Genomic DNA, 115343 nt, shown 5'->3' on the forward strand with positions numbered 1-115343 from the left:
CCTGTACCATATTTATTCAATGAACAGCCTTGGACAATCAAATAGTGAGCCGACCCGTATAACCTGTAAAGGAGGTGATCCAGCCGCAGGTTCCCCTACGGCTACCTTGTTACGACTTCACCCCAATTACCGGCCCTACCGTGGACGCCTGCCTCCACGCATAAAGCGTGGTTAGCCCGGCGGCTTCGGGTAGAACCGACTTTCGTGGTGTGACGGGCGGTGTGTACAAGGCCCGGGAACGTATTCACCGCGGCATGCTGATCCGCGATTACTAGCGATTCCAACTTCATGCAGTCGAGTTGCAGACTGCAATCCGAACTACGATGGGGTTTTTGAGATTTGCTCCACCTCACAGTCTCGCTACCCTTTGTCCCCACCATTGTAGTACGTGTGTAGCCCTGGGCGTAAGGGCCATGATGACTTGACGTCATCCCCACCTTCCTCCGAGTTAACCTCGGCAGTCTCCTTAGAGTGCCCGGCTCTACCCGATGGCAACTAAGGACAGGGGTTGCGCTCGTTGCGGGACTTAACCCAACACCTCACGGCACGAGCTGACGACAGCCATGCAGCACCTGTCACCGCGCTCCCCGAAGGGCACTTCCGTATCTCTACGGAATTCGCGGGATGTCAAGCCCAGGTAAGGTTCTTCGCGTTGCATCGAATTAAACCACATACTCCACCGCTTGTGCGGGCCCCCGTCAATTTCTTTGAGTTTCAACCTTGCGATCGTACTCCCCAGGCGGGATACTTAACGCGTTAGCTACGGCACCGAATTTAAAACCCAGCACCTAGTATCCATCGTTTACGGCGTGGACTACCAGGGTATCTAATCCTGTTTGCTACCCACGCTTTCGCACCTCAGCGTCAGTAAAGGCCCAGGTGGCCGCCTTCGCCACTGGTGTTCCTCCCGATATCTACGGATTTCACCCCTACACCGGGAATTCCGCCACCCTCTACCTTACTCTAGCTCGGCAGTTTCAAATGCAATTCCCAGGTTGAGCCCAGGGCTTTCACATCTGACTTGCCGTGCCGCCTACGCGCGCTTTACGCCCAGTAATTCCGAATAACGCTCGCACCCTCCGTATTACCGCGGCTGCTGGCACGGAGTTAGCCGGTGCTTCCTCTGGAGGTACCGTCAAAACTAAAGCCTGTTCGACTTCAGCCCGTTCTTCCCTCCTGACAGAGGTTTACGATCCGAAAACCTTCTTCCCTCACACGGCGTTGCTGGGTCAGGGTTGCCCCCATTGCCCAATATTCCCCACTGCTGCCTCCCGTAGGAGTCTGGGCCGTGTTCCAGTCCCAGTGTGGCTGATCATCCTCTCAGACCAGCTACCCATCGTCGCCTTGGTAGGCCTTTACCCCACCAACAAGCTAATGGGACGCGGACTCATCTCCAGGCGATAGCTTGAATCAGAGGCCATCTTTACTCATCAGCTCATATGAACCAATAAAACCATCCAGTATTAGCCCCGCTTTCGCGGAGTTATCCCGGACCCGAAGGTAGATTATCCACGCGTTACTCACCCGTTCGCCGCTTTACTCGCTCCCGAAGGAACTTTCTCGCTCGACTTGCATGTGTTAGGCACGCCGCCAGCGTTCATTCTGAGCCAGAATCAAACCCTCCAGTTGAAATATAACCGGAAAGCTTAATTAAGCTGTCCAACTCAATCAATAATAAAACAAATAACCTTACCAGGTCGGCTCACTATTTAATTGTCAAAGAACTAATAAATGTCAAAATCTCCCAATCACCGAAACAACACCTTCTACACTGAACCAAATCAGCTGTCAATGAAAAAATCAAAATATTTTAAAATGATTTCTAGCAGAGAACAGAAGGTTCGCCCCGGCAGGAAATAGAAATATATGCACATGTCACCTGGCTGTCAACAAGAAATTTGCAAAAAGACACAATAAAAAAAAGCCCTGTCATCCCGAATACTTGTTCCGGCAATGACAGGGCCTGGGGACAGAATCGCAGAACTACTGGGGATTTGATCTTTTCAAGGCTTCAATGCGGTGCTCAATAGGCGGATGACTCATGAACAGCATCTTCCAGCCGTAGTCCTTTTTGCCGTTGATGCCGAAGGAAGCCATCTGGTCAGGAAGCGGCTCCTGTGCACCCTTCTGAAGTTTTTCCAGGGCGGAGATCATTTTGCCGGAACCGGCCAATTGAGCCCCACCGGCATCTGCCCTGAATTCACGCTGCCTGCTGAACCACATGACTATGGTGCTGGCCAGGATACCGAAAACTATCTGGGCAACCAGGGTGGTCACAAAAAAACCAAGACCGTGCCCTTCTTCGTTTTTCAAGATGACCCGGTCCACGAAATGCCCCACAATCCTGGACAGGAAAATAACAAAGGTGTTCACCACACCCTGGATAAGGGTCAGGGTTATCATGTCCCCGTTGGCCACATGGCTTATCTCGTGCCCCAGGACAGCTTCTACCTCGTCCTGGTTCATATTCTTCAAAAGACCTGTACTCACCGCCACTAAGGCCGCATCCCTTTTCATGCCTGTGGCAAAGGCATTGGGAGCCTGGGAATCAAATATGGCCACTTCGGGCATGCCGATCCCTGCCCTGGAAGCCTGACGCCTGACAGTCTGCAGAAGCCAGTTCTCCACCTCGTTGTTGGGCCTGTCTATCACCTTGGCTCCGGTGAGACGCTTGGCCATCCACTTGGATATGACCAAGGATATAAATGATCCGCCGAAACCAAGTATGGCTGCAAAAATCAGAAGGTGGGTCAGATTCAGTCCTGTCCCGGTCTCATCCAGGTAATTGTTCACACCCAGAATAGATGTGACAATAAGCAGCACCACCAGGATAGCTATGTTTGTGCCTATAAATAAAGCGACTCTTTTCATCGTATTAAGGTCCTCCCTGCTGAAACAAAGATATTAATAAAATAACTCCACGCCGATAATAAAAAAATTATCGGCAAAATCAAGACGGTTGTCAATATCGGCAGTCTCGCGGCCACTCCCTGCAAAAGCTGCTTTACAGGGCATGGCCTGACGGATAGTATCTGTTTAGCGCTTTTAAGGAAAGCAGGGGACAGGCACTCCGGGACCCACTTGAGCATCATTTTGTGCTCAAAAAGACTCAATTTTTGGGACAAGTGGGTCCCGGAAGAGCCAGTCCCCATGCCACATGCAAAGCGCTAAAAAGATACGACGGATATATTCACTGCGTGTGCCTGAAATTTGTACTGAATCAGTATATTAATCTTTCTTTAACAGGGGTCAATACCCGGAAAATTATTTAGGGAAAAAGACATGCTCAGCAGAGAAAAAGCCCTGGATATGGTCAGGGAAAAGGTGCAGGAAGAAAATCTTGTCAGGCACAGCCTGGCCACGGAAGCAGTCATGCGCAGCCTGGCCCGAAGACTTGACCAGGACGTTGAAACCTGGGGACTGACCGGCCTTCTGCACGACCTGGACTATACCCTGACTCAGGAGGATTACTCCAGGCACGGCCTGGAAAGTGCGCAAATGCTCCAGGACCAGTTGCCCCCCGAAGCCGTCAGGGCCATTGAAGCCCATGCCGCAGAACTGAATCATGCCCCGGCCCCCTCCAGCACCCTGGACCATGCCCTGCGCTGTGCTGAAACAGTAACCGGACTGGTCATGGCCGCGGCCCTGGTTCGCCCTGAAAAACTGTCCGGCATGAAGGCCAAAAGCCTGAAGAAAAAGATGAAGGACAAGGCCTTTGCCGCTTCGGTAAACAGGGCCATCATTGCTGAACATGAAAAGCTGGGCCTGGATCAAAACGAATTTCTGTCCCTGTCCATCCAGGCCATGGAGGAAATCGCCCCGGACCTGGGGCTGGGTCAATCCTGATTATCATCCTGGCAGGCATAAAGTTCCGCCAGGATTTCCCGTCCTCCCGCCTCCAGGACCTGCCTGGCCATATCAACTCCCAGGCTGCGCGCGTCCTTGGGTTTGCCTGAAACACTCTTGCGGATCATCCTCTCACCCTTGAGGTCGCAGACAAGCCCGGTGGCCTGAATATTGTTGCCTTCATGCCGGCAGTAGCAGGCTATGGGCACCTGGCAGCCGCCCTCCAGTTCCGCCAGAAAGGCCCGTTCACATTCTATACAGTACCTTGTGCTGAAGTCATCCATAAACCCCAGGAGCTCATCCAGCTCTTGGCGGTCCTGCAGGTATTCTATACCCAGGGCCCCCTGCCCCACTGCCGGCAGAAAATAAGGCGGAGACAGTTCAGTCACATAATCGGCATGCATGTTCAACCTGCTCATTCCGGCAGCAGCCACAATGATTGCATCATAAATACCTTCCTTTAACTTCCTGAGCCTGGTATCCAGGTTGCCGCGAAGCATCTGAATCTCCAGGTCCGGCCTCATGTGCAGTATCTGGGCCTGGCGTCTGAGGCTGGAAGTTCCCACGGTGGCCCCGGTGGGCAGGGAACTGATATCAGGATAACTGGTGGACAGCAGAACATCGAACCTGGATTCTCTTTCAGGGATTATTCCAAGCTTCAGCCCCCGGGGAAGCTCAGCCGGCATATCTTTCATGCTGTGCACCGCTATGTCGGCTCGACCGTCCATGAGGGCCTCTTCAATCTCCTTGACGAAAAGCCCCTTACCCCCGACCTTGGCCAGAGGCACATCAAGTATCTTGTCCCCGGTGGTCTTTACCTTCAAAAGCTCCACTTCCAGCCCGGAGTAGCGCTCCCTCAGGCGCGAGGATATATGTTCCGCCTGCCACAGGGCCAGCTTGCTGCCCCGCGTGGCTATGACAACTTTTTTCATTACAGTACCGTCCGTGAATTACAGGTTGCTGCTCATACCTCAGGCCAGGCCTTTATTTCGCTTCTGGGCGGAAGCGGGGTCTTGTGCCCCAGGGAATCCACCCGGACAAAGGTGATTTTGTTGGCAAAAACCTTTACTTCCTGCTCGCCTCCCGGCCTGTCGGAATAGACATTTACATCATAGGTCACCGAGGACTTGCCCTGGCTGCAGAATTCGATATTAAACCGCAGGATGGACCCGTTGGGCACCTGCTCGGTGAAGCGAATCTCGTTCATGGCAATGGTCACCAGCTTGCACCCTCGGTATTCCTTGCTGGCGGCCAGCCAGGCGAACTCGTCCACCCATTTGAGCATGACCCCGCCGAATAAAAAACCATGGTGATTCAGGTGTTCCGGCCTGACAAGGGTATAATTGTTCATGTGACTGCCCTCAAGCGTTAAATTTCTGACCTTTTAACAAAGCTGCCCCCTTGAGCATGCCGAAACAGCCAGCCAGCATCATGTCTCCCCCGGGGCACAGAAAATGCGCCTGAAATCCCTCCAGGAGCCTTCGCCTGGGGCCAAGGAGGAACACCGGACCAAATTCCATACCTGCAGCCTCGTCCAGAACCCGGCAGCCATGCCCCCGGTCCTCAAAGACCTCTTCATTTGTCAGCATGCCGGCCCGGAAACTCTCAAGCTGCGCCCAGAGCTTTTCTCCGTCCAGCATGCCGGTATGGTGTTCGTAAATCCCCATGACCCGGCCCCTGTATACCAGGAAGGCTATGGTATGGCTGTTGCCGGCGTTTACTACGCAGATTCCCTGCTGCTGTGACAACTCCTCCACCTCCGGCACAGACAGGGCCCCCAGAAGGGCCGCAGCACCTGTATCGCAGACCAGGCCCCCGCCCATGCACTGCTTCAGGCTTATTAGCCTGGTCATTTCCTCAGGAGGTACATCAAAAATAAGTTTTTTAAGATCACCATGTTCCCGGCTCAAAAATTTCCTCCAGATCTCGAATCGCCCCAGGCGATTGCTGCCGCCGGGGTGAAATCCGTGATCCTGGGCGCTGGCCAGGATCACCTCCGGATATTCCAGTCCGGCCTGGGCCAGAAAACCCTGCCAGAAGCCGGGATCAAAATCCGCAAGATAAACCGGGGCAAAACCCGGGGGGCAGTTCTTGGTTATCTCAACGCCCATGGCCCGGACATTGTCCGGTGAATCAGACATGGCATAGGCGGCCTCGGGGTGTACAGCAGCCTTAAGACCTGCCTGCAGGTGCTTCCTTAGAACCCGGGCAAACCCACCGCCCATATTGTAGCCGTATAGATAGACGCTTTTATTGCGCCTGCCCAGCTCTTCCAGTCTCCTGGCCACCATCACGGCAGGTGAAGGCAGGATGAACTTGGGGCAGTTTTCCAGTTCCCGCTGCGGGATATAATAAAGCACGTCCTGGGTGCCGCTGCCTATATCCAGACATAATGCAGTCTGATCCATAAAATAAAACCCCTGTAAAAAATTGTCGTCCAAGACCTGGACTCCGGTAAAAAAAGATGAAGGGCACAAAAAAGGCAGGTCTTTACCTGCCTTTTTTGTATGCGGTTTGTCCAGTATTTAGTTTCCATCCGGAAAGTCTTTCTTTCCGGATGCTGAAGCTGTTGGTTTTCTTTACGGAAACGAGGAGTTTTTTTCTTTTGGCAATGAAATCAAGCAATTATGAGGAGGCGTATCTTAATACGGTGACGAATAATCAGACATTTCCAGGCAGTTTTCAGAGCCATTTTCTAAGTCAAAAACAAGGGCAAAATGATTCTCTCCGCCAAGTTGAATGCGCAATGTATGCTATTTTTATCTATAAATGTCAGCATGTTATCTGTTAGCCGACATTTTCAAACGTAATCCTCATGAGTACCTCAAAGCTGTAGCAAGTCTTGGTTATCCGTCCCCATGAAGTAGTACGCAATTTTTTTCAGTAATGATAATCTTTGTTACAGTATTTCTTAACTCTCACTCAAGCTCGGATAGCGATGATGCTATTGCTTTCTTTTATGCTTAACTACTTGTAATAGAACGATAATTTCATAATTTAGCCGAGATAAAAACCGATTACATGAGCAGGCCTGTAGAAAGTTTTACCTGTTACCCCCTGGGAAATCGCATAATTCCATCCAAAAAATGCTTGCATTGCGGGGAATTTTTGCGTACTATATCTTATATACTGTCAAGGCGATTTTGGACCACAATTGCGTACTACTTTGGGTATATAGATATGGTACTCACAGACACTGCTCGCCAATACTTTTTGTCCATTCAGTTCAGGATACGACAGGCTGCTGTCAGGTCACCTGCATCAGTGCCTTTTACTTATGAAGACGAACCATTCTTCTCTGCCTATCAGGCCATCACCGATGTATGGAAAAATCGAAAACCACAAAGGGTTGTGGCTGAATCTTTCAACATCAGTCGAAACACCTTGAAAGACTGGGATCACTCATTTGCTCTTTATGGGACCGTGGCTCTTTTACCGGAGATATCTCATGAGCAGGTTGACCCGGCTCTGGAGCGACTGGTTATCCTGGTCAAACTTTCAAGACCACATGAACGTGCCAACCATGCCTTACGACTCGCCAAGGCCCTGGGGATTGAAGACGCCTCCTTGGAACATATCCGCCAGATTCAGCGTTCTTATGGCTATGGCCAGCGAATGGATGAAGCAGACATTTGTTTTTGGTCCGGCCTGCAACATATCCTGGAATCCGTAATCAAGCAAAAAGAAAAACCGCCTGCCAGGCCAGTTCATAACCTGCACGACCGGCCTGGTACTTTTTTCAATTATCAGCGCGACCACCTTCAACATCGAGTTGAGCTATTCAAGGCCTTATCCAAGCTTGAAAAAAAACGCCAGATTCGCCCAGTGCTTCAAGAATTCGGCATGGCCCCCAATCGGTTCTATGTGTTGAAAAACCGGTATATGCTCTATGGGGTCTGGGGCCTGGCTGATCTTGTCCAAAAGGGGCAAACCGGTGAGAAGATTTCCCCCCAGCTGGAGCTTCAAATCATAGAAGAAAGACTGATGGATCCGTCCCTGTCCACAGCCAAGATGATAAAAAAGCTCAATTTGAAATGTTCCCGGGCCAATGTCCAAAAGATCTATGCTCGATGGAAACTCTCACGATTCAAAAAACCCGTTGCCATCCGAGGTGTTATCTCCAGCCCGGTTCCGGCTCAGGTGACTGAGAAACAGTCACCGGTAGAAGCCTCGGCCAAATCCCGATTTCCTGATCTCGTTGATACCTCCGGGCTCAAAGTGAACCGTTCTTTCCTTCAATTCATCAAGCACCTGGCCTACCGCAAGGTGGTCATCAGCAACCCAGGAACTTTGATCGTGGCTCCTTTCCTGGATCAATTAGGGGTCATTGAAGCATGGCACACCTACGGCCCAAACAGCCTGCGCACTTCTGAGATCACCAACAATATTATCGTGAATGTCATGCGCATTATCGCTGGTTTTCCCAGCATCCATGACTTTACACTCAATGCTGACCGCTCTGTAGCCGTGGCTTCAGGACTGGTTCTCAACCCAGGAAAAACCAGATTCTACGATGCATTCGATGAGATTCGCTTCAGCCATTTGCAGTTCCTGCGAAACGATGCCTCTTGCCGGGCCAGGGAACTGGGGATCATTGAGGGCAAAGAGATTGCCATAGATTATCACTGTGATCCCTCGGATAGCCGGTTTCCTGAAGACAAAGCATTGAGCAAGGCTCCTGATAAAAACGGTGATATGACGTACGCTCACAGGCCGCAGATCCTCTGGGACAGCATGACCAACACCATCATTAATATCGCCTACTGTGAAGGCAAGTCCAGGGCTCCGTCAGCCCTGTACCGCTTCTGTGAACGAAACCTGTTTATGATCATTGACCCTGACGTTATCAAGGAAATTTATGCAGATTCCGAGTATACCGGAGAAAAACAGCTGATATATTTGACTGTTCGTTCGGAATCGGACATTACCATGTGCCTCAAACAAAACCCCAAGATCAAGCGTTGGAAAGAGGCAACCATCCAGCAAGGGGTCTGGCAGGATTACCGGGAGCAATATCGCATTGCCAGTAAGGACTTCATTCTCCCAGAAACAAAAAAGCCCTTTCGTTTTGTGGTCAAGCAAAACAAAGAAACCAGTGAGATCCGCTGCTTTGGAAGTACACATACAGACTACAGCCCGACCAAGATCCTGGATGCCTACCACATCCGCTGGCCGGTGGAAACTGGCATCAAAGATCTTATCGAGAACTACTTCCTGAACAAACCCACAGGCACGTCTCCAGAAAAAGTGGAGGCTCATTACTATTGCATCATGCTTGCTCGGCTCGCTGTTGATTATTTTCGGTCCCAGCTATGTATACCTCAGTGGCAAAGCCCTGAAGACTGGAAATGTGTCTTGTCCACCATCCGAACCAGCATATTCAGCAATCAAAACTGCGAACTGAGCCTTGATGACTCCGGCGACCTCCTCATTACATATCTGGACGGAGATCGTCAGGGGATTAAAAAGAGACTTGCCGAACTTCTTACCAGCAGAAAAGAAACAGGCCTCAACCGCGTTTCCTGGTGGGGAAATCGAGGCGTTCAGATTCAGGTCAAAGATCAGTATGCCATATGATTTTGGCTCTCAAATTGGCCTATCTTTATGGCTCTCAAAAACGGGTGGAAAAGTCTGATAATTGTACAGATTGACCACGCGAAGCGCGTGGCAAGCTCAGCCAAAAGGAAAAAGAACCGTTTCCGGATGAAAACTAGTTATTGTGCCTTGATGCTTAACTGATCGTTTTCCAGGTCTATGGTGACCTGCTGGCCGTCCATAAGCCTGCCGGAGATTATCTCCTTGGCCAGGGGCGTTTCCACGTGCTGCTGCAGGTATCTGCGCAGTGGCCTGGCCCCGTAGACCGGGTCGTAAGCCTCTTTGGCGATGAAGTGCCTGGCTGTGTCGCTTAGTTCAACACTGATCTTGCGGTCCTGCAGGCGATTTCGGATCTGCTGCAGAAGAAGTTCAATGATCTGCTCGATTTCTTCCAGGAGCAAAGGCTTGAACAAGACAATCTCATCCAGGCGGTTTAAAAACTCCGGCCTGAAATGTGACTTGACGGTGCTCATTACCTGGTCCCGGGCATCCTCGCGCAGATGGCCTTCGGGGCTTATGCCCTCCAGAAGGTACTGCGATCCCAGGTTGGAGGTCATGATGATGACCGTGTTTTTGAAGTCTACGGTGCGGCCGTGACTGTCTGTCAGCCTGCCGTCGTCCATTATCTGCAGAAGGACGTTGAACACGTCTGCATGGGCCTTTTCCACTTCGTCAAAGAGAATTACGCTGTAGGGCTTGCGCCGGATGGCTTCGGTGAGCTGACCGCCCTCGTCATATCCCACATATCCCGGGGGAGCCCCGATCATGCGGGCCACGGTGTGCTTTTCCATGTACTCGGACATGTCTAAGCGCACCATGTTCTCCACGGTGTCAAACAGATTCAGGGCCAGGGTCTTGGTCAGCTCGGTCTTACCCACTCCTGTGGGACCCAGAAACAGGAAAGAGCCTATGGGCCGGTTGGGATCCTTGAGCCCCGACCTGGCCCGCAGCACTGCATCAGCTACGGCGTCCACAGCCTCGTCCTGACCGATGACCCGCTCGTGCAGGATGTCGGCAAGCTTTAACAGCTTTTCGCGTTCTCCTTCCAGGAGTTTGGTTACCGGTATGCCGGTCCATTTGGATATTATCTCCGCCACATCGTCAGGGCCCACTTCTTCCTTTAAAAGCATCTCCTCGTCACTGTCGCCGCTTATGGCCGATTCCTTCTCTGCCAGCTCCTTTTCAAGCTGGTGCAGCTTGCCGTAGCGAAGCTCGGCTGCCTTGTTCAGGTCATAAGCCCTTTCTGCGTTTTCAATTTCCAGCTTTGTACGCTCAATATCTTCCTTGAGAGAGCGCAGGGAGTTTATGGATTCCTTTTCGCGCTCCCACCTGCTTCTAAGCCTGGCCTGCTCTTCTTTTAGATCAGCAAGTTCCTGCCCGAGTTTTTCCAGCCTTTCCCTGGAAGCCTCGTCCTTTTCGCGTTTCAGGGCTTCCTGCTCGATTTCCAGCTGCATGATCTTGCGGTTTATTTCGTCAAGCTCAGTGGGCAGGGAGTCGATTTCACTGCGGATCTTGGCCGCGGATTCGTCTATCAGGTCAATAGCCTTATCCGGTAGAAAACGGTCTGATATATAACGGTGCGACAGGGTGGCCGCGGAAACCAGGGACCCGTCGCTTATGCGCACCCCGTGATGCACTTCAAAGCGTTCCCGCAAGCCGCGCAGAATGGATATGGTATCCTCCACGCTGGGCTCGTCCACCATAACCGGCTGAAAGCGCCGCTCCAGGGCCGGGTCCTTTTCGATATTCTTGCGGTATTCATTTATGGTTGTGGCCCCTATGCAGTGCAGTTCCCCACGGGCCAGCATGGGTTTTAGCAGGTTGCCGGCATCCATGGAACCCTCACCTTTGCCGGCCCCCACGATAGTGTGTATCTCATCGATAAAAAGCAGGATCCGACCTTCAGACTGCTGAACCTCCTTGAGCACCGCCTTGAGACGCTCTTCAAACTCGCCGCGATACTTGGCCCCGGCTATAAGAGCACCCATGTCCAGAGCGAAGATGGTTTTGTCCTTGAGCCCCTCGGGCACGTCCCGGTTAAGTATCCTCTGGGCCAGGCCCTCAGCTATGGCCGTCTTGCCCACTCCGGCTTCACCTATGAGTACCGGGTTGTTCTTGGTCCGCCTGGACAGGATCCTTATGCACCGGCGAATCTCGCTGTCCCGGCCTATAACCGGATCAAGCTTGCCTTCCTGGGCCTCTTCCACCAGGTCACGGCCGTATTTTTTCAGGGCATCGTAGGTTTCTTCCGGGGAAGACGAAGTCACCCTCTGGCTGCCCCTGACGCTGGTTAGAGCCGACAACACCTTGTTCTTATCGATTTTGTACTCGGCTATGACCTTGCCCGCCCCGGTGGAAGGAGATTCATCCAGGATGGACAGAAGTATATGCTCCACGCTTACGTATTCGTCCTGCATGTTCTTGGCCAGGTCCTGGGCCTTGAGCAGAAGCGAATTCAGCCTCTGGGTCACGTATATCTGCCCCGGCTGGCTTCCTGGTCCGCTCACCCGGGGCAGTTTCTCAAGTTGCTTGTCCAGGGAAGTGCTGATGGATGAGGGATTATACCCGGCCTGCTGCAGAATCCTGGGAACAAGTCCCTGTTCCTGCTCCAGCAGGGATTTAAACAGGTGCTCCACCTCAACCTGCTGGTGCCCCAGGCGCATGGCCACTTCCTGGGCAGCTGATATAGCTTCCTGCGATTTCTGTGTGAATTTATTTATATCCATAATTGTTCCTCCGAATTATATTATATTAGTTACCATCCGGCAATTCCTTATTGCCGGATGCTGAAACTGATGGTTTTCTTTCCGGAAACGAGGAAAAGAAACGTTTCCGGATGAAAACTATATTAATCTTCTCAGTTGCCTGATTTCCTTGTCCTGCTGCTCGATTCTGTCCAGCAGGTCAATAATGAGCACGCCGCCGATGGTCGGCAGCTCAAAGTCCCGGCACAGGCGGACCAGTTTCTGTACCCGGAAAACTTCCTTTTCCGGGAAATGATAGCTTTCAGGCGAAGTACAGATGGACTCAACCCAGCCCATCTCAACGAGTTCGCCCAGCATACTGGGGCACACCCCGGTACGCTGCACAAACTGGGACCAGTGTATCAGATTGGCCCTGATCAAATTTCCCTGTCTTCGGGTTTGTATATAGTTGGACATGTTTCCTCCGTAAAAACCCTGTTCTAATTCCTGGGGTTAAACCCGGATTTTTCCGAGAGTTGTTGCCACAGGTCTTTTTCTTCTTCAGTAATGTTTTTGGGGACTTTTATCATGATCCTGACCATCTGGTCGCCCTTGGCAGCCCCACGGCCCATGCCGCGTCCCTTGAGGCGCATCTTCTGGCCGCTGCTCATGCCGGACGGGATATTCATCTCCACATCCCCATCCAGCGTGGGAACCCGGACTTTTGCGCCCAGGACGGCTTCCCAGGGTGCCAGGGGCAGATCATAGATTATATTGTTGCCGTCCACCTTGAAATAAGGATGCGGGGCTATTCTGACTTTCAGATACAGATCCCCGGCAGCCCCCTGCCCGCGCCCGGGCGAACCCTGTCCTGAAAGGCGGATCTTGCTGCCGTCCTTGATGCCCTTGGGAACATTGACGCTCAGGGTCTTATTCTGCACATGGGGCATGCCATCGGCACCCATTACCTGCTCCTGCAGGGTAATACTCTTTTTGCCGCCTTTGTAGGCCTCTTCCAGGGTCAGCTCCAGGGTGGCCTCAGCGTCCTGTCCCTTGGAGGAAAATCCCCCTCCGGAAAAAGGATCACCCCTGAATCCCCTGGTGCCGCCGCCCCGGAAATCCTGGCCTGCACCGCCGAAGCCCCTGAAAATAGACTCAAAGAAATCACTGAATCCGCCCATGTCGAATCCCTGACCTGCACCGGGATCACCGCGGAATTCAAAGTGTACATTCTCATAACCCGGCGGCGGCTGAAAATTCTGTCCGTGCTGCCAGTCGGCACCCAGTGCATCATAATGCTTTCTCTTTTCCGGGTCCTTGAGCACTTCGTAAGCTTCGTTAACGTCTTTAAACCTGTCTTCAGCCGTAGAATCATCCGGGTTCAAATCGGGATGATATTTTCTGGCCAGCTTCTTATAGGCCTTGGTGATCTCTTCCTGGGAAGCATTCTTATCCACCCCCAGGATCTTGTAATAGTCCTTGTATTCCATGATCGCTTTCTCCCTTCCAAACCAGAATTTGAACCGCAACTCTGTAAGTTCCTGAAAGAATTCTTTAAGTCGGCAAAAATATTAGTCAAGTTTTTGAACATCTGGAAGGTATCAACTGCACATGACCCAAAAATCCTTTTTTCCTGAAGGATAAAAAGTAAGTCACAGCCGTTTTTCCAGGCACAACACCCGGCATGCGGTAAAATTCGCGGTAAAATATGCTTATCAGAGTATACGGGATCAGGGCCGAGCAAAAGCATGCTTCAAAAGGCTTGAAAAAGGATAACTGTTCACCTTAATGATATGACCTCCAGTGGTCCGGAAATTCGGCAAACATGACGTAAAAACTCGCTCCAAGGAAGCGTAAATCAAAACCTCTTCAAGTTTTTTCAACCAGAAAAGCTTCAATTATATTATGCTTTGAATCAAGTTGAGTGTTTATCACGCCATAGGCGTGATTGATTAATCACGCCAAAGGCGTGACTACGCGTCATTATTTACAGTTTACGCCCAGTTTGCCGAACCCCCAGCCCCTGGCTTTTCGTCCGCAGGTGCTGAATAGTTTCGAAAAAGGTACAGACAGGCAGTGCTGTAGAAAATAAGGCTGGCCGGAATCAGCGAAGCAGGCGGGTAAGGGTTTCAATCATCGGGTTATCAGGGGATTTGGCTCTCAACTCAGCGAGTATTTTTCTGGCCTGGTCAGTACGATCAAGCTTCAACATGGCCAGGGCCAGATTGGCCCGGGCGGAAGAGTCCTCCGGGTTCTGACTCAATACAGCCTGGAATTTTCTGCGTGCTTTTTCATAGTCGTTATCCTGCATGGCCAGAATGCCCTCCCACTTGAGAACCAGCGGGCTTGCACCGGGTAAAATATCTCTCAGCCTGACCATGTATTCGTGCACATCATCATAATCTCCAGCGGCAAAGGCAGCATTCATATCTCTGTTGAGGCTCATAGCCGTGCGGTTTCGCTGGGCCTGACGCGTAAAATGCTCCTGAAGGTCCCTGTCCAGGCGGACCTGGCTGTATCCTTGAGGAAGATCGGCTGGTTCAGGCGGTCCGGGATCAAGCCCCTGTTTTACGTAGGAGGATTCCTGCTGGACGCTGGCATGCCCGGCCAGCTTGTCCCGGACAATATCTTCAGCAACCCCGGTTTCAGATGCTTCAGATGTTTCCTGCCGCTTCACCTCATCTGCACCGGCAGTATCCACAGACATTGCTGAGCCATCTTCACCGGCAACAAGAATTTCTTCCTCAGACACCGTTGCCTCGGAACCGGCTGAATCATCTACTGTCTGTTCCTGCCTGGTTGTTTGCGGGTTAGTCATTTCATAACCGGCGACACTGTACTGCTCAGATGATTCCGGGCTTTGCAGGTAAACATCTAACCTTGACTGAAAAATAAGCACCGGTATGGTCACAACCGCCAGCATGACCAGCGAAATCAGACCGGCCCTCATGTATCTTTTCCGGGAAGAGCCTGCGCTGTACTTAAAAACAAACGAGGGTACAGGGATGTCATGCTCATCCTGACGGCGAAGCTTCTGTATGCTTCTGTAAAGCATGCTCATTGAGAAACAACCCTCACGTGCATGATTACCACAAGTTCGGAAAGATCCTGGCTGTCTTCCCTCTGTTTGAACAGCCATCCAAGACCCGGAATCCTTGAAGCCCCGGGCGTGGCCCTTTCACGTTCCCTTGACCCTTTCTGGATAAGTCCCCCGAGTATAACTGTATCCCCATCGTTAACCCTGACTTTGGTGTTGACATTTCTGACATTGACCTTTGGCAGAGTGATCTGATCTCCCCCGATTTTCGCTGTCTCAGAAAGATCCACCTGACTGGTGATGGGAAAAATATCCAGATCAACATCGCCGTTATCAGTAATAAAGGGCACTACACCCAGCATAACCCCTTCAAAAGCAGTTCCGGTGTTCACGGAATAGTCAACCCAGTCTTCATCAGTGGCTCTCCTGGACCTGGTTATTTCCTGGATAAAGTTCCGGGTGGTTCCGGAGGTCACCAGGGCAGGCTGCAGATGCCTGGAACGTACATGGGGGTTGGAGACCACACTGACCTGCCCGAAGGTCTCCAGGGCCTGGATCGTGGCGCTGAACTGCCGGTAGACTTCATCTACATCCCCGGTCCTGCTGTCAATTACAATGGGAACAGGATCCTCGCTTTCCAGGCCGTACGTTCCAAAACCCTGGGCGGACTGCCATCCCAGGTTGACGCTGTAGGCAAAATTGCTGGCCAGTTCCTGGGAGATATAACTCCAGTCCACCCCGAGCTGGAATGAGTCGCTGAGCGATACTTCCAGGATCTGGGCATCGATAACCACCTGCTGGGAAAGCTTGCTCTTGAGCTGCTTTATAAAATTATTTGCCACCCTCATTTTAGAGGGAGAAGCGCGTACATAAAGCGAGCCTGCTGTAGGATCCAGGACAAAATGCCCCTGCCTTTCACCTGTTGCATCCATGAGTATATCATTCAGGTTTTTCTGCAGAAAACCATAAATGGAGTTCCCGTCATCTTCCCCCCCAAAGGTGGATTGCATGGCGAAATTGCCTTTAAGGTTGTGACTGCCGACATAAAGATCATCTGTTCCTGTTCTTCTGTCACCGCTTCTTTCCCCAAAAATATTTCCGCCGCTGTCAATGGCCACCCGGGTATTGGAATCCAGAAAATCCAGCTTGAAAACTTTTTCTTCAAAAGGCCTTACAGCCAGAACATTGTCTTCCACGCTCCAGTAAAGATCATAAGAATCCAGAAGCCTGTCCACCACTATACTGGCAGGAGTCTTGTCAAAGCTGATGGTTATCCTCTTGTCCAGGCTTACTTCAGGGGAGACTACAAGATTCAGGCCGGCATTTCTGGCCACTACAAAAAGTATGTCATGCAGCGGTTTGTTGTTGACCGAGATGGAAACAATGCTCTCCTGGAGGGGATCAAACTCGGGTATAAGCGGGCCTACTTCTTCATGCCTGTCCCGGGGTGAGGGTGAATGCTCAAGTTGTTGTTCCTGTTGTATCCTGGCTTCCTGCAGATGTCTCTGTTCTTCCGCCATCTGCCTGTTCAGGGCCGCGTATCCTGATTCTTCCGGAGGCTCTCGCCCGCTGCTGCAGGCGCTTATTATCAACATGGTAAAAATCAGTAAAAAAGTGCCGGCCCCAGAAAAGCCTGAAAAAAATCCCCTGCTGACTGGTGCAAAAATTCGCAATAACCGCATAACAAACCTATTTCTGCAGGCCGACTGCCCGTGTCTGGTGCCAGGGCAACAGCCGCCGCTCTGTCGATGGCGAACGTACAAGCACACCATCTGGATTTATGGACAGGATTTTTTTGCCACCGCGAATGACCTCGCCCTCTTCGTAAATTTGACCGTTGATAGCTGCAAATTTTTTTTCTTTGCCGATAAAAATAAGCTCCACAATAAGGGGAATATGCTTTTCCGGTACAGGATCAGGCCTGGGCAGAAAAGAAAAATCAACCGTCTCGGCATGCCGGCGTTCCGGCGGATCTTCAACCAGCTTTATCCCTCTGGTCAGGGTCTCTATCGCTTTTTCTCCGGGTATATCAATCTCACCGGGGTCCATATCATGATCCACTGCAAGACGGGCATCATGCTCCGGAAAAAAAGACCTTACAGCCCACAGGCTGAAAGCCGCAAGCACAACGGTCATTAAAAGACATCTCCAGACTATATTTTTTCTTGCAGGATGCATATCTGTACAGACTTGTTAATCAGTTTCAGCATCCGGAAATAAGGAATTTCCGGATGGTAACTAACTCGGGCCATGCCCGCAACCCAAGTGAAAAAGTTGCCCCCTGGCCACTTAACTGTTTGTGCTTAAGCTTATCATCGGGGTCGGGATCGGTATCGGTATCGGGGTCGAAGTCAGAATCAAATCCGGTATGCACAGTCATGTGGAACGTTGCCCGGTATTTTTGATCCCTATACCGCTTCCGATACCGACCCCGACACAAGGCCCTGGCGACTGTCCCCGGGCCGGTTGGGGCATCCCCCTGAATGGTTATGACCTATGACCAGGGATAGCTGGCCGTTATGACAAACCGGGCTTCTTTAGACTTCAAGTCCATGTCCACCTGTTCTATTTCAAATCCATATCCAGTCAGTTGCTGCCTGAACCGGCTGGACTGCCTTGCTGACTGTCCAGGGTTGCTGCTTACAAGGCCTTCAGCCTGAATTCTGATGGCTCCGTCGTCATAAGAAAACAAGATGTCGATCAATTGCCAGTCGTCCGGCCATGAGCCGAAAAAACTGTTCCAGATCTGCACTGGCGAAGGTGCCGCTAAAGCCCTTGAAAGATCACCTGCCAGTTCAAATGCACCGTCAACTTCATCGGTGCCCTTTACATGGTAAACATAGCTTTGAACCTTGTTTTCCAGAATGTCAACGTCTTTCTCCAGGGTTGCAGTCCGGTCATTGAGCCTGTCTGCAACAGAATGATTCATCCAGCCGATGTACCCCAGGGCAGCCGCCCCGGCTATCAGTATTAACCAGGCCCACTTTTCAACCACCTGCAGTGGCCGCACGTAGCGCTCTTTCTCCCCGTACAGAGCCAGGGACGGTTCAACCGCATCCAGAAGAAAAGGCAGTGCGCTCCACAAGGATGTCTTGCCGTGTGTATAGCGGGCCAGCGGCCAGGGCCTTACCGGCAGCCCCAGGCGCGGCAACTCCTCCTGCCGGGAAGCCCTGCAGATTTCAATCCACTGCACTTCTGAAAAATCGGCCCCTTTTTCCCTGCGGCACAGTTCCAGGTCATGCTCTATCATACCCGGAACATTTCCCAGACCGCCCTTTTTCCCAGAAAAAAGCGGGTAGCGCCTGACAAGCTTTACCCTGGAAGAATTGCCTGCAACAACGAGTATGGACGATTCAGCGTGCAGGGCTATTGCCTGGTCTTTCCTTCCTCCTTTCTTCAAAAGGCTCAGCAATAGACCGGTCCAGTCCATGAGAACACAGCCTGCCGGTATATAGCATTCAGATTTTGCTTTTTCCAGCAGGGTTCTTGGTATTATGTGATAAACAATCTCGGATTCGTTCTTGCCGGTTTTTTCTACCTTGTAGACATGATAAACCGAATCAGAACCAAGCTCTCCTTTTTGTTCAGCCTGCCTGCGGGCAAGGATAGGTGCGAACTTTGCATCACCCTGGACATATACCTGTTCAGGACCCTCATCCTGGGGAAAATCAACAAAGACAAAGCAAAAGGAACTGCTCTGTGAAATTTCAGAACTGGTAACGGCCATTGAGTCTTTATTGAAACAAAGAGTCCGGCCCTGCCACTGCAGATAAAAATCATGCCTCACCGCCGGATTTGCCTCTGCCCGGTGTTTACCGGTTATAACTTTGTGCATCTTTGCCAAAGGTCAATTTTCCCTGATGGTATCTGTAATAGTTCATTGCAGCAGATTTTAAGTTTCGCCCAATGCGCTGGCAGGCATATTATCTTACACCGGTGACGCATAGAGGCGTGACAAAAGGATCGCGGGGACTGTCCCCAGTCACGCCCTTGAATACTTACGATCTGTTACTCCCTGGCAGACTCAGGTATCATGGTCATTATTTTGCCCTGGATATGCATTTCTACCAGTACTTCCATGTCTTCCCGGTTTTCACCGGAGTCAATCTCCGGAATCACCCTGACAGAGCCTGGACTGAACCAGAAAGAATCACTTTCATTCATTTTACTGGATAAGATTGTCAGGATATTTTCCGCCTCGTTCAGGGTTAAAGTATCCTCGATATTTACGGGATAAGCCTGCCATTTATCCGGATGCAGTCCGGCTTCAACCGCCTGTTCCCAGAAAATGTTCCACTGCTCGGCCCTCTTCTGTTTCTCCTGGTGCTTTTCATCCAGCCGCAAAAGCTCACCCTTTGCTGTTTGCAGTGACTCTATCCTGTCCCTGGCGCTTTGAACCTGGCGGTGACTGTCCCCGGCCAGCACCAGCATGGTGCAGAACAACCCGAGGCATGAAAGACTGATGATCCATTTAAACATCAGTGGTAAACTCCTGAAACACGGTCAAAAGCAGCCCGCATCATATCATTCCTGTATCCCCGATCATTTCGTACAGCGGAAACAGCAGTCCGGCCACTATCAGGGCGAAAAACAGTCCCATGACAATCAACAGGGCCGGTTCCAGGACCTTGCTCATGTTCTGCACCAGATAGTCCAGGCGCTGCCTGTACTGCCGGGCCACGTAGAAGGCCTGCTGCTCCAGGCTTGATGTCGCCTCACCGGCGGCAATCATTCTGACCACCATCGCCTCCACCGCGGATGCCCTCTTCAATGCCCCTGAAAGGTTGTTGCCCAGAATAATTTCATGCTCCACATGCTCAAAGCGTTTTTTGATTACTTCGTTCTCAATGGAATCCCTGATGATTTCCAGGGACCGAAGCACAGTTACTCCGCTGGCTGTCAGCACCCCCAGGTTTTCAGTGATTCTGGCCACACTGGACGCATGGATAATGCCCGAAATAACCGGCATCTTCAAAATCAGCCAGTCCATGGCATACCTTGGCCTGTATAAACGTCTGAGCCCCATAAGCAGGGCAGCAGAAAATAAAGCAAAGACAACAGCTGGGCCCATCCAGTTCTGAACCAGCGAGGACATGAAAATCAAAAACCTGGTAATGTCTGGCACTTCAACCCCGAACTCGTGGAAAAGCTCCACGATCTGGGGCACCACGTACCAGAGCCAGAATATTACAGCCCCGGAAATGACCAGCAGGACCAGGGCCGGATAAATCAGGGCCCTTTTAGTCTCCCCCACTACATGATCCACCTGCCTTAGATAATCGGCGACCTTTCTCAGCATCTGGTCCAGGGTGCCAGTTTCTTCACCGATTCTGGCCATTTGACATATGATGGGCGAAAAGGTTCTGCCATGCCTGGCAATAGCCTTTGAAAAAGTCTGCCCGTTGGAAATATCCACTATAATAAAATTTACTATGCTCAACAGGCGGGGATTTTTTATGCCCTGACTTACTTCATTAAGAGCAGTCAAAACATTGACCCGGGCTCCCAGCAGCACAGCAAGGCTGTTGAACATTTCAGCCAGTTCAGCCCTTTTTATCCTGGAAAAACCATGCATGTATGCCTGGACCACCGGGTTCAGCCAGTAAGGCAGCCTGCGGATAGTCAGAACTGTTGCCCCCTGGCGTTCAAGATACCTTACAGCCTCTTCCAGGGCTTCCAGGGGAAGGTTTTCAGTCTTTCTTTCCAGAAGACCTTCAGTGTTGAGCATTTTGTATTGAAATACGGCCATATCTAATGTTCAGGTCAAAATATTACAGCACTGCAGAAAAGCCTGCGCATGAGCATCTTTTATGATGCACCTGCAAAAAGTCGAAAAAATGAATTATTCAGAAAAAACAATACACATAACACTCTGTTTTTACTGCTTGCCCCGTGAAACAGCCGGAAGATCTCCCTATCGAAGATAGGGGTTTCACTGGGGACATCTGACATCTGACATCTGACTCCCTGTCACCGCATAAACCGCCCCAGGACCCTTTTTACCTCTGCCACGTCGGTGAATCCGGCTTCCACCTTGTCCACCGCCACATCAAAAATACTTCTGAAGCCGTGGCTTCGAACCGAGCCTGCCAGCTCCTGCTTTGATGCCCCCCTTTCAATCAACTCCCGCAACTCGCCGAAGACAGGAAGGATTTCGTAGATCACAGTTCGCCCCTTATAGCCGGAATGATCACACTGATCGCACCCCTGCCCCCTGCTGCCGTATTCAGTGTCCCTTTCCAGGTACTCTTTTTCTTCACGGCTCAGAGGGTACTGCTGGTTACAGTGAGAACATACCGTGCGGATAAGGCGCTGGGAAACAACTGCGATGAGGGTCTCGGACATGGTCAGGTGGTCGATCCCCAGTCCCAGCATCCTGGGAATGGATCCCAGGGCTGTATTACTGTGCAGTGTGGACAGAACCAGATGTCCGGTTACTGAGGCGGTCATGGCTGTCCTGGCGGTGATTTCATCGCGCATTTCTCCTATCAGGATGATGTCCGGGTCATGACGCAAAAAATTGCGGATGGCGGTTGAGAAATCATAGCCTGCAGCCTCATTGACCTGGGTCTGCCTGGCCAGGGGGATTACATGCTCCACCGGGTTCTCGATGGTGATGGCGTTTTTTTCCAGAAGATCAATGGAACTCAGTCCGGAAACCAGGGTGGTCGACTTGCCGGATCCAGTAGGTCCGGTTAGCAGAATCATACCGTAAGGCTCCTGGAAGGCCTGTCGGAGCAGGGGCAGATCTTTGTCCAGAAATCCAAGTCCGGCCAGGGAGAACTGCATCCGCCCCAGGGCCAGCAGACGCATGACAATGTTTTCCCCGTAAGGAGTGACCAGGGTGGACACGCGTATATCGTAGGAACGTTCCAGCAGTCTGGCGGTCCAGCGCCCGTCCTGGGGAAGGCGCTGCTCTGAAATATCCATTCCGGCCTGCAGCTTTATGGCGGTGATTATTCTCTGCAGTTCCCTGGGGATAAACACCCTGTCATGAAGAACTCCGTCTATCCGAAAGGCCAGGCTTATTCCCTGCTCCATGGACCTTATGTGCACATCTGTTGCCTGGCTTTTAATGGCCCACAACAGCAGATAGTGCAGAAAATTGTCAGGACTCAGAGTGTTGCCGGTATCTGCGTACAGTGACTGTATTTCCATGTGCAGCAGTTCTTCAACCGGCCGGTCCATGAAAAAAAAGTGGTCGTATACGAAATTTACCAGCTGATGTTCTTCAGTTAATGCAAACTTCGGGGCTTTGCCGCTTAAGCGATGGATTTTCTGCTGCACCTGGACTTTCGGCACCTCAGATGTTGCCACAACCAGTTGATCTTTGTGCACTCCCAGGGGCAGCACCCGGTTCTGCAGGCAGAAATTGCGGTTGAACCGCCTGAGCCACTGCATCTCCGGTTTCCACCTGGTCAGGTCCACGCAGGGAACCTGCAGCTGATGCGCTACAGCCCTGACCATATCGTACTCTGAAACCATGCCCAGCCTGGTCAGAATCCGGCCCAGCTTCTCCCGGGTAACCTTTTGCACCTGCAGGGCATATTCCATGTGCTTGTTCTGGATAAGTCCCCTGCTGAGAAGAAGATCGCCCACCTTCACGTCTTCAGGCATGTCTGCTTCCTTTGCTTTCATAACCGGGAGTCTCGCGTGCTCGTAACCATTCAGGAGGTGCCGGAACCGGCCCGGGGACAGTCCCCGCGAAATCTTTCCTGCACAGATTAAATTTGACAAACGCTAAGTTGTGTGAACCTGCATATAAGTACTTAGCGGGGACAGTCCCCAGGCCTGGTGCCAGCAATCAATACCGAGGAACCCCTGAATGGTTACCCGTGCTCAATCCCGCAAAATGCCCAGGCTTAAAGTCAGGGGACTGCCCGGGCAGATCAGCAGGGACAGCCCAGCAGGTCATGGATCTGCCCCTGAAAACAGCCAGAAAATTGTTTCCGGGGTTGGTGTCCCCGAAGTCTCCAGATCATATGCCGCCTGAAAATCCATAAGTGCATGCCACGTGGCTGAGCCAAGGTAACCGTCGGTGATATTTCTGTAATAACCCAGATCACTGAGTCTTTCCTGGATCTTTTGAATCTCCTGGCTGCGCAGGTCCGGGTAAAATTCCTGCACTATGACCTCTGGCCGCCAGAGAACAATCCACTTGGGGGACTGGCCTGTATACTCCTTCCACGGGAAAGCGGAAAATTTAAGCCCGTTATTATCAGGCAGGTCATGCACCCCGGCCAGGAGCAGATCATCAGGAAGCTTGTCATGGAGAACCTCGGGGGAATTCACCCACAGGGCCTGGAGCATGACCTCGGCCAGGTTCTCCTGGTCAAAAGGCTCCAGAAAAGAGTGCAGCTTTTCTCTGGTTACCGAGGCATCAGGCACTATCTGCAGCACAGTGTCATGTTCAACAGTTCTCATGCCCTCGCCGGCTTGAGTACCGGCATTGCCGCTGCCGGTCTGCTGCTGCGGGGCTGAATCCTGTCCTTGAATTATGGGCGACCCCGCCTGCTGCTTCACCAGGTAGGCCGCCGGAAGCACCAGGGCCAGGATCAAAGCAGCACAAAGGATCTTTTTCTTGAAACTGTAATTCTGCCTTATATCCTGCTGAAATGTCCCCACCTCTTGTATGGCTGCGTGCACAATGCCCGGATTTATTGTTGTCTGGTCCAGTGCGTACATAGCATGCAGGGATCGTTCCATGATAAGATTTATAAGCCGGACATTGCCCCTTGTGGACCTGTGCAGGAGCCTGCACGAAGAACTGGGCAGATAAAGCTGGGAACTGGTGCTGCTCAGCTTGAAGTCCACATAGCGCTTTACCTCGTCCCTGCTCAGGGCGGGCAGGGTATTGCTGATCGCTATGCGGCTACGCAGCTGTCTTAGTTCATTGCAGTTCAGGCGGACCTGGAGTTCCGGCTGACCTGAAAGCAGGATCTGCACCAGCTTTTTTTCATCGCTTTCCAGGTTGGATAGAAGGCGCAGGGATTCCAGGGTATGGATGTCGAAGTTGTGGGCCTCGTCAATAATTATTGCGCAATTTCCTCCGTTTGAGTTGACCTCCAGGAAGAATTGGTGCAGTTGTGACAGCAGTTCTGAAAAGGTGGCATTTTTTGCAGGGGTTAGACCATAATCCCTGATAATGGTCTTCATAAGCTCCATGCGGTCCATCATGGAATTGAACACCCAGGCCGATCGCAGCTTGTCTTCGGGGCTGGAATGTATCCGCTCCAGGAGCTGCAGCAGAAGAGATGTCTTGCCCACTCCTACTTCGCCGATGAGCAGCAGGAATCCACGGCGCTGGGAAACACCGAAGTGTATTTCCTCCAGTATCCTCTGGGTGGCCTGGGTATGAAAATACCCTTTGGTCGAGGTGGCCGGGGAAAACGGGTTACCCTTTAATCCAATGGCCTGGAATATGTCGCTGGGCACGTACTAAGACTCCTGAGGGGCTTTTTCCATAGATTTTCCCAAGATACACTAAAACCACACTATATTATCGCAGCCTGGTTGTAAACAGTTACCGTTGGCTTACTTACCTGTAAATTTTTAAAAACAATAAATATAATCAGCATGTTGCACTCAAAGGCCTGCCGCACCTGGAGCTGTTGCCTTATGCAGTTTTCCAAAGCAAACCAGCGGGGGGCATTTTTTGCCATTCAGGGGCTGCCAGGTCACAACGGCACTCAGACGGATAATGCCTGCATGAAGACTTCCAGCATAAAAAAATATGAGTCCGACAGCCAGACAGCAGGAGTGACCATGATTGAGCTGGGCATGGTTCTGGCCGTAATTGGCCTGATTCTCTTCGCTGCTATAGGGGCTTGGAGAAGTGTAGTGGAGTCCAGGCAAATCGCCAGAACCACATCGGTTATGCAGCAGGCAAAAAACTGCCTGGTGGAACGTATGGTTCACTCCCTGCAGTACCCGACGTACAGCGACCTGCAGACTGACCAGCAGGAACCAGCGCAGTGTATAAGCCATGACCCTCAAAAAGATGTGGACGATTGCCTCTGCAGGCCAGGAATAAGGGATGCCTGGGGCAACAGGCTTCGCTTCGTGGAAGGCATCACCGAAGACGGCAATTCGCTGCAGGGAGAATATGCTGTGGACATTCCCTACAGGGAGACGGAAGCAGTCGAGCCTGCTTCTGACTCTTCAGCCATTACTGAGGCCGGCGACAAGACCGGCATAGCCTTTATCCTGATCAGCCCCGGCCCGGATGGTCTTCTGGATGAGCAGGTGTGGCCTGATAATTGCTTCGACGACCAGGACAGCATCACAGGTTCCCTTGCAGACTGCACCCCGGACTTTACAAAACGAAACGACGATCAGTTTTTAATCATAACAGGCCATGAACTGCGGGCCATTCTGTCTGAGTGATATTTAAAGCGGGCCATGCCCGCAACCCAGTTATCTGTTATTTGTTAATTGTTAATAGGGTAAGGTAAGGCAGTTAATTTAGGCGCTTAGCACAAATTTCAAACAAACATGTTGGTAACTTTTTCTGACATCCTGCATAGCAGGGTTTAACTGGGCCTGCTTCCTTGTATGGGATCACGGGCACGGTGTAAACTCCCCTCCTTAGCCAAGGAGGGGCCGGGGGTGGTTATAATCAGACCCTTTCATTAACTCTCCCCGCCTTAGCAAAGGAGGGGCCGGGGGTGGTTGTATAAGATCCCTTCCTTTTTGTGTCCTTTAAGCTTGATCTACTACTTGAATTAGCGTTTCTCCAACCTCTTGTTTTTTTATAACAGGATTGAGAATTAAGGCACTAATAACAATTTACTGACAACTATTATTTTTTAAATCTCCATGATTAAACATAAATTGCCAGGCCGCAGAAACGCGCACATGAAAGTACCGGGCAGATCAAACAGATCCGGCGGCTCACTCGGCTTCACCCTGATAGAAATGTCCGTGGTGCTGGTGGTGCTGGGGCTTTTAGTAGGTGCCTTTGCCCCGCTGATTGTATCCCAGCTCAGGCAGGAAAAGGTTAGCGAAGCCAGAGAGGTTGTCCGCACGGCCAGGGACGAAGTGGTGGGCTTTGCCAGAATGAACCAGAGGCTGCCCACCCGAAGCGAGTTTTCCACCAGAATCGGCCACACCATTGACCCCTGGAATAATGAGCTTTTTTACCTGCCTGCCGCAGAAACAACAACAGAAGATGAAAACAATGAATCCAGCGCGTTATGCCAGGAGAACTCCATCCAGGGGCTAAGCCTCGCACTGCCCGGCCGGCATGACGTTGAAGGCGTCGCCTTTATAATTGGAAGCAAGGGCGCAAATCAGCAGTCCAACACCTATTTTACCAGTGACGACACAAATTTTACGCTAATCACAAGCAGAACCGACGATGGGCTGGATGACGAAGGGGTCGAGGGCAAAGTTGTTATCAAGAGACATGGCGAGGAAGACCAGACAGGCGATAAATATGACGACCTTGTCGAGTTTGTGACCCTGTACTATTTAAACAACCGAGCATGTCCATGATACAGTTGCCGGTTGAATGAAAACCATATTTGCCCAATGCACTCTGCATTCACTACAACTACAAAGCTAAGTCTTTTGCTATGCCGGGGAGAGTAGTAAAAGCTATGCTGTATTATTTGAAAAAAAAAGAATCTTTTTTCGTACAAGGGCACGGTGCTGAATCCGTGACCAAAGTTTAAGAAAGGAGCTTCTTATGAAAAAAAGTCTAGGGCATAGCGTGTGGGAATGCAAATACCACATAGTTTTTGTTCCCATAAGGCGGCGCAAGGTAATATATGGCCATCTAAAAACAGATATCGGACAGATAATCCGAAGGCTGTGTGAGTATAAAGATATTGAAATTATTAAGGGTACGGCCTGTGCGTAACCTTTCAGGTGGTGCCGCAATCGGCTTGGGGACTGTCCCCAAGCCCTATTAGATGCGTCTGCAAAAAGTCTCTTTTGCAGACGCAGTTGACAGTTGACAGATGATAGTTGACAAAAAAAAATCAAAGAGTTATAAAAATACGTTTTAGGACCAAAATCAACTTTTCGACTTTTTGCAGGTGTGTCCTATTATACTTTAAATAAAATAATGTAGAGCAAAGATATGGCTATTTACGCATATCTTGACTAGCCATTAATCTAATCTTACCCACACATCAACCAAATCTCCTGCAGCGCTGTTATAATCATCAATAGCATTGGCTTGACCAGGATCTGTAGTTTGAACCCTACCTGAATTTGATTCTCCGTCGTCAATGGCATTATCTAAAGTTTCTGCCCACTCAACAGGAATATTTTCGTATGTGAAGACATTTATATCTAGATCAAACGGATTGGTGGATGCTGTGGTAGCTCCGTCAGAAAATGCTAAAACCACATCACCACCAAATGGATGTCTGTTTGCTTGTTGTTCCGAAGTCACCAGATCTTCTTCATTTAAAACTTCATACCAAAAATTTGTACCATTATCAATTTCACCATCTGGATCGCCAGGTGTATTTGGATCTCCGTCTCCAGGCAAAGAACCTATTTTATTTTCATAAAGGGCAACTGCTACTCTCATTTCCTGTACATGACGTTCAAGCCTAAAAGACTTTGCAGTATCCCATACACCTTGTGCAGATAAAGTAGCAATGACAATCAAACTTGCAACTATTAACACCATAGCCACTTCCAGCAACGTAAAACCTTGTTCGTTCTTCTTTTTCAACATACCTGCCTCCTTTTATCGCATCCTCACATTAAAAAAGTTGTGTGTCGCCCTGGGAGATAGCGAATAATCTGAGCAATTTTTAAAAATTGCTGGCAGATCCTCAATTAAAGCGACAAGCCTGGTTACCAAAGATACTTGCAAAGTGCCGGTTTCAAAATCTATAAGTAATAAAACAATAAGAAATGCTTTTTTGTCGCTTGTTCCCCAATTTTCTTCAGATAGAGGAGGCAATCAATGGGGGGGGGGTATATCTCACTGCCTATTATTCAGGCTTAATGATAACGCATGAAGTAGGCTGAAAAACAGTGGGGATTCGAGGCAGGAAAACTAAAGAGGATGAATTCACCTCAATGTCCGGAAACCCCGCTGCCATACTCCCAAAAAAAAATCCAGGCCGGTGGCTTTGCGTCACACCTTTTCAGGCTGTGTTGCCTTTGTCAGACATTCAATTCTTTATTAACTTCACCTTACTCCCCATAAAATTGCCCGTCAAGCATTAATGCTTGGAAATTACAAAAAAAATTCGCTAAAAAATCATGATAAAAATACAAAAGTTGTTGTTTACTAAATTTGTTGCAACAAGCAACCAATGATGTTGCCAAAACACATAGAGTAAAGGGTCGAGCAAATACTGCATTCCTTTTGGGTAGTTAAAAAACATATCGACCAATGGCAAAACAACTTTAGTGGACTGAGCTTCTTTCCTGCTTTTTTTGCAATTTGGCCCTGAAGCATGTGATCGCAAAAGTTATTCCTATACATTCAGGAGATGCTGGTAATCACCACCGAGAGTAAACTTCAGGCTTGCTCCTCAACCGTGAGCGGCAGAGCCGCCCGCCTGTCACGCCCCTGGCGTGATGAAACAGACTTTTGTCTCCGCGTAGCGGGTTTCACCGGGGTGTGCAAAGAAGTTGCCAGCCTGTCACGCCTATGGCGTGATTGAATAGCTCAACGAGCTAGCCCGCAGGGCATTCAACTGGGGTGCAAAAAAAATCTTCTCCGGCACGGGGAATCCTGCAGGCATACCCGACTAAAATGCGCTTTGCTGTCCTGCGGAATTTCATCGTGCAGGCAGGCACTCCGCATACACGGTTTTGAAGAATAAGGACATTCAGCAAGGCATTACCCCCTGGCAGACAGGAAACTTTGCATAGTTCCTGCTTTCCCTGAAGGGTTACCCTCAACATCACGATTGCCCAGCACATGCCTGGCCTGAAATGGGGAAAAACAAGGCTGAATTTCCCATAACAAGCCAGGCATGAAATGGGGAAAAACAAGGCTGAATTTCCCATAACAAGCCAGGCATGAAATGGGGAAAAGTCGTCTTTATTGCCCAACTTATACCAGACTTGAAATGGGCAATTGGAGGGCGTAATTGCTCAATTCAGGCCAGGCATGAAATGGAAGGTTTTTATGCAGTTTCGTCCTTGAACCCGGGCCGGGTCATAGCTTTATCTTCTGGTTATTCAAAATTTCAGATTCCATCAGCATCCCTTTGACTTCAGCCCGAAAAGCCGAAAACCGGCTGAACAGCTCATGATAATACTTTTTCAGTATGGATGAAGCTTTCTTTTTATCACCACGGGCTGCATAGGTTTCAGCCAGGGCAACAAGTACACTGGCTGCCCTGTTATAGGCCTTGCGGTGTTTATTGCTGACTATGTGATCGATTCTTTTTTCTCCAATCTCAGTGGCCCAGTTGAAATACTTTTCCAGTTCGCTGCCTGATATTCGGGGCATAGCTATTGCCAGACCTTTTTTGATTTGACTGGAACACTCCTGTTCGACTTCTTCCATAGCAACCGTAAAATGATGGTAAGACGATTGCAGTGAAATCTCACCTGCATAAGAGTCCAGAATAGAAATTGTTACCGAACAGTCCTCATTCAGCCCCCCGGCCATATTTAAAATACTGCTGAACAGCAGTCCGCCCGGACTCGCATACGACCAGCCAACAGGTGTCACATCCCCGGAATATGCAAAGGCGTCCTCAATCCTTCCCGCCATAAGCAGGACCGCTACCAGCATATCTTGTTCAAACAGCTTAAACTCTTCAGTATTCAGGTATTCTACAGCCCCGTCCAACTCCTTTTCCCGGAGGTTATTTTTCTCTGCTTCTTCAATCAACAGCATCAGGGACGTGATGTCCGCGCTGGAAAAAAAGGCTTCTCTTTTTCCCTCCAGGACCAGCTCGTCATTTTCAAGCTGTTTTCCGGCCAGAACAAGGTACTCGGAGGCTTCATCCCGTTGCCTGCCTGGGCTGAGCCTACTCAGTGCCTCCCTGGACACATCTGCTGTCTCCTTCCACGATCCTTTCTCTGCAAGCTGCTCAAGCCAGAATATATAACCCTGAGGCTGCTTGTCGCCCCAGTTTCTGGCCAGTTCACTGATCTTATTTAAATCATTTCTAAGGCCCACAGCCTCAAGCAAAAGGCCGGCACTTCGCTTTCCTGGAACTTCTTCCTGAGAAAGGGCACTTTCCCATTGCAAAAGAAAACCCTCAAAATCCGGCAAGGGATCCACCATGGACTCCACAACATCCTGAAGCATAGGATAAGCATCAGGTGGCGAAAACCCTCCGGAATCGGCAATATCTGGAACCATAACCTCCCAGAAGGCCTCGATCCTCTGCTGGCCAGAAGTAAGCTCATAAACACAGCGACTATGGCGCGCCCTGGCCTCAACCATATCTATCTCCTGGATATAGTGCTCAATGTCAGCCTCATGGATGAGGTCAAAGACGGCTTTGTAAACTTGCCGGGCAGGCTCCAGTTCGCCATTTAAAAAATACCGCCCCGCTTCATCTACAAAGGAGCCAAGCTCCTCCAACTGCTCCTCACTGACGTATTCGGGTTCGTAATCATAGATATCATGCCCTTCAAAATCCTCCAGTTCCTCATATTCTCCGTTCTCTATCGTCTCGATCCTTTCCAGGATGCTTTCTTTCAAAGCCTCGATACCGTCCAGGATATCCTCTGCTGATGCACCCTCCACGGGCTCCGGAGCATCCAGCCCCCGGGGCAGATAACTGGACAGTCTTGAAATAAAGGAGGCACGCTCATGAACACGAGCCTCCCTGGCTATGGACAATATAACCCCCTGCAACTCCTCCTTGCTCAGAGGCTCACAAATGTCTTCAATTTTCTTCAGGTAAGGGCCAAGAGCCATTTTTTCAGACATAATTTTACTTCTTTTGGTTGTTTTCAACCCGATGGGTATAAGCAGGCTGTTCTTCTCTTACGGACTGATCTGAAAACACTTGATCATCCTTTTCCTCGACACATCGTTTTTTTGCGGAGCTCAATTTTACCTGAGCACACAAGAAATTACTTGCTTCTGGATACACTCTCATTTCTGCTCATTTTTGTCTATCAGAATCACTAGCTCTAAGGGCATGGCAACTGCAGCTTCCTGGGTATGCATATAAATATCTCTTATGGTGTGACACAAATGCTTATCAGGCAGGAGGGTGCAGGCAGGTCAGAAAAAGACGCTGGTTATCCGGCCCGGAGCAATGTACCCCGAGCCGGGCGCTTTGGTGGAGGGCTTAGCCCGAAAAATCGTAACCCTTCAGGGGGGAAATATGCCAATTTGCCTGTCTGCCAGGCGGGTAATGCCCTGTGGGGATCTATATTCTTCAAAACCGTGTGTGCGGAGCACCCGTGTGAAGCCTGAAGGCTTCCCGTGCCTAAAAAGATTTTTTTGGCACGGGCAACTTCGTTGCACACGGGCGGCTCTGCCGCTCACGGCTGGGGAGTACGCCTCAAGTCTATTCCCGGTGGCGATTGCTGGCACCCCCTGAATGCTTGCGAAACATCAGTCTATTTTGCCTTGTTGATAATCTCCTGGGCCACTTTTTTGCCGGATCTGAGCATGCCTCCAAATACTGGCCCCATCCTGAAGGAGCCGAAAGTGGCATTGGCGGACATGCCGCATACATAGACCCCGGGAAAGGCCTCTGTGGTGTTTTCTATTGTATGCTCCTCTGCCTTTTCCGCCCACATGGACTTCTCACCTTCCAGCCTGCCTGAAGGCGTATTGAGCCGGGTGTCCATCTTGCTCTCAATGACCTGCATTATCTCCACCGGGTGCCCTGTAGCCTCCACCACGTAATCTGCACGCACGGTCAAAGGATCCACATGCAGCCCGGCGCTCTCCACTGCGGACCAGTTGATGACCAGCCCGGTGATACGGTTTTCCCGGATCATGACGTCTTCTATGCATACCAGGTTGAAAAACCTTGCCCCGGCCTTGGCTGCCTTGGAACCCAGGGTACACACTGCTTCCACCGAGTCCGCAGTATAATAACCCGGAGTGTACTCCACTGACTTGATGTCCAGCTCATCCAGGATCTCCCTGGCCTCTTCCTGGACCACCACCTCGTTGAACATCATGCCCCCGCCCCACATGCCGCCGCCGGGGGCCAGGTTGCGCTCGAACACGGCCGTCTTTTTCCCGGCGCTGGCCAGGTAGTAGGCGGCCACCATCCCGGAAGGACCTGCCCCGCATATGGCCACGTCTAATTCCAGGGAATCCATCAGCTTCTTGGTATAGGTTTCGATAATCGCCCGCGAAATAATGATCTCATCCAGTGCCATTTTCAAGCCTCCTGTTAGATTGTGCTGTATCTGTCCAGGCCCTGCATTCCGGCAGTGCAGTACTCTTCCTGGCCGGGACTTAACAGATACATTCTGTTGAGCAAAAAAAAGGGCTGTTTCCAGAAGAAACAGCCCTGATAAACTTGTCCTTTGCCCTTGAGTGCATGTCAAGTTATGCCAAAGCCGCTTCCCTACGCCGGTATTATCCGGATCAGGTGCGAGGGGTCTTTCGGGAAAATCCGAAATCTCAGGCACAGGCCTCCCCCAGCGACACACAGCTCCCTGATTGCGGAGCATGCATTTAAAGAACGTTAAATCTCGTATCTTAAAGGATTAGAAAACACAAGCAAAAACTTTTATCATCAAGCAGCCGCCTTGACAGAATCAAAGCCGCGGCTTTTATCTACTCCATGTTGGATGCAGCAAAATCCCAGTTTGCCAGCTTGTCCAGCACCGCCTGGACGTAATCCGGACGACGGTTCTGGTAATCCAGGTAATAGGCGTGCTCCCAGACATCAATGGTCAGCAGGGGCTTCATATTGTGCACAAGAGGCATATCCGCGTTCAGGGTCTTGGTCACCTTGAGCCTGCCGCCTTCCAGCACCAGCCAGGCCCATCCGCTGCCGAACTGGGTCACCGCGGCGCTGTGCAGCTCCTTCTTGCAGTCATCCACAGAACCGAAAGCCTCCTCCATCTTCTGCTTGAGAGCTGCCGGAGGCTCTTTGCCACCCTGCGGACTCAGGCTGTTCCAGTAGAAAGTATGGTTCCACACCTGGGCCGCATTATTGAATATGCCCACCTTGTCCGCTTTGTTGTGCGTCGCCTGAACTATCTCCTCCAGAGATTTTCCCTCCAGGTCGGTTCCGGATATAAACTTGTTCAGGTTGGTTACATAGGTTTGATGGTGCTTGCCGTAATGAAATTCCAGTGTTCTGGCTGAAATCACCGGTTCCAGGGCATCCTGGGCAAAAGGCAGCGGCGGCAGTACATGCTCTGCCTTGCCTGCATTATCCTGACTCATAAAAAACCTCCCTCTTTGCTTTGCTGTAAAAAACCATGCATCATGCATGGAGTATCCAGTATGTTGACGTGCTGATATTTATATCTCCAGGCCTGTCTGTCAAGGAGGAAGAGTTTCAAAGATGAAACGCAGCTTTTTCTCACCTTATGCTCCCAAAAGTTGGCACCTGCCTATTCAGGTAAGCGGAAAAGCCTCAGGCATTGGCAAGGCATAAAAATTAAATGTAATAATTTCAAGCAGTTAAATTAAATAAAAATCGTCCTGCAAAAAATACAGGTGGTCCATATATTGCATGCGCAACAGACTTGAAGTTTTTTACTCAGGAGGAGCTTACAACCATGAAACTGGGCAGGATATTTATTATCATAACCGCGGGCATATGCCTGCTGGCCATAGCTGCTTTAACCTATACCACCAACAGAACAATGGAGCGGGAACTGACTTCTGAATACGAAGAAAAAGCAGAGACACTCCTGTTCAGTATGAAGGCTGTACGCAGCCATATTGGATCAGTTGTACGACCAGAAGCTACTGATCTGCTTGGCGAAGACGAATTCATGGTGGAACTGCAATCCACTTCTTATGCCGCCAACCAGGTTTTTCAGCAGATCCCGGAAGAGCACAGACACGAAATTACTTTCCGCACCCCCTCCACCAAACCCATGAACCCGGACAACGACGCCACCCCGGTGGAAGCAGAACTTATCCGCACCCTGGACCGCATGCACCGCGACGGCAAGGATGAGCTGGAGTGGCGGGGCATTCGCAATGTTGACGGAGAGGATTATTACATTATCGCTCAGGGAGAAGAGAACAGGGCGGACTGTCTTCCCTGTCACCGTCAGCCTGAAGATGCACCGGAGTCCATGCGGGAAAGATACCCCTTTGACTCCCCGCCCCGCCTCGAAGACAGGGTTGAAACCGCAGAGGTGGTCTACATCCCCATGAGTTCCATGTACGAGACAATACGCCAGTCGAATCAGTTCCTGTTTATAATGGGCGGACTGGGAGTACTGGCCATCATCCTGGGAGTATACCTCTTGTTTTCCAGGCTCATCAGCAGGCCGTTAAACAGCCTGCAGTCCTATGCCCTGGCCGTTGAGCAGGGAAACCTGGACAGTTCGATACAGGGCAACTTCAAGGGAGAACTGGCCTCTCTGAAAAACTCTGTACAGAGCATGGTAGTAAAATTAAAGGACAAGATAGATGAGTCTCAAGAAAAATCTCAAGAGGCCGAGACCCAGTCGCAAAAAGCCATGCAGGCTGTAAAAGAAGCTGAAGAGGCCAAAAAACAGGCTGAAAAAGCCAAAGTGCAGGGCATGCAGCATGCTGCAGACAGCGTGGATGAAATTGTGGAAAAGCTCAATTCCAACCTTCAGGAGTTGTCCAGACAGGTAAACCACTCTTCACAAAGCGCCAAATCCCAGAACGAAAGGGTTGGGGAAAGCTCCACAGCAATGGAAGAGATGAACGCAACTGTATTGGAGGTCTCCAGAAACTCCTCGAATGTAGCCCAGAAGGCCGAAGACTCCAAGGAACGAGCCGTTGAGGGCTCCGAGATCGTTCAAAAGGCCGTGGAGGCCATTTTGAAGGTCCAGGACCATGCAGGCTCCCTGCGGACCAACCTGGGCAAGCTGGGTGAAGAAGCCGAGGACATCAGCAAGATAATGAACGTCATCGACGATATAGCCGATCAGACCAATCTGCTGGCCCTCAATGCTGCAATCGAGGCCGCCCGGGCCGGAGAGGCCGGACGTGGCTTTGCCGTTGTGGCCGACGAGGTCCGCAAACTGGCCGAGAAGACCATGAACGCCACCAAGGAGGTAAGCCAGGCCATCTCGTCAATCCAGGACGGAACCAGGACCAACATTGAAGCCATGGAAAGTGCTGTAGAGGCCGTCCAGGAAGCAACAGAAATGGCCAAGCAGTCAGGCAGGGCACTGGAAGAGATCGTACAGCTCATAAGTGCTGCTGCCGATGAGGTGCGCTCCATTGCCACGGCTACAGAGCAGCAGTCCACTTCCAGCGAAGAAATAAATGCCAGCCTGGAGGAGATCAGCAGACTCTCCTCAAGCACAGCCGAGGCCATGGAACATTCGGATCAGGCCATCTCCGAACTGGTCAAGCAGGTGAACATGCTCCAGGACTTAGTGAGAGAACTCAAGGAAGAAAAATAGACCCTGGAAATAACCGATAAAACAAAGAAACAAAAAAGCCGGGCAGGTTAACCTGTCCGGCTTTTTTTGCGGCATACCTGCAGTCATGCGCACTTTACCACCTGGTTCAAAAGCAAATACCGGAAAAATATCTTGCCAGTCCGGGGTAAAACTGGCAATTTATATTACCAGATTCTCAATAAACATTACCAGATTCTCAATAAACATTCTCGGAGCCTAACAAATGAAGCAAGTCCTTCAAGAGATAATACTTGATTTTCAGGAACTCCAGCTGGAGACCGGGACGCCCAGACGACTGAAGCTGACAACCCTTCCAGGCAAGGCCAGTGTATGTATTGGGGTTCGCCGCTGCGGAAAATCTACGTATCTGTTCCAGATCATGGAACAATTGAAAAGAGACGGGGTGCAGGCGGAAAACATTCTTTATCTGAACTTTTTCGATGACAGGCTGCATGCCCTGCAGCACATGGGCCTCGAGGTGATTCTGGAAGCCTATTTCGGGTTATACCCTGAGAAAAAGAACTCCCGGACGGTCTATTGTTTTTTTGATGAAGTTCAGGCGCTACCAGGCTGGGAGCCCTTTGTTGACAGGCTCATGCGTACCGAGAAATGCCAGGTCTATTTGACGGGATCTTCCGCCAGGATGCTCTCAAAGGAGATAGCCACGCAGATGCGCGGCCGGGCCATATCCTGGGAGCTTTTCCCTTTTTCTTTCCGGGAATTTCTTGATGCCAAAGGGATAAAAAGCAGCGGACCACACTCGGCCAAGAAGCGCCTGACCATCCGCAAAGCTTTCGAGGACTACTGGGAAACCGGTGGCTTCCCCGAGGTCACTGGACTTGAAAAATACTTGCGCCTCAAAATCCACCAGGAGTACTTCCAGGCCGTTCTCTTCAGGGATGTGGTAGAACGTCACAACATTTCACACCCCAGAGCAGTGACAGATCTGGCCCACCGTCTGATGGATAACATCGCATCCCTTCACACGGTGAACAGACTGACTGGATATCTCAAGTCCCTTGGGCACAAGTCCCCGAAAGCAGCTGTATCAGACTACCTGGAGTGGTTCGAAGATGCATTTTTTTTCTTTTCTGTAAGGATCTTCGACCCTTCTTTAAGTCGAAGCAAAACAAACCCTAGAAAAATATACTGTATCGATCATTCACTTGTCACCTCAGTAGCTTCAGGTATTCTCATCAACTCCGGTCACCTGCTGGAAAACATGATATTTACAGCTCTTCGTCGTCTGACGTCGGATATCTGGTATTATAAAACAGCCAAAGGACTGGAAGTGGATTTTATCATACACCTGCAGGATAGATCCCGCCGTTTGATCCAGGTGTGCGAAACATTGTCCCATAAAGACACGAGGACACGGGAACTCCGCGCCCTTGACCAGGCCATGGAGGAACTGGGCCTTGATTCTGGAACACTGGTTACACGGGACCATGATGAGGACATGGAACTTAATGGAAGGCGAATCGAAATCATTTCCGCCTGGCGCTTTCTGCTGAGCCTTCCTGATGAGTAAGAGGAGTCCTGTGTGCCATATCCTATTTTTTTGCAGCAACGATAACCCCGCAGAAAAAAAGCCGGGCTGGTTAACCTGTCCGGCTTTTTTTTGTCACATGCTTTCAACTGCACATCAGGATTCTGCCTGAAGTGCCTGTGTCTCCTCGGAAGTCTTCACTGCGCAGAGCTTGCCGCACATGGAACAGGTCCTCCCGTCTTCTGCTATCTGCATCCTGCTGCGCACCAGGTCCGGATCCAGGGCACTTTTTATCATGCCCTCCCAGTCCAGGGTCTGGCGGCAGTGTGCCATCTTCCGGTCCTTATCAGCAGAACCGGGAAGCCCCTTGCTCAAGTCGGCTATATGCCCTGCAATCCTGGCGGCCATCACTCCCTGGTAGACATCATCCTCTGCCGGCAGAGCCAGGTGCTCGGCCGGGGTGACGTAGCACAGAAAGTCAGCCCCGGCTGCTCCGGCTACGGCTCCGCCGATTGCCGAGGTAATATGGTCGTAGCCTGCAGCAATATCCGTGGGCAGGGGCCCCAGGATATAAAAAGGAGCATTGCGGCAGAGCTTTTTCTGCAGCTGGATCTGGGTTTTTATTTCATTCAGGGGCACATGGCCCGGACCCTCGATCATGACCTGCACCCCGCGTTCAAAGGCCCTGCCGGCCAGCTCGGCCAGGATCATGAGCTCTTCCACCTGGGCCCCGTCCAGTGAATCTTCGATGCAGCCGGGACGAAACCCGTCCCCCAGGCTCAAGGTCACGTCATACTTTTCAGCAATATCCAAAAGGGCATCAAAGTCCTGGTACAAAGGATTTTCCTGCCCGTTGGCCCTTATCCACTGCATGTGCATGGAGCCGCCGCGGCTGACGCAGGGCATAATGCGTTTGAAATGCTCCAGCCTCTGAACCGATTGCGTGGTTATCCCGCAATGCACCGTTATATAATCCACTCCCTGGCTGCACTGCAGTTCTATTTCCCGGAACAGCTCCTCAGGAGTTATGTCGTGCATGGGCCGGCCATGCCTGAGCATTTTGGCGGCCAGTCCGTAAATGGGCACGGTACCCAGCATGACAGGGCTTTTTTTCAGAAACATCCAGCGAAGCTGGTCCAGGTCTCCGCCGGTGGATAGATCCATTATGGAATCCGCCCCGGCCCTTAATGCAGCCGCGAGCTTCTTCTCCTCTGCAGCCATGTCGGCGCATTCTCCGCTGGTGCCCAGATTGGCGTTGACCTTGGTCTTGAGTCCTTCGCCAATGGCTTTTATTGAGGCGAAGTCGTGCACTGCGTTTTTGGGCAGCACCGCCCTGCCCCGGGCGATGAGGCTGCAAAGATCCTCGGCGCTTATGGGCTCGCCTTCTGCCGCAGTGTGCATCTCCGGGGTGACAACCCCGGCCCTGGCCTTTTGAAGCTGTGTTTTCATGAGAGTCCTCCTGTGATGGATTTCAGGAGGGAAGAGGTAAGCTGACCTGGGGGAACACCGGCCCTGAGCAGGGTCCGGAAGTGAAAAGTCCTTGGTCGATTGCTCGCCAATCCCTCCGCCGGTATTATCCGGATCAGGTTCTTGGGGTGCTTCTCAGCCCTTATCCCGATAAGGGCGCCCCCTGGCGTTTAGATCAAGAGTAAAACATATAATCGCATACAGGGCAAGTAAAATAATTTATCATCTGAAGGTAACCATTCAGGGGGTCCTCGGTGGTGATTACTGGCACAAGGCCTGGGGACTGTCCCTCGCTGTGTAGGTCTGTGCAGGATCACGGAATTTTGCGCTTGTAATATTGGTGATTGTGAAGGCAATGTGTCGCGGGGACTGTCCCCAGGCCGATTTCGGCACCCCCTGAATGGTTACAGTCAAAGTGATGCCAGTTGGCGGCATGGTAAGTAATCTGAACTGGTCCAGAATTCGCTTAAGACCGGGAAAGAGATGGCCTCTTCCCTTCATGGCCCTTCACCTGTCCAATGAAATAATGCAGCAGTCCAGATTTGCTGAATTTCACCGGGATGCTCTTCATGGTGGATATTTCTTATTCTTCAGACAGAGAATCAGCTAACAGAAATATCTACTCTCTCTTCCTTGTTCCGGCCATCCTGTATATCTCTTTATCCCTTCTTGGACCTACAGCCAGAACATAAACCTGTTCCTGGAAAACCCTGGACACAACCCTGCAGTCCCCAACACTGAGTTTTCTGAAATCAGTCAGATTTCCGGACAGAGGGAGGCCAAAATCCAGAGGAGCACGGGTCAGCTTGGAATCTATGGCTCTGACGACCCGACCGGCCATAGCTGGACCAAGACTTAACAGGTCCTCTTCAACATCCTGGTGGTAAATTACAGTCCAGGTCACCTGGAAAATCTCTCCATGATCTGTTCATGGGACAGAGCTTTTTTCGGGTCAAAAGTTTCCTGCCGGACCAGGGCAAGAGAGGCCATCCGCAAATCTTCAAGCTCCTCCTGCATGGCCTGGAAAGCTTCCATGGACAAAAGCACCGCCTTGGGAGAGTTGTTTTTCAGGACTATCATCTTTTCCATCTCACCTCTGTCAAAAGCGTCCAGGGTTGCGGATGTTTTCTTGGACAGGTTGGTAGCAGAGATGTATTCATCTTGTCTCATAATTATACCCTCTTTTACAGAACAATAATTCTGAAAATAATCCGATTTTATGCAATCGTCAAGACATGCACCCTGAAGTACCTGAAGAGCATCCCGGTTAAATCGCTTCGGGGGATATGAATATTAAGGCCCTTTCAAAAACAATATGCAAGACACAAGGTCGAAATCACCAAAGAATACAACTTGACCTTGCTCCAGACAGAGTTTACATAAAAAAGTATAAACTATGTCCCGGAGGCACCATGAAAACAACGGCCAAGGACTTAAGGTTTTTCTCCAGGGAAATCCTGGACACAGTCAGCAGAGGGGAAGAAGTGATTATCACCTACCGCGGCAAACCCTGCGCCAGACTTGTCCCTTACCAGGCAGCCAAGGACGATGAGTACAAGGAAAAATTGTTCGGAATGTGGCAGGATAACGAATCTGTTGCAGATGTGGATGGCTACATTCGAAGATTACGCCAGGGAAGATTCGCATGATCTTGGATACAGACGTCCTGATCTGGTATCTTAAGGGTAACCAGAATGCATTTCGAATCATCGAGGAGTCGGAATACTTCTACATCTCTGTGGTGACCTACATGGAGCTGGTCCAGGGCATGAGAAACAAGCAAGAACTGGCCACTCTGCGCAAAGCCCTGCATGCATGGAAAACTCAGATTCTGTATATTTCCGAGGAAATCTCCATAAAAGCCATGTTCTATGTTGAGGAGCACTTTCTCAGCCACTCCGTCCAGCTGGCAGATGCCCTGATTGCAGCTACTGCACAGGTGCATGCACAGCCTGTCCTCACTGGTAACGATAAACATTACAGGGCCCTGAAAGGCCTTGAAATCAAGAAATTTCAGCCGTAGCCCTGAATAATCATCAGCAGCTAATTCTTGAACGGCCGGTACAACGGATCTCCCACCAGGACCATCTTCCAGGACCAGGATGGTATGGAATTAAAATAGACTTCTGCCAGACTAAGACGCCCGTCCGTAAGCAGGGCAAAAAGATCTCCGGAGGGGGAAAGGCCTGCACGTACGGCTCGCCCACCGGCCCCAGAGTGGCAGCTACACCTTCTTCCAGCATCCTCTTGCACCAGTACTCTCCCCTTCTCAGGCTCTGGCACTCCTGGCTGGCAATATGATACCCCACAGAACCAGGCTGCCATTCAAAGGCCGGCACATACCTGGCCAGACTGTACCAGCCCGCATACAGGGCTGCTTCAGGGCAGTCCCCGGGCTGAAAAAGCGCGCTGGTCTCCTCAACTGTTACCGGCATAATGTCATTGGACTGCAGATGCAGCGCAGCCTGGTGCAGGGAGTAATCATACAGGCCGTAGCCCCCCTGGGGACGCTCATCAGGCATGGGCCATCTGGCGTCAAAGTATGCCCTGCCCTGCAGGCCTGCTTCCTCTGTCTGGATCTTGTTGGCCACTACCAGGATCTCCTCGGGCTTGAGAGAAGCCCCGGCCTCTTTCTGCTGCAGAAAGCTTACTGCCATCACCACAACAATCATCAAAAAAACAAAACCGTATCTGTTGATAAACATAAGCCTTGCCATTGATTACAAATTGCTGACTGTATATTCCCTCAAAGCCCTGAACATCGTCGTAGCCTGTTTGCACATATAGCGCTTGACGCGAAATATGCAAAAAATGTCCATTAAAATACCTGTATGCTTTTCCCAGTTCAAAAACAAGATATCGGTGTTTACCAAACGGATTCCCGAGGATGAAACCGATACTTTCAATTGCAGGCTTTATCTCACGACATGCGTTTTTTAAAACTTCTTTCTATGCCCTTTTTTCGTAAGCGTCCATTTAACCCCATCTTTTTTTCTCCGCCTGATGTGCTAATGGTCTCCCAAATACCAAGGAGGAGCCGTTATGCAAACCAAGTCACAGAAGTACACGCCTGAGGAGCGGGCCGGATTCTGGTCCGCGCATATCAACAAGTGGAGGCAGGGCAGCCTGACCAAAGCCGAATACTGCCGCAGGGCAGAACTGTCCAAGCATGCCTTCTATTACTGGTGCAAAAAGCTTGGGCACACCAATTCCAGGAAAACCCAGGAGGAAAATGCCATCGTGCCGGTGCCCCTGAAGGTTGTCCAGGAGAAAACCCATACGCCTCTGCGCCTGATGGTCAATAGTTACCAAGTGGATATCCCGGGTGATTTCCAGCAGGAAGTACTGGCCAAGCTTGTCCGTACTCTGGAGGAGATCACGTGATCGCGGTAAGTCAGGCCAAGGTGTATCTGGTCACCGGACATACCGACATGCGCAAGGCCATAGACGGGTTGTCCATCATGGTCCAGGCTCAGCTGGAGCATGACCCCTTTTCCGGTCATCTGTTTGTCTTCTGCAACAGGCAGCGAACCATCATCAAGATCCTGTACTGGGACACAAACGGTTTTTGCCTGTGGCAAAAGCGCCTGGAGAAGCAAAGCTTCAAGTGGCCTGCATCAAAGCAGGAAGTTATGGAGCTTGATGCGAGGCAGCTTGTCTGGCTTTTAGACGGTCTGGACCCTGTGCAGGTCAGGGGGGCACAAAGAGTTAAAATTTTCCACATTATTTTAGATTTTTTGAAAAAAAAGCTTGCAATTCCAAATGTTTGTGTGTATAGGAATACTCAGTTATGGACATCAACAACTTGCCAGATGATAAGGATGCGCTCAAAGATATCGTTGCTGACTACCACCAGCAACTTATCTACCTGCAGGAGAAACTGAACTTCCTGCAAAAAGCCATCTATGGGTCCAAATCCGATAAAAAACCCAAATGCGGCTCCAAAGAGACCTGGCCCATGATGCCTGGTCTTGTTGAGATGGAAACCGAGGTGGAAACGCCCCAGGAAAAAACCATCACCATACCTGAACATTCCCGTAAGAAACGTGGCCGCAAGCCCATCCCCAAGGATCTTCCCAGAAAGGATATAATCCATGACCTCTCTGGGGAGGAAAAGATATGCCCCTGCGGAGTCGAGCTAAGCCCGATAGGTCAGGAAGTAAGCGAAAAACTGGATTATATCCCTGCCAGGCTGATTGTTAATCGCTACATCCGTCTCAAATACGCCTGCAAAAACTGCGAGGGAGCCGAAGATGATCAGGGTGCAGTCAAAATAGCTCCCATGCCGGAACAGCTGATCCCCCAGGGCATAGTGACTCCAGGTCTTATGGCTCATATCATCACGGCCAAGTTTGTGGACGGCCTACCCTTTTATCGCCAGTGCAAGCAGCTTTTAAGGCTGGGCATTGATATCTCCCGTTCCACCATGGTCTCCTGGGCCATGCATGCGGCCAGGGTCTGCGAGCCTTTCCTGGATCTGTTCAAAAAGGAGATCATGCTCGGATTCCAGGTGGGCATAGACGAGACCCCGGTACAGGTACTTGATGAACCGGGCCGGTCCAACACTTCCAAGTCATATATGTGGGTTTTCCTTGGCGGCCATCCTGAAAATCCCACTGTCCTTTATGATTATCATCCCACGCGAAGCGGTCTGGCCCTGGATTTCCTCCAGGACTATCAAGGTTATATTCAAAGTGACGGCTATGCAGTCTACAACGACCTGGGCGACAAGCCGGGCATATTCCATGTAGGATGCCTGGCCCATGTCCGGCGCAAGTTTATGGATGTGGTCAAACTCTCCAAGAAACAAAAGCACAAGGGCGGAACCGCCCAGGAAATCCTGAACCTTATCGCCAAGCTATATATCCTGGAACAGTCCTTTGAAACCAGAAAGCTAAAGCCCGACCGGATACAGGAAGAACGTCAGGAAAAAAGTATACCCATACTAAACCAGATAAAAACTCTGCTGGACGAAAGAAGTAAAACCACCCCGGACAAAAGCAAACTGGGCACGGCCATAAATTATGCCCTGAACCAGTGGGACAGAGTGGTGCGCTATACACTGGATGGCCGGCTGCGGCCTGACAATAATCTGGTGGAAAACGCCATCAGACCCTTCGCCCTGGGACGCAAGAACTGGCTTTTTGCCGGACATCCCAATGGAGCCAAGGCAGGCGCTATGTACTTCTCCCTGGTGGAGACAGCCAAAAAGAACGGCCTGGAGCCTTACGCATACTTACGCCACCTGTTTGAAAACTTGCCCCTGGCCAAGACCGAGCAGGATCTGAAGGCCCTTATGCCTCAGTACATAGATCCGGAAGTCCTGCCTTCCCCCACTGCCTGCTGATCCCAACCATCATACCCCTGGCCTGCTGCATATCCAGTGGGCCAGGGAATACTACCAACGATACCCGCCCATGGATAGGTGTACCCGTTTGGACGCTTACCTTTCAATTGCAGGCTTTATCTCACGACATGCGTTTTTTAAAACTTCTTTCTATGCCCTTTTTTCTTCAGTGCAGAGACTTGCACATTTCGCGTCAAGCTCGATAAGTGCAATAAAGTTATTGCATAAGGCAGCCATTTGTTCTAAGTTCACAAAACGGGCTTGACGCAAAATGTGCAAAAGGGGCAAGGCATGGATCATTTCGAGCCGGGCATAACAGGAAATGTACAGCGGATATTCAGAGCAAGATACAAGCTTGATGAACCTGGGTTGACATCACATATAACCCAGCGTGCGGCCGGCAAAGACCCTCTGTTTCTGGATGATAGAGATTACCTGACCATGCTTGGCCTGCTCAAGGAAAGCTCTGAAAAATTCAATATCAGCTATTATGCCCTGTGTTTAATGCAAAACCACCTGCACATCCTGATCAAGCCCTATGAAAAGAATCTGGTCCAGGCCATGCGCTCAATTTTTTCAAGATATGCCGCTAAATTCAATCACCGGTATGAACGCCGCGGCCATCTTTTTGGAGGACCCTACCGCCAGTCTGTTTGTCTGGACAACTCCTACCTGCTTTCAGCCTCCTTATATATCCACCTGAACCCTGTGCGCGCCGGCCTTACAGACAACCCAAACCAGTACAGGTGGTCCTCAGGTTCTCTTTACTGCCTGGAAACCCCCAGAGAATCATTTGTGGATCCAAAGCCGGTACTGCAGCTTGTACATGATGATCAAAACGCAGCCCGCAGGGAATACTATAAGATACTGCACAAAGCCCAGGGAGCAGAACCGGATAACGCCCTTGAACATAAAGGGGCTATTGAAAAATTCTGTGTGCGCCTGGCTGAAATCTTCCCCGCCCTGTTCAAAAGGCTGAACAAAAAAAGCAGCGCCTATGAGAACATTCCCCCTTCCATGCTTGAACTGACCGAACTCGAGAGCAGACTGCAAAATATGACTGACTCAAGATCCCGGTCAACTGAAAACAGGATGGCCCGGAAATACATAATTGAGCAACTGCTGGCCAGAGGATTCAAAAAAACTGAAATCGCAGAGCGTATGGGCATCTCGAGAAGGTCCGTATATTATTTACTTAACTCTTCGACAAAATAATAGCCGGTCGCATTCTGCACATTTCGCGTCAAACGCGAAATGTGCAAAATATGGCGTAATTGCACACTATGCGTTTGACGCGAAATGTGCAATTAGCTGAGGCGGGAGCAGGTTGTGGGCGGCTTGCTCGAATGGCGGCACGACAGCTAAGGCAGGAAGGATGGACCTTCTTTTTAAAGGGGAAAAGACATCTTCAAGGCTGAAAAAAGCGGCTATACTGAATGATTTCCGAACAAAATCAACACAATGATTCAGGCCGACTCCACTTCGTATACAATACTCCATTATGAAGGATCATTGCTGGACTTAATTGCACACTTTGCGTTTGACGCGAAGTGTGCAGACAATATTTTTGCAAATATGTAAATGCCAAAAGCAAAACCATGTCAACAACATTTTGTTGAACTAAATATTGCAAAATTTATTTTTAAGACGTTTAAAGAGCCACACGCCGAGAACCGCTCCGATTGCATCAAATACAATATCTGAAATTGAAGCATAGCGGCCAGGGACCGTGATCTGATACCATTCCTGAAAAATTCCGAAACCGATGGTCAAAAACAGGGCCAGTACCACAGCGGTTCTGGCCTGTACGTAAGCATCCAGACACCAGCGCCACAAAAAGGCCAGCAGGCCGTAGGCAGGTATATGTATAAGATTCTGCAGAAGGGATGGAAGCAGAAGGAAATGCAGGCGGTGACTCCCAGCCTCCCCGTTATCCGCGGGAATAGAAGCTCCAACCAGGATAAGACCCATATACAGCACCGGCACAACCATGCTCAGGCGTCTGGAAAAACCCTTGCAACCAGTAGCACAATAGTACCTGCCCCCTCACTCCCTGGAGCTGAGTTCCTTTTGAGCAATGCATGATGTGGTTAAATGGGCTTTGGGTGTGGCGAGTACCCGGGCGATTCTCTGGCTGGCGCGGCCATCCCAGAGCTCGGGTACTGTGGAGGGCCTTAGATCACCTGCCAGGTTGCGGTCTACAGATCTGCGCAAAAGATCCATGTCCCGGCCTATGAGCATATTGCTGCCGGACTCCAGGGTCACCGGCCTCTCGGTATTCTCCCGCAGGGTCAGGCAGGGAATCTGCAGGCCCGGCACCTTCGACCAACAGGAAGGTTCAATTTACCATAGATGTAGCTGTAAAAATTCATAAGCAGGCTGCCAGTCCTTTGAGATGTCCATAAAAAGTAAACATCCACCATGGATTTCAGCCCTTTTTCTGTCCATTTGTCCGAACTAAAGAGATAATTGCACACCTCTTTCCTGCTGATGCTGCAGCTTTTCATTCCAACCTGCTGAAAAGAATATCGAAATCGTGTCCGGCATGCATCTTTCAATGTATGTGGATTATTGGAGCCAACATTCTTAAAAAGGAGGACCGGAATGTTTTTATTGAAAAAATGCTTTGTATTGGCTGCTCTTTGCATGCTCATAACCCTGGGCACGGCCCTGCCGCTCAAGGCGGCCACTGTCTACAGCGGGGCCTGGACGCCAACGAGCAATTCCACGGAATTTTTCAACGTTACCTTCAACACCACAGGTGATTCTAACTTCAACTTCTTTCTCTACAATAATAACGACGCCCAACTGATGATTTTTGAAAGATCACAGTTGTGGGATGCGGCCCAGGTAGGCATTTCTCGTTCAGACGGGACTTATTCCGCCTCCCTCAACGGAACCAGCCTGGTTCTGGGCGCTAATCCCCATTTCTGGCTGGGGTACTCCTTGGGGAACGATACATTCCATCAGTACACCTACTCTCTTCTGACGGGCAATGATCAGTTCCTGCTGAAACTGGGCGACAAAGACATTATGATCTCAGATGCATCCCCTGTACCCCTGCCCGCATCCATCTGGCTGCTGGGTGCGGCTCTGGTGGGTCTGGCCGGTTTCAGCAGAAGATATTTGAGGTAAACGCTTCAAAGCCCGTTCCCACCAGGTTGCTGTTCATTCTGGTGCGGGTCGGATTTTTTCTATAGATTGCCTGAAACATATAACCCAAGGAGGATAGATGCCATGAAGCTCATACGTCTCAAGTGGCTGCTTTTGATGGCAGCCGTACTGCTGTTTTTCACTGCCGGCACTGTGCATGCGGCGTCATACTACAATATGACGCCGCCGAAAGATGACGGCAGGTATTTGGGATGGGATAAAAATGTGTCAGGAGAATTCGACTTCCTAAAGCCTTTTACTCCCAACCTGGTGGAGTTTGATTACCATGTCTACTTTCTGGGGGCACTGGCTGGCCACACCAACCAGCTGAGGACCGGAGACACGGTCCATTTCGACTCCACGGTAGCATCTGTGGGGGAACGAAGAATCGTAAACTTCAATGACGATACCATGCTCTACGATGCCACAGGGGGAAAAGGAAGCCATCTTTTGGAGGGCAACACCTCCGGCGCTCCTGGAATCCATTTTTTCCAGGCTGATAAGCCGGTGAAGTTTACCTACGATGGTTTCACCAAGGAATTCGATACCTCCTGGATTTTCGTGGGCTTCAATGATGCCTGGACAGGCGACAACGATTATAATGACATGGTGCTGGCGGTAAAGGCTGTGCCCATACCCGGGGCTGTATGGCTGCTGGGCTCCGGCATCCTGGGCCTCGTGGCCCTGCGCCGCAGGATCTTCAGTTCATAGGATTTACTTCACCTCTTGAAGTGAGCATCAATTAATAAAGGCGGGGCCGTTTCCGGCTCCGCTTTTTTTGTCTTGTTCTTTAGGTGAAACTATCCAGTGCATTTTAAAAAAGCACTTTCTGCTGGACACTTTTGTAATATAAAAAATAACAATGGCACCTCAATGCTTCCGGATACTCCTGGCCATCTGTCCGGTCCAGCAGACAGCGTGGAACACTCCGAAACCCAGCAGAGATCCAAGAAAATTAATGGCCACGTCATCTAAGCTTCCGTGCCTGTGCGGCAGGAGATACTGGAAATATTCCATAAGAGCGCTGTACCCGAAAACCAGCAGCCCCACGACCAGTCTGACCCGGAAGGTTCTAAAGCTCATGCATGCCACAAAAATTATGCCGGCCATTATGTAAAAATGCATTTGAGATGCTGCATCAGAGGGAGGGCTGGTGCCGGGCGCGAGTGTAGCGTACGGCATGAATACCAGTACGACAACCAGCAGGACCCTGCTGACTGTCGTTACCGTTGGCGAACCTGTCATTTTTTCCATAATTATTTTTCAATGGTCAATAAAATTGATGTCAGCATCTCCGACTTTCCGAACTCAGTCAATCAGTATCAGAATCAGCTCACTGTGTCTGTGTGAGTGTCTGTGTCTGTGGGAGTGACAGTGTCTGTGTCAGCTTTGAAAAGCTTTTTTATTCTGATAGAAATGAAAGAAAGAAGTCGGATACTGTTTGGATTACAATATACTGAGTTTCTGAAGCCTTATTCATGAAAGGACCAAAGTGGGCCAAATCTCCGGTCAGCAGGTGAGATGCACGCCCCTGGACAGCAGCCATAAATATCGGTTTATCCTTGTCAGGAAGTTCAAGGGGACAATCCATCTCATGAACATGGGAAACAATGTGAATACTCCTGCACAATTCTTCAATTCTTGGCAGACAGTCCGGAAATTTGATGCAGATGTTACGGCGCGCTTCTTCACAGGCAAGTTCGCTGGTCATAAGGTGCCAATATACTCTTTCCGCCAACTCCATGAGCAAGGCTGCCTTACCCGAAGGATTATGAGCAGCTGTGAAAAGGACATTGGCGTCAAGAAAAACTCTCTTCACTCCTGGATGCCAGCCTTTTCTTTTATCAACCTGCGGGTTTGCTCATCCAGGCGATCTTCTGCATCCCAGAGAGCTATGTCCTCATCTTTATAGATTTCGATTTCCAGAACTGCTGCCGGACGAAGAACCAGTTCTCCGTTTCTGTCTTCGGCAATAACAGTGCCGCCTGCTTCGAGTCCGTATTTTCTTCTGAGCTCAGCAGGCAGAGTGACTTGACCCTTCCTGGATATTGTCAGATTCTGTCTCATTTTATTTTACCCTTGGGAGATTTAAATGTCAGAATATCCGACTTTCCGAATTCAGTCAAACAGTATCAGGATCAATTCACTGTGTCAGTGTGAGCGTCTGTGTGGGTACGCTTATCGCCCAAGGTAAAGGTGATTACGGCTCTCGCCGGGAAAAAACCTGGGTGCGGCCATGGAATTAATGGCATGGAGCACAAAAACAGTCAGGGTGGCCAGCTTGACTGCCACGGCATAATAGCCCACCTCGGCCTCAGGCCGGAACATGCCCAGGATGATCACCCCGGTCTGACCGATGATAAAGGTCATAGTAGCGGTCATGAGCATGGGCAGGGAGATGGCCAGGATCTCCTTCATGGGCATGGGGTGCAGGGCATCATCCGGTGCTGATTTCTTTTTGAACACCCTGTCCATGTTCCAGGCCCCGACCAGGGCGGTCATGGCGAAAGAGGCGAACATGGCTAAAATCGGGTTGGACTGGTGAAAAAAGAAGATAGTTATGGGGATAAGGATGATGAGCTTGGAAAGACGGGGCAAAAGCTGCATGAACGCATAGACCCGGATCAAGCGCACCCCGCGCACAGCCTGAGTATTGAGAATCATAAGAGATTTGAAAACAATAAATACCGCTGCCAGGGCAAAGTAATACTGCAGATGGGGTTTGGAAAAAACTGTTTGTAACCATTCAGGGGGGCAGATACCGGCCTGGGGACAATCCCCGCGACACCTTTTATGCACAAATAAAAAATGACAAACGCGAAGTTGTTTGAACCTTCACAGATAGTACTCAGCGAAGGACAGTCCCCAGGCCTTGTGCATAACTAAACTGGCAACATAATGTCCCCTTGCGCCCTGACTCCTGGGAACTGCCTCAAGGGCGGGGTATGCGGGGTACGTTAAAAAAATACTAAATGCAGGCGGGGTAAGGCGGGATATCGCGGGATACTGGCAACATAACTTCACCCAGTTGAACAGACCGAAGGTCTACGGCACAGCCGTGTTCAACCGGGTAAACTGGCAACATAATGTCCCCTGGCTCTACTGCGGCTTCCTTCAATGCTCGGAATGAGTAACGAAGGGAGTGGCCGGCAAAACCTCTCCCGCAAAAAGTGTGTAAAATACGCCGTAAGTTACACACTTTGCGTCAAACGCGAAATGTGCAGATCCTCAATCTTTTGGGCAAAGTCGGCAATGTCATTGGGCCTGGCATACAGGGACGCCTGCCGGGCAGAAAACCTGCCCTCAGCCAGATCATACTGGATAACGTAATGCCCATTTAGCTCTTCCGGGCATGTGCAGATCCATAACTTGCACACTTTGCGTCAAACGCGAAATGTGCAAAAGCGGGTTTTGTTATTCGCTTTGGGTTTGACCGGAAATGGGTAAGTCAGGGGTGGGTTAGCGGACCAGGAGGGGCAGGTAGCCGATGGCTTGGCCGTGTTTCTTTTTGATGCAGGCCAGGGTGTAGAGGTTCCAGAAGATAATGCTGGTCATGCCGGATATGGCTGCGCCGTAGATGCCGGGATTTGGGGTGAGGATGAGAACTGTTAATCTGTCCACCCCTGCACTGTCCTTTGCTCACTTTAAATTGACCCCCCTCTGAACGGCTGCGTTTGTTCTCCAGGTAAGAATCCAGCGAGGCGACTCGCGTTGCAGCAGACGCACCCTACATGTCCAGTTCCTGGCGCAGCTCCAGCATCCTGGCTGAAACACCATCAGCACCGGGTGAACTCATGGCCTGTTCCAGGACGCCCAGGGCCCCGACTCTATCCCCTATTTCTGCCAGGACCACGGCCAGATGATAGGCAATGTCCAGGTTCTGCGGATCTCCCTGCCTGGCCAGGTCCAGCTTTTCCAGCGCCATATCCAGGTTGCCCAGCCGGTAGTGGGTCCAGCCCAGGGTGTCCAGCGCCTGAGGGTGATTGCTTTTTGCAGCTTTTGAGGCCAGCTCCAGGGCTTTTTGAAGCTTTTGTTCTTCGCTGGATGACGCGTACATGAAGGCCAGGTTGTTGGCCGCGGGCCAGAAGCCGGGATCCCTTTCCAGAATAGCTGCATATTGCTTTTCAGCCATATCCTTCTGGCCGGCCTGCTCATAAAAGGTGCCCAGCATAAATCCGACCTGAATGGATTCGGGCTCCAGAAGCAAAGCCTTTTCCAGAGCTGCAATGCCCGGTTTCCAGTTTTTGGCCTCTGCATCCAGGGTTGCCTTGCGCGTCCAGGGAACCATCCATTCAGGCTCCATGGACGCGGCCAGGGCAAACATCTCCCTGGCCATGACCGGGTCCTGCCCGGCCAGGTAAACGTCTCCATGAAGCAGGGCAAGAAAGGCCTCCCCGGGATGCTCGGCTCTCAGTTCCTGCACATAAGTTCCGGCCTCCTCCACCCTGTTCTGGGACAGGTCAACCATGACCCTGGCCTGCAGCACCTGCTGATTCAGGGGCGAACGGGCAAGAGCCTTCTCCAGATGACTGTGCGCCAGGGCAAAATTCCCCCTTGAGGCTTCAAGGACTCCCAGCTTGTAATGCCCGGTTCCTGCCCATTCTTCATCCTGAAGCAGCAAGGAGTACTCTTCCGCTGCCAGGGAAGCATCCCCCTTCATGGCCAGCACATCGCCACGCTGTATGCGCGCCGGCATGTTCCCGGGATCAGCGGACAAGACACGGTCAATTTCCTGCAGAGCCCGTAAATGATCTCCCTGGCCCAGGTGATGTTCTGCAAGCTCTTGCCTGGCCCGGGCATATCCCGGGCTGCTTCTGGATACGCCACGCAGGTACTCCACAGCCATTAAAGGTTCGTTGTTTTGAAAATGCGCCCTGGCCAGCAGCAGGGGAATCTCCGGGTCATCTCTTTCCTCTCTGTAGGCCCGCCTTAGAGTCTGCACGGCCATGGCCGGCTCGCCCCGGGCAAGAAAGATCCTGCCCTGCATGGTACGAGCATGGACGTCATCGGGATTGCGCCTGAGCACCATATCCAGTTGATGTGCTGCCTTGTCCAGGTCCCCCTGGTCATAATATATGCCGGCCAGGTACTTGCCGGCATCCAGGGCCCGCAGGTGCTCCGGATCCCTCTTAATCTCCTCATGCAGCATGGCCCTGGCTGCCGGTACATCACCCATGTCCAGGTAGGTTTCCGCCAGTGCAAAGCTCAGGTCATAATCACCGCCCAGGTAAGCCCTGCCCTGCTCCAGCACCTGGACTGCATCCTGAAACCGGGACTCTTCCATGTACATGGCTCCTAGACCCAGGTACGACCTGTTATCATCAGGACGGGCAAGCATAAGACTTTGGAATTCCTTCATTGCTTCATCAACCTGCCCTGTTCTCTGAAAAAAATGCACCAGCATCAAGTGCATGTCTCCATTACCCGGATCATGGGCGACTATTCTTCTGTATTCTTCTTCAGCCCCGCAGTAATCCTGAACGCTTTCAAATACTCCGGCCATGGCCAGCATCAATGTCCGGTTGTCAGGCAAGACCTCCAGCCCGGCTGACAGAACATCCACAGCGTTACCAGCAAGATTCTGCCCGGCCAGAACTCTGGACAGGAGTATGTACGGCTCTTCCCGATCGGGATGTGCTGCAATGATCTCCTCCAGGCTCATCCTGCCGGCCTCGAGCTCACCCTGCCTGATCATTACCGTGGCCATGATTATCCCGGCATCGGCATTTCCCGGGTCACGTTCCAGCACCAGGCGGGCCTTTTCTTCCGCCTGCTCAGACTCACCAGCCATGTGGTAGATACGTCCCAGGTACAGGTGGGCCTCCAGCAAATCCGGATCCAGGTCTACCGCACTGTTCAGGGCTGCATAAGAACTTCTCCAGTTCTTCTGGACAAAGTAAACCCTGCCCAGAAGAAGTTGCGCTTTTGCAAAATCAGGATCGATGCGCAGTGCATTCCTGATTTCAACTTCGGCCAGGCTGTACCTTTCGCCCTCAAAATGTGTTACTGCCTTCTGGTAATAGGCATCCCTGCGCTCCTCTGGATTGCTGCAACCCGTAAGCAGAAAGAAGGCTAAGACCCACACAGACAAACAAAAAATATTCCTGGACATATTGTCTCCAATGGAGCTGCAATCAATTACCATGCAGCATGTTTATGGTGATTTCCCAGGGATTATATCGCTCCCTTACGCTTCATGACCACCCACAGGGTAAGCACTATTATCTTCAGATCATTCAGGAACCGCCACTGATCAATATACTGCAGGTCAAGCTTGACTACCTGGTTGAAGTCGTTGATACTGTTTCGTCCGGACACCTGCCAGAGTCCGGTGATGCCGGGCTTCATGGAAATCCTGCGCCTGTGCCATGGTTCGTACTGTCTGACCTCGTCCAGGGTGGGCGGCCTTGTACCCACCAGGCTCATCTCTCCCTTGATGACATTGATGAACTGGGGGAACTCGTCCAGGGAAGTCCTGCGCAGAAATCTTCCCACCCTGGTTATACGGGGATCGTTCTGCATCTTGAACATGAACCCGTTCATCTCGTTCCCTGCTTCCAGTTCCCTTTTGCGCTCCTCTGCATCCACATGCATGGTCCGGAATTTATATATATTGAAGATGCGACCGTTTCTGCCCACTCTTTTCTGCTTGAAAAAAACAGGTCCAGGCGAGTCCAGTTTTATGGCCGTGGCAACAAAAGGATACATCAGGCAAAGCATACAAAACCCGGCTATGCCGAAAACATAGTCCACTATACGCTTATAGAGCAGCCCGGTGGCGTTGATGCCGTTTAGTTCCCTGGTCAGGGTGGGAATGCCCTGTATATGCTCCACGCTCAGGCGGTATGTAGAAGACGGATTATACATGGCCGGGATAATCTTGTATGAAACGCCCATTTTCTCGCAAACATCCAGATATGCCTTGATGTCCTGGCCGAACTCGGGATTAAGTGCAAAAACCACCTCGTCAACGCCCTGCTCCGTGATCACCTGGAAAAAATCAGACATGGAACCCAGCAGAGGTACCGCAGGCAAACCTTGCACGCCTCCGTTGTCCGGATTTATCAGCCCTATCACCTTGTGTCCCCAGCTCTTTTGTTCCATCAGGGCCTCATGGGCTTTTTCAGCCCGCTCACCGCTGCCCACGATGAGAATACGTCTGGCGCTGAAGCCGTTGCAATGAATTCTGTCCAGGATTATGTCCAGAACCACCCTGTTCATCACGGTGCCGGCCAGGACCAGTAAGGCAAATCCCGCCAGAAACCCCCTGGGAATGTCGAAGAGCTTCAGGGTATAAAGAGCCACCCCCAGACAGGCGAAGACAACGATCACCGAACCCGTTAGGCGCTTGATTACAGGCAGGATGGAATGATGGCGCTTGTCCGAGTAAAGCCCCATAACACCCATGACAAAGTTATTGGCGAACATGACGAAAAGAATGATTCCAACCAGGAGGTAATCCTCCATAAACCAGACCCCGCCGCCGGCAATACGGCGCAGATGCATGGCCCCGTAGCCGGAGACGATCACCGCCAGTCCGTCCAGGACCATGAGCACGGTTATGATGAAAGCCACCTGTTGCCTGTACATTCCTTAACCTGAAAAATCCTGCTATATTACTTTGTCGCCTGCCCACACCAGCTGATCCTTCGCCTTTCCTCTTTTCCATTCATCATTCATCATTCATCATTCATCATTTCTTCCCCATGTTCCTCGCCTTTCCTCTTTTCCATTCATCATTCATCATTCATCATTTCTTCCCCATGTTCCTCGCCTTTCCTCTTTTCCATTCATCATTCATCATTTCTTCCCCATGCCCTATGCCCCAGGCACATAAGCCCCCAGCAACTCCTTGAGTTCCGCCACAAAGCCGTCAAGCACGACCTGGGCTTCTTCGCGGCTCTGCCCGGGAAGCATGAACATCTCCACCCGCACCAGGGCGCCGTCGGTGCGGCGCATCAAAACAGCATCCAGAAATAGATAGGCCTTGTTCCAGTACTCGCTGGTAATGTGCCTGCCCCTCTGGTCAAACCAGAAATTGGCCAGAATGCGCCGGCCTCCCTGTTCCATGACCATGCTCTGCACGGGAAAGTCGCGACCGTTTACCGGACTGGGAGGAGCAAGCTCTCTGGACTGCATCAGCCAACCGCTTCCAAGGAGGCATGAGGTGGGGGCATGAGCCGTCTTCCTGGTGGTCTGGGCCTCATAATAAGATACAAGCAGGTGAAGACTGTTGCCGGTTTCCGGATGAAAAAAACTGCCGGAAACATAATCGTCCGCCCACAGTGAATCCAGAATGCCCTGGGACAGGTACAGCCTTTCCCCTTCCCAGCCAGCTATTCTGTCCGGGAAGCAATCAAAATCCTTTCTTTCCGGACTGATCTGGGCATGCAGCATATGCGACTGCAGCAACAGCGAAGAGATGAACACCAGAAGAATAGCCGCTGTCTTAATCATGGGCCTCTTGATACCGTATCCTGAATAAACGGCCGTATCTCTTCCGGCAGAGTCATCCTGAACCATCGTCCTGCTTGTCTCAAGCTTGCGCAGAAACAAAGTCACCCCCCCCAGAAAAACAAGGGTGAACATGTATACCAGCCAGCCGGAAAAATCGTGAAAAAAACCTTCGGCCAGTCTGGGGTCTATATACCTGGCCAGCACCCCGGTCACGGCCACGCGCATGGAATTGGAAAGCAGGCTGAGCAAAGGACTCAGGGCAAAGAGAATTATCCTGGAAGTGCTGCTGCGCAGAAAGAAGCGCCCGATGAGCATGGCCATGAGCATGGTGGGAAACAGGTACCTGAGCCCGCTGCAGGCATCCACCACCTGCAGCTGGGTCACGCCCAGGTCTATAATGTTGCCTTCCCTGAAAACCGGCACGGATAAAAGCTTGAGAATCTGTTCGGCCAGCGCTGAAGACCACAGCTTGAGCTTGAAGCTGACCATATTATTTAGAAACGCCGGCAGGGGAATGGCGAAAAGAAGCACTGCAAAAGGAAAGGTAATGTGCCTGAGAACAGCAGTGCCGAATATAAAAAGAAAAATCCCCAGCAGGGACATCCACATGGAAAAATAGATCAGTGTCTCCAGAGATCCCAGACGACCCATGCTCATGACCAGCATGGAGCAGATTATGATCAAAAATCCCCAAAGCCCTGCATCTCTGGTGCTCCAGACAAACCTGTCCTTGGACAGCCATAGAAGATATAAGAATACCGGCGGAACCAGGTAAGCATGACTGTAGTCCTCATGCCCCCACTGGCCTGCCATATTTCCAAAGTAGGGCAGATAAAGAACAACCCAGACCGATAAAACAGCTCCCGCCAGAATCCAATGCTTATTTATGTACTCACTGCTGATCATTGCCTGCTCATTTGTATTTTAAATGAGCACATTGCAAAATCGGTGCCCTTTAAAATAAGGGCTTGCTGCAGAACAAGAATGTAAACAGTAACTGCAAGTCTTATTTTTAAAGAAAAAATACCGACAAAAACAGACGCAACAGCAATGGTCCTTTTTTTCACAAAGATTCCCGTCACAGGAGTCAGGTGAAAGGTAACAGGAGCCGGTAAAAAGCCGGTCCGAATCCTACTGCCCGGTAACCCGCAGCACTTCCTCAATGGAAGTAACCCCCTGTTTAACCTTGTTCCAGCCGTCCCGGCGCAGCAGGGTCATGCCCTGCTTTACTCCGGCGTTGCGGATCTGGGCTGCACTCTTGTTGCCTATTATCAACTCCCGGATTTCTTCTGTAATGCCCAGAAGCTCAAAAATGGCAGTTCGACCGCTGTAGCCTGTATGAGAACATGCAGGGCAACCCGCAGGCTGATACAGCTCTTGAGGCAGATCGTTATCCGCAGCCAGATCATACTTCTTGAGGATCCGAGCTTCCGGAGAAAAGGGTTGTCTGCACTCCGGGCACAATATGCGCACCAGCCTCTGGGCCATGATCCCGATAATGGACGAGGCCAGCAGGTAGTCCTCCACCCCGATCTCCATGAGCCTGGCCACGGCCCCGGCTGCGTCATTGGTATGCAGGGTGGAAAAAACCAGATGTCCGGTAAGGGCGGACTGAATGGCAATATCAGCAGTTTCCCGGTCCCGGATCTCCCCGATGAGAATCACGTCCGGGTCCTGGCGGACAATGGATCTAAGCCCATCGGCAAAACTCAGTCCATACCGGGGATTGACGTGCACTTGGTTGATCCCTTCCAGTTCGTACTCCACTGGATCCTCCACGGTAATGATCTTTTTCTGGATGGAATTAATGGCGTTGAGGGCCGCATAAAGGGTGGTGGTTTTGCCGCTGCCCGTGGGGCCGGTGACCAGGATGATCCCGTGGGGGGAGTGGATGAGTTCCTGAAAGAGTTGGTATTCCCGGCCGGGAAAACCCAGCTGCTCCAGGGTAAAGCTTGCGCTGCTGCGGTCCAGGATGCGCATGACCACGCTTTCACCGTACACTGTGGGCAGACATGAGACCCGGATATCAATATCCTTGCCGGCTATTCTGGATCTGATACGCCCGTCCTGGGGCACGCGCCTCTCGGCAATATCCAGCCCGGCCATAATCTTTATGCGCGTAGCCAGGGCCTGGTGCATGTGCCCGGGCATTTCCATGAACTTCTGCAGGATGCCGTCTATCCTGTAGCGCACCTGGATACGGCCTTCAAAGGGCTCCAGGTGAATGTCGCTGGCCTTTTTCTCCACGGCCCCAGTCATGATCCTGTTAACCCTTTTGATGACCGGGGCTTCAGAGGCCAGATCCCTTAACTGTTCCAGATCCTCGGACAGATAAGATACATCTGTTGAAGCATCCGTCTGGGCTTCTTCATTGTCACCTTCTTCAGTAAACCCCGGAGTCTTTCCCTGAAAATGCTCCTGCAGCCAGCCCTGGATATTTTCCCGTCTGGCCAGACAGACAACCATCCTTCTGTCCGGGTTCATCTTTTTCAGGGAATCCAGAAGCAGAAAATCTAAGGGATCGCTTACAACCACCCGGAACTCGTCTTTTGTCAGCTCCAGGGGCACAAAAAGGTGCTCCTGCATGAACTGTACAGAAACATGTCCGAACTGTTCCGGGTTGAATCCTTCAGGCAGGGAATGCACTACCTGGTAACCGTAAGCCTCCTCCAAGAGATCCAGATAATCATCCTCGGCAATGAGACCGGTGCGCAGGGCCAGGCGGTGGAAAGGCTCGTCCTGCATGCCTGCGCTGGACAACTTTTCATAATCCTTCCTGGATATAAGTCCCTTGTCCATCATCAGTTCAACCAGCGAAAGCATTCTTTACTCTCTTGCCTTTTCCATCGTAACCATTCAGGGGATGCCTGAACCGGCCAGGGGACAGTCCCCGCGACACCTTTTACGCACAATTACAAAAATTACAGACGCGAAGTTTTGTGTACAAACACAGCCGGTACTTAGCGGGGGACAGTCCCCAGGCCTCGTGCCAGTAATCACCACCGAGGACCCCCTGAATGGTTACCTTCCATCAATCCCCCAATCCCTTGGTCTCAAAATCACTTCATCCTTTCCTTGAGCTCTTCCAGCCGGGTCAGAAAATTCCTGGTCAAAAAACCGGAATCCTCCCGGCTCATGATTACATGGGGAGTGATGAACACCAGAAGCTCTGTATTTTCAAACCTGGTTTCAGAAGTTCCAAAAAGATGTTTGACCACCGGAATCCGCCTGAAACCAGGAACCCCGGAATAGCCCCTGGACCTCTCCTGCTCCATGAGTCCGGCTATGACTATGGTTTCCTGGTCATCCACGGCCAGGGTGGTTTCTGCATGCCTGGTGTTTATAACCGGTGCGGTTATGCCCTCCACACGCCTGGCTGTCAGGCTGCTCACCTCCTGGACAATCTCCATCCGGACCATGCCGTGCCGGTTGATCTTGGGTGTAACCCTGAGAATAATACCCGTGTCCCTGTACTGGATGGTGGTATCGATGACTTCGGAAGTGTCTGTGTCATCCAGACGCTGCCTGGTGGAAGTGGGAAAAGGCACCTGATCCCCGATATTGATGGTGGCCGGCCTGTTATCCGAGGCCAGCAGGGTCGGGGTGGACAGGATCTGCAGCTTGGCATCATCCACGGCTGCGTACAGGGCGGCCTTAAGCCGCCTGGAGCTCTCCACCCGGAAGACACCTCCTGCACCGGGCAGGGCATCTGCGGCCGGGTCAAAGCGCAGCTCACCTGACAGCCTGTCGCCGAAACTGAGAATGTACTGCCAGTCCACTCCCATCTTGGTGGCATCGCTCAGCCGTACCTCGGCTATGATCACCTCGATGAGCACCTGCTTGGGGTATAGATCCAGCTTTTCCATCACCGAAAGAACCCTGGCGTAGTCAGGGGCCCTGCACCGGGTGATGATGGAATTTGTGGCCCGGTCCACGGTGAACCTCACCGGCCCGGCCAGCTCGCCGCTGACCATTCCGGGCGCAAACACGTCCTGATCATCCTCAGAGGCCACCTCACTCACTGCCTCCCTTCCGACCTCCGAGTCCGCTTCCACCCCCTGGTCAAAAACCCCGCGCAGGGATTCCACTATTTCTTCAGCATCGCCGTACTGGACATAATAGACATAAATATTCTCCCCGGCAGAACCCAGGATATGCTCGGGAACAGGACGGTCCAGGCCTTCCACCCAGGCCTGCACAAAGCTTAAAACCGTCTCGCTCCTGGTAACCGCCAGGACCATGTTCAGTCTTTCCAGGGGCAGAAAGGACACCCTGGCCTGTCTCCCCACGCGGTCCCGGTCCATTCCGAATCTCTCCAGGATGTTTTCAAGTTTCTGTGCGGCCTCGCCTGCTTCGATATAGCGCAAAGGATACACCCGGGCCAGCACGTCAGCAAAAATGCTTTCGTCAAACAATGAAATGAGGCGGGAGACTTTTTCCAGAGAATGGGGATAATCCGAAACCAGCAGCACCCCCTTTTCCTCGTGGGCATAAACCCGGGCATCGCCTGAAAGGTGCGGTTCAATAATGTTAACCATTTCTTGTGCAGCGATGAAATCCAGCCCGAACCCCTGAATGATCTGCCCCCGCCTGGGGAGCTCCTCTCTGTCCGGCAAAATGATGAGTTCCCCGGGGATATGCCCGGGAACCCGGGACAGGGGCAGAAATTCCAGGATCTGGTCGGACCTGATCATGGCCGCGTTGTTCACCCTGAGCACGCCTTCCAGGACACCCAGCATCTGCCGGGCATTGAACCTGTCCTTGACAAACAGACTTACCCGGCCGCTGACTCCCGGGTGTATCAGGTAATCCTCTTCCAAAAGCTGCATGAACACCCGGATCACTTCCACCAGGTCAGCATCGTAAAAGCTGAAGGAGACATCCCTGGCCTCTGCAGGGTCAAACTCCTCTGCCGGGGCGAAGATATCCATTGTGGTGCCAAGCGGGGAAGCGGCAATGATCTCCTGCAGCCTCTGGTTGAGAAGCTCTGCCTCTGTAACATCTGGCTTCAGCACAGGCTCCGGCTGCACAGCAGGCATCTCAAAATGCTCAGGCACTTCTTCCTTCTGGGGATAGGCCACCGGCTCCCGGGCCAGGCTTTTTATCTCCGGGTCCATTGCGGCGCAGGAGGAACAAAGAAAAAGTATTACCAGGAGGAAGATAAATTTCATGGTGATTCCATTTTCATCCTCACCTCACCGGGCGGTAAACCGGCCCAAGCGGTGTGTCTATCCTGTGCATTCTGCCTTCCTCCACCAGCCTCTCCATGTCCTCGGGGGAAGGAGCAGGATCGGGACTGACTTCATCATCCTCCAGCCTCTGCATGAGATGCTCAAGGCCCGTGCCCGGAGCCAGAGGTTCCAAAGCATCAGGCGGGCCTTCCGGTTCCTCCCGGGGGTCGTCCTCCCGTGTTGGCCGGTCAGCAAATAAATGCACATGAAAAATCCGGCCTCCGGACTGAATGGTTACATAATCATCATGGATGTCTGTAAGAGTATATGCAGTTTGCAGGCCGTTATCCTCCATGGTGATGCTCTGGCCAGCTCTTACCAGGCTGTAGGTATCCGGAGAGGGAAGGTCATGGTTGTATATCAGGGCCATTCTTTCATCATCCCGGGAAATAATTCCATGCAGCCTGAAAGCGCCTGGATCCGCCTGAACGCGACGCGCATCGTCTGGATCTTCGGATACCGGCCTGGCCCAGGGCCTGCGCTCAGGAGAAAACAGGTTGTTCGATATAATTATTTGATGATCTTGCGGATCACCGACCTGACCAGGCACAAACTGATCCTGCAGTTCCTGCATATTTATATCCGGAGCCTCTTCATCAGGAAAAAAATCAATCTGTACTTCCTGGTGCTTGTTTTCCCTGTAGTCCAGAAAACCCAGACCAAGAAAGACTGCTGCCAGCCCGGCAAAAATCAGAAAGATGGCCAATTTTGGCCCTTTGAAGCCGGAATAGGATTTTTGCTTCACGGTCTGCTCCAGGCCGCAAGCTGGCAGTCAAGGTTAAAATGCCTTCTCTCCCTTGGATTGATGATGCTTATCTCCACCCGGCGGGCGAAAACAAACTGCTCATGGGAGGAGATACGCCACAAAAAATCTTTGATGGAGTCTATTTCTCCCCTGGCGCTTATGCCCAGAGCCATTTCACTGACCACCCCGTCATCCGTCCTGGGCAGCATTCTGATACTCATGATTTCCAGACCGCTTGCACCGGCCATATCGCTCACCAGGTCCTGCAGCCTGGCCTCGGCCAGGGCCGCAGTAGGGGCCTGAATAAACCTCGGGTCCAGCTCTTCATTGAAAAATACCTGCAACATCTCAAACTCCCGTCTGTTGTGTTCACCTCCGGCAACAAGCCGGGTCAGGTTGAAATAATGCATCTCCCGGCTCTGGATCCTGTCCTGCAGGGAGGTGGCCCGATCCTGGTAAACCTGCACAAGATATCTGCCCCCGGCCAGAAACATCAGTACCAGCATTATGATCACCAGTACTGCCCTGGAACCTGGCTGCCCGCGCACGGAAATATCCCTCAAAAAATTGATCAGCTCTTTGCTCCAGGACTTCATGGAGATACCACGGCCTCCAGGGAAAACCTGTCTCTTTCCCCTGTCCTAGTTACCGGAGCACTGAACCTGACCCTGCTGAAAAGAAAAGAGTCTTCCATGGCCTCCAGGACTGCCGTGGCCGAATCAGCTTCTCCCTGAATGTCCACCTGGGTTTCAAAACAGGCAAATGATGACAGCCAGGCCGTATCCGGAACTACCCGGGTAACTTCCGCCAGTATCTCCAACGCCTGGGGATAGGCTTTTTGCCTGTTGACCAGGGCTGTGATTTTTTCCTTAAGCTCCAGATTTTTCTCTGCCAGTTCTCTTTGTTCCTGCGCCATGTGGGCTGTTTCCGCGATTTTCTGTTCCAGTCCGGCCAGATATCTCTTATGGCCCAAATACCCGCCCAGAGGCCAGAAAGCCACGGCAAGCAGGAAAAATGCAAGCCCGATAACTGCCAGGTATGTTGCCATTTTTTGCTGCCTGCGTATCTTTAGAGGCAACACGTCAATACTTATGCCCTGCAGAAATTTATCCCCATGATCATCCCGGACATGGGCCAGATTCAGGGCAACAGCCTTCCCGGGTTTCAGGCCCATGCGGTCAAGGATTGCCCCTGCATCATCGCGTGCCCCCCACAAGTAAAGATCGGCGGGTAGATGGGGCATGCTGCTTAAAAGTTTTTCGGCCTCCTGAACAAACAAATCTTCATCCTCTGCCCAGGTATGCAGAAAGCCCCTTGCCCCGGAGTGCACCAGGATTTCACTGTAGCCGGCGCTCAGACTGACGTAGATGCCCTCGCCTTTTTTCCGGGCCCAGTAAAGAAGAGAAGGGAAAACCTCCTGAACTGTCATCCCGGCTGAAGCAGCAGCCTTCAAAAAGGCAGACAGGGCCTTATCAGGTATGGCCAGGGTGAAAATATCCAGGCGCTCCCCGTCTTCCCTGCTTTGATAAGTGATTCGGGCAGCTTCTGGATCATAGGGCAGATGACGCATCAGGGCGTATCTGACCGCTTCGTCCAGATTCCGGGCAGCCGCTGCGGGCAGGGTAAAAGAGGCCAGGGAGAAATGCCTGAGGGGCAGTCCCAGCATGCATAAACCTGCGGAACCGGAGGGCATGGAAGTTCGGGCCAGGCTTAAAACAGTGGACAGGTCGCCTTCAGGACCCAGATCATATTCCTGTTCAAATACCCCGGCAATACGCCCGGGCAGCCCCCTGCCCGCCCTGCGCACCAGGACCCTGTCCGGAAGTACGAAAATAATGCTCTCCCAGGTGCAAAAAGGAGCAAGCAACTTTTCCAGCAAAATTTGCCTCACAATTTCAATCCATGTGCCAGGCTGACTGCTCACTGTGCACAGGCAGACCGGATATTTTTGCTCCCTGTCTGCCGTCCTCAAGCAGAATAAAGGCACTCACCAGGGCCTGCCCTGATCCCTGAACAGTATAATACCTGCCCACTTCATCCAGGACGCCGGGGGGCAGTACCTCTCCAAGCTGGGCCAGCCTGCTTATGGGTTCCAGGTTTCTTTTGTCCACAATTTCCTGTACGGAGTCCGCGTCCAGACCGGCCAGGACGAATGTCTCCGGGGATGCGCTGTTTATATCCAAACTCTTTGCTTCTCCATAAACATGAAAAAAATGAATGAGTCCGGGATGATCATCTGTTCCGTACAGGAGATGCCTGTTCACTCCTTTGACCAGCAAAAGTTCTCGCATATCCTGAATCTGTGCGTTTTTGGGCAGATAGGGAGAGGGCAGGGACAGGTAATAATCCTTTTCCGCCCCGCCCGGTCTTTGCAGATCATCCTCATCAATCCAGTCCAGGATGGAATTGGCTGTAGCAGAAATCTCGGCGCTTCCCTGTACCCCGCAATGGCCAAGGATTTCCTCCAGCAAATAAAGCTGGACATTATTTATATTCAGCCGGCCGTGCACATCCCGGATCTGCACGGCCAGAGGCACATCTTCCACCCGGATCTCGTAAGGCTCAAAACGGGGATGCCACAGATCAAGACCTTCACCGGCAATGACTTCCCAGATTTCCCTGTTCTCCGCCAAAGCCCTGTTGGCCTCATACTTGAGGTATTCGTGCTTTCCCCGGGCCAGTCCGGAATACAACAGATGCTCCTGCTCCATTATCTCCAGGATATTTTGCACCTGAATCCCCTGCAGCCTGGAACTGGTGGCCGCATTCATGGCTACCACGGACAAGACCAGGGATACCCACAACACGGCAATAAGGATGAAGCCCTTGTCTTCTCTTGTTTGCGCAGATACTTTAAGTGCAAACCTAAAATGAAACCCGGGATACAGGCACATGAATAATATACTCCTGCCCTTCAAGCAGCAATGAAATCCGCACCTGACCTGGGAGTACATTCTCCACCCAGTGCCTATCAAAACTTATCTCATTTTCCTGCACGGAGCGTTCCAGGCCATGATCAGGCACCCCGGCAAAGGGAAAATACTGTTCACCGGTATAAAAGAACCCGGCCTCTATGATCCCTTCCAGCATAAGGATGCTTTTGCGCTCCATATGGCTGTCCGGACTGAAGCTCTCCCTGCTGAAGTCAGTTGCAGATCTGAAGGCAGTGGCTTCCTGAACAAAATCCGGAGACGGGCGGGAGGACTTGGACAGATACAGGCATTTCTCCTGTTTTTCCGGACAGACATCAACATACAGACAGGCAAAATAAAGACCTTCCCCTGCCCCGGATATACTGCCTGTCCCGTTGCTGGTGACGTAAAACATTGCGCCCGGTCCTCCGGCAAAAAGCAGAGCCTCCCCTTCCTCCCAGAAAATATTGTAGGGTACGGCCCGGGTCAGGTCGGCTCTCAAAAGACTTGTAGCCGCTTCCAGACGCAGGGTCTCGTCTTGCCGTCCGTGTCTGTCCTCCCAGATTCTCACGCCCATGGAGAATGCCTGGTACAGAACCAGGACCAGCATGGAGATAATGGTCATGGAGATGACCACCTCCAGCAGGGTAAATCCGGAGCTTTTGCCGCGTGACCGGGCAGAAAGGCAGTTATCTGAAGTGGGTCCTTTTAAACTCTTCATGAAAAAATCCCGGCTCATACCAGACATAGCGAACAATTCTGCCCTGACGTCCTCTGTCCATGGAGTATGCCAGAACATAGCGGTACAGTTCTCCGGGCAACCTTACTTCCTCGGGCAAGTCACCTCTTTTATGCACTGTTTCCACCGGCTCTATGCCAAGAGACCAGCTTAAACCAAAGTCTTCACCACTCCACGCAAATTCGCTGTCCTGTACATCCATGGCCATCAGCGCATCCATGATCCGCCTGATCTCTGTCACTTCCCGGACAACCTCAGCTGACCTGAATTCAAGTCGAAGACCAGCGGCAAGGACCTGAAAAAAAACACCCACCACCAGCCCGGCAATGACCAGAGCCACCAGCACCTCCATCAGGGTGAAGCCCGTTGGGGCACAGCGAGCCATAATTAACGTGCTCTTGCTCAATCTATAATATCTCGTAATTGTTCATCATCATAATTGGTTTTGCCAAAACAAGAGCCAACTCAAGGCGTGCTTAACAATAACAATACCTCTACACCAAGATTAAAAGATGCGGTTTGAATATTGCATTTTTAAGGACATAAGCCTTGAGTACGAAAAAAACGGACTTGGATAAATTGAATGCAAAAGCTGCAAACAGTTATGCAAAATCTACTCCCGGGCTACTGGATCAGAATGGGCATCAGTGTGTCGCATAAGCATCATAATTATCCAGCCACAGGGCCTAACTCACAGCAAGACAGAATATGCAGCGCATCCTTATAACCGGAGGAGCCGGATACATTGGCAGCCATGCAGCGGTGGTAATGCTGGAAGCGGGCCACGAAATCATTGTACTGGACAACCTGTGCAACAGTTCTCAGGAGTCCCTGCGCCGGGTGGAGCTCATCACCGGACATCGGCCGCAATTTGTTTACGGTGACATACGCGATGCGGAGATGTTGAAACGCATTTTTGCTGCACAAAAAATTGATTCGGTCATGCACTTTGCCGGGCTCAAGGCGGTAAGTGAAAGTCTGTCATGCCCACTGGAATACTACGACAACAATGTCGGGGGCACGGTTACTCTCTGCAGGGTCATGGCCGAATCAGGGGTGCACTGCCTGGTATTCAGCTCTTCGGCCACAGTCTATGGTGTCCCACCGTCCGTACCAATCAAGGAGGATTTTCCCGCGGGTGAACCAGCCAACCCTTACGGCCGCTCCAAACTGATGGTGGAAAAAGTGCTCACAGACCTTGCTGAATCAGACCCGCGCTGGTCGGTGGCCCTGTTGCGATATTTCAATCCTGTGGGTGCTCATCCTTCAGCACTGCTTGGGGAAGACCCAGACGGCATTCCCAACAACCTTGTGCCTTTCATCTCCCAGGTTGCTGTAGGCCGCCTGCCCAAACTGTCCATTTTCGGCAATGATTACCCCACCCGGGACGGTACCGGGGTTCGCGACTACATCCATGTCCTTGACCTGGCAAAGGGCCACTTGGCCGCGCTCATGGCCATGTCCGGAAAAAGCGGTGTCTTTACCTGGAACCTGGGAACCGGCAGAGGTTACACCGTCCTGGAGACCCTGCGGGCTTTTGAAAAGGCTGCAGGCAAGGCGGTTCCTTATGAAATTGTCCATCGCCGCCCAGGGGACATTGCCGAATGCTGGGCAGACCCGGAAAAGGCTCAACGGGATCTGGACTGGAAAGCAGATTATGGGCTTGAGGAAATGATGCAGGACGTATGGCGCTGGCAATCCATGAATCCTTATGGCTACCACGCGAAGCGCGTGGCAAGCCAGGCGAAGCGCGTGAACCGCTCACTCACTGTTCCTGAATCAGCCTGATCCGACCCAAAAGGGGATCACTGCGGGGTACGAATATCATCTCATCTGATTCCAAAAAAAAAATCAGCTACGCCCATGGAGCCGTCGGCATAAAAAAATGCCAGAACAAATTCTTCTGCCCCGGGATCTTCTGGCAGAACTATCCTTGCTCCATCCGGGACAGTGATGGACCTACCCTTGAGATTTTCTACAACCTCCCTGTCAGCCTTCACATACACACAGGCATTGTCTGTAGCGTTCACCACTGCACTGCTCCCCGCCGCACCCATAAACCTCCCCAATTCAGAGGCAAAAGCTCTGACTTCAAGGCTTTCCTGCTGACGGTAATTTATCCCCAGGTAAAGTCCCATACCCAGCGACATGATTATCAGCACCACCATGACTTCCAACAGGGAAAGCCCGGCTTTCCCGGAAAAACCCCCTTCTCTATAATTTGCCAATGCCCACTTCTCCTCGCCAGATCGCCCACTCTTTTTTATCCCACCCCCATACATCCTTCCCAATGGCTGCCCCGTGAAACAGCCCCAAAGCTCCCTGCCGCAAACAGAGTTTTCACCAGGGCCTTCCGCCCCATGCCCTATGCTCCATGCCCTATCAATTCTCCCAGCTCCTGATCTCGGCATCTTCGCCTTCACCTCCGGGCTGTCCGTCGGCTCCATAGGACAAAAGGTCGTAGTCTCCATGATCTCCCGGTGACTTGTAAACATATTCATTGCCCCAGGGATCAGACGGGATGTCCCTTGGCAGGTAAGGACCACTCCAGTTGTCAACTCCTGAAGGAGCGCGTCTCAAGGCCTCCAGACCCTGCTCAGTAGTGGGATATCTCCCTATGTCCAAACGGTAGGAATCCAGGGCAGTACCCAGAAGTTCGATCTGGGAACGGGCTGTACTCACCCTGGCCTCGTCCACATGCCTGAACAGCCTGGGTCCCACCAGGGAAGCCAGAAGACCCAGAATGATCATGACGATGATCAGCTCGATCAGTGAAAAGCCTGCCCTGTTTTTGCTCTTTATATTTGCTGTTTGGTTCATCAATTTATCCTCGCCTTCCTTAATACGATCATTTCTTCCCAATACCCTCTCCAAATTGCCCCATCACCCCCTCGCCCCGTCTTTTCCTTCAGCTCCATGCCCGATCCCCTCAGATCCCCATTTCATTCAGACTGAATACCGCCATAAGCATGGACACCACCATCACCCCTATGACCAGCCCCATGACCAGGATCACCGCCGGTTCAAAAATAGAGGTAAAGGATTTAACGGCCCTTCTCAGATCACGATCATACATATCTCCGACCTTTTCCAGCATAACGGCCATCTCTCCTGATTCCTCCCCCACGCGAAGCATATTAACAGCTAAGGGTGGAAAAATCCCATGCTGTTCCAGGGAGCCGGAAAGCATACGCCCCTGCTTGAGATCATCGTAAACAACTGCCAGCCTGTTTTTCAGTACAGTATTGCCCACCACGCCGCTGACTATGTTCATGGCCTCCAGTATGCTCACCCCGCTATTTAGAAGGGTGCCCAGGGTCCTGGAAAACCTGGCCAGTTCGAGTTTCAGAAAAATTGTACCCAGTAAGGGCAGCCGCATTCTCAAGCGGTCCCAAAAAAGCCTGCCCCCGGAAGTAGACCTTAGATATTTCAGCATAAGCAGGCATAAGACCGCACCAAGCCCTAGTGCCCACCAGTAATGAACAATAAAGTTGCCGCACCAGAGCATGACTCTGGTGGCCTGGGGCATCTCAATACCCATATCCACAAATATATCGGCGAACCTGGGAATAACAACCACAAGCATGACAAGCATTGAGGCTGCAGCGGTCAACCCAAGGATAGCCGGATATATCATGGATGAGACCAGATGTTCTCTCAGCCTGGCCATCTCGTTCATAAATTCTGACAAGCGCTCCAGTATAACATCCAGAATACCTCCGGACTCTCCTGCCCGGACCATATTGATAAATACTTCCGGAAAAACCTCTGGATGCTCTTCAAGGGCCTGGTACAGATGACTTCCCTCCCTGATGCGGCTGTGAACGTCTTTTATCACCCTGGCCAGCGACCTGTTTTCCGTCAGGTCACCCAAAAGGGCCAGAGATTTGTTCATAGTGATACCTGCCTTGAGCATGGCCCCAAGATGTTCGGTAAAGGCTGTCAGATCTTTAGTGCCTATCTTTCCACGCGCAAATGCATCCAGGCTGTGCAAATACAGCCAGGCATACTTTATTCTGTTCTGCGACCGGAATTCACTGTTTATGGCTTGCCTATCAAGAGGTTCAATAGACAAAGGGATCAGGTTTCGGGCATGCAGGCTGGCCGCCGCCTGTTTTTTGTCACTGGCATCAATCCTGCCCTGATGGACCCTGCCTTCTAAAGTTGATGCCCTGTATGTAAATTCCATCCAGCCGATTCCCTGTTTTGATAAAAAAGGGCTGACATAATTTCTGGAAAAGTACTGCCCCGAATACATTTGTTCAAAACCCCGGCAAACAGAGACAATTGAGCAAAATATATTCCAATCCAATCTATCCTGCTTTTAAGCAAAAGAGCAAGCATAAAGTTAAATCTACAATATGCAGACAAAAAGTACGGGAAAAACAGACACAGTATAAAGAATGAGTTCGCTATTCTAGAATATAATAAAAAAGTGTGTATAAATGAGGAGTTAATAACCATATCATTCTTATTCTTTTGAAGTTCATCTTTATGCTATCGAGATATCTTAAAACAACATGCATGAGAGGCATAACGAGATGTAAGAAAATGACAACAATTTGATTTTAATAGCTATTTACTATTTTTTTGGGAAAAAAGAATTTTTGCATTTGCTCTGTGAATAATGATGGCACGATAATTTCATTCACAAAATTATGAGGACGTGAAAATAATAATTGATTGCTGTTGATACACTTTTTGCGAATGGTTTCTGGAGAGAGCAATGAAAGCAATTATTCTGGCAGGAGGCCTGGGGACCAGATTGTCTGAAGAAACCACGGTAAGACCCAAGCCCATGGTGGAAATTGGAGGTATGCCCATTTTGTGGCATATTATGAAAATATACTCCGTGTATGGAGTAAATGAATTTATCGTCTGCTGCGGATATAAAGGAGAGGCAATCAAAGAATTTTTTGCAGACTACTTTCTCAAGCGCTCGGACATTACCTGCGACCTGAAGCATAACAAAATGACCATTCACCGCAATGACGTTGAACCATGGAAAGTCACCCTGGTGGATACAGGCCTGGAAACCATGAAAGGTGGGCGCATGCTCAAGGCCAGACAATACATTGGAAATGAAACCTGCCTTATGACTTACGGAGACGGGGTGAGCAACGTTGATATAACTGGATTGCTGGAATTCCACAAAAAGCAGAACGTCCTTGCAACCCTTACTGCTGTTCAGCCCCCAGGTAGATTCGGGGCATTCCGACTGGGCAAAGACCAGTATACCATATCCAGCTTCAAGGAAAAACCAGATGGCGACGGAGCATGGGTCAACGGTGGCTTTTTCGTTCTGGAACCTGAAGCACTGGACTATATTGAAGGCGAACATATCGACTGGGAGAACGAACCTATGGAGCGTCTTGCCGGAGAAGGAAAGCTGGCAGCCTATAAACACAGTGGATTCTGGCAGCCTATGGATACCCTGCGTGATAAAAACCTTCTGGAAAAACTCTGGCAGAGTGGCAAAGCTCCCTGGAAGGTGTGGTAAATGAACACAAAGTTCTGGGACAGCAAAAGAGTCCTTATTACAGGCAATACCGGTTTCAAGGGCAGTTGGCTGACTCTTTTGCTCCAGTCGCTGGGCGCTGAAGTAATCGGCTTTTCCCTGCCACCGCCTACAGAGCCCAGCCTTTTTGAATTAAGCCGGGCAGATCATGGTATTGTCATGGTCTATGGAGATATCCGGAACAGAAGCGTGGTGCAGGAAACCATGGACAGATACAGGCCGCAGATTGTGATGCACCTGGCGGCTCAGTCGCTGGTAAGAGCTTCCTACGAGAATCCCGTAGAAACCTATGATATCAACCTCATGGGTACTGTGCATATTCTTGATGCCATGAGAAACACTCCGGGAATAAAAGCTGCTGTCATGGTCACCAGCGACAAGTGCTATGAAAACCAGGAACAGGATCGACCCTACAGAGAAGAAGACCCCATGGGGGGATACGATCCCTACTCCAGCAGCAAAGGCTGCGATGAACTGATCATTTCCGCTTACAGAAGATCATATTTTTCAAATAACAACACAGCACTTGCCAGCGTTAGAGCCGGCAACGTAGTCGGCGGAGGGGACTGGGCCAAAGACAGACTGGTGGTGGATGCCATGCAGGCTTTTATGCACGGCAAGCCCCTGGTGCTTAGAAATCCCGATGCCGTACGCCCTTGGCAGCATGTACTGGACCCTTTATACGGCTATCTGATGCTGGCGGAAAAAATGTGGGAGCATGGTGCATCGTATGCCTCAGCCTGGAATTTTGGACCTGGCAGGGAAAGTTCGCAGTCTGTCTCGCAGCTTGCAAATATGCTGTGCAGGTTTTGGGGTAATGGGGCGTGCTGGGTATCTGACAAAGTCCCCAGCGACCAGCATGAGGCCAACCTTCTTCTTCTTGATGCACGCAAAGCCGAAATGAACCTTGACTGGTATCCGCAAATGGATGCCGCAACAAGTTTAGCCTGGACTGTAGAGTGGTACAGGGCCTACTCCAAGGGTGCAGACATGCGCGAGTTCACCCTGCAGCAACTTTCAGACTTTGCAGCACTGAGCAGATTCTATCCAAACCATGAACCACCAAAGAATAAAAAATATGGATTTTATCCCGACCACCCTTAACGGAGCATATCTGATCCGTTTAGAACGGCATAATGATGATCGCGGCTTTTTCAGCCGCACCTTCTGCCGCAGAGAGTTTGAAAAAATGGGGCTCAACAGTGAAATTTCCCAGTGCAATCTGGCATTTAACAATAAGGCAGGTACCCTGCGGGGCATGCATTTTCAAACCCAACCTTACAGTGAGGTAAAACTGGTGGGGTGTGTATCCGGTTCTGTATTCGATGTCATTATAGATCTCAGAGAGGAATCTACCACTTATTCCTGTTGGTTCGGGACTAAGCTTTCCGCAGACAACCTTGAAATGCTTTATGTCCCCAAGGGCTTTGCCCATGGCTACCAGACTCTGGTAGATAATGCCGCTGTATCCTATATGGTTTCAGAATCTTACTGCCCTGAATATGAAAATGGAGTGCGCTGGAATGATCCAGTACTGAACATATCCTGGCCCCTTGAAGTAATTACTGTCAGCAAAAAAGACAGTGCATGGCCCCTGCTAAACATTAAAAAACCAAAGGACGGTCCATGATTATCCTGGATACAGCCCTGAAAAAAAGACAACAGGAAAACAACCCGGTCAGGGTGGGTGTTATTGGGGCCGGCTATATGGGACGAGGAACCGTATTCCAGGCTGAAAGAGCTGTCCCGGGAATGAGAGTGTCCTCCGTATATAACAGGCATATAGATGAGGCTGCCAGGGCATACGAGCAGGCCGGAATCAATGACTTTTCTATTGTTGAAACTAAGAGCCAACTAGAAGATGCCATTGTAAAGAACAGGTATTCCATTACTGAAAATCCGGAACTTATCTGTCAGGCACAAGGCATAGAGGCAGTGATTGAAGCCACTGGAGAAATTGATTTTGCTGCAAAGTTATGTCTTATCGCTATGGAACATGGCAAGCATATCATCCTCATGAACGCTGAGCTTGATGCCACCCTGGGTCCTATTCTCAAGATTTATGCTGACCGGGCCGGAGTTGTTTTCAGTAATGCCGACGGGGATCAGCCCGGGGTACTCATGAACCTGATGCGTTATGTGCAAACCATTGGTTGCCGACCTGTTTTAGCTGGGAATGTCAAAGGACTTCATGACCCCTACCGTACTCCTGAAACCCAGAAAGGATATGCACGGAAATACCATCAAAAACCCCGCATGGTCACATCTTTTGCCGATGGTACAAAAATATCCTTTGAAATGGCGGTAGTGGCCAATGCCACAGGATTTAAAGCTGGTCAGAGGGGAATGTATGGCCCAGCATGCGCTCATGTCTCTCAGTCAGCACCCCTTTTTCCTCTTGATCAGATGCTCGACACCGGCCTGGTGGATTATGTCCTCGGGGCAGAACCGCCAGGAGTATTCGTCCTGGGTTATAATGACGAACCCCTTACCCGGCAATATATGGATTACTATAAAATGGGAACTGGCCCGGTTTATGTGTTTTATACACCTTACCATCTTCCATCAATTGAAGCGCCATTAACCGCTGCCAGGGCAGTATTGTTCAAAGATCCGGCCATCACTCCCATGGCAGGACCAGTCTGCGAGGTCGTCACCACAGCCAAAAGAGGTCTGAAATCCGGGGATGTTCTGGACGGTATAGGTGGATTCGACACATATGGAGTACTGGAAAACACCCCTGTAGCCATGGAACAAAACCTTCTGCCCATGGGTCTTGCCGGGGATTGCCGACTGAAGAGAGATATAAAAAAGGACCAGGTCATAACTTATAATGACGTGCAGGTACCTGCAGGCAGGGTTGGAGACATGCTTAAAAATGAGCAGCTTATATATTTTACTGATCGAAAAACTGCTCATCATCGGTCCGTGTCCGACTGGAAATCACTATCTTTGGATGAAAGATGTCTTGTTTGAAACAAACCGTCAACGTAAACAAGGCTGAATTGATGAAAAATTATATAAAAAAAATATTTGCAATGTTGGGAATCCTTTTGTTTAAGGTGCAAGGGCAAATCGAAGATCGCACCTTACCGACCTTTGCTACTTATCCCAAACGCCTGAAGATTAACCTCCCTAGAAATATTGCCAATCCCCAGCACATCTATATTGGAGACAACGTCAAATTTGGTCCGGGCTGCTTTCTTCTAGCTCTAACTGAATATCCCACCTCAAAAATGAGAAATTCTGAATTCAACAAGGCGACCCAGAAATTTAATCCAGTCATAAAGATTGGCGACAACGTAACTGCCACTGCTTATGTCCAGATTTCAGCATTAGAAAGAATAACCATCGAAGATGATGTCATGTTTGCATCCAACGTCTTTGTCGGTGATCATCAACACGGATATCAAAGTGCAGCTACACCATATAAGTATCAGCCAATATGGAAAATAAACCCCATCACCATCAAAAAAGGATGCTGGATCGGTCAGAATGTCATTGTCATGCCAGGGGTAACCATTGGAGAGTGTTCTATTATCGGAGCCAACAGTCTGGTCAACAAGGATATTCCTCCAAAATGCATTGCTGTGGGTTCACCCGCGACGGTTATAAAAAAATGGGATGATCAATCTCAAATCTGGATTAAATCTTGAGCATTAAATATAATAAAAAATGGTGAATATTGATATCACAGGCATAAGTACTGATGTGATGAATTGAATTGATATATTTATTTAATCTTTCACTACATATGGAAAAATAGAAATGAATACCTTTAATCACAGTGTTTGATGGTATGCGAAAAATCATAACTTGTTCAAAATAATTCATGTTTTTGATCAAAAAAAGCAAGATAATATTTTGAGTCAAATTTTTTTATGGCATTTTAATGGTATGTCGCAAGAAGCATCCTCTGCGCCTTCTCTGAGCTCATCCAAAAATACTACTATCTTCGGACATGGAGGATTATTGGAAGGGGGTTATTTGGAAGCAGCTGCAGGGAATTATAATTGTCATCAACCGGGAGGAATAGTTGTCGTTGATCAGACTGATAAAGACATTAAAAAATCAGATCATAACCTTCAATCCTGATTCCGTGAACTTGTTGCATAAACATTGCAATAACAATGCATTTTTTTTATTTACTTTATCCATAAAATTCAGTAGCTTCCATCACTAATGCAACTTTTTTGTAACTGCACTCAACAGGTGAAGGAGGCTATAATATTAAAAATATCTAAAGTGGTTAATAAGGATGACCTGCAGACAGGCCCGGCCGGACTGATTTTGCTGGGCGAAATGGTCAGGGCCGTAGAGCTGGACAAAATAGCTAAAGCCATTACTTCCGGTAATCCTCAGATAACCGCGGCAGATATCTTGAAAACCATGATCGGTCTTTTGAGCCAGGGCAAATCCGACTTTGATCACGCCAAAGCTATTATTGGTGACGAGTTCTTTATGAACTCCATGGGTATTGATCGTGTGCCTTCTGCTGAAACCTACAGGCAGAAGTTTCAGGAGCTGGCTTTGAACAATGATCTGGAGACTATTCTGCCCGAGCTTTCCATCAAGCTCTGGAAAAAGTCCGGGGTTGAAAATGAGTACATCGAGAAGGACCAAAAGAAGTGGGTGCGTGTGGATATTGACCCGGTCATATACGACAATGCCGACACCAAGAAAGAAGGTGCTGCCTATACCTACAACAACCAGTTCGGGTTTTCTCCAGTTTTTGCTCATTTTGCCGGGGGCTGGATGATCAATGCCAAGCTCTATCCCGGCAACTTCTCTACTCATAGCCCGGAAGCTATGGACTTTGTCCTGCAGAGCCTTGGTTTTAAAGACAGGATGGTCGAGGAGACCAAGCTCCTGGTGATGGATTGTGGCTTTGACAATCAGCAGATGCTTCAAAACCTTTGGAATCGCACGAATACCGACTTCCTGGTCAAGCACAACATAAGACGTGAGAGCCCTGAAAGCTGGCTTGAGGTAGCCAAGGAGAAGGGAGAACTGGTATTTTCGGACGAGAAGAAAGGGTATGACCTGTATCGAGGCAGCACCTATCGCCACATTGACGGCTGCGATGAGCCTGTGCGCCTTGTTTTCGAGGTCCGGGAAATCTTCAAGAAGAAAGGGCAGCTTTTGCTCATGCCCCAGGCCAAGGTGTTCAGTGTCTGGACCTCTCTTGACCAGGCCTTTTCTGACAAGGAAGTGCTCAAGCTCTACCGGATGCGGGGAATCACGCCGCATGGCGTGATGAACACTGCCTTTTTGCTTATGGGTATGCTGACCTGTCACGCCAAGGCGTGATTCAAAGTTATTGCACTGGATATGATCAGAAGGTCCTGGGACTTAAGAAAGCCATCACGCCTGTGGCGTGACTTAGAATCAAGACCGTGATGAGTCACGCCAGCGGCGTGATTGTCTTCATGTCCTGCCGCCTGGTGAAACATGCCCGGCAGCTGATCCTGCAGCTGGGATGTTCCAGGCCGTGGTTTGACTGGTTCGCCTCGCTGTTCACACGTCTCAAGCAGGCGTAAGGCCAGGAGGAGGCGCATGGATAAAACACCCAGGGAGTAGTGGGTCCAAAATCTGGAAAAATATGAATATTTGAGGCTTATCATGCTTATTTATCGCTAAGTGCCCTGTTTTTGCCCATGCCGGAAAGCTCGGATGGACCGTAAACACCATCCGGGGGGGGGGGGCTTCGCAGGGGTCTATGTATATAACGTCTCGGATTCAGGTAACTAATATTAATAAATTAAATTAATCAATCAACTTACCTTCATTACTATAATCACTATATAAATAGCATATTATCATGAAATCAATTATAAAGTAATTATTGATATTTCTTGGCGCAAAAATTGCTTAAAGTAAAAAAAGATATTGAGATTAAAACACTGCCGAGATTTGCTAACGGTCAAAGTAATTTGGTCATCAATTTTCCAAGAAACATATTAAATCCTGAATATATATTTAGGCAATAATACAGATTATCAATACTTTGAACCTTTAATCAAAATTGGTAATAATGTTAATGCTACATCGAATGTCATAATATCAGCGGTTAAGAAAATAAATATTGAAGATGATGTAATGTTTTCATCGAATATTTTTATAGGCGATCACATGCATGGCATAGATCAAAAAGGTATCGCATATAAATATCAAAAACTGACTAACATTCAAGAAATACATATCAAGAGAGGAAGCTGGATCGGGCACGGAAAAATAATAATGCCCGGGGTAACAATAGGAAAATATTCAATTAGTGGTGCAAATTGCGTTATAAACCGAGATATACCAGAATATAGTGTAGCAGTCGGTGCTCCAGCGAAAGTTATAAAACAATGGAATAGCAAACTTAATAAATGGACAAATTACGGAAAAAATTATGAATAATAATATTTATAGCAATCCTTTAATTAGTATTTTTACGCCTGTTTATAATTCAGAAAAGTATATTGAAGAATGTATTCGCAGTGTATTAAATCAATCTTATACAAATTGGAATTATACATTGATAGATAATTGCAGTTCCGATAATTCAAAAAAAATAATTAATAAGTACGTTATGAATGATTCAAGGATTAAACTATACTCCAACAAAAAGTATTTATCTCAGATAGCTAACTGGAACCAGGGCTTAAAAAAAATCGATAGAAATAGCAAGTACTGCAAGATAGTACACGCTGACGACTGGCTATACTCAGATTGTATTAAAAAAATGGTAGAAATAGGTGAAAAATATCCTAATGCCGGCATAATCAGTTCTTATAGGCTTGAGGAAAATAAGGTCAGCTTAGATGGCCTTGCACCAGACGAGGAAATAGTTTCAGGAAAAAAAATAGCAAAACTATATCTATTAAACTTGTTATACGTATTTGGATCACCTTCATCACTTCTTTTACGAACAGAAATAATCAAAAAGAATGATCCATTCTATGATGATAATAATATACATGCAGATACAGATGTTTGTTTAAAAATATTAAAGGATTGGGATTTAGGTTTTGTACATCAGGTCTTAACTTTCACTAGAAGACATAACGAATCTAACAGCAGCATTATAAAAAAGTATGACACCAGAATGATAGAAAGAGTAAAAACTATGAAAAAATATGGAAAAGACTTTTTAAGTGAATATGATTACAATAAAAGAATGACAAGGCTAACCAATAGCTATCACAGATTTTTAGCTAAAAAAATTTTTGAACTAAAAAACATTTCATACTGGAGATACCATTATAGTGAAATGAAAGCCGCAGACATTTCTATCAATTGGTATAAAGTATGTTTATATTTTATATTTCAGCTTTTCAGACCAATAGATACTTATCCATATATTATTAAAGGATCAAAAGATATGCATGCTACACAATTACGCAGAAGATAATAAGTCTTTGTATTTTATTTATTAATGTATAATTCATAACTATAATAAATGTTTTTTAGTTATAGATACAAAAATAATTGTTAATTTTAATTATTTAATAGGAAAATATGTGAGGTTTATGATGGTAAATATATGTGTGGGCGCATCTGCAGGTGGACATTTAAATCAACTAATTCTTTTGATAGATAATGCTACAAATTGGCCTTGTAAACCAGATTTATGCGTAACTACACATCAGCAGGTAGTTGGCAAGCTTAGCAATAAATATGGAAATACAGTCGTATTAGGTGACTGCAATAGAAATACTATTCTTGGCATCATTAATGTTCTATATAAATCTTTTCTCATAGCAAAAAAATACAAGCCTAAGGTCATAATATCTACAGGCTCACTCCCAATAGCAATATTTTGCCTCTGGGGTAAAATCATGGGTGCGAGAATTATATGGATCGACAGCATAGCCAATATTGATTCTCTTTCCATGAGTGGCAAGCTGGTCTACCGATTTGCAGACCTTTTTCTAGTCCAGTGGGAAGAGTTGGTTTCCATCTTTCCCAAGGCCAAGTACTCTGGAAAATTGATATGATACTGCTAACTCTGGGTACTTACCCCCTTTCCTTCGAGAGGCTTGTGAGGATTGTGGATCAGGGCATTGTTTCTGGTCAAATCAAGGAGGACATCTTCGCTCAAATCGGCTTTTCCTCATACATACCTAAAGCTATGAAATATGAGCTTATCATGGAAAAGCAGCATTTTGAGAACGTTTTGAGAAGTTCAACAGCCATTATCAGCCACGCGGGCATGGGCACTATTTCCTTGGCCTTAAGTGAGAACAAGGCACTTCTGGTTTTTCCTAGACTGGTTATGTACAAAGAGATGGTAAACGACCATCAGCTGTCTACAGCCAGAAAGTTTGAAGAAACGGGGCATGTTCTGGCAGCCTACACATCAGAGGAACTCTATGAAAAGATCAGGCTGCTAAAAAATTTTACACCCAAGCCAAGATATAGCAGTCCGGAAAGAGTATCTCGCTGCGTAGGTCGGTTTATGCAAAATATTAATTTAAACTGCGCACTTAAAAAAGAGGAACAGCAATGATAAACACTGCAGTGATTGGACTGGGCAAGATGGGTATTTCACACTGTGCCATTATCAATGCCCATCCAAAATTTAACTTGGTAGCAGTATCAGATACCTCCAGTCTGTTGCTTAGAGCTATAGAGAAGTTTTCAAGCTTTAAACCTTATTCAGACTATAGAAAAATGATTGAGCAAAATGTTCTGGACGCTGTATTTGTTGCCACTCCGACCAATATGCACGCCGATATGGTCATGTTTGCTCTGGAAAACAAAGTACATATATTCTGCGAAAAACCTTTGGGATTAAATGTGACCCAGAGCAAAGACATGGCGGATAAAGTCAAGAAATACAAACTTATAGGTCAGGTTGGATACCACAACAGATTTTTGAGCACATTCAATTATATGAAAAAACTTTTAAATAAAAGTTTGATCGGTGATATTTATCATTTTACCGGGGAAGCTTACGGCCCAGTAGTGGTGAAAGCTGAAAACAAAAAGACCTGGCGTTCAAGAAAATCTGAAGGCGGAGGATGTCTGTTTGATTACGCATCACATGTGATCAACCTAATTGAGTATGTTTTCGATAATATTCAGACAGTGGACTCTGTCATGCTCAAAAAAGTATTTTCTACGTCCATTGAGGATGCCGTATACGCAAGCCTAACTCTGACAAACGCAATCAGCGGTACTTTGTCGGTAAACTGGAGCGAGGAAACCTATCGCAAAATGAGCACCAGCCTGAAAGCTTGGGGAACCAAAGGAAAAATTATAGCAGATGCTCAAGAAATAAAAATTTATCTAAAAACACAAAGCTCAGAGTTCGGATTGGAAAAGGGATGGAATACCAGGTACATCACGGACTTCACTGCAGATTCCGGCTTTTACCTACGAGGAGAGGAATACTCCGCACAGGTCGACTATTTTGACTATAGCATAAAAAACAATCTTCAGGATAACATCAATTCTTTTGATCAGGCTTACAAAACCGACTTGGTCATTGATCTTATGGTTAACAATTTTAAAAGAGAGCGGGGAGATGGACAGAATATTACTGGGTGACAATCAATTTTTCGCAGTAAACCACCTTTCAGAGGAAAAAGCAAGGACTCAGGCAATCAGGTTTCAGAAAGACAAGGCGATTCTTGATGTGCTGGATAATGCCCTTAATCTGGGTATAACCACTTTCATGTGTACAACTCACGATAGAATGAGCGACATTTGCCGAATTATCAGAAAAAATCCAGACAAGTACTACAATCTGAAAGTATATCCATGTATGCCATACGCACATAAATATGCCAATGCTGTTACCGAACTGGGGACGGTTGGTGCCCTCAAGGAATATATGCCGGGCGGACTATTCTCTACATTGACCAGGGGTGGGTGGGCTTACCTGAATAAAGATTTCATCACCATGATGCAACTGCTTATAGACGTTGAGATGAAGATGTTCACCGGTCTGAAAACACCGGTGATTTTTCTACAAAACGTTCTCACTGATCTGTTGCTGGGCCTTGGCATGAAGGATGTGTTGAAGGCATTTCACGAGTACATTAGTTCCAAATTTCATGCTGAGGCTGGATACATTACTATGAATCTGCCCCGACTCCTGGATGTTCTTGAGGACGCGAAAATTGAAAACCCGATAATTTGCAGTTCAATTAACAAGATAGGTTTCAGAATGTGTGGGGGCAAAGATCTTTACGAGCAAACCATTGCCTCGGGAAGGTTCAGACCAGTGGCCATGCAGGTCCTGGCCGCAGGTGCACTCAAACCCAGGGAAGCATTTGAATATGTATGCTCCCAGCCAGGCATTGAATCCATACTTTTCGGGGCATCGTCCAAGGAACATATCCGAGAGTCAAGAGATATGATCCTGGAAATGTCCCGGGGCTGGAACCATGAAAGATGGGAACCTGGCATGGCTTTCAGGGAGAATGCCGTGGCGGATATTTGCAATTAATTTTTTCCATCGACATTCAAGATGGTTAGATCAACAGGAAAAGGATCGTGAAAAAAGATCTGAAGGACATCATGTTAGAGGGTAAGTCCAAAACTCCTCTCAAGGTATCCGTAATCATTCCAGTATATAACGACTCGTATAGACTGGAAGCCTGCCTGCGAGCTCTTTCCGTTCAAAGCTATCCGAAACATCTGTATGAAGTAGTAGTTGTGGACAACGGATCCAATGATCTTCCTGAAAAAGTGGCGGACTGTTACAAAGGGGTAATTTTGACTAAAGAAGAGAGGCCTGGATCCTATCAGGCCAGAAATAGAGGCATACATCTGGCCCAGGGAGAAATTCTGGCTTTTACTGACTCGGACTGTATACCAGATAAAGACTGGATTTCAGCAGGAGTCGCCTGTCTTGTGGAGGCAGAAAAAACAGGAATTGTTGGAGGCAGTATACAATTTTTCTTTAACGATAATCTTAATCCGAGTGTTCCTGAACTATACGACAGTATCACTTACCTTCAGCAGAAAGATGCCATTACGCTTAAAAAATTTGCAGCCACGGCCAACATGTTTACCTGGAAAGAGGTCATGCGCCACGCAGGTCTATTTGACGTTACCCTGAAATCCGGAGGAGACCGGGAGTGGGGTCAGAGAGCATCGGCTTTGGGCTATTATCTGGCTTACGCACCAGAGGCTGTGGTTCTACACCCGGCAAGAAAGTCATTTAGTCAGATCTACAAACGAAATATCCGGATCAATGGTGGCCACCATCAGCTCAGAAAAAGACTAAGAGAAGGCAAGTCGGACATCACTGTGTTGCTTAGTGAACTGGCCAGAGATCTTTGTCCACCTGTGCGCTTCGGTTTTAGAATTATCAATGATGAGCGGGTACCGGGTCTGCGGAACAAACTGCTTGTTACCTGCTTTCACATGCTGATCAAAATGGGCAATGCAGGAGCAAGAGTTAGTCATCAGATGGGTCGAGAGCCATCGCGGGCATGAAGCTATGAAACGCATTTTATATCTTAAAGCAGGCAATGCTGTTCAGGAGTATAAAGTACTCATAGACAGCGGACTGAACAAAGCTGGAGGATCAGAAAGCTTCCTGGCTGATTTCCTTAAGCTGGTCGGTGATAATCCAAGCCTGGTAATCTCCCTGCATACCGTGGACAACCATGACCAAAAAATAGTTGGTAAAACTTTGTCTATACATTCGTATTCAAGACTCGCTTGGGACTGGTTTGTGGCAGGAAAAAGGGCTGGTCGTTTTCTACGCCTAATAAAAAACTCCTGTCTTATCTTCATCCGGGTACTCAGGTTCAAGCCTGATGCAGTACTCTGCTGGTCAGGTTCTCTACCCTGCTGGGCGTGTTTTGTCGGAGCACGGCTTACCAAGTCTAAATTTATTTTTTCCAGACATATTACATTTACCACTGATGATATGTCAAAACTAAAAAGGTTTATGGGTGTTATGGACAGGCTAATTCTTAATAGAGCTGACGCAGTTATTGCCCATGGGCCATTTCTTCTGGAAGAATCCATTAAAGATGGTGTGCCACCGGAGAGAATCACCATGTTCGATTGTGTTTTTGATGAAAAATCAGTATGGTATAAAAAAAAACTATACCCTGGAAGTAGCATCAGAACTATGTTGAGTACGAAAAGATTCAACATACTTTATGTGGGCAGAATAGAGGCGGCCAAGGGAATATTCGACCTGCTTACTGCTTTTACCGGGATTATGGAAAAACATTCCAGAACCATGCTGTACTACGTTGGAGATGGCAACCACTTGCCCGCGCTGAAGAAAGAGATCTCCTCCAGAAGGATGAATTCCAGGGCAAAGTGTCTGGGAAGGATAGCACATGACCGACTACCAAAACTAATGAATATTGGACATTGTCTCGTTGTGCCCACAAGAATTGAATATCCCGAGGGAAGATGTATGGCGGCCATGGAAGGACTAATTGCCGGCCTTCCTGTGGTGGCCCCTGATTTTGGACCTTTTCCCTATTTAATAAAAGACCGGGGCAATGGACTACTTTTTAAACCTGACAGTCCAAAATCTTTAAAAGACTGCCTGACAAGACTTCTGGAAGATAAAGATCTCTATGGCCAGATCAGGCTGGGAGCTGCGGAAAGCGGACGTAAACTTCTGGAAAACAGAAATGGATATTTTATTACTTTAAAGAAGATAATTGGGTAAGTGACGTCAGTTACTTACCCCCCTTGAAACTCTATATACTGTGGCAGCCTAAACCTTGCTATGATAAAGATAACAGTAAGCATTCAGGAGGTGCCGAAACCGGCCAGGGGGCAGTCCCCGGGGACAGTCCCCAAGCCTAGGGCCTAGTGCCAGGGACTAAAACTGAGTACCCCCTGAATGCTTACAGATAACAAGAATGATTTCTGAGTGAAACACTAAAAAATGAAAACCTGGTACAATCTTTACTCTTTTTTTTCAGCTTCTGAAAAATGGAAATTCCTCCTGGTCTTGGCCATGATTCTAATCATGGCCCTGCTGGAGGTGGCAGCTGTGGCGTCCTTAATGCCTTTTCTGGCTGTTTTGGGAAATCCTGAAGCCATTGAAACCAATATCTGGCTAAACAAGGTCTATGTCACGCTAAATTTTTCAGATAAGGATGCATTTCTTTTCTTTTTAGGGATGGTTGTTCTATGCCTGCTTGTTGTAGGCAGTGCTTTCAAATCTCTGACCACATGGGCCAAATTCAGGTTTATCCATATGAGGGGCTATTCCCTTTCCCAAAAAATGTTACGGCACTACTTGAGCAGGCCTTATACTTTTTACTTGAATCGCAACAGTTCAGACTTGATAAAAAATGTTCTTTCAGAAGTAGACAATGTGATCCGAGGGATCATGGTTCCTGGAATGGAAATGGCCACCAGCATGATTGTTGTTGTTTTCATGGCCCTGCTTCTTTTCCTGGTGGACCCGGTACTTGTGTTCATAATTGTAACCATGCTCAGCCTGGCTTATTTGATAATTTACAAGTTCATAAGACACAAACTAAATGTCAAAGGCAAAGACCGCGTCACAACCAATATGGAAAGATATTCTATAACCCAGGAAGTGTTCGGAGGCATCAAGGATGTCAAGCTCTTAGGCCTGGAAAGCAAGTATCAGAAAAGATTCAGTCAACCGGCCAGAGAATTCTATTTGAAACTGGCATTCCAGGAAACTGCAGCCAAGCTGCCCAAATTTTTTATGGAAGCTGTAGTCTTTGGAGGGATAGTAATACTGGCCCTATATTTTCTCAATCGAATGTCAGGTCTGGACAGCATTTTGCCTGTTCTGGGCATGTTTGCCTTCGCCGGATACAAAATTATGCCTGCCCTGCAACAAATATTTTCAGCTCTTACCAAATTCCGGTTCAGTGCACCGGCCCTGGACTTGGTGCACAGAGAGTTGAATGACGTCAAGTCTAATGAAGTTCAGAACCACAAGCGTGACCAGAAAAATGGAATTAAAGCGCAACACACGATTATGCTCGATCATATATACTTTGCATACCCGGGATCAGCAAATAACACCATAAATGATCTCACTTTGCAAATCAGGTCTGGTTCAGTGGTGGGCCTGGTGGGTTCAACAGGTTCAGGCAAAACCACCCTGGTGGACATACTTCTGGGACTGCTTACACCTGACAGAGGCGAGTTCATGGTGGACAAGACCCTTATCACACCCAAAAACATCGCGAACTGGCAGAATATGTTAGGCTATGTACCCCAGAATATATATCTGTCCGACACCAGCGTGGCATCCAATATAGCCTTTGGCCTGCCAGACGAAGAAATAGACATGCAAAGAGTAGTATCTTCCTCATCGAAAGCCAAACTCCATGATTTTATCACTCATGAACTTCCCGGAGGGTATAATACTGTCGTAGGGGAAAGAGGGATCAGGCTGTCTGGAGGTCAGAGACAACGGATAGGTATTGCCAGGGCATTGTACAGGGAACCTCAGATACTTGTGCTGGATGAAGCCACCAGCGCTTTGGATAATATCACTGAAAAATCAGTGATGGAAGCCATTGCAGGACTTGAAGGCAATACAACAGTAATCATCATTGCTCACCGGCTGAGCACAGTAGAGCATTGTGACATGATTCATATCCTGGAACAGGGCCGGATCAAAACCTCCGGCACTTACGAAGAATTGCTTTCCAGAGACCATGGATTTCAGATGATGGTCATGGCCGCCAGAAGCCATGAGCATATAAATTGATTAACCCCTGTTCCCTAATGGCATGGTTGAGAAAAGCGGAATTTGGCCGGATACATGTCCGCTGGAAGCTATATTGTAAATTTCCCTCGGACGCTGTGCGGACTTGAAGCCTTTTTTTCTGATCAGCTGGTACTGCGCCTCATCAATGAACAGGTGGACGCGGATGATCAGGGCCAAATCAAAGTCGAGATAAATGAGGAATGAAAGGGATCGTCCATGGCCAATCCCCATGATCCCGATGCTCAGTACAATGGCCACAAAAAAGATATCGGGGTCAAGCTCAATACATAAGAAACCTGTGCACCTGACAAGGATACGCCTAATCCGCAAATTATCACCCATGCAGAGGTTACCCCCGCCAATATCTCGGACCATGAACTCCTGCAGCCATCAATAGATGCCAGAGAGGAGAAGGTCTTTAAGCCTGATGTGGAACTGACTGACAATGGCTATGAATCCGATGCAAATCATCAGGCCCTGCAGGAAAAAGGCGTTGACCTCATAGCACCTCCCACCGGAAAGCCGCCTGAAGGCTTTAGAGTCATGGACTTTGAACTTAGCAGACATGCCTTTCAAGAGGATCAGGAACGAATCAATCTTTTCAAACAACGGGCCGGAGGTGAAGCCGGCTTTTCCCAACTCAAGGTTAATCTTGGCCTGAGAAGGTTGAGATGTCGGGGATCCGTGAAATCAAAGTTTAAAATTATCATGGCGGTCACGTCCTTAAACATTAAAAGAGCTTTCAACTGGATGGAAGGTGGCAGTAGTGGGTCCAGAAGTCGAAAAAAGAAAGATTTTAAAGCGGATACAGGGATACTTTTGTTTTTTTATAGCTATTCCGTTCATATCTTCGTAAAACTTTGACCGTCTCGGGCCTGCGTCAGAAAATGTTTAGGTAATCATCGAAAAAAGTCGTAACACGAATTATTGGCTTTATTCTTGATTGGGCAAAAAAGCGACTTTTTGCGTTTGCAGGAGTCTGGAGAACCAGAGAAACTCCTTCAAAAATTTCTTCAGAAGTGTTTAACAGGGGGCAAGAGGGGTCAGGGGTCAATAAAAACAGAGGATTATAAGTTTAATTTATTGCCATATTGCTCATAATCCGATTTTTGCAGGCGCATCAATTATTCCGGATCTTAAAAAAGGAGCGAGTTATCTTTATCAGGTTATCTATTTCTTTGAAAAGAAAATCTTTATTATTACTTCTTCCAACGACGTTTAAAGCCCTTATCGCTGCAAAAAAAGTAGCATTGTAATATAACTTCTGTTCGTCTATATTTTTTGCCAATGCGTAATTTTTAATCATTTGATGCAAGAAAGGTAAAAATTCTTTGTTAAGAATAGATTCTCGAATAAAATGATGAAAATCGTATCCGATAGGATATTTCATGCAAAGTCCAAAATCTAATATTTTAATTTTTGAGATATTGCCGTTTTCATACATTTTAAAATACATGTTATCAAAGGTCAGGTCGCCATGGCAGGCAACATACGGATAATTTGTTAATATAAAAGATTCATACTCTACGAATTTACATAGTTTTTTCAAAATATCTTTAGACTCAAAACAGGATACTTTATCAAATAGCAACTTTATTCTGTATACAATATTGTTAATATTAAATTTTTTTGAACAAATTTCAGGTATACTACTTAAATAATCTTCAAACATTATTATTGCGTCAGATATCTTTACTGCATTATGTTTGTTAAACTTAGGAACGTTGCCTATATTTTTTAAGTATTCCATATAGACAATACTTATGTATTCATGCTCAATATATCCATACAAACGTGGAACTATATCCTCTGTCGAAATATTGTTTTTGTAAATATGTCGTAAAACAATCTTTTCGTTTAGCACTGAAGTGACTTTTTCTATTATTTTATAACTTCTAGCTTCATGAAACCATACTCCATGATTTGATAATCCTTTATCGCAATTTAATGTTTTTATTTCATTGTACTTTATTTTTTTATTTGAAATATATGATAATACATTGACAGTACTAATTTTTATATCGCTATAATTATTTATTGCGCAATACATTTTATCTTTATTCTTTAATAAATTGTTATTATTACATAAATTGATAAATTTTATAATTAGACTGCTTGCTATAGTCGTTGTTCTACAAACATTCATAAACATCGACAACTGATGTTCAGCTTGTAAACGCTCATTGTTAATTAGTGCCCATTCTGTAAGCTCCAACATTAAAACAGGATCATGGGACTTTTTTGCAATTATTTTATGAATCTGAATTTCTATCGCTTTAAAGTCATTCCATAGCTGAGCTTCAATTTTATTATTTTTATACAGCTTGTATTTTAGAATTGCTTTGGATAATTGTATCAATGAGATGCTTGGACTCAAATCTTCATCATTTTTTTCAACTACCTCCTGCCATCTTTTGATAGCTTCTGGCCAGTTTTCACGATGCGTGGCAATCTCAGCGTATTCCTTTTTCAATTGGATGTTATGGGGATGCATGTTTAAACCTGACTTAACGCTCTCTTCGGCAATATCAAGTAATCCATAAAGCCGCCCTGCTCTACCCAGTTCCAGATAAGCTTCTACCGGTGATTTACCTGAACAGATATGTAGTATCTCTTGCCATATCTCTGTGGATTTACCCCATAGTTCAGCGCACTTAGCACGCTCAGCAAAAAATCTTAGCCGTAACAAAACAATAAACTTTACCGGGCTTGCTGAATGGAAAATAAATTTTTTGTAATATTTTATAACAGCAAATAAAGAAAAGCCAAGACACATTATAGATGAAGTAATTTTATTTTTAATCATTTAATTTTTTCGTTGCTTAATAATATCAACAAATTCATATGTTAACATTTCATATAATAGATATACCATCACGATCATAGCTTTATTGTTATAATGGTAGATATTCTACACTATAATATTTATGATACGACTGTAAAAAGTCTTATTTCTAGTTGCACTAGTCAGTAGTCTGTAAAATTAAATAGTTAGACCATCCATATTTACCACTTTCAGTAAATATTTGACTTTTTGCAGGTGCATCAATCCAGGCATTTATTTTTCATAATACATACACCAACTTAATTTTCTTATAAAATATTTTAAATCATGGACGAATGGTAAACTATCATGCCATATTTATGCAAACATCTTATTGGGAACACATAACTGTTTAGGATTTCGCCAAAATAAAATATTATAAAAAACAGCCACCATATCAGCATTAATGACTAAAACTAGTATACATGCTTTCTAATTCTATTTTGATAAATAAAAAAACAACTTCTCCATCTTCATTTGACAAATCTCGAAAAATCATTTTTTATACGTCGAAATCATGAGGTTCTATTACCACTCTGAACACATTTGTGATGCCCAAGAACTTACCCTCCCTTGCCTCCGGCAAGCAAATACGCAAACGACAAGGCAGAACAGGAAGAAAAAAAAGGACATAAAAGAAGACAAAAAAATTTTTTTCTCTTTTCTCTTTTATAAGAAGATACAAGGATAAGATATAAACAATTTCAAACCGGCACAATTAAGACATGTTCAGGTTGGCGCTCACACCATGGACAGTTCGGTGATTAAGTCCGACTTCCTGAATTCATAGAGCATTTCCTTGACGATATTGTTCAAGGACTTGATGGTATACTGAAGTAATGCGGTCGGCCACACGGCCAATTTCCAAGTCCTGGATTCTGCTCCTGTTGTCCGGCCTGAGGCCCTGACCTATCACTTCGGTAACGTTTCGAGCCAGTTCCATGGGATCATAACTACAAATCCGACACATATCCATCCCTGCAAGCCTCTCCTCTGCGTCTCCTACCCGTACAGAGACGACAGGTAGATTACATGCCAAAGCCTCCTTGAGAATATTGGGCGACCCTTCCATAATAGAAGTCATTAGCAGGCAAGAACATGCGCTCAGATAAACTGGAATTTCCTGATGTGGAATATTCTTCAAATGAATCATGGAGATGTCCTGTATTTCAAGAGAAACAAGCTTGAAAACTTCCCTGGCCAGGGCGTAGTTTTTTCTTGGATTGTCAGGATTACCTCCAAAGAGAATAAGAGTTTTGTGCGGATCTAAATTAAGGAGACTTTGAGCCTTGAGCCTATCCATGGGATAAAATTTTCCGAAATCCACTCCATTGGGGATGACATGAAGATTTGAATGGGAGATAAACTTTTTCATTTGTTCTGATTTGACAATAACGGCGTCCCATCTTGAAGCCAATAGCCTGATGATCATCCGGTTTATAAAATTAATTGTCCTGTCAGCCAAGCTTTTGCCCACTCTTCCATAAACATCAGTACCCATGAGACTGACTACCAATGGTCTAATTTTACTTATTCCGCAGGTTAACCCAGCATATGAATAGTGGGCATGGACAATGTCCACTCTATTTTCCTTTAAATAGTCACGTAGAAGTCTGGATTTTTTAATGTAATTATACTTACTTCTGAATGATTCGATACTAAATGAGGTAATATCGAGGCCAGCCTCTCTAAGAGACTCCATCTGACGATCAATAAAAGGCATTGTGTAGTTACTAATGCAGTCTGATTCAAAATATGAGGCTACAAAAAGAACTTTAGGTTTCATGTGGTTTCTGCCTTCTCATATAAATGCTAAAATGGGCAATCCCAAGAAAGACTCCGAACAGGATCATGGCCCGCATATCTCTAAAAGGCATGGTAGCGAGAGTCATGATGAGTAGTCCTGTACCAGTACCTGCTATAACGCTTTCCTTGACTGAAGCAACGAAGTCTCCAGAATTAACGGTCCACAAATAAGTAACCACGAAAAGAGAAAATGCACTCAGCCCCAAAATACCGCTTTCCACCAGGGCAGCCAGAAATTCATTGTGCGGGTATGTGCCGATGATCTGCCTTGCTGAATCCAATCCCATGCCTGCCCATAGGGACTCGAAGGGCGAAGACAGGTAGGCATGCATCAGGACGTTAATAATATATATCCTTCCGGAAAAAAGTGATGTCATGCTGGCGTTACCTGAAAAGTCTATGTGGTCCATTGGAGCTTGCAAAAACACCCAGATATCGCTGAGCCTATGGAAAATTTCTCCACCGGCAAAATAAATCCCCACAATCATTACGAGGGGCATGAAACTTATGGCCAGGAGTTTTTTAGATAAATCCAATCTTTTAATACTGTACAGATAGGTTATTATGAGAAATATCATTAGAGCAATCAGGGTTGTGCGATATCCACAGGCATAAACCGCAAAGATACCGTAACCGGTTGAAAGCATGAAAAATAGCCTGTAAAATAACTTATCTGACTGAACTGCAAGATACAGGGAACAGGATGTAAACCCCAGCAAATAATAGCTGATCATATTTTGATGCTGATACCCTCCAAAGTATCCTATATGGCCTGCGCTGGTAATGACGTAGTCATTAGTGATTATAGCCATGAACTGAATGAAAACTGCGGGAAGCAGTGACAGCCATAACACCCGAATTAGACTGTCCAAGGTGTTGGTCTTAAGAATATGAAAAACGAATCCTGCCAGTAATATCATGTAGATCCATTTAGTCGTGTTTTCCAAAATAGGCCTCCAGTCATTGCTGATGATGCCTGAGACCATAAAGGACAGAATAACCAGGAGTACTGGAATTGCCGCAGGAATGGACCTTACTTGGGTATCTCTGTGAAAAAAAAGATACATAGACAAGTAGGCAACAACAAATATAGAGTATATCTGCATGACTGAAAAACCAGCATATATATCCGAATATGTAACATATGGAATACTGTCCAAGATGGACCTGGAAAAAATATGCAGTCCAAAAAAGAACAATGGAAAATTCCAGGTACAAGCAAGTATAAGCAAGACAAGTATGCCAGTAATCGAGACAAAATGCAATAATTCCATTAAAGTTATTCCTTATAGTGCTCTGCAATGAAAATATTAATGATGACAGAAATATAAAATGAATACATAACTAGATTTAAAAAATTATTTTTTTGTATCTGCATCATAGCGGTTTTCATCAATGACCTTAACATTAGCTTCTTATTATAATGCACCTGAAAATATATAAATGCATAACACCAGTTAAACTAAATGTCATCAAATATTTTGTCTTTATGTATACTTTTTGCTGCAAGCAGTCTTTTTTCACTCGCTTCGAATGAATTAATTTATTTTCTTAAACTTACACATCTCATGCCTAAGGAGCTTCTGATAGAGGCCTGATTTCAGAACCTGTATCCAAACCAACATTTTGCCATTCTTCCCAGGTATAAGCCTGGACTTGCTTGCCCATAAGCCAAGTGCTGACATTGCCCAGAAAATAAATATTATCCCGCAAGTTTACATGTGTATGGGCATCAGGATCAGCAGCTCCTCCCTCCCGGATGAACATATGCAGGTCTTCAAATATAAAGTTATTTCTTTCAAAGAGCATGGGGCCATTAATTTGCCACAGGGTTAGCATGGTTGAGTCGAACACTCCATCAAAAAGGTTTTCTCGGAAAATTACATTATATCCAATATGGTAATCATAAAGGCCTGAGTTTTCGAAGTAGTTTTTGTAAAAGACGATGCTGTTGTCTGCCACAGAACGACCAGGCATCTTGATCCTCTGGTTGTTGATAAATCTATTTTTCTCAATGTGGATAGTCTTGTTTACGTAGTTATTATCCTGCCACCTCCTGTGGGAAGTATCAAAGGCCGCATCCAATTCCTGCCAGTTTTCAAACAGATTGTTGTATATCAGGCTGTTGCCTCCCGAATGAATTAGTATTCCATCATGCTTGAGTCTCTGTGGGTTGGACAGGTTGTCGCGGATATGACAATTGGTGATCTGCAGCCACTCAAGCTCTCTGGGATTGGGTGAGGAAATGGATGCAAGTCCCACCCCCCCGCGGCTTTCATCGCCGTTTTCAATTCTGATTCCTCCTCCGGTACGTATGATACCATTCCCATAGTCATAACCCGAGATTTCCACGTTATCTATGATCACCTCAGCATTACCCTCCATGCGGACATGATGTCTTTCAACAGACCCATGAAAAGAACTATCTCTCAAAATCACTTTGCCGCAGTCTTCAATAAACAATGTATGGGAAGCCAGGTAATCTTGATCAGCCTGTAGCAGGTGTACATTCTCCACCACAACCTCCTCACAGTTGCGGATATGTATATAGGTAGTGCCGTATTTGTCCGGACCGGAGTCCCAAGATATAGCTGCCCTGATATCTTTCAGATCTACACTCTGTTCATCTTGAATTACGATCCTGGTATCATGACCATTAACCACGGGCCATTCAGAAGGATTGCCGTAGCCAAGATCCCTGATTAAACCAGGCTCTGCTTCTGCCCATGCTGGATCAAAATAATGACCGTAAATTTCTGGAGGGAAGAATTCATCATTTTCATAAGTCTCTTCCTCTGGAAACTCTGCTGCAGCCCCTCCAAATCCCACGGACCACCAGGCCAGGTCGATGCTGTCCCCAGCCCGGCGCAGATACACCTCCAGACCGGCCCCACCGGAAGCAATGCCGGCTTCCTGGTCAGTCCATTCCAGCATCCAGTTTTCAGGCTCATTGTCTCCATGCAGCCATGCCCTGGATCTGATTGTATAAGAATCTTGATCCATGCGACCCCGCACCCATATCCAATCCCCAACAGTATCTCCGGACAGGTTATGATTTTCCTCTCCAGCATTAATTATGTTGCCTTGCAACACACGGCGACCTCTTATTTCATCAGAATTATTGCGCAACCCCGCAGCATAAGTATTAAGCTCTGCCTCACCGCTCATGCGCATACAGCCAAGAAGCTCTGTATATTCTGGATCGCTGCGCCGGAAAAGATAGAGAAATTCAATTTGATCCTGATCTCTCTGAAATTCTGTCCAATAAAGCCAGCGAACACCACCATGAAAATAAGGGGAGCTTAACTCAGTGGTGAATTGCATGACTTTATTGCCGACTGGTGTAGAAACTTCCGCAATACCCGTATCACCTCCGAAATCACTGGATCCGGGAAGACGCTGAATAAATACATCTCCAACCGGATTATAGCCTGTCTCATAGCTATTGGGATCAAATACAAATACTTCACCTTCGGGCTCCGGTTCCGGGATTTCCTCAAAAATCCCTGTCACGCTCATGTCCGTATCCATGACCAGCACAACAGAAGGCTCGGTTCCAGAATAGTCGCCGCTCCAGCTTACAAATTCCCAGCCATCGGCAGCCACAGCTTGTAGCTCCACACTCTCCCCGGATTCGAACTGATCACGTTCAGGAGATAGACTTACAGAGCCCTGGCCTTCCACTGAAATGTCAAGAGTGTAATGCTCTGTGGGCTCCGGTAACTCCTCAATATCCTCAGGACCAGGAGCAACTTCACCCCTGCTTCCCATCGACAGCCAGGCCAATTCAACGCTCTCTCCTGCCTGGCGTATATATACCTCCATACCAACCCCGCCTTTCTCTATGGCTTCATCTTGGTCAGTCCATTCCAGCATCCAGTTTTCAGGCTCATTGTCTCCATGCAGCCATGCCCTGGATCTGATTGTATAAGAATCTTGATCCATGCGACCCCGCACCCATATCCAATCCCCAACAGTATCTCCGGACAGGTTATGATTTTCCTCTCCAGCATTAATTATGTTGCCTTGCAACACACGGCGACCTCTTATTTCATCAGAATTATTGCGCAACCCCGCAGCATAAGTATTAAGCTCTGCCTCACCGCTCATGCGCATACAGCCAAGAAGCTCTGTATATTCTGGATCGCTGCGCCGGAAAAGATAGAGAAATTCAATTTGATCCTGATCTCTCTGAAATTCTGTCCAATAAAGCCAGCGAACACCACCATGAAAATAAGGGGAGCTTAACTCAGTGGTGAATTGCATGACTTTATTGCCGACTGGTGTAGAAACTTCCGCAATACCCGTATCACCTCCGAAATCACTGGATCCGGGAAGACGCTGAATAAATACATCTCCAACCGGATTATAGCCTGTCTCATAGGCATTGGGGTCAAATACAAATACTTCACCTTCAGGCTCCGGTTCCGGAATTTCCTCAAAGACGCCTGTCACGCTTGTGTCGGTGTCCATGACCAGCACCAAAGAAGTATCTGTGCCGGAAGCATCGCCACTCCAGCCCACAAATTCCCAACCATCGGCAGCAACAGCTTCTAGCTCTACACTCTCACCGGACTCGTATTCCGACAAATCAGGTGTACGGATTATGCTCCCCTCCCCCTCAACTGAAATGCTCAGAGTATACAATCTTTCAAACAAGGCAGAAATATTCTTATCTTCGTCAACAACCAGGGTCACAGGAGTTTCACTCCCGGACAGATCACCCTGCCACTGCACAAAATACCACCCATCACCGGCATGCACTGACAACTCCACCATTGATCCATCCATATACTCGGTCTGGTCCGGGTTCACCTTTACTTGCCCCTCACCGGTTACGGAAACACTAATCTCCCACATATCCGGTTCAGGCGGCTGCTCCGGAACGGAAGGATCCAATTCTGCCAGTTCATGAGGGTATTCCGGAAATTCTTCATCATCAGGATAATACTCAACTGCCCCGATATCCGGCCCCATACCCCAGGGGCGTTCACGTCCGTAAAAATCGGACAGCACCGCCTGCAGTTCCAGGGAACCTGCATCAATAATCAGCGCGTCATGAGGGGGAACAAAGGCAAAGTCATGTTCCTCCGGCCAGATGGAAGCCGAAACAACTGAGTTCTGGTCCAATCCCGACTGATCCTGAAAAGAAGAAAGGGAAAAAGAAAATACAGGAAAACCTATTTCATCGATCCAGATATTGGCTATTTCCTGGGAAGCTCTGGCATAGGCGTTATAGTCAGAGGTATTCCCCTCATCCAGAAAGTCTGGAATATACAGCCCCAGATCCACAATCAGGCTGTCGCTGAAAAGGTTGTTCTGAATATGATTATTTTGGAAAAGCGGGCTATCACCCATGGAATCCATGGCGGTAAAGGCATACTCATTTGCATGGAACGTATTGAATAGAACGTGGGTATTGCTGGTGGAGTCCAGGCCAGCTGCATAAAAATTTTCATTAAAAATATTATTTTTGACAATAATACTGTCTGTTTCCTCGGCATATACTCCCAGTATATTGTCCTGAAAAAAAGACTTTTCCAGGACAATATCCTTGCTTTGGCTGTCCATGGAAACGCCGAACATGTGGTTGCGCCAGGCCAGGTTGTTTTCGATGGTCAGCCCGCTGCATCCGTCGGTAATATTAATCCCCCCGGGCTTGAGTGAGAAATCGAAGTTCCTGGTATTGTTATAACTCTGCTCATTGCCGCTCATCAGGATCTGCCGTTCTTCCCCCTGGTCTTCATGTCCCCTGAGTACCAAGCCGGCATAACCGTTGAGGAGAAAGGTGTTGCCCGACAGAAGATGGTCCCGGCCGGAAAGGGATAGACCGGACATATCCGCCATAAGGAAAAAGTTGTCTTCCAGCTTCCAGCCTGTTCCACTGATATTGAGCATGGAGACTTCTTCACCAGAGGTGCCGGTATTGGAATGGGCGAACACCAGTCCTTCAAGATTGATATAATCCAGGCTGTTGGGGGCCAGGAGAAAATCCCGCACCGATGCCTCCATTACATAGTTCTCTGGAGATGATCCGTCAGGCAGCCATACGTACAAAGAGCCCATGTCTTCATCATACCAGAAGGAACCGGGATACATATCTGAAAAATCACTGCCCACCACCGGCAGGGCTGTATCTCCATCCACTTCCAGGTAATGGTAAAGACTTCCAGGACCTATCTGCTGCAGGCCCAGTCCGTCTACAAAAACCTGCTGGCTGTTGATTTCCCAGCCGTGCCTGACCCAGGTCTCATCAAAGGCATGCTCCCAGCCCACAACGACATCAGATCCCAGCACAAAAGCTGCTTCCGGCACACCTGCCCTGACTGTCACCGGAAAATCCTCGCTCTCGCCGCCCTGTGAAAACAGCATGCTTTCCCGGTAAGTGCCCGGCTCCAGGACAACGGTATCTCCGGCTGTGACCCGGCTGAGGGCTTCACCAAGGGTCAGCAGGGGCTCCTCGGCACTTCCCGGGTTGATGTCGCTGGCCAAAGGATCATTGCTGCTGACATAATAAACATTGCCGCAATGTCCTACATGCCAGTTGAAACATATAAGGGAAAACAGGAGGACTACCGAGAATATTGCAGTACGCCGGAAGTATCTGATCATTTTTTTGCCGCCTGAAAATCGTGGTATCAGTGGAATTTGATTTTGTTCAGATCAGGAAAAGAGCCAAGGACCCTGGCATCCAGGCATCTGGAGGCCTGCCTGACGCTGTAAAGCCTTGGCCTGCGGTACTGCGCTAGACACATGAAAGACAAAACAATCACTGTGGACACTCCCAGAGTCCACAGGGCAGGACCAGCACGTTCCCGGGAATAAAGCACCCTGCTCGTGGACACCTGCATGGGGGCCTCGACATACACTTTGCCCAAAGCGCTTCTGCCTCCCAAAGGCTCTCCTGTTTCCAAGGTCAGCTGTACCAGTGATCTTTCAGCAGCTCTTCGGGCACCGGCCATCAGCCTCTGGGAATAAAAATTGATTAGAGCCGCTCCCAGATCCCTGTCCGGACCATGATACTCCAGGGATAGAGTGTGACCGTCTTTCATGGTCAAAGACAGATTTTCGTATATCGCCCTCTGCACAAATACGGCAAAAGTGGAGGGTAGCCACTCGGACCATTCAGGACGATGAGCAGCCTCAGTAATGAGTAGATGGTTGCGAAGATCCATCAGGGCCAGGGTGTCGGTGAACAGAATCTCCGGGCGCTGCACCAGGCTTTCCAGGCGGACCGTTTCCAGTGGATTCTGCCCCAACACAAACATGGCCCCTTCTTCAACGGCCAGGTCCTGGGTCATATGATACCTGTGGGGAATAAAGGCCTGGACCACCAGGAAAATAAATGGAGGTAAAAGAATCAGGGCCAGGTATTTTTTTCTCTGCATTATGGCATGAACGAGTATGCGCAAATGAAAAAGCATGACAGACTCCTTAAAACAAGAAGGTTGCAAAAATTGTGGCAATGAAGCTTGAAAAATCAAACCCTGCCGGCCAGGGGATTCTGGTAATCATTCATGAGCACTCCGGTAAGTCCGATGTCATGCTCTCTGAACATGGCCACAGATTTTTTGGCTATACTTCTGGGCGTGACCCCCGCCAAGTACACCAGCAAGGTGCCTATGGCACTTTGACCCAGGCGCAATGGATCCAGCATGAATCTGTTCTCCGGAAAAAGCGGACCAGTATCAACTATTACATTCTGATATTGCTCACGGGCCTTTTTTAGAATATCCACGCACAATTCCTGGCCATCAGGGAAACGATCGTTTTTTTCTGTCCTGGGAGCAGGCAACAAATCCAGTTCTTTGTAGTCCGTTTTCTGGACCAGATTCATGGGATTGCTGGACCCCTGCAGTTTCTGATAATCAAAGTCCTGATCCCTGCCAAAATGTCTGTGCAGAACTGGAGAGCGCCAGTTGAAATCAACAAGAAGCACCCTGGACGAAGAGTTTGACGCCATTTGAACCGCCACCCCGGATGCAACCAGGCTTTTTCCTTCACCAGCTAGAGAACTGGTAACAACAAAATGCCCCGGGAACATAGGATCTGCTCCCTGAGTCAAAGCGGGGACTATTCTTTTCAATTCAGTCAATTGCATTATTTTTTCAAGCATATCCACTCCTGTTGAATGCTAAACATTTTCAAAGCAAAGAAAATTTTTAATATCAATTACAACCCCAAAAATAATATGCAAAGAATATGCTTGAAAAAAAGCCAAATGCCTGCTAATAAAGATGTACAATACTGGCAGGTTGCATCCAAAAATATACAACCAATAAACAAATTTAGTCCGAAAGAAGCAGGCAATTTGTCCAGAAAATTAAGACTTTTTTCAGGCAAAAATCATGTACATATGAATATCAAACCTCTTACTCTTGCATTCTCTTTCTCATGCTTTGCTCTGCGCTGCAGAAACCGCTTCGGCCCGGTCGTGATACATAAAAAGGCCCTGCAAAAAACCAGAGTTCTTTGCAGGGCTTAGACTACACTCAGGGGGCATTCATAGTATAAAACTGAAGAATTCAGGGTTGCTCATCCTTTTTAAATCTTCTGAAAAATACCAGTCCTGCCAGCCCGCTGAACAAAAGCACCACCGAAGCAGGCAAGGGAACTGAAGCGAACTGAGCGCTTTCACTTCCATCAAAGTCCTGGACAAAAAGGCCGATGATCAGATCATTGTTTCTGATCAAAGAAAAAACATCCTCGTAATTGCCATCACTTAGAGCAAAAGCAATCTGGTCTCCGGCTGCAACCCTGTAGGCTGGACTGCTGAACCCGAAGGACCTGTCCGGAGTAACCGGAGGTGAGTAGAGACCGGGTAAAAAGCCTGGAGTTGCAGGATTTTTAAAGCCATCAACATCAGCTACCTTGATATCGCCAAGACCATAAAAATAAAAATGAGAAAGCAGTGAACCTTCTTTATTGTTTGTAATCGTAAGCGTTAAGTCCTCACTAAGCACCCCCTGATAATACGGCGATGCCCCTCCAGAAACACCCAGCTGATAAAAATTGATTTTGCCCGCATGCACAGCAAGAGGAAAAAGAAAAACACAAAAGATTCCCAAAACCCAACCGGTCGTGACTTTTTTCAATATTGACACCATAAAAAACACCTCCTGTTAAAAATAATTAATCAAAAAAATCAACTATCTGCTTTTATAAACTTTTCACCCGCATTATCCTGAGCATTTTAAACATGAAGACTGCTTCACCACTTAGCCAGATGGTAACCATTCAGGGGAGCAGATACCGGCCAGGGGGACAGTCCCCTGTCCTAATGCCATGAGTCACCACCGAGGACCCCTTGAATGGTTACGCCTGCAGGATCGGCTCTATTTGGTCACTGGGGAATAAGTCTCTGCAAGTTTGGTGAACTGGGCAGACCCTGTTAGACTTACTCCTGAGACCATGTCACAAAAAACAAGAAACTTAGACAGGATTAACAGGATTGACCCCAGTTGAATGGAAGAGATTCAACGGGGCAAGCAGGATAAGCAATCAGCGGCCCCGGTGAAATCAGCTGCGCTGTCCTTCGGAATTTCACAGGGCAAGCCGGAAGCCGCAGATTGCATTAACCATCCAGCACTCACTTTCTTCTTCATGAGTGCCGGAAAAAAGTGAGTGCTGGATTGATAACCTTTTGGCCTGGCTTCCGGCTTGTCCTGTTGAATAGCTCGAAGAGCTAGCCCGCAGGGCATTCAACCGGGGCCAGGACAAAATGATTTTTCTCTTAATCAATCTCTTAATCCTGTTAATCCTGTCAAATAGCTCTTTTCTTTATTGGGTTGCGGGCAAAGCCCGCTTTAGACAAGAAACGTGGGGAACAGCTTTTATACCTTCAGAATTGTATCAGCAAGTTACATGCCCTGATCATCCATCTTGGCACTAACTTGATAACCATAAGGATTTAATAAGAAAAAAGGGATGGAGTTAAATCAGCTGAAAAAGAGATTTGCTGGCAAATCTGAAAAATACGTACCAGGACTCAAGATTATCCGATTTTAGAAGAAACATGCCTGATTCAACACTGAGAGGCGTGGCGGGCAAATGCAAAAAAAGCAAATAGATATAAAACCATTTAAAAACTGAAGCCTGTTGCTTGAACTTTTTGCATTTGAATCAAACAGCTTACGCAGCAGTTCACAGTATCATTAGATGATGCGCCTGCAAAAAGTCAGGCAATTAACCCTACAACGCATTAGAAAAAATATACACAGCAGTGTCAGCTGCCTGATCCAGATTCCTTGCATGTTATCGTGTCTTTAACGGTGTTTTCATTTTTTTTAACAAATCCCACTTAGATCCCGCCATAAGCTTTGCCAGAACAAACGCATTATTTCCATAAGTCAATCCGTTTCTGGGGACAGCAAGGGGGTTATCTTTATGAGAAAATCTCTTCTTTTCAGTGGAAAAGGCGATTTTTATGCCTGCCTTGCTCAGAATGTCCATCTCTCTCTGTCCAAAGTCGGCTCCTGGCCTGCCGTTGGGGTAGGCAAAGTATCTGACTTCAGAGCTCAATAAATCAGCCAGCTCGGTTATTGATCCCAGGATTTCCTGCTCTGCGGTCTGGTCATTCTCGTTGCTCAAAATAGGATGGTTCTGGGTATGTGCACCAATAGCGACCAGGCCGGAGTTCTGAACTTCTCTTAGATGTTCAGTGCTCATGTTTGTAGCTGGCTTTGGGGGAGTGCCTGTCTCCTGGCGATATTCTTCAATGATGTCCCATATCATATCAAGAGGCAAAGATTTGAAAATGGCTTCATTGGCTATATCCTGACTTATGTTCAGGTTTTTTGTTCTTTTGCGAGCAATTGCCACCAGCTTATGCTCGTCATACCCCCGGATTTCCTGAAACCAAAAATTTCCACCCTCCCTGATTGCCTTGGGAGAAACATAAATTGAAGCTGAAACATTGTGTTTTTTCAGAAGTGGGATGGCGTTGCGATAAAAAGTAGCGTCCCCGTCGTCAAAAGTGAGATGGCAGGTGTTTTTTAATGGATGGCTTCCAAAGTAAAACCGCTCAAGTTCATGTATTGGGATTACATGATAACATTTCTTGAGCAAACTAAGGACACTGTCCATCCACTCTGGATCATGGATAGCATGAAAATTTATTACGGTGTTTGGTAGAAACTTCATAATTGAGTTTAGTGTTTGTCAGCCAGGCAAATCTGCCAGTTATTAATGACCCTGATATCTGAGCCATTGATCAGAAAGTCCTTATCCTCTGGTTCAGGTCTGGTGGGCCTGACTAAAATCTGACTTCTGTCACGCGTCCTGCCACGCGCTTCGTGTGGTTGGCGTGGTTCGCGTGACAAAAATGACTTTTTGCAGTCACATCTCACGCTCATTACGCTCTGCCCAACAGCCTTCTGAAAAATCCTGTTCTCGGCACGGGGTGCACGTGAACATCATCCTCGTGCTGCTCATGGCTTGAAGCCGGAAAATAATTCTCCCCGGTTTCTGCCGTGTCCGTTTTTGCTTCTTGGGTTATGGAACCGGCAATTTCCCTGTGCTCGCCGGACATTTTCCTGGACTTCAACCTGTAATGGGAAAACTTCATGAGCAACTTGTCGCTTTTCTTACGTTCATGACTTAAAAGTTCCGTGAGCTTCTGCACAACTCCGTCCTTACCTTCATCAAGTCTGGCCTGCATTTCGCTTAATTGCCAGTTGAGCTGGACCGCAATTTCAGCTACCCGGCTCTCCAGGGAAAATATCCTGTTCATAGCTTCCTGAGAACCTTTCGCATTTCCGGATCCATTTCCAGATACAGCCTCCGGATCCACCCACACCGCACCATCACGGACAACTCCCTCCTCTTCCCTGTCTTCAATGGTCTGCTTCATTAAATGCTGGTCCACTGTGGGCACTTCATCAGCGTAAGCATAAACCAGGGCCGCATCACAGAGGATATTTATAGTCCTGGGAATGCCTTTACTTTTGGCATGCACCAGGTCCATGGCTTCCGAAGTGAAAATGTCATCTCTGAGGCTGCCTGCGCTTCTAAGCCGGTGCCGGATATATTCTTTGGTTTCATCAGCGCTTAAGGGCGAAAGGTGATAGCTCACAGCTATCCTCTGGGCCAGCTGGGCCAGCCTGGGGTCCCGGATGCGCATGCGCAGTTCGGGCTGGCCTATGAGCATGATCTGCAGCAGGCTGTCCCTGTCGGTCTGCAAGTTGGAGAGCATGCGCACCTCTTCCAGGGCCTCCAGGCTCAGGTTCTGGGCCTCGTCGATTATCAGAAGAGGCCTTTTGCCCCTGGAATAACTGTGAATGAGAAAACTGTTCAGCTTGTCCATATTGGCGGACTTATCCGAGCCGGCTGGCTCCACCTCGAACTCTCTCAGGACATATTTGACCAGGTCTTCGGCTGCAAAATTGGTATTAAACAAAACCGCCACTTCTATTTTGGCATTCAAATCAGCAAGCATATGCCTCACCAGGGTAGTTTTGCCTATGCCTATTTCTCCGGTGAGCAGGATAAATCCGATGTTCTCGCTTAATCCGTACTGCAGGTAGGTTATGGCCATACGGTGCTTGGAGCTTGGGTACAAATAGGCCGGATTGGGAATTATATTGAAGGGCTTTTCCAGAAAGCCGAAAAAAGAGGCATACATATTTATATCCTTGGGTTAAGCAGCTTTATTCAACAACACGCCCACAATATTCACCCCTCGATCCGTCAGGGTCTGCACCGCCCGCTCCACATCATGCCCTGGAGTCCTGCCGGCCTCCACCACCAGCAGAACAGCATCCACATAAGAGGTAAAGACCAGGGTATCCGGCATATCCAGGACATGGGGGCAGTCATAGATGACGTACCTGTCCGGGTACCTGGCCTTGAGTTCCTCAACAAGAGACTTCATTTTGGGTGAGCTAAGAAAATTCTTTTCATTTGAAGTTCTTTTGCCCGAAGGCAGCACTACCACCTTTTCCATGCCCGGGGAAAACAGCAGGTCACTTATACTGGAACCGTTGACCAGGTAATCGGACAAACCGGGCCTGTCCTCGTCCAGGCCGAAATAAGTACACACCTTGGGATTCCTGAAATTGGCCCCCACCAGCAGGGCAGTCTGCTGCATCTCCCTGGCAATGGACAGGGCCAGATTAATGGCGGTGGTTGTCTTGCCTTCACCTGTATAGGCACTGCTTACCATCAGACTATTCCAGCCCTTTTCCCTGGTTCTTTGCAGCACCTGGGTGCAGAAGTAGTCATAGCTGTCACGAAAGCCCGGCTTTCTTAGATGTGTTAAAATGCGCTGTTTTTCCAAGATCTTTTCCACGGGGGGAAGCACCCTGGTCTTGTGGTACTTGAACTTGATGTCCTTGTCCGTATGTTCAGCCACAGGTCGCAAAGCGGACAACAAGTCCCTTTTTTCCTGCTGGCTGGATGCTTTTTCATAGGCCCTGGCCAGTTTGTTCTGCACTGGTTTTTCAGATTCCAGCACAAAAGAAGAGCTGATGCTTTCCCTGTCATGCCTGGCCTTGTTCAGGGCCTTGTCAAGTTTGCTCATTTCATTCTCCCAAAAATGCACAATTATTTAATTCAATCCAACTCTGCCCTGCAGATTCAACCAGAAAACATCCAGAGGTTCGTAATAAAAGTGAATCAGAAAAAGCACCAGGGCTACTCCCAGCATGATGCCAAGCACTACTGCCAGTCGCATGATCCGGGTTGTCCAGACGTCTTTTCTGGTCCTCAAGTATGGAATGGAGCCCAGTACTGGAATGCCTGACACCCTGGCCAGGGTTCTGCCGTCACGCACTGAGGAATCAAAGTACTCGGCCAGTGCTGTTGTGCCCACGCTTAAGCCTGAAGCAAAAACAAACCCCAGCAGGACAATGGCCTTGCGGTTGGGTTTAACCGGTGTTTCCGAGGCCCGGGGAGGCTCGATCACGGTAAGCTTTTCCGCCATCTGCCCCTCTTCCAGTTCCCTGGCTTCAATGGCCGCCTGAAGCCTGGACATGTTTTCAGTGAAGGCCTTCTGTGCACTGTCATAATCTCTTTGCAGGGCCTTGAATCTCTGCTCCACCTGGGGAGAGTTTTCTATGCGGCGCTGGTACATGGCATAAGTGCGCTCCAGATCCCTGATCTTGTCCCTGGTGCTTTCTATGTCCAGCTGGGTAGATGTGATCTGGGTCTGGAGATTTATAAAGGCCGGATTTTCGGGCTCAAGATCCTCAACCCTGGTAACCAGATGGCGCTGCCCGCTCAAATCCTGTATCCGGGCTTCAAGGATATCTATCTCCCTGGACAGCCTGATTACGTCCGGGTGTTGCCGGGAATACCTTTCCTGCAGCAGGGAGAGTTCGTTCTGCTTGCTTTCCAGATGAATGATGAGATCCCTCAGGCTATGCCTGGACTGAGTTTCCTGATCCAGGCTGTTCATCTGGTTTCTGAGCCTGACCAGATCCGGATGATTGTCCGCCTTGACCGCCTTCAGGGCCAGGTACTGGTTGTTTAAAAATCGCAGCTCTTCTTCTAAGCTCATGGCCCGGCCATTGCCCCCCCGGAATCTTACCGGTTCAACCAGGGCCAGCTGGCCCTGAAGGTTGACCAGGCGGTTCATTAGGTTATGAATATCCCTTTGCCTATTGTCTATTTCACTTCTGGTCCTCTCCAGCATCTGCATGTTGAACTGCATCAGTTCAGGAAGTGAGTGCAGATTTTCCTCCTTGAACCGGGCGATATCAGCTTCACTGGCATCAATCTCCCGGCGCAGTTCTTCCAGTTGCTGCCGAAAGAAGGTCACCGTCCCTTCAGCCCTTTCTTCCCTGGTCCGCAGATTCTGCTCAAGATAAAGAGAGACCAGGGCGTTGGCCACCTGAGCCGTCGACTGCGGGTCGTTGCCTTCATAAGAAAGGTTGAAGGCAATTGTGGCTCTGCCCTGCCTGGGATTGGCCGCCTGGGCATAGATGGGCTCCATCAGTATATCCCGGCGCATTCTGGCTACTACTTGTTCAGTGGTATTCCTTTCCGCCATTTCCGGATATAAACCGAAGCTACCGATAATTTCCTCCAGGTTCTGCCTGCTTAGAACAACCTGGCTCAGGGTCTGCAGGCGCTCTTCTATATATCCGGTAACCGTGGTCCTGATCAGTTCTTCAGGAATGTTCTGGGCCTCCACCAGTATGGTGGCCTGGGATCTGTACACCGAGGGAAGCATAACCGCCACTGCGGTTGAAGCTGCGAACAAAAGAACAAAAGGAACCACCAGGTACCATTTTCTTCTTTTTAAGAGATCCCGGTAATAATTGATGTCATTGGTATTGGTTTCCATTTTTTTTCCAGTTCAATGTCAGTTAAGCTGTTTGGGGAAACGTATGGTGAATTGCAGGAAAAACCTGTTGCCGTCCTTGCTGGTGGAATCGACCCTGTCTCTTGTATGCCTGTACCTGTATCCCAGATCGAAAAACATATCCGGTCTCAGGTTGTAGGTGGCGGACAGGCCTGTCTGCCAGGTGTTTCTTTTTTCTCTGCTCACCAGTCCTGTTGTACGCGAGTTGATGAATGAACCAGTGGCATTACCGCTCCATTTTTCCGTAAACCTGTGCCTGAGTCCTGCCCGGATCCTGTTGCGGGTGATATTTTCTGCATAAATGCTCTGGTACTGCCCGTGATCTATGCCCACATCGGTGCTGGTTCTTTCTGTTATCTGCCACAGGAGACGCGAATCGATAAAAAAACCCAGGTCATCATCTCTTCTCCGCTCATCGTTGCGGTCGAACCTGGAATGGGTCCAGGTAGGTCCCCCCCGCAGAAGGACATTGTATCTCTCGCCCATATCCCGGCTTACGCCCACGATACCACGGTAAATATCATGGGTGCCTTCCACCCTTCTGGACTCGAAATCCACATGCTCAACTCCTGCCCCTGCGAGAAAGAATGTCTGCTCATCCAAAAACATTCTGGACCAGACCAGATCGCCGCCTGTGGACCACGAGTCGGCTCTTTCATCTCTTCTGTTGTCAGTTGATGCATAAAATAAATCCAGGGCCAGACTGTTTCTTTCGTCCAGGGCAACGCTTATTCCCGGCAGGAAAGTATAGTATGATCTTCTGCTTTTCTCAGACACTATGCCGGCCTCTTCCAATTCGGTTTCAAAGGTGTAGTCAAATCTTAGACGTCCACCCATTTTCAGGGTTGTCCTGGGATTCAGGTCGTATTCGCTCTGCAGGGTATAATCCTGATTCACCCGGTCAAATTCACTGTAATCCAGGTAGCTCAGCACATCCACTTTGCCGGCGACTTCAAGCCGGGTACGCTCCCCTGTCATGTTTGCCCTCAGTCCAGGAGAAGCCCTTAATTCATAGTCGGAAACATCTTCAAAGAGCAGGTTGTCGTCATAAGTCCCGGTGACAGACATTTCAGGAGTGATAATCCACTCAGCAGCTCCACTTTTTTCAATATGAACAGACAAAATAATAACTGCACTCAAAACCATTGCCGGCAAAAAAACTCTGCATTTCTGAAAATCCATTTTGAGCCACCCCTTCTTTAAAAGTGTTTGCATGAATTGCCTGCCAGCAGCCTTGCAGCACACGACAGGACGAGCATCTGCATACCTTCTCCTGCATGTAGACCCTTGTGGTCCAAGGTGGCTCTATCTAACCAGAATCCAAAGCATATGTCCATTAAATTTCAGTCGCGGTTCAACTTTTTTCAATCATACACGACTTTCAAGGCACAACAATTGTATCCCCGGGCATGAGAACAATGTTCTGCTCCAGGTTGCGGCCGTTTTCAATATCCCCGTACCTGAAGGAGAAAACTTCCTGCTCCTGGGCATTTTGCCGGAGAACCAGGATGTTGTTTTTTGACGCGAAGGTGGTCAGACCTCCGGCCATGGCCAGAGCCTGCACTACCGTGGTCTCTTTTTCCATGATATAATGGCCTGGCGTACCTACTTTGCCTACAATATACATTCGGGGATGATTTATATAATTAAGAATAACAGTTACCGGGGTGCCTGGTACATACTCATTGATTCTGTCTTCCAAATCCTTCCTGAGATCCCTGACAGTTTTACCTGCTGCCGGCACATCACCAATCAGGGGAAAAGAAATCATGCCATCCGGCCTGATCATGGATTCACGCTGCAGGGCTTCATCGTTCCAGACCGAAACTTCCAGAATATCCCCGGGCGACAGAAGATAATCCCGGATATGTTGTGCCTGGCCTGCCCAGGAATAAGTGGCTTGCAGCACCACCACCCCCAGAAACATAATAAAAAGCAGAGCTAGTCTTTTCATTGTATGAAAACCTCCCTGGATATTTTGTGCACCGCCATGGACATTACTGGTTTTCAATTTTCAGACCTGATAATAATTTACTTTATATTCTGGGGTGTTATTCAACATACATGCTTAAATTTACGGATTTTTCAAAAATTTTCCAATTTTTTCAGATTCTATATGGACTATTTTTTCAGAAAGGATTATAAGTACAAAAAAATAGGAGCCAATTTTGGGCCTGGTTCAATGTTTCTCACAATGCAGTGTCTTGCAGTTTAATTCCTGTTTTTCAGGACATCTCAAATCTTCGGGAAAAAATATAAATTATATCAAGTTATTACAAATATGGCATGATTTTTCCATAAAATGCAGACTACGCAGCACTTGTTGCGGCATTTTTTCCGGAATTACGGAGGTTGGCCGCCTTAGGGTTTGTCATAAAATAAATGTTACATAATGCTTGCATAATCTGGGGGTTTATCGCTCCCACGCTCTGCGTGGGAGCGTAGCCCGACCGCTCCTGCGGTCATTGTGGACGCTGAGCGACCAGGGAATGTTCCCACGCAGAGCGTGGGAACAATAAGACAAATATAACACTTATATCGTGACAGATCCTTATCATTAAAAAAATTTTCTGCTTCACCCTTTAATTTAAAGAGCCTGAAAGCTCTCTGGAACAAAAAAGCATGGCTGAAATACTGGTCATAGATGACGATCTTATATTCAATGAGGTTATGGAAGAACAGATTACCAGGCTGGGTCATGACTGCGATACCGTTGCCAGCCTGTACAAAGGGATATCCAGAGCCCAGAAAGGGGCTTACGACATTGTTTTTCTGGATGTCACCCTGCCCGACGGCAACGGCCTTTCCGAGCTCCAGGCCTTTAAAAATGCCGCTTCTGCCCCGGAGATTGTTATCCTCACCGGTTACGGAGACCCGGAAGGAGCAGAGGTAGCCATAAAAAACGGAGCCTGGGATTATATCCAGAAGCCCGCATCCATCACCACCATCCAGCTGACCATATCCAGGGCGCTGCGCTTCAGACTCACAAAGCTTCAGTCGGACAGCAGCAGAACAGTTGTCCGGCATGGAATCATCGGCAACAGCGCCAAAATCAAGGAATGCATGGACCATATCGCCCAGGCCGCCACCAGCAGCATCAACGTCCTCATCACCGGCGATACAGGCACCGGCAAGGAAATGTTCGCCAAAGCCATCCACCTGAACAGCAAAAGGGCCGGCAAACCGTTTATAGTGGCCGATTGCACGAGTATTCCCGAGACTCTGGCTGAAAGCCTTCTTTTCGGCCATCAGAAAGGGGCCTTTACCGGAGCCAGCGCCAACAGCCTGGGGCTTTTCCTGCAGGCGGACGAAGGCACGCTTTTCCTGGATGAAATAGGCGACCTGTCCCTGCCTGTGCAGAAATCTTTTTTGAGGGTGCTTCAGGAGAGAAAATTCAGGCCTCTGGGAGCAAGGGAAGAAAAACAGAGCAAGTTCAGGCTTATTTCAGCCACAAACCGCCACCTGGAAAAAATGATCACCGAGGGTGTATTCAGGAAGGACCTCTATTACCGATTAAGAGCCATACATATCCACTTGCCGCCCCTTCGGGAACGAATGGAGGACATCCCCCTGCTTCTGGATTATTACATACCCAAAGTATGTGAGGAAATGGATATCAAGACCAAAAAGTATTCAGGAGAATTTCTCAATGCCTGTCTCGAATACGACTGGCCCGGAAATGTGCGCGAGCTTGTAAATGCTGTAAATAATTCATGCTCCAACGCCATTAACGACAATGAACTGTTTTTATACCACATGCCATTAGAAATCAGGGCCCATCTGGCCAAGAAAAAAGTGAACTCGACCGTGGTTCATGATGAAGCGATCCAGAGCATTACTTCAAACAGTCATGCTGAACCTGTCTCTTATACCGGCACTGATAACTTTCCCACCTACAAGGAATCCAGGCGCGCAGTTGTGGATCAGATGGAGAGCAGGTATTTGAGGGAGCTTTTGAAACACTCATCCAGAGACTTTAAGAAGGCCTGCAACGTATCAGGCCTTTCCAGGGCCAGGCTTTACGAACTGTTCAAAAAACACTCCATCTCTGTCAAGTACCACTAAAAAGTCCAGCCAGGGTTTTTCTGAACTCCTCGGGTGCCACCGGCTTGAGAAGGTACCCGTTCATACCCACCCTGTAGGCATAGTCTATATTGCTGTCCACTGTATGGGCTGTAAGGGCTATGACAGGCACCCGGGATATGCTTGCATCTGCATGACTGCGTATATGAGCCGTGGCCTCAAAGCCATCCATAACCGGCATCTGCAGATCCATTAGAACCAGATCGTATCTGTTTCCCTGCTCCAGGTCCTCCAGGGCCTCCCGGCCATCGCTTTTTATGGTGACATCATGCCCCTGCTCCCTTAGAATATGGGCTATAATCTCCTGGTTCACGGGAAAATCCTCCACCAGAAGAATTTTTAGATTCCGGACCTCCGGAACCTGGCCGGATTGAACAGAACTGATTTGCAGTGAAGCTTCAGCAGGCTCAAAAGGAATTCTTACAAAAAAACTGCTTCCCTCGCCGGGGGTGCTTTCCATCCAGATATGGCCGCCCATCATTTCCACAAGACTTTTACATATGGCCAGACCAAGCCCTGTGCCTCCATATCTCCTGGAAAAGCCTCCCTCAGCCTGGGTAAAGGGCTCGAAAATTGTCTCCTGAATCGCCGCCGGGACTCCGACACCTGTGTCAAAAACCACAAAAAGTATCTCCAGCCTGTCTTTGCTCCTGTTTAACAGACTGGCTCTTAGGATAACGTTGCCGGCATCTGTGAATTTAACGGCATTGGCCGTAAGATTTACCAGTATCCGCTTGAGTGAGTATCCATCTCCACGTAGATGCACAGGGACATCGTCTTCTATGAGCACCTTGAATTCAACATTCTTCTCCTGTACCTGACTGCATAACGCTGCAGCAATACTTTCGAACATACTGTCCAGGTCGAAATCATGCTGTTCCAGACTATAGCTGCCGGACTCCAGCTTGCTGAAATCCAGGATTTCATTGATGATCTGCAGAAGATACTCCGAAAGGTTGGCTATGTTTTGAATCATTCTTTTTTGATCGTCATCGGCACTTGTCTTTAAAAGCATGGAAGAAAGACCGATTACTCCACTGATGGGTGTGCGCACCTCGTGACTGATATTGGCCAGAAAACGGCTTTTTAGCTGGTTGGCTTTCTCGGTCTCAGCGATGGCCTTCAACAGCTGCCTTTCACCGGCTTTTTTTTCTGTAACATCCAGCCCGGCCTCCCAGTCCTTCCACCCGGCAATGGGATAATTGCTTGAAAGCCTGTGCCACTCTATGGTCTTGATACAGCCTGACTTGTCCTTGACCTCCAGCGTGCAGGGGGTTTTGCCGTCGTAATCAGCCCAGCATTTCAGGGCCTTTTTCCTCAACCCCTTTTCAGTATAAAGGATTTCAAACGCATCAGGATTATTCAACATCTCCTCGGCAGTATAGCCCAGGACCCTTTCGGACTCCTTGTTCCAGAATACAAAGTTGCCCGCTTCATCATGTGCGTGGACAAGTACAGGCATGCTGTCCACCACTGCACACAGCCTGGCCCAGCTTCTGTGCAGTTCTTCTTCTGCCTGCACCACCTCAGTAATATCATTTAAATAAAACACCGCCTGAAAAGCCTTTCCCGATGGTTCAACCACCGGAGAAACCTGGACATCGAAATGGACATTACCTACATTCTCGTTAAATCGAAGCGGTTTCCCGGTGCACAGCACCTCCTGCACCTTGACCATGAAATACTCAAACCTCTCCCATTCCAGAAACTTGAAGGCACTACAGCCTGCTATTTTGTCGGGTGTAGTACCGAACGCCCTGGCTACAGCCTTGTTCAGGGCCAGTATAGTGCCGTCAAAGTCCACCAGAAGAGCCGGATGAATAAAAGAGTCTACAAAGGACCTGAATAAGGCATTGCTTTTTATCAGCTTTTTATGCAGTTTTTTCCTGTCTTCTACATCATTTTCCAGTATCTGGTTCAGGCAGGAAAGCCTTACGGTCTTTTCCTTCACCATCTCATCCAGATGAAACCTGTACCTGTCCAACTCCCCAAGCATGGCTTTCTCAGAGGTTATATCTTCGGCTATTCCTGCCCGCCTCACGACGCTGCCGTCTTCAAAAATGGGATAGGACCTGATGCGAACCCACCTGACAGCCCCTTCTGGACGGACTATCCTGAATTCAAGTTCTATCGAATGCTTAGAAAAAAAATCCTCATGCAAGCACTTGAAAGCCCAGTCTAAGTCTTTAACATGAACAGATCTGTAAAAATGCTCCATATCATTGAACAGCGCATCCAGGGGCCTGCCCCAGATCATCTCATATCCAGGTGATACATAAAGCATCCTGTTTTTCTCTCTCAGCCAGAAGACACTTGGTATGTATTGCACAAGATGCAAAAAGATCTTCTCGGTCTGCTCAAGTTTTTGAAGTCGTTCACTGGAAACTTGTACAGTACTTTCATCTTCGCAGAAAATGCGGGACTTGCCCATCAAATCCACTAACTCAAGAAAATCCTGGAAAAAGTCCGGAGAAAAGGGACGCAGCTTACAGACAAGCAGTCTCCATTTTCCCTGCAGCTTGAATCCGTAGCAGTGTAGATTTTGGCAGAGTGTGCCTGGCCAGGGCTCATCAGCTCCAATCTCCATCCGGGCCAGTATATGCTGACAGGTTTTTCGGGGGTTCTCCAGAAAAACACTTGGATCAGCAGAAACATGGTACATATCCTGCTTGCCTTTGGAGTAAAGGCCTATTATGGAACATTTAGACAGTTCCATGAAAAGGGGAAGACAGTGACATAGAAGAGAATCCATATCCCTGGACTCAAGAAGTGCTGTGGCGATTTTCGTTATGTCGTTTCTGGAGATTTCATCAGGCATTTAAACCCCCTAAACATGAATGCAGGAAAACAAGGCTGATCCTGCTCTTAAAAAACACTGCCAGCAAAATATCATTATGTTCAAGTATAATAAACAGTTAAAAATTTTTAAACTACTTTTTTCAAATCAATTAGCAGATCCCACTAAAACAAGCAATTACTTTTTGATAGATTTAAAGCATGCACAAATCGTTTTTTTTTGAAAAAAATACTTACAGGAAATTAAAAAAATGGACAAAAGCCAGGCCTACTTAGAAAATCTTGATAAAATATTCAGCGGGGACAAAGCCTTGATCCTAAAGGCCTGTCAAAGCTTTATCAAACACAGCAAAACATACATGGAAATCATCCATGAAGCACACAGGCACAAAAACGGTCCAGAGCTCAAGCGCATTGCCCATTCTTTCAAGGCTTCCTTTGTCATGTTCGGCGATGCAGATGCCCAGAATGCTGCCTGTGATCTGGAAAAAATAGGTGCAGATGATAAATGGGATAATTGCGCAACAAAAATAAAAAATTTCAATGATCAGCTGCAGAATTCTATTTATCATATTCAGAAAATACTTGATTCAAAATTTGAAAGCATATAAGACGCGACTGCAAAAAGTCTTATTTACAGTCGCAGGAGACAGGTGACAGGTGACAGGTGACAGGGATCAGTAAAAACAAAGGGTTACAGAATTGGCTTGTTCCTGAATTTTTCATTCCCCGAATTTTTGCAGGTGCATCATATAACATGTTAAGAATAAATTTTTTCACAATGCAATAACTTTAAATCAATTTCATTTTATATAAAATAATTAATCCATTTACAAGACTGCATCAAGGTTCAAATTTCAAAACTTATGAAGTGCTTAATAACAACCTAAACGTTGCCTTATCCAGAAATCACTTTTGAATACTATTATTTACCTGGTAATTCTCCATTGTCAAAAGTGAGTCCTGGATCGAAAACCCGACTCAATGCCATCGGCGTCTGCACAAAACGAGAAGTCAATACTTTTGTAGAGATTATTTCTACTTACTGCACTAAGATCTTATCTGTAACCTGTCTTTGCACTTAAATAACATAGCACATGCTTGTTTTCCTTCCCCAGTTCACCCTGCATTTACACTAAACTTGACACCTGCAAAACCTACCAACCCGGTATGCTTTGCAAGTTATTTATAAAGACCAACTAAATTGGTATGCAAACAAGCATCTTGCAAAAAGTACGTTTCAGCAGGCAAACAAGACTTTACAAGGGGATATATTTTGGACTATAGGACATTGTGAAAAACATAATTTTCGAGCTTGTTTACATTTTCCGGGCGTGAACGATTTAACACCGCTCCCACGAGTTTTTTCACGGACTAAGGTTCCAGACTTGAAAAATTTTCACCATGGATACATGGTGAGTTGTATTTATAGTACTGACTTCATTTGTCTAAAAATTTTAAACCAAAGGAGGAGGATAGGTTACACAGCGTCAGGTCTTTCAGCAAAAAATGTTCTAACAATGACGGCAACCTCAAACCAAGAGCATCGCTAAACTATGCCTGAAAACCTTAAACCTTTAAGCATAGGCAGGAAAATGATGGATACTTCAAATTGGGATTGGGAAAAGGGGGTCAAGGTCATTTCAAAAATAAATGACTGCGACGCCGAGACGGAATGGCTGACAGAGCCTTACGCCAGCCCGGACGGCGAAAAGGTCGCTGTCCTGGCCAAGACGGAAGAAGGCTTTGACGTATGCGTCAACGCAAAAGCCTGGGGGCAGACATTTGACAATGCCTGGTATCCCCGTTTCAGCCCCGACGGCAGGCTTACCTGCGTGGCTTCCACGGACATGGAGTGGACCCTGGCAGTGGACGGTGAACCCTGGCCTGAAACCTACGGCTACATCTGGAACACCATGTTCAGTGAAAAGGGTGACGTCATTGCCGCAGCCATTCAGCAGGACGGCACTTACGGCATGGCCATAAACGGCGAGCAGGTGGGCGAGCTTTATGAAACAGCCAGTGAGTTCACCCTGAGCGCAGACGGTAAGAGAACCGCAGCCGTGGTGCAGGTGCAGAGCATGGATGCGGCGGACATTTTCACCTTCCAGCAGGGCTGCTACAGCGTGGCCGTGGATGGACAGGCATGGGACATCAAGGTGGTCAACGCCTGGACCCCGACCTTCAGCCCGGACGGCAGCAGGGTTGCCGCCCAGATGCGCTCCAGTCTTTACGATTACACTATTATCGTTGACGGCACTCCATGGAGCAAAAACTTCGCCATGGTCTGGGATCCCTGCTTCAACCCCAAAACAGGTACAGTGGTGGCACCGGTGCGTATGGCCGGCAAATGGGGTATGGCTGAAAACGAACAGGTCATCTGGGACCCTGTGTATTTTCAGCTCTGGGAACAGAAGTTCTCCCCGGACGGCAATAATCTGTACGCCATCTGTGCTCCCCAGTACGGACGCTGGACGGTTGTACACAACAACAATACCTGGAATGTGCTGGTAAACACCATGCTCACGGACCTGACAGTAAGCCCCGACGGCCAGAGAGCAGCCGCAGCAGCCAAGGAAAAGGACAAGTGGACCATCATGGCTGACGATGCCCTGTGGCCCCAGTGGTACGACATGGTCTGGACCCCGGTTTTCAGTCCGGATTCCAAGCACATCGCAACCAAAGTGGAAAAGCCCGGGAAGAAACTCACCGTGGCCATAGACGGAAAGCATTACAAAGAGGACTTTACCCATTGCTGGGAACCTGTTTTCAGCCCGGACAGCCAGAAGGTACTTATCCGTGGTGTCCAGGGGGGTAAATTTAAACGAATCGTTGCCAAAGTGAACGAATTTTAAGAGAGGAAACCCATGCATAGCTTATACAGTTTTTTAGTCGGTCCAATGGTATGGGTCTCGCTGCTCATTTTAGTTTTCGGTCTGATCGGCAAGTTCATTTACCTGACGAACATGGCCAAAAAGCGGGATCCCTGGGTATTCAACTACTTACAGCTAAAATACGCCCTGCGCTCCATTTTTGTCTGGCTCATACCCTTTGCCACCATGAATATGCGTAGAAACCCGGTCATGACCGTGGTTACCTTTGCTTTTCACATCTGCCTTATACTGGTGCCCATCTTC

General features: G+C 48.6%; 95 protein-coding genes, 1 rRNA gene, 3 pseudogenes and 3 riboswitches (1 of these 102 only partly in view). Of the genes and pseudogenes, 39 read left to right on the forward strand and 60 right to left on the reverse strand.

The window, feature by feature from the left end:
• Positions 1 to 67: 67 nt before the first annotated feature.
• Together DTHIO_RS00310 and htpX are read right to left on the reverse strand one after the other, a co-directional pair.
• Positions 68 to 1629 (reverse strand): 16S ribosomal RNA (locus tag DTHIO_RS00310).
• A gap of 354 nt (positions 1630 to 1983) precedes the next feature.
• Positions 1984 to 2871 (reverse strand): protease HtpX, encoded by an 888-nt coding sequence (gene htpX / locus DTHIO_RS00315; protein ID WP_008868371.1) that lies wholly within the window; start codon positions 2869 to 2871, stop codon positions 1984 to 1986.
• Positions 2872 to 3282: 411 nt separating this feature from the next.
• Here htpX and DTHIO_RS00320 point away from each other — a divergent pair, with 411 nt between their 5' ends.
• A complete protein-coding gene (locus DTHIO_RS00320; protein ID WP_008868372.1) occupies positions 3283 to 3846 on the forward strand; it encodes an HDIG domain-containing metalloprotein in 564 nt (187 codons plus the stop codon).
• On the opposite strand, the gene hemC is transcribed toward DTHIO_RS00320, so the two are convergent.
• Genes hemC through DTHIO_RS00335 form a run of 3 tightly spaced genes read right to left on the reverse strand, consistent with a single transcriptional unit; the run spans position 3837 to position 6254 of the window.
• The gene (gene hemC, locus DTHIO_RS00325; protein WP_008868373.1) at positions 3837 to 4778 is read right to left on the reverse strand and encodes a hydroxymethylbilane synthase; all 942 of its coding nucleotides are present in this window, start codon (positions 4776 to 4778) and stop codon (positions 3837 to 3839) included. The two genes, DTHIO_RS00320 and hemC, sit on opposite strands and share 10 nt — an antisense overlap.
• Positions 4779 to 4810: 32 nt before the next feature.
• Positions 4811 to 5197, reverse strand: coding sequence for an acyl-CoA thioesterase (locus DTHIO_RS00330; protein ID WP_008868374.1), 387 nt, complete (start codon positions 5195 to 5197; stop codon positions 4811 to 4813).
• A 10-nt stretch (positions 5198 to 5207) separates the two neighbouring features.
• Positions 5208 to 6254 carry a DUF1786 domain-containing protein gene (locus tag DTHIO_RS00335; protein ID WP_040417653.1) on the reverse strand — a complete coding sequence of 349 codons (1047 nt, stop codon included), beginning with the start codon at positions 6252 to 6254 and terminating at the stop codon, positions 5208 to 5210.
• An 856-nt stretch (positions 6255 to 7110) separates the two neighbouring features.
• On the opposite strand from DTHIO_RS00335, the gene DTHIO_RS21910 reads away from it, so the two are divergent.
• Positions 7111 to 9423 (forward strand): transposase, encoded by a 2313-nt coding sequence (locus DTHIO_RS21910; RefSeq protein WP_208596352.1) that lies wholly within the window; start codon positions 7111 to 7113, stop codon positions 9421 to 9423.
• 137 nt (positions 9424 to 9560) lie between these two features.
• Here the strand turns inward: DTHIO_RS21910 and clpB are convergent, their stop codons facing one another.
• The 11 genes from clpB to DTHIO_RS00400 all read right to left on the reverse strand — a co-directional run bounded on the left by clpB (position 9561) and on the right by DTHIO_RS00400 (position 24597).
• On the reverse strand, positions 9561 to 12167 hold the full coding sequence (gene clpB / locus DTHIO_RS00350) for an ATP-dependent chaperone ClpB (RefSeq protein ID WP_008868376.1): 2607 nt from the start codon (positions 12165 to 12167) through the stop codon (positions 9561 to 9563).
• A gap of 117 nt (positions 12168 to 12284) precedes the next feature.
• On the reverse strand, positions 12285 to 12602 hold the full coding sequence (locus DTHIO_RS00355; RefSeq protein WP_008868377.1) for a chaperone modulator CbpM: 318 nt from the start codon (positions 12600 to 12602) through the stop codon (positions 12285 to 12287).
• A gap of 23 nt (positions 12603 to 12625) precedes the next feature.
• On the reverse strand, positions 12626 to 13615 hold the full coding sequence (locus DTHIO_RS00360) for a DnaJ C-terminal domain-containing protein (protein WP_008868378.1): 990 nt from the start codon (positions 13613 to 13615) through the stop codon (positions 12626 to 12628).
• Positions 13616 to 14229: 614 nt separating this feature from the next.
• Positions 14230 to 15186, reverse strand: coding sequence for a tetratricopeptide repeat protein (locus DTHIO_RS00365; protein WP_008868379.1), 957 nt, complete (start codon positions 15184 to 15186; stop codon positions 14230 to 14232).
• Positions 15183 to 16757, reverse strand: a complete 1575-nt coding sequence (locus DTHIO_RS00370; protein ID WP_161598600.1) for a secretin GspD/PilQ domain-containing protein — start codon at positions 16755 to 16757, stop codon at positions 15183 to 15185. The genes DTHIO_RS00365 and DTHIO_RS00370 overlap by 4 nt, the downstream gene beginning before the upstream one ends.
• 94 nt (positions 16758 to 16851) lie before the next feature.
• Positions 16852 to 17298 (reverse strand): hypothetical protein, encoded by a 447-nt coding sequence (locus tag DTHIO_RS00375; RefSeq protein WP_008868381.1) that lies wholly within the window; start codon positions 17296 to 17298, stop codon positions 16852 to 16854.
• Between the two features lie 358 nt (positions 17299 to 17656).
• Entirely contained in the window at positions 17657 to 18997 is a 1341-nt protein-coding gene (locus DTHIO_RS00380; protein WP_008868383.1) for a hypothetical protein, read from the reverse strand.
• A 173-nt stretch (positions 18998 to 19170) separates the two neighbouring features.
• Positions 19171 to 19641 carry a hypothetical protein gene (locus tag DTHIO_RS00385; protein WP_008868384.1) on the reverse strand — a complete coding sequence of 157 codons (471 nt, stop codon included), beginning with the start codon at positions 19639 to 19641 and terminating at the stop codon, positions 19171 to 19173.
• 40 nt (positions 19642 to 19681) lie between these two features.
• The gene (locus DTHIO_RS00390; RefSeq protein ID WP_161598602.1) at positions 19682 to 20890 is read right to left on the reverse strand and encodes a type II secretion system F family protein; all 1209 of its coding nucleotides are present in this window, start codon (positions 20888 to 20890) and stop codon (positions 19682 to 19684) included.
• Between the two features lie 242 nt (positions 20891 to 21132).
• Positions 21133 to 22800 (reverse strand): GspE/PulE family protein, encoded by a 1668-nt coding sequence (locus DTHIO_RS00395; RefSeq protein WP_083803884.1) that lies wholly within the window; start codon positions 22798 to 22800, stop codon positions 21133 to 21135.
• Positions 22801 to 23073: 273 nt separating this feature from the next.
• Positions 23074 to 24597: an ExeA family protein gene (locus DTHIO_RS00400; protein WP_008868387.1), complete on the reverse strand. Its 1524-nt coding sequence runs from the start codon at positions 24595 to 24597 to the stop codon at positions 23074 to 23076.
• A 183-nt stretch (positions 24598 to 24780) separates the two neighbouring features.
• Here DTHIO_RS00400 and DTHIO_RS00405 point away from each other — a divergent pair, with 183 nt between their 5' ends.
• From DTHIO_RS00405 to DTHIO_RS20210, 3 genes and pseudogenes are all read left to right on the forward strand, one after another.
• Complete coding sequence (locus DTHIO_RS00405) at positions 24781 to 25548, forward strand: type II secretion system protein (RefSeq protein ID WP_008868388.1); 768 nt, start codon at positions 24781 to 24783, stop codon at positions 25546 to 25548.
• 432 nt (positions 25549 to 25980) lie between these two features.
• Positions 25981 to 26658 (forward strand): prepilin-type N-terminal cleavage/methylation domain-containing protein, encoded by a 678-nt coding sequence (locus DTHIO_RS00410; RefSeq protein ID WP_008868389.1) that lies wholly within the window; start codon positions 25981 to 25983, stop codon positions 26656 to 26658.
• Between the two features lie 193 nt (positions 26659 to 26851).
• Positions 26852 to 27022 (forward strand): annotated as a pseudogene (locus DTHIO_RS20210) (transposase); the annotation flags it as partial.
• Positions 27023 to 27277: 255 nt separating this feature from the next.
• Here DTHIO_RS20210 and DTHIO_RS00420 read toward each other — a convergent pair.
• The 4 genes from DTHIO_RS00420 to DTHIO_RS00440 form a co-directional block, all read right to left on the reverse strand.
• On the reverse strand, positions 27278 to 27856 hold the full coding sequence (locus DTHIO_RS00420) for a type II secretion system protein (protein ID WP_008868391.1): 579 nt from the start codon (positions 27854 to 27856) through the stop codon (positions 27278 to 27280).
• 353 nt (positions 27857 to 28209) lie between these two features.
• Positions 28210 to 28299: riboswitch (cyclic di-GMP riboswitch) on the reverse strand.
• A gap of 1000 nt (positions 28300 to 29299) precedes the next feature.
• Complete coding sequence (locus DTHIO_RS00430; RefSeq protein ID WP_008868392.1) at positions 29300 to 31036, reverse strand: hypothetical protein; 1737 nt, start codon at positions 31034 to 31036, stop codon at positions 29300 to 29302.
• A 641-nt stretch (positions 31037 to 31677) separates the two neighbouring features.
• A complete protein-coding gene (locus DTHIO_RS00435) occupies positions 31678 to 32454 on the reverse strand; it encodes a sulfide-dependent adenosine diphosphate thiazole synthase (protein ID WP_008868393.1) in 777 nt (258 codons plus the stop codon).
• A gap of 171 nt (positions 32455 to 32625) precedes the next feature.
• Positions 32626 to 32730: riboswitch (TPP riboswitch) on the reverse strand.
• A gap of 127 nt (positions 32731 to 32857) precedes the next feature.
• A complete protein-coding gene (locus tag DTHIO_RS00440) occupies positions 32858 to 33475 on the reverse strand; it encodes a superoxide dismutase (RefSeq protein WP_008868394.1) in 618 nt (205 codons plus the stop codon).
• Between the two features lie 338 nt (positions 33476 to 33813).
• Between DTHIO_RS00440 and DTHIO_RS00445 the strand changes: the two genes are divergently transcribed.
• Complete coding sequence (locus tag DTHIO_RS00445) at positions 33814 to 35652, forward strand: methyl-accepting chemotaxis protein (RefSeq protein WP_008868395.1); 1839 nt, start codon at positions 33814 to 33816, stop codon at positions 35650 to 35652.
• Positions 35653 to 35875: 223 nt separating this feature from the next.
• Complete coding sequence (locus tag DTHIO_RS00450) at positions 35876 to 37183, forward strand: ATP-binding protein (RefSeq protein ID WP_008868396.1); 1308 nt, start codon at positions 35876 to 35878, stop codon at positions 37181 to 37183.
• Positions 37184 to 37297: 114 nt separating this feature from the next.
• On the opposite strand, the gene thiC is transcribed toward DTHIO_RS00450, so the two are convergent.
• From thiC to DTHIO_RS00470, 3 genes are all read right to left on the reverse strand, one after another.
• The gene (gene thiC, locus DTHIO_RS00455) at positions 37298 to 38590 is read right to left on the reverse strand and encodes a phosphomethylpyrimidine synthase ThiC (protein WP_008868397.1); all 1293 of its coding nucleotides are present in this window, start codon (positions 38588 to 38590) and stop codon (positions 37298 to 37300) included.
• Positions 38591 to 38682: 92 nt separating this feature from the next.
• Positions 38683 to 38782, reverse strand: a riboswitch (TPP riboswitch).
• A 445-nt stretch (positions 38783 to 39227) separates the two neighbouring features.
• Positions 39228 to 39512, reverse strand: coding sequence for a type II toxin-antitoxin system RelE family toxin (locus DTHIO_RS00465; protein WP_008868399.1), 285 nt, complete (start codon positions 39510 to 39512; stop codon positions 39228 to 39230).
• Positions 39509 to 39778: a type II toxin-antitoxin system Phd/YefM family antitoxin gene (locus DTHIO_RS00470; protein ID WP_008868400.1), complete on the reverse strand. Its 270-nt coding sequence runs from the start codon at positions 39776 to 39778 to the stop codon at positions 39509 to 39511. Before DTHIO_RS00470 ends, DTHIO_RS00465 begins: the two co-directional genes overlap by 4 nt.
• 242 nt (positions 39779 to 40020) lie before the next feature.
• On the opposite strand from DTHIO_RS00470, the gene DTHIO_RS00475 reads away from it, so the two are divergent.
• The gene (locus DTHIO_RS00475; protein WP_008868401.1) at positions 40021 to 40257 is read left to right on the forward strand and encodes a type II toxin-antitoxin system Phd/YefM family antitoxin; all 237 of its coding nucleotides are present in this window, start codon (positions 40021 to 40023) and stop codon (positions 40255 to 40257) included.
• Entirely contained in the window at positions 40254 to 40631 is a 378-nt protein-coding gene (locus DTHIO_RS00480; RefSeq protein WP_008868402.1) for a type II toxin-antitoxin system VapC family toxin, read from the forward strand. The genes DTHIO_RS00475 and DTHIO_RS00480 overlap by 4 nt, the downstream gene beginning before the upstream one ends.
• A gap of 13 nt (positions 40632 to 40644) precedes the next feature.
• Here DTHIO_RS00480 and DTHIO_RS00485 read toward each other — a convergent pair whose 3' ends face one another.
• Positions 40645 to 41313, reverse strand: coding sequence for a TIGR03790 family protein (locus DTHIO_RS00485; protein ID WP_008868403.1), 669 nt, complete (start codon positions 41311 to 41313; stop codon positions 40645 to 40647).
• Between the two features lie 337 nt (positions 41314 to 41650).
• On the opposite strand from DTHIO_RS00485, the gene tnpA reads away from it, so the two are divergent.
• From tnpA to DTHIO_RS00505, 4 genes are all read left to right on the forward strand, one after another.
• On the forward strand, positions 41651 to 41992 hold the full coding sequence (gene tnpA, locus DTHIO_RS00490; RefSeq protein ID WP_008868404.1) for an IS66 family insertion sequence element accessory protein TnpA: 342 nt from the start codon (positions 41651 to 41653) through the stop codon (positions 41990 to 41992).
• The gene (gene tnpB / locus DTHIO_RS20885) at positions 41989 to 42492 is read left to right on the forward strand and encodes an IS66 family insertion sequence element accessory protein TnpB (protein ID WP_144017187.1); all 504 of its coding nucleotides are present in this window, start codon (positions 41989 to 41991) and stop codon (positions 42490 to 42492) included. Before tnpA ends, tnpB begins: the two co-directional genes overlap by 4 nt.
• Positions 42399 to 43955, forward strand: coding sequence for an IS66 family transposase (gene tnpC / locus DTHIO_RS00500; RefSeq protein ID WP_008868370.1), 1557 nt, complete (start codon positions 42399 to 42401; stop codon positions 43953 to 43955). The genes tnpB and tnpC overlap by 94 nt, the downstream gene beginning before the upstream one ends.
• Before the next feature lie 291 nt (positions 43956 to 44246).
• Positions 44247 to 45170 (forward strand): transposase, encoded by a 924-nt coding sequence (locus tag DTHIO_RS00505; protein WP_008868405.1) that lies wholly within the window; start codon positions 44247 to 44249, stop codon positions 45168 to 45170.
• Between the two features lie 405 nt (positions 45171 to 45575).
• Here the strand turns inward: DTHIO_RS00505 and DTHIO_RS00510 are convergent, their stop codons facing one another.
• Positions 45576 to 45947, reverse strand: a complete 372-nt coding sequence (locus DTHIO_RS00510; RefSeq protein WP_008868406.1) for a VanZ family protein — start codon at positions 45945 to 45947, stop codon at positions 45576 to 45578.
• A gap of 54 nt (positions 45948 to 46001) precedes the next feature.
• Complete coding sequence (locus DTHIO_RS00515) at positions 46002 to 46274, reverse strand: UDP-N-acetylglucosamine 2-epimerase (RefSeq protein ID WP_040417299.1); 273 nt, start codon at positions 46272 to 46274, stop codon at positions 46002 to 46004.
• 285 nt (positions 46275 to 46559) lie between these two features.
• Between DTHIO_RS00515 and DTHIO_RS00525 the strand changes: the two genes are divergently transcribed.
• Positions 46560 to 47090, forward strand: coding sequence for a VPLPA-CTERM sorting domain-containing protein (locus tag DTHIO_RS00525; protein WP_008868408.1), 531 nt, complete (start codon positions 46560 to 46562; stop codon positions 47088 to 47090).
• A gap of 102 nt (positions 47091 to 47192) precedes the next feature.
• Positions 47193 to 47819: a VPLPA-CTERM sorting domain-containing protein gene (locus DTHIO_RS00530; protein WP_008868409.1), complete on the forward strand. Its 627-nt coding sequence runs from the start codon at positions 47193 to 47195 to the stop codon at positions 47817 to 47819.
• Positions 47820 to 47978: 159 nt separating this feature from the next.
• Here DTHIO_RS00530 and DTHIO_RS00535 read toward each other — a convergent pair whose 3' ends face one another.
• The 16 genes from DTHIO_RS00535 to DTHIO_RS00605 all read right to left on the reverse strand — a co-directional run bounded on the left by DTHIO_RS00535 (position 47979) and on the right by DTHIO_RS00605 (position 65577).
• Positions 47979 to 48362 (reverse strand): VanZ family protein, encoded by a 384-nt coding sequence (locus DTHIO_RS00535; RefSeq protein ID WP_008868410.1) that lies wholly within the window; start codon positions 48360 to 48362, stop codon positions 47979 to 47981.
• A gap of 148 nt (positions 48363 to 48510) precedes the next feature.
• Positions 48511 to 48927: a PIN domain-containing protein gene (locus DTHIO_RS00540; RefSeq protein WP_008868411.1), complete on the reverse strand. Its 417-nt coding sequence runs from the start codon at positions 48925 to 48927 to the stop codon at positions 48511 to 48513.
• The gene (locus DTHIO_RS00545) at positions 48924 to 49175 is read right to left on the reverse strand and encodes an AbrB/MazE/SpoVT family DNA-binding domain-containing protein (protein ID WP_008868412.1); all 252 of its coding nucleotides are present in this window, start codon (positions 49173 to 49175) and stop codon (positions 48924 to 48926) included. The genes DTHIO_RS00540 and DTHIO_RS00545 overlap by 4 nt, the downstream gene beginning before the upstream one ends.
• A gap of 111 nt (positions 49176 to 49286) precedes the next feature.
• On the reverse strand, positions 49287 to 49907 hold the full coding sequence (locus tag DTHIO_RS00550; RefSeq protein ID WP_083803886.1) for an oligosaccharide flippase family protein: 621 nt from the start codon (positions 49905 to 49907) through the stop codon (positions 49287 to 49289).
• Between the two features lie 660 nt (positions 49908 to 50567).
• The gene (locus DTHIO_RS21275) at positions 50568 to 50729 is read right to left on the reverse strand and encodes a hypothetical protein (protein ID WP_153305051.1); all 162 of its coding nucleotides are present in this window, start codon (positions 50727 to 50729) and stop codon (positions 50568 to 50570) included.
• Between the two features lie 106 nt (positions 50730 to 50835).
• Positions 50836 to 53220 (reverse strand): tetratricopeptide repeat protein, encoded by a 2385-nt coding sequence (locus DTHIO_RS00555; protein ID WP_008868413.1) that lies wholly within the window; start codon positions 53218 to 53220, stop codon positions 50836 to 50838.
• A gap of 62 nt (positions 53221 to 53282) precedes the next feature.
• On the reverse strand, positions 53283 to 54698 hold the full coding sequence (locus DTHIO_RS00560; protein ID WP_008868414.1) for a sugar transferase: 1416 nt from the start codon (positions 54696 to 54698) through the stop codon (positions 53283 to 53285).
• A gap of 228 nt (positions 54699 to 54926) precedes the next feature.
• On the reverse strand, positions 54927 to 56471 hold the full coding sequence (xrtD, locus tag DTHIO_RS00565; RefSeq protein ID WP_008868415.1) for a VPLPA-CTERM-specific exosortase XrtD: 1545 nt from the start codon (positions 56469 to 56471) through the stop codon (positions 54927 to 54929).
• Between the two features lie 225 nt (positions 56472 to 56696).
• Positions 56697 to 58388, reverse strand: coding sequence for a type II secretion system ATPase GspE (gene gspE / locus DTHIO_RS00570; RefSeq protein ID WP_008868416.1), 1692 nt, complete (start codon positions 58386 to 58388; stop codon positions 56697 to 56699).
• A gap of 236 nt (positions 58389 to 58624) precedes the next feature.
• Positions 58625 to 60736 (reverse strand): type II secretion system secretin GspD, encoded by a 2112-nt coding sequence (gspD, locus tag DTHIO_RS00575; RefSeq protein ID WP_008868417.1) that lies wholly within the window; start codon positions 60734 to 60736, stop codon positions 58625 to 58627.
• A 19-nt stretch (positions 60737 to 60755) separates the two neighbouring features.
• The gene (locus DTHIO_RS00580; RefSeq protein WP_144289721.1) at positions 60756 to 61502 is read right to left on the reverse strand and encodes a hypothetical protein; all 747 of its coding nucleotides are present in this window, start codon (positions 61500 to 61502) and stop codon (positions 60756 to 60758) included.
• A gap of 35 nt (positions 61503 to 61537) precedes the next feature.
• Positions 61538 to 62137, reverse strand: a complete 600-nt coding sequence (gspM, locus tag DTHIO_RS00585) for a type II secretion system protein GspM (RefSeq protein WP_008868419.1) — start codon at positions 62135 to 62137, stop codon at positions 61538 to 61540.
• Positions 62134 to 63420 (reverse strand): PilN domain-containing protein, encoded by a 1287-nt coding sequence (locus tag DTHIO_RS00590; RefSeq protein WP_008868420.1) that lies wholly within the window; start codon positions 63418 to 63420, stop codon positions 62134 to 62136. The genes gspM and DTHIO_RS00590 overlap by 4 nt, the downstream gene beginning before the upstream one ends.
• Positions 63421 to 63436: 16 nt before the next feature.
• Positions 63437 to 64435 carry a type II secretion system minor pseudopilin gene (locus tag DTHIO_RS00595; RefSeq protein WP_008868421.1) on the reverse strand — a complete coding sequence of 333 codons (999 nt, stop codon included), beginning with the start codon at positions 64433 to 64435 and terminating at the stop codon, positions 63437 to 63439.
• Positions 64407 to 65174: a PulJ/GspJ family protein gene (locus DTHIO_RS00600; protein WP_008868422.1), complete on the reverse strand. Its 768-nt coding sequence runs from the start codon at positions 65172 to 65174 to the stop codon at positions 64407 to 64409. Before DTHIO_RS00600 ends, DTHIO_RS00595 begins: the two co-directional genes overlap by 29 nt.
• Entirely contained in the window at positions 65143 to 65577 is a 435-nt protein-coding gene (locus DTHIO_RS00605) for a PulJ/GspJ family protein (protein ID WP_008868423.1), read from the reverse strand. The genes DTHIO_RS00600 and DTHIO_RS00605 overlap by 32 nt, the downstream gene beginning before the upstream one ends.
• A gap of 323 nt (positions 65578 to 65900) precedes the next feature.
• Between DTHIO_RS00605 and galE the strand changes: the two genes are divergently transcribed.
• The gene (gene galE / locus DTHIO_RS00610) at positions 65901 to 66980 is read left to right on the forward strand and encodes a UDP-glucose 4-epimerase GalE (protein WP_008868424.1); all 1080 of its coding nucleotides are present in this window, start codon (positions 65901 to 65903) and stop codon (positions 66978 to 66980) included.
• 41 nt (positions 66981 to 67021) lie between these two features.
• Here the strand turns inward: galE and DTHIO_RS21915 are convergent, their stop codons facing one another.
• From DTHIO_RS21915 to DTHIO_RS00625, 3 genes are all read right to left on the reverse strand, one after another.
• Positions 67022 to 67639, reverse strand: a complete 618-nt coding sequence (locus tag DTHIO_RS21915; RefSeq protein WP_208596353.1) for a prepilin-type N-terminal cleavage/methylation domain-containing protein — start codon at positions 67637 to 67639, stop codon at positions 67022 to 67024.
• Positions 67575 to 68012 (reverse strand): type II secretion system major pseudopilin GspG, encoded by a 438-nt coding sequence (gspG, locus tag DTHIO_RS00620; RefSeq protein WP_008868426.1) that lies wholly within the window; start codon positions 68010 to 68012, stop codon positions 67575 to 67577. Before gspG ends, DTHIO_RS21915 begins: the two co-directional genes overlap by 65 nt.
• A gap of 109 nt (positions 68013 to 68121) precedes the next feature.
• The gene (locus DTHIO_RS00625) at positions 68122 to 69381 is read right to left on the reverse strand and encodes a type II secretion system F family protein (RefSeq protein WP_008868427.1); all 1260 of its coding nucleotides are present in this window, start codon (positions 69379 to 69381) and stop codon (positions 68122 to 68124) included.
• A 537-nt stretch (positions 69382 to 69918) separates the two neighbouring features.
• On the opposite strand from DTHIO_RS00625, the gene rfbF reads away from it, so the two are divergent.
• The 17 genes and pseudogenes from rfbF to DTHIO_RS00705 all read left to right on the forward strand — a co-directional run bounded on the left by rfbF (position 69919) and on the right by DTHIO_RS00705 (position 85393).
• On the forward strand, positions 69919 to 70692 hold the full coding sequence (gene rfbF, locus DTHIO_RS00630) for a glucose-1-phosphate cytidylyltransferase (RefSeq protein ID WP_008868428.1): 774 nt from the start codon (positions 69919 to 69921) through the stop codon (positions 70690 to 70692).
• A complete protein-coding gene (gene rfbG, locus DTHIO_RS00635; RefSeq protein WP_008868429.1) occupies positions 70693 to 71814 on the forward strand; it encodes a CDP-glucose 4,6-dehydratase in 1122 nt (373 codons plus the stop codon).
• Complete coding sequence (gene rfbC, locus DTHIO_RS00640; RefSeq protein WP_008868430.1) at positions 71789 to 72340, forward strand: dTDP-4-dehydrorhamnose 3,5-epimerase; 552 nt, start codon at positions 71789 to 71791, stop codon at positions 72338 to 72340. Before rfbG ends, rfbC begins: the two co-directional genes overlap by 26 nt.
• Positions 72337 to 73686, forward strand: coding sequence for an NAD(P)H-dependent oxidoreductase (locus tag DTHIO_RS00645; protein ID WP_008868431.1), 1350 nt, complete (start codon positions 72337 to 72339; stop codon positions 73684 to 73686). Before rfbC ends, DTHIO_RS00645 begins: the two co-directional genes overlap by 4 nt.
• Entirely contained in the window at positions 73683 to 74366 is a 684-nt protein-coding gene (locus DTHIO_RS19340) for an acyltransferase (RefSeq protein ID WP_050775101.1), read from the forward strand. Before DTHIO_RS00645 ends, DTHIO_RS19340 begins: the two co-directional genes overlap by 4 nt.
• Positions 74367 to 74526: 160 nt before the next feature.
• Complete coding sequence (locus DTHIO_RS20895) at positions 74527 to 74805, forward strand: hypothetical protein (protein ID WP_144311411.1); 279 nt, start codon at positions 74527 to 74529, stop codon at positions 74803 to 74805.
• An 87-nt stretch (positions 74806 to 74892) separates the two neighbouring features.
• Positions 74893 to 75948, forward strand: a pseudogene (locus DTHIO_RS00655) (IS1380 family transposase); the annotation flags it as partial.
• A gap of 21 nt (positions 75949 to 75969) precedes the next feature.
• Positions 75970 to 76250: pseudogene (locus DTHIO_RS23075) on the forward strand (hypothetical protein); the annotation flags it as partial.
• A gap of 592 nt (positions 76251 to 76842) precedes the next feature.
• Positions 76843 to 77115: an acyltransferase gene (locus DTHIO_RS00665; RefSeq protein ID WP_161598604.1), complete on the forward strand. Its 273-nt coding sequence runs from the start codon at positions 76843 to 76845 to the stop codon at positions 77113 to 77115.
• Entirely contained in the window at positions 77108 to 78109 is a 1002-nt protein-coding gene (locus DTHIO_RS19345; RefSeq protein WP_008868434.1) for a glycosyltransferase family 2 protein, read from the forward strand. Before DTHIO_RS00665 ends, DTHIO_RS19345 begins: the two co-directional genes overlap by 8 nt.
• A gap of 118 nt (positions 78110 to 78227) precedes the next feature.
• Entirely contained in the window at positions 78228 to 78695 is a 468-nt protein-coding gene (gene pssD, locus DTHIO_RS19350; protein WP_050775103.1) for a PssD/Cps14F family polysaccharide biosynthesis glycosyltransferase, read from the forward strand.
• Between the two features lie 53 nt (positions 78696 to 78748).
• Positions 78749 to 79207: a glycosyltransferase gene (locus DTHIO_RS19355; RefSeq protein WP_161598605.1), complete on the forward strand. Its 459-nt coding sequence runs from the start codon at positions 78749 to 78751 to the stop codon at positions 79205 to 79207.
• Entirely contained in the window at positions 79204 to 80250 is a 1047-nt protein-coding gene (locus tag DTHIO_RS00685) for a Gfo/Idh/MocA family protein (RefSeq protein ID WP_008868437.1), read from the forward strand. Before DTHIO_RS19355 ends, DTHIO_RS00685 begins: the two co-directional genes overlap by 4 nt.
• A gap of 217 nt (positions 80251 to 80467) precedes the next feature.
• Positions 80468 to 81154, forward strand: coding sequence for a hypothetical protein (locus tag DTHIO_RS00690; protein WP_208596354.1), 687 nt, complete (start codon positions 80468 to 80470; stop codon positions 81152 to 81154).
• Positions 81155 to 81201: 47 nt separating this feature from the next.
• On the forward strand, positions 81202 to 82149 hold the full coding sequence (locus DTHIO_RS00695; protein ID WP_008868439.1) for a glycosyltransferase family 2 protein: 948 nt from the start codon (positions 81202 to 81204) through the stop codon (positions 82147 to 82149).
• Positions 82150 to 82153: 4 nt separating this feature from the next.
• The gene (locus DTHIO_RS00700) at positions 82154 to 83353 is read left to right on the forward strand and encodes a glycosyltransferase family 4 protein (protein ID WP_008868440.1); all 1200 of its coding nucleotides are present in this window, start codon (positions 82154 to 82156) and stop codon (positions 83351 to 83353) included.
• A gap of 222 nt (positions 83354 to 83575) precedes the next feature.
• Positions 83576 to 85393 (forward strand): ABC transporter ATP-binding protein, encoded by a 1818-nt coding sequence (locus DTHIO_RS00705; protein ID WP_008868441.1) that lies wholly within the window; start codon positions 83576 to 83578, stop codon positions 85391 to 85393.
• On the opposite strand, the gene DTHIO_RS00710 is transcribed toward DTHIO_RS00705, so the two are convergent.
• The gene (locus DTHIO_RS00710; protein ID WP_008868442.1) at positions 85394 to 85768 is read right to left on the reverse strand and encodes a hypothetical protein; all 375 of its coding nucleotides are present in this window, start codon (positions 85766 to 85768) and stop codon (positions 85394 to 85396) included.
• 6 nt (positions 85769 to 85774) lie between these two features.
• Between DTHIO_RS00710 and DTHIO_RS22830 the strand changes: the two genes are divergently transcribed.
• Positions 85775 to 86257 carry a transposase gene (locus DTHIO_RS22830; RefSeq protein WP_353740050.1) on the forward strand — a complete coding sequence of 161 codons (483 nt, stop codon included), beginning with the start codon at positions 85775 to 85777 and terminating at the stop codon, positions 86255 to 86257.
• A 256-nt stretch (positions 86258 to 86513) separates the two neighbouring features.
• On the opposite strand, the gene DTHIO_RS00720 is transcribed toward DTHIO_RS22830, so the two are convergent.
• The 7 genes from DTHIO_RS00720 to DTHIO_RS00755 form a co-directional block, all read right to left on the reverse strand.
• Positions 86514 to 88199 (reverse strand): protein kinase family protein, encoded by a 1686-nt coding sequence (locus DTHIO_RS00720; protein WP_040417314.1) that lies wholly within the window; start codon positions 88197 to 88199, stop codon positions 86514 to 86516.
• Between the two features lie 802 nt (positions 88200 to 89001).
• Positions 89002 to 90003 carry a glycosyltransferase gene (locus DTHIO_RS00725; RefSeq protein ID WP_008868445.1) on the reverse strand — a complete coding sequence of 334 codons (1002 nt, stop codon included), beginning with the start codon at positions 90001 to 90003 and terminating at the stop codon, positions 89002 to 89004.
• Positions 89993 to 91183 (reverse strand): O-antigen ligase family protein, encoded by a 1191-nt coding sequence (locus tag DTHIO_RS00730; protein ID WP_161598606.1) that lies wholly within the window; start codon positions 91181 to 91183, stop codon positions 89993 to 89995. Before DTHIO_RS00730 ends, DTHIO_RS00725 begins: the two co-directional genes overlap by 11 nt.
• A 412-nt stretch (positions 91184 to 91595) precedes the next feature.
• Positions 91596 to 96635 carry an InlB B-repeat-containing protein gene (locus DTHIO_RS00735; protein WP_008868448.1) on the reverse strand — a complete coding sequence of 1680 codons (5040 nt, stop codon included), beginning with the start codon at positions 96633 to 96635 and terminating at the stop codon, positions 91596 to 91598.
• Positions 96636 to 96661: 26 nt separating this feature from the next.
• Positions 96662 to 97447 (reverse strand): hypothetical protein, encoded by a 786-nt coding sequence (locus DTHIO_RS00740; RefSeq protein ID WP_008868449.1) that lies wholly within the window; start codon positions 97445 to 97447, stop codon positions 96662 to 96664.
• A 56-nt stretch (positions 97448 to 97503) separates the two neighbouring features.
• The gene (locus tag DTHIO_RS00745) at positions 97504 to 98139 is read right to left on the reverse strand and encodes a P-loop NTPase family protein (RefSeq protein WP_008868450.1); all 636 of its coding nucleotides are present in this window, start codon (positions 98137 to 98139) and stop codon (positions 97504 to 97506) included.
• 409 nt (positions 98140 to 98548) lie between these two features.
• On the reverse strand, positions 98549 to 99127 hold the full coding sequence (locus DTHIO_RS00755; protein ID WP_161598607.1) for a VPLPA-CTERM sorting domain-containing protein: 579 nt from the start codon (positions 99125 to 99127) through the stop codon (positions 98549 to 98551).
• Between the two features lie 361 nt (positions 99128 to 99488).
• On the opposite strand from DTHIO_RS00755, the gene DTHIO_RS21280 reads away from it, so the two are divergent.
• The gene (locus tag DTHIO_RS21280) at positions 99489 to 99647 is read left to right on the forward strand and encodes a hypothetical protein (RefSeq protein WP_153305052.1); all 159 of its coding nucleotides are present in this window, start codon (positions 99489 to 99491) and stop codon (positions 99645 to 99647) included.
• Positions 99648 to 100277: 630 nt separating this feature from the next.
• Here DTHIO_RS21280 and DTHIO_RS00760 read toward each other — a convergent pair.
• The 6 genes from DTHIO_RS00760 to DTHIO_RS00785 form a co-directional block, all read right to left on the reverse strand.
• A complete protein-coding gene (locus DTHIO_RS00760; protein ID WP_008868453.1) occupies positions 100278 to 101165 on the reverse strand; it encodes a polysaccharide deacetylase family protein in 888 nt (295 codons plus the stop codon).
• Between the two features lie 211 nt (positions 101166 to 101376).
• Positions 101377 to 102645 (reverse strand): XrtA/PEP-CTERM system-associated ATPase, encoded by a 1269-nt coding sequence (locus tag DTHIO_RS00765; protein ID WP_008868455.1) that lies wholly within the window; start codon positions 102643 to 102645, stop codon positions 101377 to 101379.
• 15 nt (positions 102646 to 102660) lie between these two features.
• A complete protein-coding gene (locus DTHIO_RS00770; protein WP_008868456.1) occupies positions 102661 to 103542 on the reverse strand; it encodes a CpsD/CapB family tyrosine-protein kinase in 882 nt (293 codons plus the stop codon).
• A 27-nt stretch (positions 103543 to 103569) separates the two neighbouring features.
• A complete protein-coding gene (locus tag DTHIO_RS00775) occupies positions 103570 to 105309 on the reverse strand; it encodes a GumC family protein (RefSeq protein WP_008868457.1) in 1740 nt (579 codons plus the stop codon).
• Between the two features lie 18 nt (positions 105310 to 105327).
• Entirely contained in the window at positions 105328 to 106542 is a 1215-nt protein-coding gene (locus DTHIO_RS00780; protein ID WP_144311413.1) for an outer membrane beta-barrel protein, read from the reverse strand.
• 166 nt (positions 106543 to 106708) lie between these two features.
• Positions 106709 to 107281, reverse strand: a complete 573-nt coding sequence (locus DTHIO_RS00785; RefSeq protein WP_008868459.1) for a polysaccharide biosynthesis/export family protein — start codon at positions 107279 to 107281, stop codon at positions 106709 to 106711.
• A gap of 668 nt (positions 107282 to 107949) precedes the next feature.
• On the opposite strand from DTHIO_RS00785, the gene DTHIO_RS00795 reads away from it, so the two are divergent.
• Entirely contained in the window at positions 107950 to 109392 is a 1443-nt protein-coding gene (locus DTHIO_RS00795) for a sigma-54-dependent transcriptional regulator (RefSeq protein WP_008868461.1), read from the forward strand.
• Here the strand turns inward: DTHIO_RS00795 and DTHIO_RS19360 are convergent.
• Complete coding sequence (locus DTHIO_RS19360; RefSeq protein WP_008868462.1) at positions 109379 to 112228, reverse strand: PAS domain S-box protein; 2850 nt, start codon at positions 112226 to 112228, stop codon at positions 109379 to 109381. The two genes, DTHIO_RS00795 and DTHIO_RS19360, sit on opposite strands and share 14 nt — an antisense overlap.
• A gap of 229 nt (positions 112229 to 112457) precedes the next feature.
• On the opposite strand from DTHIO_RS19360, the gene DTHIO_RS00810 reads away from it, so the two are divergent.
• The 3 genes from DTHIO_RS00810 to tmcC all read left to right on the forward strand — a co-directional run.
• On the forward strand, positions 112458 to 112817 hold the full coding sequence (locus DTHIO_RS00810; RefSeq protein ID WP_008868463.1) for an Hpt domain-containing protein: 360 nt from the start codon (positions 112458 to 112460) through the stop codon (positions 112815 to 112817).
• 984 nt (positions 112818 to 113801) lie between these two features.
• The gene (tmcD, locus tag DTHIO_RS00815; protein ID WP_040417695.1) at positions 113802 to 115061 is read left to right on the forward strand and encodes an electron transfer complex subunit TmcD; all 1260 of its coding nucleotides are present in this window, start codon (positions 113802 to 113804) and stop codon (positions 115059 to 115061) included.
• Positions 115062 to 115073: 12 nt separating this feature from the next.
• Positions 115074 to 115343 carry the 5' portion of a TmcC family electron transfer complex membrane anchor subunit gene (gene tmcC, locus DTHIO_RS00820; protein ID WP_008868465.1) on the forward strand. 390 nt of this gene lie beyond the right edge of the window, so 270 of the gene's 660 nt are visible here — the first part of the coding sequence; the start codon lies at positions 115074 to 115076; its stop codon lies beyond the right edge, outside the window.

It is taken from the genome of Desulfonatronospira thiodismutans ASO3-1 (assembly GCF_000174435.1).
In the GTDB taxonomy this organism is placed as follows: Bacteria; Desulfobacterota; Desulfovibrionia; order Desulfovibrionales; family Desulfonatronovibrionaceae; genus Desulfonatronospira; species Desulfonatronospira thiodismutans.

What these genes read in the sequence shown, in the direction of transcription:
- DTHIO_RS00375 (WP_008868381.1), bottom strand. Translation starts at nt 17,298, where the DNA reads ATGACCGTTGTGCTTGCGGCTTTCAGCCTGTGGGCTGTAAGGTCTTTT.
- tmcD (WP_040417695.1), top strand. Translation starts at nt 113,802, where the DNA reads ATGATGGATACTTCAAATTGGGATTGGGAAAAGGGGGTCAAGGTCATT.
- DTHIO_RS00525 (WP_008868408.1), top strand. Translation starts at nt 46,560, where the DNA reads ATGTTTTTATTGAAAAAATGCTTTGTATTGGCTGCTCTTTGCATGCTC.
- DTHIO_RS00605 (WP_008868423.1), bottom strand. Translation starts at nt 65,577, where the DNA reads ATGGCTCGCTGTGCCCCAACGGGCTTCACCCTGATGGAGGTGCTGGTG.
- DTHIO_RS00810 (WP_008868463.1), top strand. Translation starts at nt 112,458, where the DNA reads ATGGACAAAAGCCAGGCCTACTTAGAAAATCTTGATAAAATATTCAGC.
- hemC (WP_008868373.1), bottom strand. Translation starts at nt 4,778, where the DNA reads ATGAAAAAAGTTGTCATAGCCACGCGGGGCAGCAAGCTGGCCCTGTGG.
- DTHIO_RS00625 (WP_008868427.1), bottom strand. Translation starts at nt 69,381, where the DNA reads ATGGAATTTACATACAGGGCATCAACTTTAGAAGGCAGGGTCCATCAG.
- DTHIO_RS00450 (WP_008868396.1), top strand. Translation starts at nt 35,876, where the DNA reads ATGAAGCAAGTCCTTCAAGAGATAATACTTGATTTTCAGGAACTCCAG.
- DTHIO_RS00595 (WP_008868421.1), bottom strand. Translation starts at nt 64,435, where the DNA reads ATGTGCCTGTATCCCGGGTTTCATTTTAGGTTTGCACTTAAAGTATCT.
- DTHIO_RS00600 (WP_008868422.1), bottom strand. Translation starts at nt 65,174, where the DNA reads ATGAAGAGTTTAAAAGGACCCACTTCAGATAACTGCCTTTCTGCCCGG.
- DTHIO_RS00505 (WP_008868405.1), top strand. Translation starts at nt 44,247, where the DNA reads ATGGATCATTTCGAGCCGGGCATAACAGGAAATGTACAGCGGATATTC.
- galE (WP_008868424.1), top strand. Translation starts at nt 65,901, where the DNA reads ATGCAGCGCATCCTTATAACCGGAGGAGCCGGATACATTGGCAGCCAT.
- gspD (WP_008868417.1), bottom strand. Translation starts at nt 60,736, where the DNA reads ATGAAATTTATCTTCCTCCTGGTAATACTTTTTCTTTGTTCCTCCTGC.
- rfbG (WP_008868429.1), top strand. Translation starts at nt 70,693, where the DNA reads ATGAACACAAAGTTCTGGGACAGCAAAAGAGTCCTTATTACAGGCAAT.
- DTHIO_RS00420 (WP_008868391.1), bottom strand. Translation starts at nt 27,856, where the DNA reads ATGTTGAAAAAGAAGAACGAACAAGGTTTTACGTTGCTGGAAGTGGCT.
- DTHIO_RS00480 (WP_008868402.1), top strand. Translation starts at nt 40,254, where the DNA reads ATGATCTTGGATACAGACGTCCTGATCTGGTATCTTAAGGGTAACCAG.
- xrtD (WP_008868415.1), bottom strand. Translation starts at nt 56,471, where the DNA reads ATGATCAGCAGTGAGTACATAAATAAGCATTGGATTCTGGCGGGAGCT.
- DTHIO_RS00705 (WP_008868441.1), top strand. Translation starts at nt 83,576, where the DNA reads ATGAAAACCTGGTACAATCTTTACTCTTTTTTTTCAGCTTCTGAAAAA.
- pssD (WP_050775103.1), top strand. Translation starts at nt 78,228, where the DNA reads ATGATGGTAAATATATGTGTGGGCGCATCTGCAGGTGGACATTTAAAT.
- DTHIO_RS00320 (WP_008868372.1), top strand. Translation starts at nt 3,283, where the DNA reads ATGCTCAGCAGAGAAAAAGCCCTGGATATGGTCAGGGAAAAGGTGCAG.
- DTHIO_RS00555 (WP_008868413.1), bottom strand. Translation starts at nt 53,220, where the DNA reads ATGTCCAGGAATATTTTTTGTTTGTCTGTGTGGGTCTTAGCCTTCTTT.
- clpB (WP_008868376.1), bottom strand. Translation starts at nt 12,167, where the DNA reads ATGGATATAAATAAATTCACACAGAAATCGCAGGAAGCTATATCAGCT.
- DTHIO_RS00720 (WP_040417314.1), bottom strand. Translation starts at nt 88,199, where the DNA reads ATGATTAAAAATAAAATTACTTCATCTATAATGTGTCTTGGCTTTTCT.
- DTHIO_RS21915 (WP_208596353.1), bottom strand. Translation starts at nt 67,639, where the DNA reads ATGGAGCCGACGGACAGCCCGGAGGTGAAGGCGAAGATGCCGAGATCA.
- DTHIO_RS00390 (WP_161598602.1), bottom strand. Translation starts at nt 20,890, where the DNA reads ATGCTCAACACTGAAGGTCTTCTGGAAAGAAAGACTGAAAACCTTCCC.
- gspG (WP_008868426.1), bottom strand. Translation starts at nt 68,012, where the DNA reads ATGAACCAAACAGCAAATATAAAGAGCAAAAACAGGGCAGGCTTTTCA.
- DTHIO_RS00475 (WP_008868401.1), top strand. Translation starts at nt 40,021, where the DNA reads ATGAAAACAACGGCCAAGGACTTAAGGTTTTTCTCCAGGGAAATCCTG.
- DTHIO_RS00470 (WP_008868400.1), bottom strand. Translation starts at nt 39,778, where the DNA reads ATGAGACAAGATGAATACATCTCTGCTACCAACCTGTCCAAGAAAACA.
- DTHIO_RS00370 (WP_161598600.1), bottom strand. Translation starts at nt 16,757, where the DNA reads ATGTTGATAATAAGCGCCTGCAGCAGCGGGCGAGAGCCTCCGGAAGAA.
- gspE (WP_008868416.1), bottom strand. Translation starts at nt 58,388, where the DNA reads ATGCTTTCGCTGGTTGAACTGATGATGGACAAGGGACTTATATCCAGG.
- DTHIO_RS00430 (WP_008868392.1), bottom strand. Translation starts at nt 31,036, where the DNA reads ATGTCTGAAAAAATGGCTCTTGGCCCTTACCTGAAGAAAATTGAAGAC.
- DTHIO_RS00685 (WP_008868437.1), top strand. Translation starts at nt 79,204, where the DNA reads ATGATAAACACTGCAGTGATTGGACTGGGCAAGATGGGTATTTCACAC.
- DTHIO_RS00740 (WP_008868449.1), bottom strand. Translation starts at nt 97,447, where the DNA reads ATGCTTTTTCATTTGCGCATACTCGTTCATGCCATAATGCAGAGAAAA.
- DTHIO_RS00700 (WP_008868440.1), top strand. Translation starts at nt 82,154, where the DNA reads ATGAAACGCATTTTATATCTTAAAGCAGGCAATGCTGTTCAGGAGTAT.
- DTHIO_RS21280 (WP_153305052.1), top strand. Translation starts at nt 99,489, where the DNA reads ATGGAAGAGATTCAACGGGGCAAGCAGGATAAGCAATCAGCGGCCCCG.
- DTHIO_RS19360 (WP_008868462.1), bottom strand. Translation starts at nt 112,228, where the DNA reads ATGCCTGATGAAATCTCCAGAAACGACATAACGAAAATCGCCACAGCA.
- DTHIO_RS00365 (WP_008868379.1), bottom strand. Translation starts at nt 15,186, where the DNA reads ATGAGCATGCTTTACAGAAGCATACAGAAGCTTCGCCGTCAGGATGAG.
- DTHIO_RS00645 (WP_008868431.1), top strand. Translation starts at nt 72,337, where the DNA reads ATGATTATCCTGGATACAGCCCTGAAAAAAAGACAACAGGAAAACAAC.
- DTHIO_RS00485 (WP_008868403.1), bottom strand. Translation starts at nt 41,313, where the DNA reads ATGTTTATCAACAGATACGGTTTTGTTTTTTTGATGATTGTTGTGGTG.
- thiC (WP_008868397.1), bottom strand. Translation starts at nt 38,590, where the DNA reads ATGAAAACACAGCTTCAAAAGGCCAGGGCCGGGGTTGTCACCCCGGAG.
- DTHIO_RS00435 (WP_008868393.1), bottom strand. Translation starts at nt 32,454, where the DNA reads ATGGCACTGGATGAGATCATTATTTCGCGGGCGATTATCGAAACCTAT.
- DTHIO_RS00385 (WP_008868384.1), bottom strand. Translation starts at nt 19,641, where the DNA reads ATGTTTAAATGGATCATCAGTCTTTCATGCCTCGGGTTGTTCTGCACC.
- rfbF (WP_008868428.1), top strand. Translation starts at nt 69,919, where the DNA reads ATGAAAGCAATTATTCTGGCAGGAGGCCTGGGGACCAGATTGTCTGAA.
- DTHIO_RS00765 (WP_008868455.1), bottom strand. Translation starts at nt 102,645, where the DNA reads ATGTATGCCTCTTTTTTCGGCTTTCTGGAAAAGCCCTTCAATATAATT.
- tnpA (WP_008868404.1), top strand. Translation starts at nt 41,651, where the DNA reads ATGCAAACCAAGTCACAGAAGTACACGCCTGAGGAGCGGGCCGGATTC.
- DTHIO_RS00795 (WP_008868461.1), top strand. Translation starts at nt 107,950, where the DNA reads ATGGCTGAAATACTGGTCATAGATGACGATCTTATATTCAATGAGGTT.
- DTHIO_RS00530 (WP_008868409.1), top strand. Translation starts at nt 47,193, where the DNA reads ATGAAGCTCATACGTCTCAAGTGGCTGCTTTTGATGGCAGCCGTACTG.
- DTHIO_RS00560 (WP_008868414.1), bottom strand. Translation starts at nt 54,698, where the DNA reads ATGTACAGGCAACAGGTGGCTTTCATCATAACCGTGCTCATGGTCCTG.
- DTHIO_RS00710 (WP_008868442.1), bottom strand. Translation starts at nt 85,768, where the DNA reads ATGGTCCGAGATATTGGCGGGGGTAACCTCTGCATGGGTGATAATTTG.
- DTHIO_RS00725 (WP_008868445.1), bottom strand. Translation starts at nt 90,003, where the DNA reads ATGAAACCTAAAGTTCTTTTTGTAGCCTCATATTTTGAATCAGACTGC.
- DTHIO_RS00510 (WP_008868406.1), bottom strand. Translation starts at nt 45,947, where the DNA reads ATGGTTGTGCCGGTGCTGTATATGGGTCTTATCCTGGTTGGAGCTTCT.
- DTHIO_RS00665 (WP_161598604.1), top strand. Translation starts at nt 76,843, where the DNA reads ATGCATGGCATAGATCAAAAAGGTATCGCATATAAATATCAAAAACTG.
- DTHIO_RS00780 (WP_144311413.1), bottom strand. Translation starts at nt 106,542, where the DNA reads ATGCAAACACTTTTAAAGAAGGGGTGGCTCAAAATGGATTTTCAGAAA.
- DTHIO_RS00535 (WP_008868410.1), bottom strand. Translation starts at nt 48,362, where the DNA reads ATGGAAAAAATGACAGGTTCGCCAACGGTAACGACAGTCAGCAGGGTC.
- DTHIO_RS00445 (WP_008868395.1), top strand. Translation starts at nt 33,814, where the DNA reads ATGAAACTGGGCAGGATATTTATTATCATAACCGCGGGCATATGCCTG.
- DTHIO_RS00335 (WP_040417653.1), bottom strand. Translation starts at nt 6,254, where the DNA reads ATGGATCAGACTGCATTATGTCTGGATATAGGCAGCGGCACCCAGGAC.
- DTHIO_RS00360 (WP_008868378.1), bottom strand. Translation starts at nt 13,615, where the DNA reads ATGGAATACAAGGACTATTACAAGATCCTGGGGGTGGATAAGAATGCT.
- tnpC (WP_008868370.1), top strand. Translation starts at nt 42,399, where the DNA reads ATGGACATCAACAACTTGCCAGATGATAAGGATGCGCTCAAAGATATC.
- DTHIO_RS00760 (WP_008868453.1), bottom strand. Translation starts at nt 101,165, where the DNA reads ATGAAGTTTCTACCAAACACCGTAATAAATTTTCATGCTATCCATGAT.
- rfbC (WP_008868430.1), top strand. Translation starts at nt 71,789, where the DNA reads ATGGATTTTATCCCGACCACCCTTAACGGAGCATATCTGATCCGTTTA.
- DTHIO_RS00440 (WP_008868394.1), bottom strand. Translation starts at nt 33,475, where the DNA reads ATGAGTCAGGATAATGCAGGCAAGGCAGAGCATGTACTGCCGCCGCTG.
- DTHIO_RS00690 (WP_208596354.1), top strand. Translation starts at nt 80,468, where the DNA reads ATGCCATACGCACATAAATATGCCAATGCTGTTACCGAACTGGGGACG.
- DTHIO_RS00405 (WP_008868388.1), top strand. Translation starts at nt 24,781, where the DNA reads ATGCAGTTTTCCAAAGCAAACCAGCGGGGGGCATTTTTTGCCATTCAG.
- DTHIO_RS00770 (WP_008868456.1), bottom strand. Translation starts at nt 103,542, where the DNA reads ATGAGCAAACTTGACAAGGCCCTGAACAAGGCCAGGCATGACAGGGAA.
- DTHIO_RS00545 (WP_008868412.1), bottom strand. Translation starts at nt 49,175, where the DNA reads ATGAGACAGAATCTGACAATATCCAGGAAGGGTCAAGTCACTCTGCCT.
- DTHIO_RS00775 (WP_008868457.1), bottom strand. Translation starts at nt 105,309, where the DNA reads ATGGAAACCAATACCAATGACATCAATTATTACCGGGATCTCTTAAAA.
- DTHIO_RS00785 (WP_008868459.1), bottom strand. Translation starts at nt 107,281, where the DNA reads ATGAAAAGACTAGCTCTGCTTTTTATTATGTTTCTGGGGGTGGTGGTG.
- DTHIO_RS00735 (WP_008868448.1), bottom strand. Translation starts at nt 96,635, where the DNA reads ATGATCAGATACTTCCGGCGTACTGCAATATTCTCGGTAGTCCTCCTG.
- gspM (WP_008868419.1), bottom strand. Translation starts at nt 62,137, where the DNA reads ATGAAGTCCTGGAGCAAAGAGCTGATCAATTTTTTGAGGGATATTTCC.
- DTHIO_RS00745 (WP_008868450.1), bottom strand. Translation starts at nt 98,139, where the DNA reads ATGCTTGAAAAAATAATGCAATTGACTGAATTGAAAAGAATAGTCCCC.
- DTHIO_RS19345 (WP_008868434.1), top strand. Translation starts at nt 77,108, where the DNA reads ATGAATAATAATATTTATAGCAATCCTTTAATTAGTATTTTTACGCCT.
- DTHIO_RS00395 (WP_083803884.1), bottom strand. Translation starts at nt 22,800, where the DNA reads ATGAAAGCAAAGGAAGCAGACATGCCTGAAGACGTGAAGGTGGGCGAT.
- htpX (WP_008868371.1), bottom strand. Translation starts at nt 2,871, where the DNA reads ATGAAAAGAGTCGCTTTATTTATAGGCACAAACATAGCTATCCTGGTG.
- DTHIO_RS00330 (WP_008868374.1), bottom strand. Translation starts at nt 5,197, where the DNA reads ATGAACAATTATACCCTTGTCAGGCCGGAACACCTGAATCACCATGGT.
- DTHIO_RS00355 (WP_008868377.1), bottom strand. Translation starts at nt 12,602, where the DNA reads ATGTCCAACTATATACAAACCCGAAGACAGGGAAATTTGATCAGGGCC.
- DTHIO_RS00410 (WP_008868389.1), top strand. Translation starts at nt 25,981, where the DNA reads ATGATTAAACATAAATTGCCAGGCCGCAGAAACGCGCACATGAAAGTA.
- DTHIO_RS00380 (WP_008868383.1), bottom strand. Translation starts at nt 18,997, where the DNA reads ATGCACAAAGTTATAACCGGTAAACACCGGGCAGAGGCAAATCCGGCG.